Annotated in this window: 109 protein-coding genes and 4 pseudogenes (2 of these 113 cut by a window edge); 44 read left to right on the plus strand and 69 right to left on the minus strand. The window is 67.9% G+C overall.

The genetic code is table 11. From position 1 onward, the window contains the following. The 8 genes and pseudogenes from MVF96_RS18415 to MVF96_RS18450 all read left to right on the plus strand — a co-directional run. Positions 1-1,071: pseudogene (locus MVF96_RS18415) on the plus strand (alpha/beta hydrolase family protein) (it extends 842 nt beyond the left edge of the window). Between the two features lie 8 nt (positions 1,072-1,079). After that, a pseudogene (locus MVF96_RS18420) lies at positions 1,080-1,811 on the plus strand (GntR family transcriptional regulator). Between the two features lie 83 nt (positions 1,812-1,894). Beyond that, entirely contained in the window at positions 1,895-3,538 is a 1,644-nt protein-coding gene (locus tag MVF96_RS18425) for an NCS1 family nucleobase:cation symporter-1 (protein ID WP_247449979.1), read from the plus strand. Between the two features lie 138 nt (positions 3,539-3,676). Beyond that, positions 3,677-4,684 carry an alpha/beta hydrolase gene (locus MVF96_RS18430; protein ID WP_247449981.1) on the plus strand — a complete coding sequence of 336 codons (1,008 nt, stop codon included), beginning with the start codon at positions 3,677-3,679 and terminating at the stop codon, positions 4,682-4,684. Then, entirely contained in the window at positions 4,681-5,541 is an 861-nt protein-coding gene (locus MVF96_RS18435) for an SDR family NAD(P)-dependent oxidoreductase (protein ID WP_068970130.1), read from the plus strand. The genes MVF96_RS18430 and MVF96_RS18435 overlap by 4 nt, the downstream gene beginning before the upstream one ends. A gap of 43 nt (positions 5,542-5,584) precedes the next feature. Next, a complete protein-coding gene (locus MVF96_RS18440; protein ID WP_247449983.1) occupies positions 5,585-6,508 on the plus strand; it encodes a ferritin-like domain-containing protein in 924 nt (307 codons plus the stop codon). A 10-nt stretch (positions 6,509-6,518) separates the two neighbouring features. Continuing rightward, a complete protein-coding gene (locus tag MVF96_RS18445) occupies positions 6,519-8,012 on the plus strand; it encodes a flavin-containing monooxygenase (RefSeq protein WP_058252352.1) in 1,494 nt (497 codons plus the stop codon). Between the two features lie 4 nt (positions 8,013-8,016). Next, positions 8,017-8,832 (plus strand): MerR family transcriptional regulator, encoded by an 816-nt coding sequence (locus MVF96_RS18450; RefSeq protein ID WP_247449985.1) that lies wholly within the window; start codon positions 8,017-8,019, stop codon positions 8,830-8,832. Here the strand turns inward: MVF96_RS18450 and MVF96_RS18455 are convergent. Genes MVF96_RS18455 through mftE form a run of 5 tightly spaced genes read right to left on the minus strand, consistent with a single transcriptional unit; the run spans position 8,791 to position 13,495 of the window. Next, the gene (locus MVF96_RS18455; RefSeq protein WP_247449986.1) at positions 8,791-9,447 is read right to left on the minus strand and encodes a hypothetical protein; all 657 of its coding nucleotides are present in this window, start codon (positions 9,445-9,447) and stop codon (positions 8,791-8,793) included. The two genes, MVF96_RS18450 and MVF96_RS18455, sit on opposite strands and share 42 nt — an antisense overlap. Beyond that, positions 9,434-9,865 (minus strand): PPOX class F420-dependent oxidoreductase, encoded by a 432-nt coding sequence (locus tag MVF96_RS18460; protein ID WP_247449988.1) that lies wholly within the window; start codon positions 9,863-9,865, stop codon positions 9,434-9,436. Before MVF96_RS18460 ends, MVF96_RS18455 begins: the two co-directional genes overlap by 14 nt. 56 nt (positions 9,866-9,921) lie before the next feature. Beyond that, positions 9,922-11,262, minus strand: coding sequence for a mycofactocin system GMC family oxidoreductase MftG (gene mftG / locus MVF96_RS18465; RefSeq protein WP_247449991.1), 1,341 nt, complete (start codon positions 11,260-11,262; stop codon positions 9,922-9,924). After that, positions 11,259-12,788 carry a mycofactocin biosynthesis glycosyltransferase MftF gene (gene mftF / locus MVF96_RS18470; protein ID WP_226513871.1) on the minus strand — a complete coding sequence of 510 codons (1,530 nt, stop codon included), beginning with the start codon at positions 12,786-12,788 and terminating at the stop codon, positions 11,259-11,261. The genes mftG and mftF overlap by 4 nt, the downstream gene beginning before the upstream one ends. Next, a complete protein-coding gene (gene mftE / locus MVF96_RS18475; RefSeq protein ID WP_247449993.1) occupies positions 12,785-13,495 on the minus strand; it encodes a mycofactocin biosynthesis peptidyl-dipeptidase MftE in 711 nt (236 codons plus the stop codon). Before mftE ends, mftF begins: the two co-directional genes overlap by 4 nt. A 180-nt stretch (positions 13,496-13,675) precedes the next feature. On the opposite strand from mftE, the gene MVF96_RS18480 reads away from it, so the two are divergent. Next, entirely contained in the window at positions 13,676-14,788 is a 1,113-nt protein-coding gene (locus tag MVF96_RS18480; protein ID WP_058252357.1) for a CaiB/BaiF CoA transferase family protein, read from the plus strand. Positions 14,789-15,066: 278 nt separating this feature from the next. Here MVF96_RS18480 and MVF96_RS18485 read toward each other — a convergent pair whose 3' ends face one another. From MVF96_RS18485 to mftA, 5 genes are all read right to left on the minus strand, one after another. Next, positions 15,067-15,879 carry a mycofactocin-coupled SDR family oxidoreductase gene (locus tag MVF96_RS18485; protein ID WP_247449994.1) on the minus strand — a complete coding sequence of 271 codons (813 nt, stop codon included), beginning with the start codon at positions 15,877-15,879 and terminating at the stop codon, positions 15,067-15,069. A gap of 75 nt (positions 15,880-15,954) precedes the next feature. Beyond that, positions 15,955-17,154, minus strand: a complete 1,200-nt coding sequence (gene mftD, locus MVF96_RS18490; protein ID WP_247449996.1) for a pre-mycofactocin synthase MftD — start codon at positions 17,152-17,154, stop codon at positions 15,955-15,957. 102 nt (positions 17,155-17,256) lie between these two features. Next, complete coding sequence (gene mftC / locus MVF96_RS18495; protein WP_247449998.1) at positions 17,257-18,552, minus strand: mycofactocin radical SAM maturase; 1,296 nt, start codon at positions 18,550-18,552, stop codon at positions 17,257-17,259. A 73-nt stretch (positions 18,553-18,625) separates the two neighbouring features. Then, the gene (mftB, locus tag MVF96_RS18500; RefSeq protein WP_247450000.1) at positions 18,626-18,976 is read right to left on the minus strand and encodes a mycofactocin biosynthesis chaperone MftB; all 351 of its coding nucleotides are present in this window, start codon (positions 18,974-18,976) and stop codon (positions 18,626-18,628) included. After that, a complete protein-coding gene (gene mftA / locus MVF96_RS18505; protein ID WP_058252362.1) occupies positions 18,976-19,083 on the minus strand; it encodes a mycofactocin precursor MftA in 108 nt (35 codons plus the stop codon). Before mftA ends, mftB begins: the two co-directional genes overlap by 1 nt. Positions 19,084-19,241: 158 nt before the next feature. Between mftA and mftR the strand changes: the two genes are divergently transcribed. From mftR to MVF96_RS18520, 3 genes are all read left to right on the plus strand, one after another. Beyond that, complete coding sequence (mftR, locus tag MVF96_RS18510) at positions 19,242-19,859, plus strand: mycofactocin system transcriptional regulator (RefSeq protein ID WP_065629657.1); 618 nt, start codon at positions 19,242-19,244, stop codon at positions 19,857-19,859. Between the two features lie 131 nt (positions 19,860-19,990). Further along, entirely contained in the window at positions 19,991-21,049 is a 1,059-nt protein-coding gene (locus MVF96_RS18515) for a ferredoxin--NADP reductase (protein WP_211538321.1), read from the plus strand. A 52-nt stretch (positions 21,050-21,101) separates the two neighbouring features. Next, on the plus strand, positions 21,102-21,491 hold the full coding sequence (locus MVF96_RS18520) for a DoxX family protein (RefSeq protein WP_226513875.1): 390 nt from the start codon (positions 21,102-21,104) through the stop codon (positions 21,489-21,491). Between the two features lie 86 nt (positions 21,492-21,577). Here the strand turns inward: MVF96_RS18520 and MVF96_RS18525 are convergent, their stop codons facing one another. From MVF96_RS18525 to MVF96_RS18570, 10 genes and pseudogenes are all read right to left on the minus strand, one after another. Further along, complete coding sequence (locus tag MVF96_RS18525) at positions 21,578-22,309, minus strand: DNA alkylation repair protein (protein WP_247450002.1); 732 nt, start codon at positions 22,307-22,309, stop codon at positions 21,578-21,580. A 7-nt stretch (positions 22,310-22,316) separates the two neighbouring features. After that, complete coding sequence (locus tag MVF96_RS18530; RefSeq protein WP_247450004.1) at positions 22,317-23,510, minus strand: NAD(P)/FAD-dependent oxidoreductase; 1,194 nt, start codon at positions 23,508-23,510, stop codon at positions 22,317-22,319. Positions 23,511-23,597: 87 nt separating this feature from the next. After that, entirely contained in the window at positions 23,598-24,170 is a 573-nt protein-coding gene (locus MVF96_RS18535; RefSeq protein WP_211538317.1) for a hypothetical protein, read from the minus strand. Continuing rightward, positions 24,167-24,805 carry a hypothetical protein gene (locus tag MVF96_RS18540; protein WP_247450006.1) on the minus strand — a complete coding sequence of 213 codons (639 nt, stop codon included), beginning with the start codon at positions 24,803-24,805 and terminating at the stop codon, positions 24,167-24,169. The genes MVF96_RS18535 and MVF96_RS18540 overlap by 4 nt, the downstream gene beginning before the upstream one ends. Positions 24,806-24,833: 28 nt before the next feature. Further along, entirely contained in the window at positions 24,834-25,373 is a 540-nt protein-coding gene (locus MVF96_RS18545; protein ID WP_247450008.1) for a hypothetical protein, read from the minus strand. Further along, complete coding sequence (locus MVF96_RS18550; protein WP_247450010.1) at positions 25,370-25,966, minus strand: hypothetical protein; 597 nt, start codon at positions 25,964-25,966, stop codon at positions 25,370-25,372. The genes MVF96_RS18545 and MVF96_RS18550 overlap by 4 nt, the downstream gene beginning before the upstream one ends. A gap of 11 nt (positions 25,967-25,977) precedes the next feature. Next, positions 25,978-26,907 (minus strand): SDR family oxidoreductase, encoded by a 930-nt coding sequence (locus tag MVF96_RS18555; RefSeq protein WP_247450012.1) that lies wholly within the window; start codon positions 26,905-26,907, stop codon positions 25,978-25,980. Positions 26,908-26,982: 75 nt separating this feature from the next. After that, positions 26,983-27,615, minus strand: coding sequence for a TetR/AcrR family transcriptional regulator (locus tag MVF96_RS18560; protein ID WP_247450014.1), 633 nt, complete (start codon positions 27,613-27,615; stop codon positions 26,983-26,985). Next, on the minus strand, positions 27,612-27,845 hold the full coding sequence (locus MVF96_RS18565) for a hypothetical protein (protein WP_247450016.1): 234 nt from the start codon (positions 27,843-27,845) through the stop codon (positions 27,612-27,614). Before MVF96_RS18565 ends, MVF96_RS18560 begins: the two co-directional genes overlap by 4 nt. 100 nt (positions 27,846-27,945) lie before the next feature. Then, positions 27,946-28,958 (minus strand): annotated as a pseudogene (locus MVF96_RS18570) (o-succinylbenzoate synthase). An 84-nt stretch (positions 28,959-29,042) separates the two neighbouring features. On the opposite strand from MVF96_RS18570, the gene MVF96_RS18580 reads away from it, so the two are divergent. After that, positions 29,043-29,978: an oxygenase MpaB family protein gene (locus tag MVF96_RS18580; RefSeq protein ID WP_247450018.1), complete on the plus strand. Its 936-nt coding sequence runs from the start codon at positions 29,043-29,045 to the stop codon at positions 29,976-29,978. A gap of 325 nt (positions 29,979-30,303) precedes the next feature. Here MVF96_RS18580 and MVF96_RS18585 read toward each other — a convergent pair whose 3' ends face one another. The 3 genes from MVF96_RS18585 to MVF96_RS18595 form a co-directional block, all read right to left on the minus strand. After that, positions 30,304-31,050, minus strand: a complete 747-nt coding sequence (locus tag MVF96_RS18585; protein WP_068970114.1) for an alpha/beta fold hydrolase — start codon at positions 31,048-31,050, stop codon at positions 30,304-30,306. Between the two features lie 85 nt (positions 31,051-31,135). Beyond that, positions 31,136-32,032: an alpha/beta hydrolase gene (locus tag MVF96_RS18590; protein WP_374100833.1), complete on the minus strand. Its 897-nt coding sequence runs from the start codon at positions 32,030-32,032 to the stop codon at positions 31,136-31,138. A 226-nt stretch (positions 32,033-32,258) separates the two neighbouring features. Beyond that, entirely contained in the window at positions 32,259-33,152 is an 894-nt protein-coding gene (locus MVF96_RS18595) for an SHOCT domain-containing protein (RefSeq protein WP_231742459.1), read from the minus strand. Between the two features lie 196 nt (positions 33,153-33,348). On the opposite strand from MVF96_RS18595, the gene MVF96_RS18600 reads away from it, so the two are divergent. Together MVF96_RS18600 and MVF96_RS18605 are read left to right on the plus strand one after the other, a co-directional pair. Continuing rightward, positions 33,349-33,516 (plus strand): hypothetical protein, encoded by a 168-nt coding sequence (locus MVF96_RS18600; protein ID WP_247450019.1) that lies wholly within the window; start codon positions 33,349-33,351, stop codon positions 33,514-33,516. A gap of 60 nt (positions 33,517-33,576) precedes the next feature. Continuing rightward, positions 33,577-34,242 (plus strand): CDP-diacylglycerol diphosphatase, encoded by a 666-nt coding sequence (locus tag MVF96_RS18605; RefSeq protein WP_247450020.1) that lies wholly within the window; start codon positions 33,577-33,579, stop codon positions 34,240-34,242. A gap of 86 nt (positions 34,243-34,328) precedes the next feature. Here the strand turns inward: MVF96_RS18605 and tuf are convergent, their stop codons facing one another. From tuf to MVF96_RS18635, 6 genes are all read right to left on the minus strand, one after another. Then, entirely contained in the window at positions 34,329-35,519 is a 1,191-nt protein-coding gene (tuf, locus tag MVF96_RS18610; protein WP_004020593.1) for an elongation factor Tu, read from the minus strand. 105 nt (positions 35,520-35,624) lie between these two features. Next, the gene (gene fusA / locus MVF96_RS18615; protein WP_065629671.1) at positions 35,625-37,730 is read right to left on the minus strand and encodes an elongation factor G; all 2,106 of its coding nucleotides are present in this window, start codon (positions 37,728-37,730) and stop codon (positions 35,625-35,627) included. 88 nt (positions 37,731-37,818) lie between these two features. After that, positions 37,819-38,289 (minus strand): 30S ribosomal protein S7, encoded by a 471-nt coding sequence (gene rpsG / locus MVF96_RS18620; protein ID WP_004020595.1) that lies wholly within the window; start codon positions 38,287-38,289, stop codon positions 37,819-37,821. Positions 38,290-38,295: 6 nt separating this feature from the next. Beyond that, entirely contained in the window at positions 38,296-38,667 is a 372-nt protein-coding gene (gene rpsL, locus MVF96_RS18625; protein WP_004020596.1) for a 30S ribosomal protein S12, read from the minus strand. A gap of 450 nt (positions 38,668-39,117) precedes the next feature. Next, the gene (locus MVF96_RS18630; protein ID WP_247450022.1) at positions 39,118-39,891 is read right to left on the minus strand and encodes a hypothetical protein; all 774 of its coding nucleotides are present in this window, start codon (positions 39,889-39,891) and stop codon (positions 39,118-39,120) included. Beyond that, positions 39,888-40,763: an exodeoxyribonuclease III gene (locus MVF96_RS18635; RefSeq protein WP_211538432.1), complete on the minus strand. Its 876-nt coding sequence runs from the start codon at positions 40,761-40,763 to the stop codon at positions 39,888-39,890. Before MVF96_RS18635 ends, MVF96_RS18630 begins: the two co-directional genes overlap by 4 nt. A gap of 70 nt (positions 40,764-40,833) precedes the next feature. Between MVF96_RS18635 and MVF96_RS18640 the strand changes: the two genes are divergently transcribed. After that, positions 40,834-42,489 (plus strand): sigma-54-dependent Fis family transcriptional regulator, encoded by a 1,656-nt coding sequence (locus tag MVF96_RS18640; protein WP_418930401.1) that lies wholly within the window; start codon positions 40,834-40,836, stop codon positions 42,487-42,489. An 8-nt stretch (positions 42,490-42,497) separates the two neighbouring features. On the opposite strand, the gene MVF96_RS18645 is transcribed toward MVF96_RS18640, so the two are convergent. After that, positions 42,498-43,616: an HPP family protein gene (locus MVF96_RS18645; RefSeq protein WP_247450024.1), complete on the minus strand. Its 1,119-nt coding sequence runs from the start codon at positions 43,614-43,616 to the stop codon at positions 42,498-42,500. 209 nt (positions 43,617-43,825) lie between these two features. Between MVF96_RS18645 and MVF96_RS18650 the strand changes: the two genes are divergently transcribed. The 3 genes from MVF96_RS18650 to MVF96_RS18660 all read left to right on the plus strand — a co-directional run bounded on the left by MVF96_RS18650 (position 43,826) and on the right by MVF96_RS18660 (position 47,235). Then, entirely contained in the window at positions 43,826-45,328 is a 1,503-nt protein-coding gene (locus MVF96_RS18650) for an aldehyde dehydrogenase family protein (protein WP_065629673.1), read from the plus strand. Between the two features lie 40 nt (positions 45,329-45,368). Beyond that, positions 45,369-46,487 (plus strand): NDMA-dependent alcohol dehydrogenase, encoded by a 1,119-nt coding sequence (locus MVF96_RS18655; RefSeq protein WP_058252381.1) that lies wholly within the window; start codon positions 45,369-45,371, stop codon positions 46,485-46,487. Positions 46,488-46,596: 109 nt separating this feature from the next. Next, positions 46,597-47,235, plus strand: a complete 639-nt coding sequence (locus tag MVF96_RS18660) for a Pr6Pr family membrane protein (RefSeq protein ID WP_137810361.1) — start codon at positions 46,597-46,599, stop codon at positions 47,233-47,235. Here the strand turns inward: MVF96_RS18660 and MVF96_RS18665 are convergent. From MVF96_RS18665 to MVF96_RS18685, 5 genes are all read right to left on the minus strand, one after another. Next, complete coding sequence (locus MVF96_RS18665) at positions 47,232-47,885, minus strand: TetR/AcrR family transcriptional regulator (RefSeq protein WP_247450025.1); 654 nt, start codon at positions 47,883-47,885, stop codon at positions 47,232-47,234. The two genes, MVF96_RS18660 and MVF96_RS18665, sit on opposite strands and share 4 nt — an antisense overlap. Positions 47,886-47,893: 8 nt before the next feature. Continuing rightward, the gene (locus MVF96_RS18670; protein ID WP_010840516.1) at positions 47,894-49,066 is read right to left on the minus strand and encodes an acyl-CoA dehydrogenase family protein; all 1,173 of its coding nucleotides are present in this window, start codon (positions 49,064-49,066) and stop codon (positions 47,894-47,896) included. A 60-nt stretch (positions 49,067-49,126) separates the two neighbouring features. Further along, positions 49,127-50,287 (minus strand): acyl-CoA dehydrogenase family protein, encoded by a 1,161-nt coding sequence (locus MVF96_RS18675; protein WP_205333706.1) that lies wholly within the window; start codon positions 50,285-50,287, stop codon positions 49,127-49,129. 110 nt (positions 50,288-50,397) lie between these two features. Beyond that, the gene (locus MVF96_RS18680) at positions 50,398-51,198 is read right to left on the minus strand and encodes a TIGR03084 family metal-binding protein (RefSeq protein WP_247450026.1); all 801 of its coding nucleotides are present in this window, start codon (positions 51,196-51,198) and stop codon (positions 50,398-50,400) included. Between the two features lie 361 nt (positions 51,199-51,559). Further along, positions 51,560-52,471 carry a PaaI family thioesterase gene (locus MVF96_RS18685; RefSeq protein ID WP_058252387.1) on the minus strand — a complete coding sequence of 304 codons (912 nt, stop codon included), beginning with the start codon at positions 52,469-52,471 and terminating at the stop codon, positions 51,560-51,562. 103 nt (positions 52,472-52,574) lie between these two features. On the opposite strand from MVF96_RS18685, the gene MVF96_RS18690 reads away from it, so the two are divergent. From MVF96_RS18690 to MVF96_RS18700, 3 genes are all read left to right on the plus strand, one after another. After that, complete coding sequence (locus MVF96_RS18690; RefSeq protein WP_058252388.1) at positions 52,575-53,036, plus strand: hypothetical protein; 462 nt, start codon at positions 52,575-52,577, stop codon at positions 53,034-53,036. Between the two features lie 206 nt (positions 53,037-53,242). Beyond that, positions 53,243-54,832, plus strand: a complete 1,590-nt coding sequence (fadD1, locus tag MVF96_RS18695) for a fatty-acid--CoA ligase FadD1 (protein WP_058252389.1) — start codon at positions 53,243-53,245, stop codon at positions 54,830-54,832. Next, positions 54,829-55,962 (plus strand): TIGR03857 family LLM class F420-dependent oxidoreductase, encoded by a 1,134-nt coding sequence (locus MVF96_RS18700; RefSeq protein WP_058252390.1) that lies wholly within the window; start codon positions 54,829-54,831, stop codon positions 55,960-55,962. Before fadD1 ends, MVF96_RS18700 begins: the two co-directional genes overlap by 4 nt. A 3-nt stretch (positions 55,963-55,965) precedes the next feature. On the opposite strand, the gene MVF96_RS18705 is transcribed toward MVF96_RS18700, so the two are convergent. Further along, on the minus strand, positions 55,966-56,829 hold the full coding sequence (locus tag MVF96_RS18705) for a mycofactocin-coupled SDR family oxidoreductase (RefSeq protein ID WP_058252391.1): 864 nt from the start codon (positions 56,827-56,829) through the stop codon (positions 55,966-55,968). Positions 56,830-57,079: 250 nt separating this feature from the next. On the opposite strand from MVF96_RS18705, the gene MVF96_RS18710 reads away from it, so the two are divergent. Beyond that, positions 57,080-58,132, plus strand: coding sequence for a phosphotransferase family protein (locus MVF96_RS18710; protein WP_416259069.1), 1,053 nt, complete (start codon positions 57,080-57,082; stop codon positions 58,130-58,132). 3 nt (positions 58,133-58,135) lie between these two features. Then, positions 58,136-59,134, plus strand: a complete 999-nt coding sequence (locus tag MVF96_RS18715; protein ID WP_058252393.1) for an NAD-dependent epimerase/dehydratase family protein — start codon at positions 58,136-58,138, stop codon at positions 59,132-59,134. A gap of 302 nt (positions 59,135-59,436) precedes the next feature. On the opposite strand, the gene MVF96_RS18720 is transcribed toward MVF96_RS18715, so the two are convergent. The 8 genes from MVF96_RS18720 to MVF96_RS18755 are packed head-to-tail and all read right to left on the minus strand — an operon-like array spanning position 59,437 to position 66,409. Continuing rightward, on the minus strand, positions 59,437-60,345 hold the full coding sequence (locus MVF96_RS18720) for an SDR family NAD(P)-dependent oxidoreductase (protein ID WP_058252394.1): 909 nt from the start codon (positions 60,343-60,345) through the stop codon (positions 59,437-59,439). Beyond that, positions 60,342-61,610: a hypothetical protein gene (locus tag MVF96_RS18725; RefSeq protein ID WP_058252395.1), complete on the minus strand. Its 1,269-nt coding sequence runs from the start codon at positions 61,608-61,610 to the stop codon at positions 60,342-60,344. The genes MVF96_RS18720 and MVF96_RS18725 overlap by 4 nt, the downstream gene beginning before the upstream one ends. Before the next feature lie 6 nt (positions 61,611-61,616). Then, complete coding sequence (locus MVF96_RS18730) at positions 61,617-62,162, minus strand: Cif family virulence factor (RefSeq protein WP_058252396.1); 546 nt, start codon at positions 62,160-62,162, stop codon at positions 61,617-61,619. A 54-nt stretch (positions 62,163-62,216) separates the two neighbouring features. Then, complete coding sequence (locus MVF96_RS18735) at positions 62,217-62,408, minus strand: ferredoxin (protein WP_058252397.1); 192 nt, start codon at positions 62,406-62,408, stop codon at positions 62,217-62,219. Next, complete coding sequence (locus MVF96_RS18740) at positions 62,408-63,775, minus strand: cytochrome P450 (RefSeq protein WP_058252398.1); 1,368 nt, start codon at positions 63,773-63,775, stop codon at positions 62,408-62,410. The genes MVF96_RS18735 and MVF96_RS18740 overlap by 1 nt, the downstream gene beginning before the upstream one ends. Continuing rightward, positions 63,772-64,584, minus strand: coding sequence for an SDR family oxidoreductase (locus MVF96_RS18745; RefSeq protein WP_058252399.1), 813 nt, complete (start codon positions 64,582-64,584; stop codon positions 63,772-63,774). The genes MVF96_RS18740 and MVF96_RS18745 overlap by 4 nt, the downstream gene beginning before the upstream one ends. Continuing rightward, the gene (locus MVF96_RS18750) at positions 64,584-65,828 is read right to left on the minus strand and encodes a cytochrome P450 (RefSeq protein ID WP_058252400.1); all 1,245 of its coding nucleotides are present in this window, start codon (positions 65,826-65,828) and stop codon (positions 64,584-64,586) included. The genes MVF96_RS18745 and MVF96_RS18750 overlap by 1 nt, the downstream gene beginning before the upstream one ends. Then, positions 65,828-66,409: a TetR/AcrR family transcriptional regulator gene (locus tag MVF96_RS18755; protein ID WP_033206302.1), complete on the minus strand. Its 582-nt coding sequence runs from the start codon at positions 66,407-66,409 to the stop codon at positions 65,828-65,830. Before MVF96_RS18755 ends, MVF96_RS18750 begins: the two co-directional genes overlap by 1 nt. A 64-nt stretch (positions 66,410-66,473) precedes the next feature. Between MVF96_RS18755 and MVF96_RS18760 the strand changes: the two genes are divergently transcribed. The 11 genes from MVF96_RS18760 (at position 66,474) to MVF96_RS18810 (ending at position 76,445) form a co-directional block, all read left to right on the plus strand. Continuing rightward, positions 66,474-67,940 (plus strand): aldehyde dehydrogenase, encoded by a 1,467-nt coding sequence (locus MVF96_RS18760; RefSeq protein ID WP_247450028.1) that lies wholly within the window; start codon positions 66,474-66,476, stop codon positions 67,938-67,940. 195 nt (positions 67,941-68,135) lie between these two features. Continuing rightward, positions 68,136-68,876 carry an SDR family oxidoreductase gene (locus tag MVF96_RS18765; protein WP_247450031.1) on the plus strand — a complete coding sequence of 247 codons (741 nt, stop codon included), beginning with the start codon at positions 68,136-68,138 and terminating at the stop codon, positions 68,874-68,876. Next, positions 68,873-69,754: an NAD(P)-dependent oxidoreductase gene (locus MVF96_RS18770; RefSeq protein WP_137810504.1), complete on the plus strand. Its 882-nt coding sequence runs from the start codon at positions 68,873-68,875 to the stop codon at positions 69,752-69,754. Before MVF96_RS18765 ends, MVF96_RS18770 begins: the two co-directional genes overlap by 4 nt. After that, entirely contained in the window at positions 69,751-70,140 is a 390-nt protein-coding gene (locus MVF96_RS18775) for a carboxymuconolactone decarboxylase family protein (protein WP_068972526.1), read from the plus strand. The genes MVF96_RS18770 and MVF96_RS18775 overlap by 4 nt, the downstream gene beginning before the upstream one ends. A gap of 8 nt (positions 70,141-70,148) precedes the next feature. Next, positions 70,149-71,477 (plus strand): alpha/beta hydrolase domain-containing protein, encoded by a 1,329-nt coding sequence (locus MVF96_RS18780; RefSeq protein WP_247450033.1) that lies wholly within the window; start codon positions 70,149-70,151, stop codon positions 71,475-71,477. A 124-nt stretch (positions 71,478-71,601) separates the two neighbouring features. After that, a complete protein-coding gene (locus MVF96_RS18785) occupies positions 71,602-72,477 on the plus strand; it encodes an ABC transporter permease (RefSeq protein WP_247450034.1) in 876 nt (291 codons plus the stop codon). A gap of 5 nt (positions 72,478-72,482) precedes the next feature. After that, positions 72,483-73,256: an ABC transporter ATP-binding protein gene (locus tag MVF96_RS18790; RefSeq protein ID WP_247450035.1), complete on the plus strand. Its 774-nt coding sequence runs from the start codon at positions 72,483-72,485 to the stop codon at positions 73,254-73,256. Further along, positions 73,249-74,871, plus strand: coding sequence for an FAD-dependent oxidoreductase (locus MVF96_RS18795; RefSeq protein ID WP_137810508.1), 1,623 nt, complete (start codon positions 73,249-73,251; stop codon positions 74,869-74,871). The genes MVF96_RS18790 and MVF96_RS18795 overlap by 8 nt, the downstream gene beginning before the upstream one ends. Continuing rightward, complete coding sequence (locus tag MVF96_RS18800; RefSeq protein WP_058252408.1) at positions 74,868-75,218, plus strand: 4Fe-4S dicluster domain-containing protein; 351 nt, start codon at positions 74,868-74,870, stop codon at positions 75,216-75,218. The genes MVF96_RS18795 and MVF96_RS18800 overlap by 4 nt, the downstream gene beginning before the upstream one ends. A gap of 46 nt (positions 75,219-75,264) precedes the next feature. Continuing rightward, the gene (locus MVF96_RS18805) at positions 75,265-76,299 is read left to right on the plus strand and encodes an ABC transporter substrate-binding protein (RefSeq protein ID WP_137810509.1); all 1,035 of its coding nucleotides are present in this window, start codon (positions 75,265-75,267) and stop codon (positions 76,297-76,299) included. Next, positions 76,296-76,445: a hypothetical protein gene (locus MVF96_RS18810; protein ID WP_336276200.1), complete on the plus strand. Its 150-nt coding sequence runs from the start codon at positions 76,296-76,298 to the stop codon at positions 76,443-76,445. The genes MVF96_RS18805 and MVF96_RS18810 overlap by 4 nt, the downstream gene beginning before the upstream one ends. Before the next feature lie 256 nt (positions 76,446-76,701). Here MVF96_RS18810 and MVF96_RS18815 read toward each other — a convergent pair whose 3' ends face one another. Genes MVF96_RS18815 through MVF96_RS18830 form a run of 4 tightly spaced genes read right to left on the minus strand, consistent with a single transcriptional unit; the run spans position 76,702 to position 81,798 of the window. Continuing rightward, positions 76,702-77,874, minus strand: coding sequence for an alpha/beta hydrolase family protein (locus MVF96_RS18815; protein WP_137810510.1), 1,173 nt, complete (start codon positions 77,872-77,874; stop codon positions 76,702-76,704). Beyond that, on the minus strand, positions 77,871-79,328 hold the full coding sequence (locus MVF96_RS18820) for a wax ester/triacylglycerol synthase domain-containing protein (protein ID WP_058252411.1): 1,458 nt from the start codon (positions 79,326-79,328) through the stop codon (positions 77,871-77,873). Before MVF96_RS18820 ends, MVF96_RS18815 begins: the two co-directional genes overlap by 4 nt. A 3-nt stretch (positions 79,329-79,331) precedes the next feature. Next, positions 79,332-80,984 (minus strand): AMP-binding protein, encoded by a 1,653-nt coding sequence (locus MVF96_RS18825; protein ID WP_247450036.1) that lies wholly within the window; start codon positions 80,982-80,984, stop codon positions 79,332-79,334. A 16-nt stretch (positions 80,985-81,000) separates the two neighbouring features. Then, positions 81,001-81,798, minus strand: coding sequence for a lysophospholipid acyltransferase family protein (locus tag MVF96_RS18830; RefSeq protein ID WP_058252413.1), 798 nt, complete (start codon positions 81,796-81,798; stop codon positions 81,001-81,003). Positions 81,799-81,994: 196 nt separating this feature from the next. Here MVF96_RS18830 and MVF96_RS18835 point away from each other — a divergent pair, with 196 nt between their 5' ends. The 3 genes from MVF96_RS18835 to MVF96_RS18845 are packed head-to-tail and all read left to right on the plus strand — an operon-like array spanning position 81,995 to position 84,665. Next, the gene (locus MVF96_RS18835) at positions 81,995-82,636 is read left to right on the plus strand and encodes a PaaI family thioesterase (RefSeq protein WP_211538277.1); all 642 of its coding nucleotides are present in this window, start codon (positions 81,995-81,997) and stop codon (positions 82,634-82,636) included. Next, positions 82,636-83,706: an alcohol dehydrogenase catalytic domain-containing protein gene (locus MVF96_RS18840; protein ID WP_211538276.1), complete on the plus strand. Its 1,071-nt coding sequence runs from the start codon at positions 82,636-82,638 to the stop codon at positions 83,704-83,706. Before MVF96_RS18835 ends, MVF96_RS18840 begins: the two co-directional genes overlap by 1 nt. A 44-nt stretch (positions 83,707-83,750) precedes the next feature. Next, on the plus strand, positions 83,751-84,665 hold the full coding sequence (locus MVF96_RS18845; protein WP_211538275.1) for an amidohydrolase family protein: 915 nt from the start codon (positions 83,751-83,753) through the stop codon (positions 84,663-84,665). A 13-nt stretch (positions 84,666-84,678) separates the two neighbouring features. On the opposite strand, the gene MVF96_RS18850 is transcribed toward MVF96_RS18845, so the two are convergent. The 4 genes from MVF96_RS18850 to MVF96_RS18865 all read right to left on the minus strand — a co-directional run bounded on the left by MVF96_RS18850 (position 84,679) and on the right by MVF96_RS18865 (position 89,217). Then, a complete protein-coding gene (locus MVF96_RS18850) occupies positions 84,679-85,488 on the minus strand; it encodes an amino acid ABC transporter ATP-binding protein (protein WP_068971161.1) in 810 nt (269 codons plus the stop codon). Positions 85,489-85,492: 4 nt separating this feature from the next. Continuing rightward, on the minus strand, positions 85,493-87,322 hold the full coding sequence (locus tag MVF96_RS18855; protein ID WP_211538274.1) for an ABC transporter substrate-binding protein/permease: 1,830 nt from the start codon (positions 87,320-87,322) through the stop codon (positions 85,493-85,495). Between the two features lie 576 nt (positions 87,323-87,898). Next, entirely contained in the window at positions 87,899-88,168 is a 270-nt protein-coding gene (locus MVF96_RS18860) for a DUF2277 domain-containing protein (RefSeq protein WP_211538273.1), read from the minus strand. Between the two features lie 74 nt (positions 88,169-88,242). After that, positions 88,243-89,217, minus strand: a complete 975-nt coding sequence (locus tag MVF96_RS18865; RefSeq protein WP_211538272.1) for an NADPH:quinone oxidoreductase family protein — start codon at positions 89,215-89,217, stop codon at positions 88,243-88,245. 50 nt (positions 89,218-89,267) lie between these two features. On the opposite strand from MVF96_RS18865, the gene MVF96_RS18870 reads away from it, so the two are divergent. Continuing rightward, complete coding sequence (locus MVF96_RS18870) at positions 89,268-89,966, plus strand: class I SAM-dependent methyltransferase (protein ID WP_211538271.1); 699 nt, start codon at positions 89,268-89,270, stop codon at positions 89,964-89,966. 21 nt (positions 89,967-89,987) lie between these two features. Here MVF96_RS18870 and MVF96_RS18875 read toward each other — a convergent pair whose 3' ends face one another. The 3 genes from MVF96_RS18875 to MVF96_RS18885 are packed head-to-tail and all read right to left on the minus strand — an operon-like array spanning position 89,988 to position 93,066. Then, a complete protein-coding gene (locus MVF96_RS18875) occupies positions 89,988-90,743 on the minus strand; it encodes an SDR family NAD(P)-dependent oxidoreductase (protein ID WP_058252421.1) in 756 nt (251 codons plus the stop codon). Continuing rightward, positions 90,740-91,693, minus strand: a complete 954-nt coding sequence (locus tag MVF96_RS18880; RefSeq protein WP_211538270.1) for an alpha/beta hydrolase — start codon at positions 91,691-91,693, stop codon at positions 90,740-90,742. Before MVF96_RS18880 ends, MVF96_RS18875 begins: the two co-directional genes overlap by 4 nt. Beyond that, complete coding sequence (locus tag MVF96_RS18885; RefSeq protein ID WP_058252423.1) at positions 91,690-93,066, minus strand: flavin-containing monooxygenase; 1,377 nt, start codon at positions 93,064-93,066, stop codon at positions 91,690-91,692. The genes MVF96_RS18880 and MVF96_RS18885 overlap by 4 nt, the downstream gene beginning before the upstream one ends. Positions 93,067-93,234: 168 nt before the next feature. On the opposite strand from MVF96_RS18885, the gene MVF96_RS18890 reads away from it, so the two are divergent. Together MVF96_RS18890 and MVF96_RS18895 are read left to right on the plus strand one after the other, a co-directional pair. Then, complete coding sequence (locus MVF96_RS18890; RefSeq protein WP_171011674.1) at positions 93,235-93,837, plus strand: TetR/AcrR family transcriptional regulator; 603 nt, start codon at positions 93,235-93,237, stop codon at positions 93,835-93,837. A 112-nt stretch (positions 93,838-93,949) separates the two neighbouring features. Further along, entirely contained in the window at positions 93,950-94,807 is an 858-nt protein-coding gene (locus MVF96_RS18895; protein WP_058252424.1) for an LLM class F420-dependent oxidoreductase, read from the plus strand. Between the two features lie 386 nt (positions 94,808-95,193). Here the strand turns inward: MVF96_RS18895 and MVF96_RS18900 are convergent, their stop codons facing one another. The 4 genes from MVF96_RS18900 to MVF96_RS18915 are packed head-to-tail and all read right to left on the minus strand — an operon-like array spanning position 95,194 to position 99,946. After that, a complete protein-coding gene (locus MVF96_RS18900; protein WP_058252425.1) occupies positions 95,194-96,249 on the minus strand; it encodes a prenyltransferase/squalene oxidase repeat-containing protein in 1,056 nt (351 codons plus the stop codon). 25 nt (positions 96,250-96,274) lie between these two features. Continuing rightward, positions 96,275-97,006, minus strand: a complete 732-nt coding sequence (locus MVF96_RS18905; protein ID WP_058252426.1) for a class I SAM-dependent methyltransferase — start codon at positions 97,004-97,006, stop codon at positions 96,275-96,277. Then, positions 96,993-98,267 carry a glycosyltransferase family 4 protein gene (locus MVF96_RS18910; protein WP_078114133.1) on the minus strand — a complete coding sequence of 425 codons (1,275 nt, stop codon included), beginning with the start codon at positions 98,265-98,267 and terminating at the stop codon, positions 96,993-96,995. The genes MVF96_RS18905 and MVF96_RS18910 overlap by 14 nt, the downstream gene beginning before the upstream one ends. A gap of 2 nt (positions 98,268-98,269) precedes the next feature. Next, complete coding sequence (locus MVF96_RS18915; RefSeq protein ID WP_247450038.1) at positions 98,270-99,946, minus strand: FAD-dependent oxidoreductase; 1,677 nt, start codon at positions 99,944-99,946, stop codon at positions 98,270-98,272. Between the two features lie 100 nt (positions 99,947-100,046). Between MVF96_RS18915 and MVF96_RS18920 the strand changes: the two genes are divergently transcribed. Next, positions 100,047-100,874, plus strand: a complete 828-nt coding sequence (locus MVF96_RS18920; RefSeq protein ID WP_078114128.1) for an acyl-[acyl-carrier-protein] thioesterase — start codon at positions 100,047-100,049, stop codon at positions 100,872-100,874. A gap of 7 nt (positions 100,875-100,881) precedes the next feature. Here the strand turns inward: MVF96_RS18920 and MVF96_RS18925 are convergent, their stop codons facing one another. The 3 genes from MVF96_RS18925 to MVF96_RS18935 form a co-directional block, all read right to left on the minus strand. After that, complete coding sequence (locus MVF96_RS18925) at positions 100,882-101,433, minus strand: DUF3558 domain-containing protein (protein WP_247450040.1); 552 nt, start codon at positions 101,431-101,433, stop codon at positions 100,882-100,884. Further along, on the minus strand, positions 101,430-102,317 hold the full coding sequence (locus MVF96_RS18930; RefSeq protein WP_058252430.1) for a DUF3558 family protein: 888 nt from the start codon (positions 102,315-102,317) through the stop codon (positions 101,430-101,432). Before MVF96_RS18930 ends, MVF96_RS18925 begins: the two co-directional genes overlap by 4 nt. Before the next feature lie 181 nt (positions 102,318-102,498). Continuing rightward, the gene (locus MVF96_RS18935; RefSeq protein WP_058252431.1) at positions 102,499-102,693 is read right to left on the minus strand and encodes a hypothetical protein; all 195 of its coding nucleotides are present in this window, start codon (positions 102,691-102,693) and stop codon (positions 102,499-102,501) included. Between the two features lie 525 nt (positions 102,694-103,218). On the opposite strand from MVF96_RS18935, the gene MVF96_RS18940 reads away from it, so the two are divergent. Both MVF96_RS18940 and MVF96_RS18945 read left to right on the plus strand, forming a co-directional pair. Further along, a complete protein-coding gene (locus tag MVF96_RS18940; RefSeq protein WP_238994933.1) occupies positions 103,219-103,839 on the plus strand; it encodes a hypothetical protein in 621 nt (206 codons plus the stop codon). 428 nt (positions 103,840-104,267) lie between these two features. Then, positions 104,268-105,512 carry an HNH endonuclease gene (locus MVF96_RS18945; RefSeq protein ID WP_159371378.1) on the plus strand — a complete coding sequence of 415 codons (1,245 nt, stop codon included), beginning with the start codon at positions 104,268-104,270 and terminating at the stop codon, positions 105,510-105,512. 283 nt (positions 105,513-105,795) lie between these two features. Here the strand turns inward: MVF96_RS18945 and MVF96_RS18950 are convergent, their stop codons facing one another. From MVF96_RS18950 to MVF96_RS18980, 7 genes and pseudogenes are all read right to left on the minus strand, one after another. After that, positions 105,796-107,517 carry a hypothetical protein gene (locus MVF96_RS18950; RefSeq protein WP_336276201.1) on the minus strand — a complete coding sequence of 574 codons (1,722 nt, stop codon included), beginning with the start codon at positions 107,515-107,517 and terminating at the stop codon, positions 105,796-105,798. Positions 107,518-107,637: 120 nt separating this feature from the next. Further along, positions 107,638-109,310: pseudogene (gene atzF, locus MVF96_RS18955) on the minus strand (allophanate hydrolase). Then, on the minus strand, positions 109,307-111,376 hold the full coding sequence (locus MVF96_RS18960; protein ID WP_247450042.1) for a 5-oxoprolinase/urea amidolyase family protein: 2,070 nt from the start codon (positions 111,374-111,376) through the stop codon (positions 109,307-109,309). Before MVF96_RS18960 ends, atzF begins: the two are co-directional and overlap by 4 nt. Before the next feature lie 59 nt (positions 111,377-111,435). Beyond that, positions 111,436-112,116 (minus strand): urea amidolyase associated protein UAAP2, encoded by a 681-nt coding sequence (locus tag MVF96_RS18965; protein ID WP_058253818.1) that lies wholly within the window; start codon positions 112,114-112,116, stop codon positions 111,436-111,438. 27 nt (positions 112,117-112,143) lie between these two features. Beyond that, positions 112,144-112,995 carry an urea amidolyase associated protein UAAP1 gene (locus tag MVF96_RS18970; protein WP_247450044.1) on the minus strand — a complete coding sequence of 284 codons (852 nt, stop codon included), beginning with the start codon at positions 112,993-112,995 and terminating at the stop codon, positions 112,144-112,146. After that, on the minus strand, positions 112,992-113,210 hold the full coding sequence (locus MVF96_RS18975) for a hypothetical protein (RefSeq protein WP_247450046.1): 219 nt from the start codon (positions 113,208-113,210) through the stop codon (positions 112,992-112,994). Before MVF96_RS18975 ends, MVF96_RS18970 begins: the two co-directional genes overlap by 4 nt. Positions 113,211-113,328: 118 nt before the next feature. Then, positions 113,329-113,545, minus strand: the 3' portion of a protein-coding gene (locus MVF96_RS18980; RefSeq protein WP_247450047.1) for an amino acid permease. The gene runs 1,373 nt beyond the window's last position; only the last 217 of its 1,590 coding nucleotides appear in the window; its start codon lies beyond the right edge, outside the window; it ends in the stop codon at positions 113,329-113,331.

Consider the following 113,545-nt stretch of genomic DNA (forward strand, 5'->3'; position numbering starts at 1 on the left):
GGTCAGCCACGACCAGTCGACCGTCGCCCTGCTGTGGAATGTGCGGGGCTGCAGCGAGTTGCAGATCCTGACCCTGCCCGATCAGACCCTGCACCCGCCCATCGACCTGCCCGGCGAGGTGGCCTCCGATCTCTCGATCAGTGCCGCCGGGTCGGTGGTGACGGTGACGGTGTCGAGCCCGCAGCACTCCCCCTCGTCCATCTCGTGGATGTCGCCAACCGGCAGGTGTTCCCGGTCCGCGACGACGTCGTCGCCGGCGAGGGGCCCTCGTGTCTGCTCCGGCCCGAACTGATGGAGTTCTCGGCGCGCGACGGTATGCCGTTGTCCGGCTTCCTGTTCCGCGCCAAGCGAGCCGCCGGCACGGCCGTGCCCGGCCCCACCCTGCTCTACTTCCACGGCGGACCGGAGGGACAGTCGCGCCCGGACTACCAGTTCCTGTTCGGTCCCCTCGTCGACGCCGGGATCACGGTCTTCGCCGCGAACGTCCGCGGGTCGTCGGGATACGGCCGGCTGTTCGCGCACGCCGACGACCGATACGGACGGTATGCCGGGATCGACGACGCCGCGGACTGTGCCGAGTTCCTGTGTCGACAGGGCATCGCCGACCCCGACGCGGTCTACTGCTCCGGCCGTTCGTACGGCGGTTATCTGACCCTGGCATGCCTGACCTTCCATCCCGAGCTGTTCGCCGCCGGGATCGCCATCTGCGGCATGAGCGACCTGGAGTCGTTCTTCCGCAACACCGAACCGTGGATCGCGGTGGCGGCCTACACCAAGTACGGACATCCGGAGTTCGACCGTGAACTCCTCGCCGACCTGTCGCCGATCCACCGGATCGACGCGGTGCGCGCGCCGCTGCTCGTCGTCCACGGAGCGCACGACACCAACGTGCCGGTGAGCGAGTCGCAACAGATCGTCGCCGAACTCCAGGCACGCGGCGCCGTGGCCGAGATGCTGATGTTCGACGACGAGGGTCACGAGATCGTCAAGCGGCACAATCAACATCGGCTCACCGAGGCGGTCGCCGACTGGATCGCGCGTCACCCGTCCCGGAACCGGTCGTCGCGATGAACAGGCGGATGACCGACCGCCTGCTCGCCCAGCTCGCCGAGACGCGTTCGCCCAACACACGCGCGAATGTGCTCGAGGAACTACGTCGACTGATCCTGTCCGGTGGCGCGCCCCCGGGGACCCAACTCCCGCCGGGCGAGATCGCCGACGCCTTCGACGTGAGTCCGATCCCGGTCCGCGAAGCCCTGAAGACGCTGGTCGGCGAAGGCCTGGTGGTGCACCGTCCCGGAGTGGGGTACCGGGTGAGTCAGCTGTCCACCGAGGAGCTACGCGAGATCTACTTCGTCCGAGGCACTCTCGAACAAGCAGCACTCGCCCGGTCCGTCGGCCTGATCGACGAGTCCGCGCTGGAGACCGCACACGCACGCCACATCGAGCTGCTCGCGGCGGTGAAGTACAACGACGGCAAGGCCTTTCACGACATCTCCCGCGAGTTCCATCGCGCTCTCACCGAGCCGTGCGCGATGCCGCGGCTGCTCAACATGTTCGAAGCGACCTAGAATCTCACCGAGCCGTTCCAGGTGATGAGATCGGTGACCGCCGAGACCCAGCAGGCACTCAACACCGACCACGCCGACCTGCTCGCGGCCTTCGGCGACCGGGACACCGCGTCGGTCCTCGACGTCGCACACCGTCACCACCAGCGCCTCGAGAGCGCCGTCATCGAGACCGCCGCACTCCTCGACGTCCGCCACGACTGGGCCCCGGCGAAATATATCTGCCCGTTCATCGCGGGGTAACAATCCGTTCTTACATTTCTCCCATCAGCGTGCCCCCGTACGACTTCCGACCCCGGCCGCTGACCAGGACCAGGACAACGCCAATGCCCACACCACCCTCCGGGACGCCCGGACCGCAGGTACCCGCGGCCACGTCTCACACCGGCGCCGCCGGTGAGAGTGTCATCAAGTCCACCTACGACGATCGGCTCACCAACACCGATCTCGCGCCACTCAAGGAACAGAAGTGGACGTGGTACAACATCTTCGCCTTCTGGATGTCCGACGTTCACAGCGTCGGCGGCTACGTGTTCGCGGGCAGCCTCTTCGCGCTGGGCATCGCGGCCTGGCAGGTGCTGGTGGCGCTCGTGGTGGGCATCGTGGCCGTCAACATCCTGTGCAACCTGGTCGCGAAGCCCTCCCAGATGGCGGGCGTCCCCTACCCGGTGACGACCCGGGCCTCCTTCGGCGTCAAGGGCGCCAACATCCCGGCGATCATCCGCGGCGTGATCGCGGTCGTCTGGTACGGCATCCAGACCTACCTCGCCTCAGTCGCTTTCGGCCTCCTGGCGCTGAAGTTCTGGCCCGGACTCGAGCCCTGGGGCGATGTCGAACAGCATGGTTTCCTCGGCTTGTCCGCGCTCGGCTGGGCGGGTTTCATCCTGATGTGGATCCTGCAGGCGTTCGTGTTCTGGAACGGCATGGAAACCATCCGGAAGTTCATCGACTTCTGCGGTCCCGCAGTGTATGTCGTCATGATCGCGCTGGCGGCCTACCTGGTCGTCGAGGCCGGTTGGGACAACGTGAGTCTCGACCTGTCGGTCGGCGACGGGCTCTCCGGTTGGTCGTCGTTCACGATGATGATCAGCGCGATCGCACTCGTGATCTCCTATTTCTCCGGTCCGATGCTCAACTTCGGTGACTTCTCGCGGTACGGGCGCACTTTCGGCGAGGTCAAGAAGGGCAACTTCTGGGGCCTGCCGGTCAACTTCCTCTTCTTCTCACTCCTCGTGGTGTGCACGGTCTCCGCGGCGGTCACGGTCATCGGCACCGACGAGGACGGCAACATCATCACCGATCCGGTGCACATCGTCGATCGCATCGACAACACGACCGCCGCGGTGCTGGGCGTGCTCACCTTCGCCATCGCCACGATCGGGATCAATATCGTCGCGAACTTCGTCTCGCCGGCGTTCGACTTCTCGAATGTCGCGCCCACCAAGATCAGCTGGCGAACCGGCGGCATGATCGCGGCGGTCGGCTCCGTGCTCATCACGCCGTGGAACCTCTTCAACAATCCGACCGCGATCCACTACACAATGGACACCCTCGGCGCGGTCATCGGTCCGCTGTTCGGCATCCTCATCGCCGATTTCTACCTCGTCAAGAAGCAGAAGATCGAGGTGGACGAGCTCTTCACCATGAGGCCCGAGGGCGCCTACTGGTACCGCAACGGCTGGAACCCGGTTGCCGTCGGCGCCACCGCCATCGCGTCGATCCTCCCGATCGGTGTCGTCATCTTCGGCACCGTGTATCAGGCCAGCTTCACATGGTTCATCGGCGCGGGCATGGGCATGCTCCTCTACTGGCTCGGGATGAAGTTCGTGCCGACCCGCCTGATCTACGGACCCGCGGCGCTCGCACGGATGACCGATGACATCGAAGTGATGTCGGCGGAGCCCGAGACCGCGGGAACGCCGACCACAGAAGCCGCATCCACCGTGCCCGGGGGCAGTACCCGGAACTGACGGGCGGTGAACCACCGGGCCGCGCGAGCATCTCGCGCGGCCCGGTCTGCTGTGTGTGCGGCTTCCGAACCCACCGCCCACCCCTGACGCATCCATTGTGCCATTGACAAATGGCACGGTTGCTGATGGTGTGAGTTGATGCACACCAGGACGACTCCGACCCCGCTGCCGACCCGCGCGTCGGCACGGGCCACCGCGACCGCCCATGCGACGAGGTGGGGGCTCGGCACGTTCACCGGCGCGATTCCACTGAATCCGCTGGGCATCCGACTCTCGCGCGGTCTCATCGCCGCGATCATGCGCACGCTCGGACGTACGCCATCCGGAACAACCGTGTATCCGGTCCGCGAGAACGGCATTCGCGGCGAGTGGGTTCTCGGACCGGATGTCCGACGGGGGCGCCGCGCGATCTACTACGTCCACGGCAGCGCGTACAGCATCTGCTCGGCTCGCACACATCGGTCGCTGGCCGCGCGGCTCTCTTTCGCGACCGGGATACCGGTGTTCGTCGTCGACTACCGTCTGGCTCCCGAGCACCGATTCCCCACCGCCGCCGAGGACGTCGCCGACGGCTTCGACTGGCTGCTCCGCCAGGGCTTCCTTCCTGCCGACATCGTGGTCGCCGGCGACTCCGCCGGCGGTCATCTGGCCTGCGATCTGACCCTCCGACGCGCGGACGGCGGCGCTGCCCAACCCGCCGCGGTCGTCCTGTTCTCCCCGCTCATCGACCTCACCTTCAAGCTGGCGCGCACCCAGGAACGCATCCGGCGCGACCCGGCGATCACGGCTGCGGCTGCCGCCCGCCTGGTGGCGCTCTACACCCGCGACGTTGCCGCCGACGACCCGCGTCTCGCGCTGGATTTCGCGGCGGCACGGGATCTTCCACCGTTCCTCATCCAGGCGGGCGGCGCCGAGATGCTCAGCGCCGACGCCCGCCACCTGCACGAGCAACTCAGCGCGCACGGCGGTGACAGCCGGCTGGAGATCTGGCCGGGCCTGATGCACGTCTTCCAGGCCCTCCCCCGGCTCGACCCAGAAGCCGACGCCGCACTGCGCCGGGTGGCCGAGTTCCTGGGCGACCGGGCGGCGGACCGGCCGTCTCCGGCGACGGCCCCGGCCTCACTCACCGAGGCGGACGCGTCATGATCACCGCGGTCGACGGAATACGGCGTCGGTTCCTCCGGAATCCGGTGTCGCAGAACGCTCGCGCGCTCGTCACCGGTGCCGGGAGCGGGATCGGCCGTGCGTTCGCGCTCGAACTCGGCCGGCGCGGCGGCGAGGTGATCTGCGCCGATATCGACGAGACACGCGCCGACGAGACCGCGTCGCTGGTCACCTCCCGGACCGGGCGGGTGGCCCATGCGTTCACCTGCGATGTCGCCGACCGGGCCGCGATGGCCTCGCTCGCGGCGTTCACCCGCGACACCTTCGACGGTCCACCGACTCTCGTCGTCAACAACGCCGGAGTCGGCATCGGGGGCCGCCCGGTCGGCGACATCGGGTTCGACGACTGGGACTGGACGCTCGGGATCAACCTCTGGGGTGTGGTGCACGGGTGCGAACTCTTCGCACCGATGCTGCGCGAAGCGGGCCGCGGCGGGATCATCAACGTCGCGTCGGCCGCGGGTTTCGCCGCGGCGCCGGTGATGGCGCCCTACAACGTGTCGAAGGCCGGCGTGGTCTCGCTGAGCGAGACACTCGCCGCCGAGCTGGCCTCCGCCGGCGTCGGTGTCACGGTTCTGTGCCCCACGTTCGTCAAGACCAACGTGGCTCGCGACGGTCGGATCACCTCGGACGCACAGGATCTCGCCGGGACGCTGATGCGCTGGACCGGGGTGTCCCCGGCCGGCGTGGCCGCATCGACACTCGACGCCCACGATCTGGGACGTCTCTACGTCCTGCCGCAACTGGACGCCCGCGTGATCTGGCATCTCAAACGACACTTCCCGGCGTCCTACGTCCGCGGACTCGGACTCCTCAACCGCCTCCTGCCGTCGTCCTGACCCGGCGACCTCAGCGCACCGACCACAAGAAAGGACCACTCTCATGGCCATCGACCTCGACAACATGCTGCAGAAGATCAAGGACCGTCAATGGGCCCTGATCGACATCGATTGGGACGCACCGGGCGCCGAGCTCATCGACCCCGACCTCCACGCCAAGCTCAAACCCTTCATGAGTGACCTGATGTGGATCGAGAACGTCGGCGCACGGGGCTTCGCGGCCATGGCCAAGAAGGCGCCGACCCCGACGCTGAAGAGCATCTACGAACACTTCCACGCCGAGGAACAGAAGCATGCCAATGCCGAACTGGCACTGATGCGCAGGTGGGGCATGCTCGACGGCGACGAGATCCCGTCACCGAATGTCAACGTGCAGCTGGTGATCAACTGGCTCGACCGACACTCCGACGACATGTCCCTGTCCTTTCTGGGAACCGTGATCCCGATGCTCGAGGTCGCGCTCGACGGCGCGCTGATCAAGTTCATCACCGACGAGGTCAAGGATCCGGTGGCCCTGGAGGTGTTCAGACGGATCAACTCCGATGAATCGCGGCACCTCGCAGTCGACTTCGAGGTGATGGAGATCCTCGGACACGCGGGGTTGCGCAAACGGACGATCGATTTCGTCGGCGGGTGGGTCAAGCCGACCTTCCTGATCGGAGCTCTCAGTTATGTACCGCTCCTGAACAAGATGCGCGACAACATCGTCGCGATGGGGGTCGACGAGGAACGGCTGTACAGCGCGATGAAGCGCTACCGGGCGGTGGGAGATCGAAGTGAGTACGTGCGGCGCCTGCCCATGTTCCAGGTGGTCGCGTACCACGGTGCGGCGGTGATCAATCGAGGCAACGTGCCCTACCACCTGTTCGCCGACTCGATGGTGAAGCTCACCGATCGCATCCCGTTCGGGCTGGTCCACCGAACACCCACGTGGTCGCAGGAACTCACCTACGAGCCGACGGCCTGAGGCGGCGGTGATGCACACCTCGGTGGCCATCATCGGAGCCGGATTCGCCGGTATCGGCGCGGCGATCCGTCTCCGGGAGCACGGAATCGACGACCTCGCGATCTTCGAACGCGACGACCGGGTCGGCGGCACGTGGCGCGACAACACCTATCCGGGTGCCGCGTGCGACATCCCGTCGCGCCTGTACTCCTACAGCTTCGCGCCCAACCCGGACTGGTCGCACACCTACTCGCGCAGTGCCGAGATCCTCGACTACATCCGGTCGATGGTCGACGACTCCGGGATCGGACCGCACATCCGGTTCGGCCACACGGTGACCGGGATGGAGTACAACGCCGACGACGGTCTGTGGACCATCACCTTCGACGAAGGGCACGAACCGGTACGGGCGCGCGCCGTCGTCCTGGCCTCGGGTCCGCTCGCGAACGCCTCCTTCCCCGACATCCCCGGCATCGAGGACTACGAGGGGCACAAGATCCACAGCGCACGTTGGGATCACGACTACGACTTCACCGGCAAGAAGGTCGCTGTCGTGGGCACCGGGGCGAGCGCGGTCCAGATCGTGCCGGAGCTGGTCGAGACCGCCGCGTCGGTGAAGGTCTTCCAGCGCACGCCCGGCTGGGTCCTGCCCCGCGCGAACGTGCGGACCCGTGCGACGACCAAGCGGCTCTATCGGGCGGTGCCCGGCACCCAGCGACTGGCGCGTTCACTCTGGTTCTGGGGTCACGAGACGGTGGCGCTGGGCGTCGTCTGGAACACTCCCCTGACCCGCGTCGTCGAGGCGGTCAGCAAAATGCACCTGCGGTCACAGGTCGACGACCCGTGGCTGCGCCGGCAGCTCACCCCCGACTTCGCCGCGGGATGCAAACGACTGCTCATGACCAGTGACTACTACCCCGCGCTCCAGCGACCGAACTGCACACTGGTGACCTGGCCGATCGCCCGCATCGCCGAACGCGGCATCCGCACCGTCGAAGGTGTTGAGCACCAGTTCGATTGCATCGTGTTCGCGACCGGGTTCGACGTGTCCAAGACCGGGACGCCGATCCCGATCACCGGCCTCGACGGCCGCGACCTCGCGTCCGAGTGGGGCCGGGGCGCGTTCGCGTACCGCAGCGTCGCCGTGTCCGGCTATCCCAATCTGTTCTTCACGTTCGGACCCAACTCCGGCCCGGGCCACAGCTCCGCGCTGGTCTACATGGAGGCCCAGATCGACTACATCACCGAAGCGGTCACCCAGCTGCTCGAGAACGACTGGAAGGCTCTCGACGTGCGCGCCGAGGCGCAGGAGCGATACAACCAGGACATCCAGTGTCGACTGACCTCGACCACCTGGAACTCCGGATGCCAGAGCTGGTACCTGACCGACGACGGGTTCAACGCGACGATGTACCCCGGCTTCGCGACCCAGTACGTCAATCAGCTGCGCCGCGTCGAACTGCGCGACTACCGGATCCTCGTTCACCGGGACGCTCGGACTCCGGCCACCGCAGCGTTACAGTGAGGGGATGACCGAGTACCGGATCGACGACCTGGCGCGCGTGTCCGGAACCACGACCCGGAACATCCGCGGCTATCAGGAACGCGGGCTGCTCCCCCAGCCGCTGCGGCGCGGACGCGTCGCGATCTACACCGAGAAGCACCTGCGTAACCTCCGGGCCATCAACAAACTGCTCGGGAGCGGGTTCACCCTCAAGCACATCGCCACCTTCATGACGAATCCCGGCGCTCGCATCGGGGATGCGTTGGAGCTCAACGAGATCCTCGACGAGCATTGGTCGAGCACGTCACGCCCGGAGATCACCCGCGACGAGCTCGACGAGCGATTCGGTCCGCTGGACGATGCCCAGGTCGCGGCTCTCGTGCGAGCCGGTGTGATCTCGGAGACCCCGCGCGATGGGGTGTACGAGGCCATCGACCCGCGCATCATCGGAAACCTGGCGAGGCTCGTGCGACGGGGCGTGCAGATCACCGCGCTGGCAGATGTCCACGAACGGTTCACCGCAAAGATCAACGAGGCCGCCGAGATCCTGCTCGCTGCCGCGCATGACGAGGTGGACCGACGCAAGGGCCCGGGCTGGCTGCCGGAGAACGACGACGACGTCGCCTGGGCGGTGAACCTCCTGGGGATGATGCGCCGCGTCGGAACCGAGAACGCCCACGCCGCACTCGACCGCGCCCTCGACACGGCGCTGGACCGGGAACTCTCGGCCCACCAGAGCGCCGTCGACGAGCGCGCGGACGCCGACGCGCCGCAGCCCGGCCGGGAATCCGTCGAGCCCTCAGCCGGACCCGTTGTGCCGCTTCGGCAGAACGACCAATGAGGCGAGGAAGAAGCAGATCGCTCCCACGAACGTACCGACCGTCGCGGCCACCGCGTCGGCGGTGACGCCACCCTTGGTCACGAATGCTCCGACGGCCGACACCCCGAATGCGACACACCCGATCCAGTTGATCAGCACCGACCACCAGTCGCGATCGCGGAGATCCCACCGGCGTCCGGTTGCGCGGGTGTAGCCGGCGAAGGCGACCGCGCCACTGATGAGGAAGGCGATGGACCCGCCCGCGTCCGGGGTCCAGACCAGGTGCCGGTCGCCCCAGATCGTATGCGCGACCAGGGCTCCCGTGGTCGACACGTTGAACAGGATCGTACCCACCGATTGCGTGGCTGCTGTGAGCCATTCGGCACGGATGACCGAACCGGGCACCGACGACCGCAGTTCGGCCACGGTACCGCTGCGGATCAGCTGGATGAATCCGGCGGCGGTGAAGAACCAGGCGCCGACGAAGTAGCAGCTGTTGGCGAACCCGGCGCCCATCACATGTGCCAGCCCGGGGGCCGACCCCAGCGCGAACAGCGCCGACCCGATCATGAACCCCCAGCACTGCTTGGGCAGCGTCGGGGTTAGAAACGCATGTGTGCGGTCATGCGGTGACATCAAGGCTCGCGACGACCTTGCTCGGCTCGATCCAGATCCCCAGCTCGCCGGGGACCCCGTTGCGGGCTCCGAACTCCTCGGCCCGCTCGGCACCCATGTATCGCGCCCCGCACATCGTCGCGATGCGACGCACCTCGTCGAGGTCGTCGGTGACCCGCGCGATGCCTTGCACCTGCACGAAACCGAACGGCGGTGCGGGCAGGTCGACCGCCATCACGACACGTGGATCACGCAACAGCGCACGGCCTTTGGCAGTCGTGGCCCCGGTGTTGAACGCGATCCGGTCGCCGTCGAGGACGAACCACACCGGGACGACGAGCGGTCGACCGTCGGCGGCGGTGTATCCGAGGTGTCCGGTCTTCGTGCCGCTGGTGAGGAATTCGCGGATGGCCGGGTCGGACAGCGTGGGCGCAGACATGCCTCTCACCCTAGAGAGACCCGGCCGCAACCGCGAGGTGTTCGGACCCGACCGCCTCACCGTTGCGCGAGGACATCACCGATCCGGCACGCCATCATCATGATCGTCGCGTGTGGGCCACTGCGCCCGCTGGTGGGCAGAATGGACCCGTCGACGATCCGGAGTCCGCGAACCCCGTACACCCCGCCGAGCCAATCGGTCCGGACGCCCATCGGCATCGTCCCCCACGCGTGCTGGGAGAACCCCGCCCGATCGGCGATCCGCACGCTCCCCGGAACGACGACGTCGGCGAACTCGGGCGCGCGCAGCATCTCCACGACCTCCGCGGCCGCCGTCCGCAGCGCGACGGCGGTGGCCGGGTCGGGCTCGTCGAACGCCAGCCGTACAGCGACGCCGTCGGCGACGATCCGAACCGCTGAATGCCTCATCGCGGTCACCTCGACGATCGGACCCCAGGCGCGCAGGCCGCGTATGTACGAGGCAAAATCATCTCGGTAACAGCGAATTTCGATACCGCTGTCGGTGTGCACCACCGTCGGCAACACCATGCCCGGCCCCGCCGGTGTCCGCCTGGCGTACGACACCGCCAGGCCTCGATGCTCCCCGGCACCCAGCGAACGGGCATCCGCACGACCCCCGATGTCGAGTGCGGGCAACTCCGAACGCAACAGGATCCCCGCGGTACCGAGGGTGCCCGCGGCGAGGATCACCTCGCCCGCGCCGACCGTGAGCGAGCCCGCGTGCACGCCCGTCACCGTCGTACCCCCGGCCGACGCCACACGGTCCACTGTGCAACCGGTCACGACCCGGAGGTTGGGTCGCGACAGCGCCGGGACGAGGTACGCGTCGGCCGCCGAGCGGCGCGCGAGCCCGCTCCGATTGATCGGCACCCGGTTGAGCCCGACCACCGGCCACCGCAGCGCGAGCGGACGGACCGGTACCCGCGCCGTCCAGTAGCGCTCGAAAGCGGTTCCGGCGTCGCCGAGTTCGTCGTCGGCGACGGGTTCGACACCCATGGTGCCGCCGGGCGCGTCCAGTTCGTTGTACGCATCGGCGATGGCGTCAAGCCCCCACCCGGCCGGCCACGTTCCGAAGTCGTCGCGATGCCACCTGAGGAAGTACCCGCCGTTCACCGCCGACGAACCGCCGAGAGCCGACCCGCGGGCCGCCGACACCCCGAGGTTCGTGTCGTGGCGGACCGCATGCGGGGCGGCGTCGTCGATCGGTAGCCGAGACAGCTCGAGGTCCGCGGGGGTCGGCAGGCCTCCCGGACCGCGTTCCAGCAGCACGACCGTACGGTCGGGGTTCCGCGAGAGCCGCTCGGCGAGCACGCATCCGGCGCTGCCGGCGCCGACGATGACGACGTCGGCGGTGAGCGACCGGTCGGTCGTCGTCATCGAGAGATGACCGGGCGCAACGCTTCCGGGTCTCGGTGGGTGATGACGCCTTGCCACAGGCCCGCACCGTAGGCCAGGTCGTCGAGCCGGTGCATGAGGATGTAGCGCAGCGGGCCGAGCGTGGGCGGACTGGTCGGATCGGCGAGCAGATCCCGGACCCAGGACACCACCCCCTCGACGATCGCCACCTGCACGGCGAGGGTGCGGAAACGCTTGGACACGAGGGCGAGCAACACCGCCACCGGCCAATAGTGACGGCAGATGGCGTCAGCGGCCTGTAGCAGTCCGAACCCGGCCGCTCGTCCGGTCATCTGCGCCGACACCAGCGGGGCCGACGGCAGGTCGCCCAGTCGCCGCCGCATCCGAACCGCCAGATGGGTGAGGATGATCATCGCCAGGGCGGCACCGAACCGCGTCCGCGACAGCAACGCCACCACCGCGGCGGCCATCGGAACCGACATCTTCATCGGCGCCGCCCGGTCACCGTGCCGGGAGGCCAGGTGTGCGGCGCCGGTGCCGTAGAAACAGCGACGCGAGAGCACCGAGCGCAGGTCAGCGCGGTGCTCATGGGCCACACGAGCCACCGGGTCGTAACGGATCCGCCACCCCTCCGCGTGCATCCGCCAGCACGCGTCGACATCCTCGGCCACCCGCAGCGACTCGTCGAAACCGCAGAAAGCGCTGCGCCGCACCACCATCGCGGCGCTGGGCACATACGGGGTCCGGGTCGAGGGCGCCACCGCGGACTCCTCGGGTCCCATGTCCAGGGAGGACCACCCGTTCTCGTACCGCTCGGCCAGCGATGACGCCACCGCCGCGTCGGACTGCAATCCGACGATGCGCGGCGCGACGAGCCCGACCGTGGGGTCGGAGAAGTGCGTCAGCAGGATGGTGAGCCAATCCGGGTCGGGCACGACGTCGGAGTCGAGGAATGCGACGAAGTCGGTCGTCGCGGCCTCCGCCCCCGCGTTGCGCGCCGCGGACGGACCACGGTTGTCGTCGAAGCGCAGGACCCGCGCCGTGGGCCGGTCCGCCACGATCGGGGTCGCGGAGCCGTCGTCCACGACGATGACCGTCAGCCCGTCGAGGGCGTCGAGCAGGCGATCGATGCCAGCCTGGTTGTCCCGGACCGGGACGACCACGGTCACGTCCTGCGGCTGCGGCCCGAACATGGGCCGGGGATTGGCGATCCCCGCGTCCAGCAGTGCGCGCGCCAGTCGTCGGGTTACGTTGTCGCACACCTCGATCCGACCGTCCTCGGAGGTCATCCCGAGTGCGGTGTCGGACATGCGCAGCAGCCGCGTCGGCGAACCGCCGACCAGATACCGGAAGTCGCCCGCCTTGGCACAGCGCAGGTCGATCTGCACCTGGAAGCCGTCGGGCAGATCGGTGCGCGGCCCCGGAGTCGCGTCGGCGTCCGAGTGCGCTCCGGGTTCGACGGACTCCGAGTCGTCCCGGGCGGAGGCGTCGTCCGCGTCCTGGTTCCCGGCCCAGCGTCGTGGGGCCGAGTCGTCGAGGGCCGTCATCCCAGGCGCCCCAGATCGTCGATCTGCCACGACTCCAGGGCGGCCCACAGGCGGTCGGTCACCCCGTCGACCAGACCCGCCCCCGTCTCGGCGCTCGCGCCCTCCGGGTCGCCGAGGACACCGTTGGGACTCACGGCGGCGACACCGCCCGACCGCATCGCCCCCATCAGCGCCCCCACCGGCTCCCGGTTGCCCGTCACGGCACGGTCGGGATCCACGACGGACGGCGAAACATGCAGCAGCACAGATGTTTCGGTGAATCCCGCGTGGGCGTCGGCGCCGTCGAAAGCGCACGGGAACCAGGCGACGTCCCGGCCCTCGTAGCGGAGTCGGGTCACCGCCTCGATCAGCGTCCGGGTGTTCCCGCCGTGTCCGTTGACGAACACCACGCGCGCCGCCCATCGGCACGCACTGCGGCCGTACTCGACGAGGAGGCCGCGCAACGCCTCGTGCCCGATCGAGATGGTCCCGGCGAAGCCCTCGTGTTCGCCGCTGGCGCCGTAGTTCAGGTCCGGTGCGCACAGGAGTCCGGAGGCCTTCGATCGTCCGCAGACGCGCTCGGCGATCGCCGCCGCGATACGCGTGTCGGTGTCGAGCGGGAGGTGGGGCCCGTGCTGCTCGACCGAACCGAGGGGCACCAGCAGGGTGATCACCTGCCCATCGAGGTCTGGCCAGTTGCACTGCCCCAACGCCGATGGCACCGTCATTCGACCAATGCTAGCGATGGGGCCTGCGAGTGTGTCGGTCTCGCCCGAAAAACGGAGCGAAAAACGCGTCCAGATGTCGCGAACCACCACTCTGACGAGCGTTCGATCGGTTGTGGAATGCTGAGAGCATCCAGTGATACCTGACACAGTGCGCGAACAACGATCGGGAGGACGACACCCATGAGCAGTGCCACACCACACGACAGCGGCAAGCCCGGCCCACTGAGCTCGATCCGGGTCATCGAGTTCGCCGGTATCGGCCCCGGTCCGCATGCCGCCATGCTGCTGGCCGATCTCGGCGCCGACGTCGTGCGCGTTCAGCGTCCGGGGTCGCTGCCCAAGCCCGGCCGCAACGCCGATGCTCTGCTCCGCGGCCGACGCGTCGTCGAGGCCAATCTCAAGGACGACAACGACCGGGAGACCATTCTCGGCCTCGTCGCCAAGGCCGATGTGATCCTCGAGGGTTTCCGTCCCGGCGTGATGGAACGGCTCGGACTCGGACCCGACGACCTCGAGAAGGTCAATCCCGGCCTCGTCTACGGGCGCATGACCGGCTGGGGACAGGACGGACCCCGTGCCAACCTCGCCGGCCACGACATCAACTACATCTCGCTCACGGGCATGCTGCACGCCATCGGACGCAAGGACGATCGTCCCGTGCCCCCGCTCAACCTGGCCGGTGACTTCGGCGGCGGTTCGATGTTCCTCGTCGTCGGTGTGCTCGCGGCACTGCTCGAGCGCGGGGTGTCCGGCCGGGGACAGGTCGTCGACGCGGCCATGGTCGACGGCGCTTCCGTTCTGGGACAGATGATGTGGGCGTTCCGCGGCACCGGACTGTGGAGCGACACCCGGGGTGTGAACATGCTCGACACCGGCGCTCCGTACTACGAGGTCTACGAGACCTCCGACGGCAAGTACATGGCGGTCGGCGCGATCGAGCCGCAGTTCTACGCCGAGCTGCTCAAGGGCCTCGAACTCACCGACGCCGACCTGCCGGACCAGAACGACATCGCCCAGTGGGGGAAGCTGAAGGAGATCTTCACCGAGACCTTCAAGTCGCGTACCCGCGACGAATGGGCCGCGGTCTTCGAGGGCACCGACGCCTGCACCTCGCCGGTCCTCACCTTCGCCGAGGCACCCGCCGACGCCCACATGGCCGCCCGCGCCAACCTCGTCGACATCGACGGCGTGACCCAGGCCCAGGTGGCACCGCGCTTCTCGCGCACCAAGCCGGAGACCCCCACGGGCCCGACCACCGAGGCGACCGATCCGTCGACGCTCTGGGCCGACTGAGGGTCCCGCCACCGCTTCTCCGTGCGGGAGAAGCGGTGGTGACCCGCCCATTGCTCCCCGAGGTTCCAGGAGCGGTCGGACCCGCCCATTGCTCCCCGAGGTGCGAGGAGCGAAAGCCGCCGGGCCGAGCAAGCGACGAAGGAGCGCGTCGAGGTCGACGAGCCACGAAGGGCGACAACTCACGTCGCCCTTCGTGGCTCGCTTCGCTCGCACCTCAGGGAGCAGATGAATCGGCCACTCGCCCTCGAACGCAGGGGTTCTTTCGCGGCCGCGCGGCGTCAGACCTTCGAATGCCCCATGTCGATCTGGAACTCGGCCGCGGTGATCCCCTTGGCACTGTCGGACGCGAGGTAGAGGACGGCGTCGGAGATCTCGTCGAGCGCGGCGACCGGATGGTAGTCGAGGATCGACGTGAAATGCGGTTTGACCCAGGGGATTCCGAAGATCCGGTGGGCCTCGGTGTCAGCCACACCCATCGGGGTGTCGACCGCGTACGGGTGCACGCTGTTCACCCGGATGCGGTGATGCCCGAGCTCTTTGGCGGTCGTCTGCGTCAGTCCGACGAGGCCGTACTTCGACGCCGAGTACGACGCCTGCATCGGCATCGCCTTCAGGCCCGCAACCGAGCTGATCACGGTGATCGAGCCGCCGTTGGCCGCTTCGAGCATCGCCGGGATGGTGGCCTTCAGCGTCTTCCACGCACCGACGAGGTTGATGTCGACGACGTCGGTGAACTGTTCTTCACTGAGCTCCCAGACCTTGCCCCAGGTCAGCACGCCGGCGTTGGCGACCACGTGGTCGAGCCGGCCGAACTGCTCGACGGCGTCGGCCACGAGCTGCTGCTGGAAGGCGAGGTCCCGGGTGTCACCCTGTCGCACAAGGATCTTCCCACCGACGCCCTCGACGAGACGGATCGTCTCGGCTAGGTCGTCGGCGGTGGCCGCGGGGTAGGTCGCATGGTCGATGATCGGACCCGCGATGTCCAGGCCGACGATCGCGGCCCCCTCACGAGCGAACCGGATCGCGTGGTTGCGACCTTGACCCCGGGCGATGCCGGTGATGTAGACGACCTTGCCGTCGAACTGTCCCATGGCAGAACTGTAACACGTTCTAGTTCTGCTTCCCCAGGGTTCGCGGGCACATCCCCAGCGTCATCTGAGGACGGGTCAGATGCTCCCGAACGAGCGGGTGAAACCGTCGGGAACGACGAGGTCGGCGGCCGACAGCTCGTGCACGCTCTTGTGCCCGAGACCCATCAGCACACCGTCGAGCCCCATGCGCAGGAGATCCAGCACGTTCTCCACACCGGCCTGGCCGTTGGCCGCGAGACCCCAGAGGTACGCACGGCCGATCATGACCGCGCGGGCCCCGAGCGCCAACGCCTTGGCCACATCGCTGCCGCGTCGGATACCACCGTCGAGCAGGACCTCGATGTCGTTGCCCACGGCCGTCGCGATGTCGGGGAGAAGGCGGATCGTGGCGGGGGTGCCGTCGAGGTTGTTGCCACCGTGGTTGGACACCGACAGTGCGGTTGCGCCGATGTCCACCGCACGCTTGGCATCGTCGAGGCGGGTGATGCCCTTGACCATGAACGGCCCATCCCACTGCTCGCGCAACCACTTCAGGTCTTCCCAGGTGGGCGGCGGGGTGCTCATCCACGAGCCGTAGGCGCCGAAGAACGTCGGTCCCGGCACCCCCTGCGGTGTGAGGTTGGGTGCGGTCAGGTCGGGGATGTTGATCTTTCCGCCCTTGACCCAGTCGAGTGCGTACCGCGGCTTGACCGCGATCTCCGGCCCCAGGCGCAGCAGCGCCTTGAGGTTGACCTTCTCGGGGATCTCGGGGCTGCCCCAGTCGCGCCCGACGTTGAAGACCCAGTCGGTGGTGACGATGAGACCTTTCGCACCGGCCGCCTTGGCGCGCTCGGCTCGGGCGAGGATCTCGTCGCGGCTGCCCAGCCAGTAGATCTGGAAGTGGACCTTGTCGTTGACGGCGGTGACCTCTTCGACCGCGTGCGAGGCGAAGCTCGACAGTCCCATCGCGGTGCCACGGGCGGCCGCCGCGCGGGCCACGGCCACCTCACCGTCCGGGTCGACGGCCTGCACACCCGTCGGCGAGATCATCACCGGGAACGAGATCTCCTCTCCCATCACCGTTGTCGTCATCTCGCGGTCGGACTGCGCACCGACGACGTGCGGCGCCCAGCCCAGTTCGGAGAACGCGCGGACGTTGTCGTCGACGGTGACACCGGCCTGCGTACCGGCGACCAGCGACGAGTACACCGATTTGGGCAGCCGCTTCTTGGCCCGGCGCTGCGCCTCGGTGACGGTCTCGAACCAGGGATTTCGGGCCCAGGGGTTGGCAGACATGTTCTTCCTACTCATTGATCCATCCATGGAGACCGGTTGGCTCTCATGGAGACGGGGCGCCGGTTCCGACGACGGCGCGCCCCGTGGTGTACCGCGGGCGATCTACCGCGCGGCGGGGGTGAACCCGGCGAGCGGGTTCTCGTCACAGGACTTGGTGGGACGCGAGGCCACCGGGCTCAGGTCGCCGTCGGGCCGCCGGGTCATCAGGGTCAGCGGCGTGCCGCGTGAATGGTCCTTGTTGGCGGTCGGTTTCGTGCGGTCGCCGGCGAGGAGCTCCTCACCGTAACCCTGCACGCACTCCGGGTCCGGGCCGGCGAGCGGGAGGCCGGTGAAGAACTTCGCGGCCATGCACCCGCCGCGGCAGGCGTCGAAATGCGCGCACTTCGTGCAGGCGCCGGCATTCTGCGGTTCGCGCAATTCGGTGAACAGGTCCGACCGCTGCCAGATCTCCTGGAATCCGCCGTCGGACAGGATGTTCCCGGCGAGGAAGTTCTCGTGGATCGCGAACGGGCATGCGTACACGTCGCCGACCGGGTCGATGAGGCAGACCACGCGTCCCGCACCACACAGATTGAGGCCGGGGAGGCCGCCGCCGGAATCGGAACCGAACGCCGACAGATGGAAGAACGAGTCACCCGTCAGCACTCGATCACCGTGTGCGACAAGCCAGTCGTAGAGTTCGCGCTGCTGGTGCGGCAACGGATGCAGGTCATCCCACACGTCGGCACCCCGGCCGGAGGGGCGCAACCGGGTGATGCGCAGCGTGGCGTTGTAGCGGTCGGCGAGCGCCTTGAACTCGTCGAGTTGCGCGACGTTCTGTCGTGTCATGACGACGCTGATCTTGGCGTCGGCGAAACCCGCCTCTGCCAGGTTCTCCAGCGCACGGACGGCCATGTCGAACGAACCCGGACCGCGGACCGCGTCGTTGACCTCCGCGGTGGCACCGTCCAGCGAGATCTGGACGTCGACATAATCCGACGCCGCGAGTCTCGCGGCCACCTTCTTGTCGATGCGCAGGCCGTTGGTGGAGAACTTCACCCCCACCTGATGGCTGGTGGCGTAGTCGACGAGCTCCCAGAAGTCCGGGCGAACGGTAGGTTCGCCGCCGCCGATGTTGACGTAGAAGACCTGCATCCGCTGCAGCTCGTCGATGATCGCCTTGCACTGTTCGGTGGACAGCTCGCGGGGATCGCGTTTGCCCGACGACGACAGACAGTGCACGCACGCGAGGTTGCACGCATAGGTCAGTTCCCAGGTGAGGCAGATGGGCGCGTCGAGACCCTTCTCGAACTGGTCGACGAGCCGGCCGACCTTCGGCACCTCGCCTGCGGTGGGCGCGGGCGCCCGGAGTGCACTCGCGAATTCGGTTGCTGTGGGCGGCATCTCGATGGTCGTCATCGTTGAGGTCCTTGCATTCGGGGCTGGCGGTTCGGAACTGGGACGTCCGGGCCGGGACATCGGGCCTGATCGCTCAGGAGCGGGGCACGATCATGCCGCTGTCGGCGAGCGCGGTGAGCGCCTGCAGGTACAGGGGACGTTGGGCGGGCGAGATCCCGGCGGCGAGGAGGGCGGCCTCCGCCGAGTCGTGGTCGGCGAGCGATAGCACGATGCCGACGACGGTGAGGTTCTTGAGGAACGACAGCTTGCGCGTACCGAAGTGGTACAGCAGCGCGCCGAACGGTTCCGGCCGCAGAGCGACCTTCGGATTGAGCCGCCACGGCTCGAGCGTGTCGAAACCGGGCGCCTCGGCTGGGGTGTCGAACCGGACCCCGGCGACCGCGGAACGGTCGCCGGAGGTCGGATTCGATGTCGGGGCTGACATCAGTAGACCCCGCACATCCCGTCGATCGAGACCTCTTCGACGAGTGACTCGGCGAGGAGTTCGGTGTCGTTCGAGCTGTGACTGGTCGCAGCGGACTGATCTGCCATGATCCATACCTCCTGGTTGGTGGGTTAGTGATGTGGATCACGACAGACTTTAGTGGCACTCGGTGCAGAAATCCAGCGTTTGCGAGCGAACTGCCCGAATGGCCAGGTGGACGGTTCTGCCGATCCGAACGACACCGGTCCCATAGGCTGAGGTCCCGATGACCACGAAGATGCGCGGTGACGAGCCCGCACGTACCCCGCCGGGCCGGCGCCCCATCACGTCGCGTGCGCAGATCAGCGCACTCGCGATCCGCCTCTTCACCACCCAGGGCTTCGAGGACACCAGCGTCGACGACATCGCCGAGGCGGCCGGGATAGCCCGGCGCACACTGTTCCGGTACTACTCGTCGAAGAACGAGATCCCGTGGGGCGAGTTCGACGACCATCTCCGCGAACTACGCACCCTCCTCGCCGGCATCCCGCGCGAGACGCCGATGGCACAGGCCCTCGTCGACGCCCTCGTCTCGTTCAACCGGGTGCCCGCCGAGGAACTCGACAACCATCGCCGACGTATGTCCCTCCTCCTCGGGGTGCCTGCGCTGCAGGCACATTCGATGATCGTCTATGCCGACTGGCGTCAGGTCATCGCCGAGTTCTGCGCGACCCGGCTGGGCGTCGATGTCCGCGATCACCTGCCGCAGACCATCGGCTGGCTGTGTCTCGGTGCCGCCCTCGCCGCGTACGAGAAATGGCTCGACGACCCCGATGCCGACCTGGAGACGCTCATCGAGTCCGGCGCGCGCACCGTGGCCGACGGCGTGGCGGCCCTGGCGTGACTACGCTGGCAACGGCCGCACGGGATCGACCGCAAGCCCCTCGTGGGAACACCGGTCGTTGCGCTAGGCTGAAGTAGAACGTGTTCTAATTTGGGCCGGGGTGCCGGTCCTCGACGGCGGAGACTGCGCACATGTCTGACCTGACCCCTCACGGTTCACGCAGCGTGATCCTCACGGTGTCCGAGGTGATCGACGAGACGGCCGAGGCCAAGTCCATCGCCTTCGAGGTACCCGAGGCCTCGCCGAAGCCGTTCACCGATTACAAACCGGGGCAGTTCCTCACGCTACGGATTCCGAGCGAGCAGACCGGCTCAGTCGCGCGCTGCTACTCCCTCGCGTCGTCGCCGTTCACCGACCCGCGGCCCAAGGTGACCGTGAAGCGCACCGCCGACGGCTACGGATCCAACTGGGTGTGCGACAACCTCTCCCCCGGCACCCAGGTCGAGGTGCTGCCGCCGTCGGGCGTGTTCACCCCGAAGTCCTATGACACCCCATTGCTGCTCATCGCGGCGGGCAGCGGTGTCACGCCGGTGATGTCGATCCTCAAGGCGGCCCTCGAGAAGGGCGGCGCACCGATCGTCTTCTTCTATGCCAACCGGGACGTCGCCGACGTGATCTTCGCCGCCGAACTCCGAGAACTCCTGGCCGCCCACCCGGATCGGCTCACCCTCGTCCACTGGCTCGAATCACTCCAGGGTCTGCCGAGTGCGGCCGCTCTGGCAACGGCTTTCGCGCCCTACGCGACGTCGCACGTCGCCTACATGTGCGGACCGGGCCCGTTCATGGATGCCGTCCACAAGGGTCTGTCGGACGCGAACTTCCCGCACCACAACGTCCACACCGAGGTCTACAACTCGCTGTCCGGCGACCCGTTCGCCGACGTCGAACTCGGCGAGGTGAGTGAGGAGGAGCAGGCGGGTGCCGCCACCGTCGAGGTGGAGCTCGACGGTGAGACCCACACCCTGACCTGGCCTCGCTCACGAACTCTCGTCGACATCATGCTCGCCGCCGGACTCGATGCGCCGTATTCCTGCCAGGAGGGTGAGTGCGGTTCGTGCGCCTGCACTCTCACCGAGGGCAGCGTCGACATGGACAACGCCGGCGCGCTCGACCCCGAGGACATCGAGGACGGGTACATCCTCGGCTGTCAGGCGCATCCGACATCGGACACGCTGAAGATCGAATTCTGAGAGAGTGGTTCGAGTTCGTACAGTCACCGGTCCATCGAAGGAGAACGACGACGTGAGCACCATCCGCGGTTCCCGGCTCGACCCCGTCCAGCTCGCCCGTGGCCTCGCCGCGATGCTCATCAGCATCGGAGTGCTCCACTTCGTGGCACCCAAACCGTTCGACGAGATCATCCCGGAGGAGATCCCCGGCGACCCCCGCACCCTGACCTACGCTTCCGGTGTTGCCGAGATCGGTTTGGGCGCGGCACTTCTCGCTCCGAAGACCCGACGCGCCGCCGGCGCGGCGTCCGTGCTGCTGTTCCTCGCCGTCTATCCCGCCAACATCAACATGGTCCGGCTGTGGTGGGACCGGCCGCTGCCCTACAAGATCGTCACCCTGGCCCGGTTGCCGTTCCAGTTCCCGATGATCTGGGCCGCCGCGAAGGTCGCACGCGAGGGCTGACCCTTCGAGGCTCGTCGCTAACGCTCCTCACACCTCAGGGAGCAGAAAGCGCAGCGGCGCCATCGGATTCGAGAGCACGGAGCCGGTCAACGGAGGGCGCGGTAGTGGGCACGCTCCTCCGGGGTCCGGTGCTCGAGCGCGTATGACAGTGCGGTGCGGCCCATCCGGGCAGCGTTGTCGTCCAGGTAGCCGAGCAGGACGGTCTCGTCGACTCGTTTGCCGACCTCCCGCAGCATCCAGCCGAATGCCTTCTGGATGAGATCCCGTCGGTCGTCGCGGACGAGCGGCGCCACCGCGAGCAGTGCCGCCGGGTCGCCGTGCTTGATGAAGGCGAAGGTCGCGATCACCCCCACCCGGCGCCGCCACAGATCATCGTCCCGTGCGTGTTGCAGGACGAGATCGAGTTCGCCGCTGCGCCGGCAGTATTCGCCGAGGATAGGATCGGCGGACGAGTCGACGAGATCCCAGTTGTTCACCCGGCCGCGGCGCACCGCGTCGAGGTAGAGGTCGACCCAGCCCTTGCCGTCGCCGCCGCGGCGTAGCTCGCGTTCGAACTCCTCACGCAGGAGGAACAATGCGATCAGGCGATGCTCGTGGATCGGTGAGTCGAGCAACTCGACGACCTGATCCGGCGCGATGCCGCGGAACCCCTTCGCGAGCTTCCGTTGTACCGGTACACGGATTCCGAGGAATTCATCGCCCTCCCCGTATCCCCCCGGTCGGGCCTGGAAGAACGCGGCCTGGCCGAGCGCGAGTTCCGGGTCGGCCACCACGGCTGCCGCATCACGCACCCGCGCAGCGGTGGGCGTATCCGTCATTGCGTCACTACAGCAGATCCGCCACGGGCGTGGGGGTCTGCAGCTTCGGCCGGGTCTTCATCACGGCACCCACCTTGCCGGCGCCCACCACGCCGGTGAGCACGCCGTCCCGGCTGTAGTACGCGACGAACTTCTTGCCGTCGTCGTCGACGACGTGGACCTCGTCATCGGCGCGCGGAGAGCCGAGTACCTGGATCTTGACGTCGAACTGGTCGCTCCAGAAATACGCGACCGACGCGGTGACCGCGTCGCCACCGGTGATCTGGTGCGCGACGACCGAGGCCTGCTCGACCGTGTGGTTCCAGTGCTCGACGCGTTTCGGCCTCCCGTCCTCGTCGAGCCAGTTCGCCACGTCGCCGAGTGCGAAGACGTTCTCGGCGCTGGTGTGTCCGGTTGCATCACAGGCGATCCCACCCCCGACCTCGCGCGCGGCGAGTTCGATGCCCGAACCGTCCAGATACCCGGTCACCGGGGTCGAACCGATACCGACGACGACGATGTCGGCGGGCAGGGTGGTGCCGTCGGTGAGTTCGACCGCGCTGACCCGCCCGTCGGACACGTCGATCTTCGCGACCCCGACCCCGGTCCGCAGATCGATGCCGTTGGCCACGTGCAACCGCGACACCAGGGCTCCGATCCGCTCCCCCAGCGCCACGGCGAGCGGCGTCGGAGCCGGTTCGACGAGGCTGACCGCCAGTCCGCGGGCCGAGAGGCCGGCCGCCACCTCGCATCCGATGAAGCCGGCGCCGATGACGACTCCGGTGCTCGCGGAATCGATCTCGCCACGCAGCGCCACCGCGTCGTCGTAGGTGCGGAGCACGTGCGCGCCACGGACGTTCTCTGCGAGACCGGGAAACGGCCGCGGATCGAGCCCGGTCGCCAGTACGAGGGTGTCGTAGGCGACGGTGGCGCCGGAGGCCAGTGTGATCGTCCGGTCCGTCGGTGACACCGCGGTCACCGCTTCACCGAGTCGCAGCGTGATGTCGGAGTCCTCGTAGAACTCCGCGGGTTTGAGATCGACGCGGTCGTCCTTGCCCAGCAGCACCGACTTCGACAGCGGCGGACGGTCGTACGGCGGATACGCTTCGGCTCCGACGAGGGTGATCGGATCGGTGAAGCCGTTGTTCCGCAGGTTCTCCGCGACCCGGATCCCGCCGAGTCCGGCCCCGACTATCACCACACCCGCGCTCGATGCACTCATCTCTGGTCCCCTTTTCGTCATCCCACCCGCGAGCACCCGTCTGCGCCGGCGGTCGCGCGGACCGCCCGGGGGCGGGCATCTCGTGTCTCAACGGGTCACGTCGCCGACCGGTTGCAGGTCGGACAGCAGCCAATTCCCGTCGACCTTACGCATAAGTGCCCACCGGGCGATAGAGGTCGTCTCGGCCGGTGGACGGCTCGCGGCACCCGGTGCCGGTGAACCGGACCCGGCTGTCACCCGCTGGTCGGCGAAGACGAGCACCCGGGCGCGTTCCGAGTCGCCCTCCTGCAGTCCGGCACCGACGACCTCGCCGGTCACCGACAACGCTGATGCACGGACGCCGGGAATCACGACGTCGGTGCCGCGGTTCCGGTACTCCAGGCGTAGCGGGTCGGTCAGCAACGCGTCGGTCGCCTGCCGCCGGTCGGCGGGGTCGTCGGGCGAATAGGTCAGAAGCGCACTCACGGCAGCCGCAGCCGCGCTGAGGATCTCGCTGCGTTGCGCCTCGGTCGGGTCGGGATCGGGGCGCAGGGTCGCGGCGCCCGCGATCGCCGCGACCACCAGGGATACCGCCGATGCGGCGATGAGAAGCCGCATGCGGATGCGTTGGGTTCGGGTCGGCCGTGCCGGTAGCAGGACCCGGTCGTCGGCGGCGGTCATGGACGCCTCGCCTCGGCGATCTTCCAGCCGCCGTCGGTGCGCGTCATGGTGATCAGCGCCGTGATCCGCTCTCCGGTGGTGTCGATCTCCGAACCGTCCCCCGACCCGCCCAGGAGCGCCGGGTTCGTCGCGTCGGCGACGACGAGCACGTCCACGCTTCCACCGATGTCGTCGGACGACGGATCGGTGACGAGCCCGGCCGAGATCACTTGCCCGACACTCGAACCCCGTTGCCCGCCCACCTCTGTCACCAGTGCCTCCCGGGCGGCGTCGATCCGTTTCAGCTGCGGTCCGGTGCTCACCTCCGCCACGCGTACCACGTAGCCTTCGGGGTCGGCCGGGTCGGCGGTCAGCATGACGGTGACGGCGCCGCGGGCGGATGCGAGCACGTCGTCCTGCAACTCGGTCGCCGCCTGCTGGCCGCGGATCTGCCAGGCAAGAAAGCCGGCGACGCCAACGAGGACGACCACCGCGATCGCTGCTCCGACGAGAGTCCGGCGCACCGTCTGTGTCCGGCGTGCCGCACGCGCCCGGAGCGCCGGCGCGGCGACGATCCGGGCGGTGCGCGCCCGTCGGGTCGCCGCGTCGACCCGGGCGCGGGCGAGTTCGATTTGCGTGGTGATGTTCTCGGTCATCGCCGCACCCGCAGATTCCTTTGGACGCTCATCCGATCACATCCGCCGCCGCGAGGAGCCATGTGTCGTCCGACCGCGCGTAGCGGGCCAGGACCGTGCGTTGAACGGTCGTCGCCGGCCCCGCGGCCGGACGTACTGTCACCACGACACGCAGCAGCGCCTCCCCCTCCGCGGCGTCGACCGCGACGATGCTGACGACCTCGGGGCGCCAGGTCACCGACGACGTCCCCTCGGGCGGGGGCCGATCGAGCTGGGCCCCGTAGCTGTCGGTGAACTCGTCGGCGACCCGCTCCCGCGCCAGCGTCCGGTCCTGCTGCCAGCGGTACGCATCGACCGAGAACACGTCCGCGACGATCGTTCCCGCCTGTGCTCGCAACTGGTCTCGGCTCTCCGCGACGTCGGAGCCGGTACGGTGCGAGTTCCACAGGGCGAGCACCACGACGAGCGTCGCGACCAGGACAACCGCCGCGATCGCGAGGCGGATGGCGGCACCTCGCACCCCGATGGGCCGGGTCGTTCCGCGTCCCGGGACCGGCTCGACGCCCGGGGTGTGAGTCGGTGGCGTCATGGAAGGTACTGCACCGCACTCAGTTTCAGCGTGTCGTCGGCCGGTGTGATGAGCACCCGCAACCGGAATCTGCGCGCCCAGTCGCCGGTCTCGGCCGGCGCCGCCCCAGCGGTGAAGACGACGGTGGCCGCGACGAGGACCGTGGCGGTGTCGCCGGTCCGGACGGAGATCCCCGTGCCGTCGACGGAGGACTGCGCGACGGTGCCGTTGGCCCGGATGAATTCGGTGTAGCTGTCGGCGGATTGGGCGAACTCGTCGTAGAAGGTGCCGGTGGCGCCGGCCAGGATGCGCTGGGCGCGCCGATCGTCTCGGCTGTTCGGGGCGATGAGCACCGCAACCCGGTCGGCCGCCGCGGACTGGAGTTCGGCATCGGAGTACCGCTCACGGTCTCGCTGCCACGCGGTCACCGCCACCCCCGCGAGCACGAGCGCGACGACGAGGACCACGACCGCGACGACCCAGCGGAGCCGCGACAGGCGCCGACGGAGTCCGGCCTCGACCTCGAGGGCGTGCAGATCGTCCAGTGCCTCGCGCAGCTCGCGTCTCGCGGCCCGGTCGGCGGACACCTCCTGCGCCCCCGACCGAGCACCCATGCCGTCCCTCTTCACGACGACAGGGGCGTGCTCTCCTGGGGCTGCGTCAGACTGTCGCCCGGCGCCCGGGTGTCGATCTTCTCACCGCGGATCCGGCTGGAATATGCCGCGCGCGCCTGCTGGTCGGGGCTCAGGAAGATCGAGTCCAGCTTGGTCAACCGGCGCGACCACCGCTTCATCGCCTGCGGGAACAACGCGCCCGACTCCGCCCACCGCATCGACCGGGGCGCGTAGACGCGGACCACCGGCCGCGCGATCGTCTGCACGACGATCGACGCCACCTCGCCGGGCTCGACGGTCTGGATGAACTTGTTGGTCTGCAGGCCGGAGATCAGGGCGGTTCGCGTGAACGTGGGGAGTACCGCGCTGACGGCGACGCCCTGCGGCTCCAGCTCGGCGCCCAGCGCCTCGGAGAACTCGATGACGGCTGCCTTGGCGCCGTTGTAGATGGTGAGGCCGGGGGTGGGTATGCGCCCGGCCGTCGATGCGATGTTCACGATGTGGCCGGCCCGCCGGGGCGCCATCCGGCGGGCCGCCTCCTGGCATCCGATGATCACGCCCAGGACGTCGATCTCGTACGTCCGGCGGATGATCGTGTCGTCGTAGGAGAGGAACGGTCCGACCGGCATGATCCCGGCGTTGTTCACGAGCACGTCGATCGGTCCGAGCCGGTTTTCGACCTCGGTCAGGAACGCATCGAAGGACTCGCGTTTGGTCACGTCCACCTCGATGCCCTCGCAACCGAGGTCGGCGGCGGCCTTGCCCACCGCCTCGGAATCCACATCACCGATCGCGACCCTGGCCCCCGCCTCGGACAGCTGGGTCGCGGTCTCGAATCCGATGCCACGCGCGCCGCCGGTGATGACCACGACCTTGTCCCGTAGCGCGGCGCGGATCGCGTCGTGGTCGGGTGTGCGGGACAGCTTGTCACGCAGACTCATTGGATCTCCTTCGGTGGATGCGGACTTCAGACGAGAGGAACGGGGCCGGCGTGGCCCGTCATCTCCGGTGGGGTTTCACCAGATCATCGGTGCGAGGAACTTGGCGGCGAAATCCCGAACGCGCTGGGGTTCGTTGCGAGCAGGGTCCGACGGCGGCGTCTCCAGCAGTGAGATCACCAGTCGCACATGGATCTCGACGGCTTCCAGCAGATCCTCGACGGGCATCTGCGCACCCTCGTCGCGGAGTGTGGCCGCGACCCGGTCGGTGACCATGTCGATGAACAACGATGTCATCGTCGCCGTGACGCTCTTGATCTCGGAGTCGGTGAGGACGATCCGGCTCAGCAGCGGATCGGAGGTGACCCACTCGGCGCCGACGGCGAACGCCTCCACCAGCGCGGCCTTGGGTCCGAGCCCCTTCACCGAGGCCTCGAGTTTCTGCATGCCCGTCTCGTAGGCGTCGTTGGCCACCGCGTAGAGCAGCGCATCCTTGTTCGGAAAGCGCCGGTACAAGGTGCTGCGGCTCACTCCAGCCCGCGCGGCGACCTCGTCGATGTTCGCGCGTCGGACACCGACCTCGGCGAACTCCGCCCCGGCAGCCGCGAGGATCGCGGCTTCCTGGTCGGCCGGGCTGGCGGTGTTGCGGACCTTACGCGTCGAGGTCCGATTCCTGCTGTCGGCCTTGGTTCCGGTGCCTGCCACGGTCATCGCCGCCCACGGGTGGCGGGCAGCGAGTCCTCGGGTGCCGACCAGTGGTTTTCGTGCAGCCGGCGATGTCTGATCTCCGTGATCTCCATCTGGTCAAAATACAGCCCGGCGGTCCGGTGTCCGCGGACACCGCGACCCCGGCCGACGTGCAACGGGGTTCCGTCGCGGTCGGGAGACGGGACGCCGACCGAATCGACTGCTGCCGGCACTGTCGCCAGAACCGAGGCCATGATCGTCTCCCTCCCGCAACGGCCGCCCCGGGTACGGACGGTCGGCATGTGACCCACATCGCATGATAGACCACGTTGAGACAGATCGGAAAATGCGTTCCTATCCTCGCCCGCGACCCGTGGGCGACCCGTCCATCGTCAGCAGGCGGTGACACCGCCGCAGACGCTCGCGCCACCAGTACTGACGCTCTTCTTCGACCGCGGGTTCCCGCACGTCGACCGCGGCGTCGGGGCCGAACCATCGCGTTCCCACCGCGCCGTCGACCATCTGGAACGACGCGGCGACATCCGCGGCGAGCAACGACCCGGTGCCCAGCCCGCACGCAAGCTCCAGGCGCGGTAGCGCGGCCGCGGCAGCCACGCCGGCGGCCATCCCGATCGCGCTGTCGAGGGCACTCGAGACCACGATGTCGAGTCCCAGGTTCTCGGCGAGCTGGAGGGTTGCGCGCATGCCGCCGAGCGGCGCGACCTTGACCACCGCCACGTCAGCGGCGTCGGCCGCGACGACACGGTACGGGTCCTCGGCCTTCCTGATGGATTCGTCGGCCGCGATCGGCACCTCGACCGCCCGACGCACGGCCGCCAGTTCTTCGACTGTGCGACAGGGCTGTTCGGCATACTCGACCTCACCGATGGCGCGCAGGGCGGCGATGGCCTCGTCTACGGTCCAGCCGCCGTTCGCATCGATGCGCACCCTGCCGATGAGCTCCCGCGTCGCCGCGACCCGGGCGACGTCGTCGTCGAGGGTCTGCCCGGGTTCGGCGACCTTGACCTTCGCGGTTCCCGCGCCGGGGTATCGCTGCAGCAATGCGTCGACCTCGTCGGCGGGGATGGCGGGCACGGTCGCGTTGACCGGGACGGTGTCGCGGACCGCGGCGGGAGGGCCGACCCAGGCGGCCTCGATGCCGGCCCGCAGCCACGAGGCCGCCTCCGGGTCGTCGTACTCGACGAACGGACCGAACTCCCCCAGCCCGCCGGCCCCGCGAAGACCATCGTCTCGCGCGTGGTCAGGCCACGGAATCTCGTACGCATCGGCAGCCGAACCGCGACAGCGGAAGCGAGGACGTCCTCGACGTCGGGAAGGACCCAGTCCGGTTGCCTGCCCCGCATCATCCGTCCTCCCTCTCCGCCTACAGATCACCCCGCGTCGTTGGAACAACCTTCCAAGTTTGTTCCAAGTGCGATATTCTCGCCGCCATGTCAGTCAACCAGGGATTCGACGCCGGTATCCGCGAGGCAGAGCCGATGATCGTCGACGACACTCCGGACACCGCGGGCGAGATCGCCTCGCCACGTCTGGGCGCCGACTCGCTCGTGTGGAAGTTCTACGGCGACAACCGCGGACTGCTGGGCTTCCAGCGTCTGGCCGGCACCGAGAACTGCATCGAACAACTCGGCCAGGCCGTGCTCGATCACTCGATCATCTTCAGCGACTTCCTCGGCCGGGCCAAGCGGACCGGCCCCCCGGTCATGCGGACCGTGTACAGCACCGAGCCGGAGAAGTGGGGGCGCACGGTGCGCGACTTCCACCGCGACATCAAGGGCACCATCAGCGACGGATCGCGGTACCACGCACTCAATCCGGAGTTGTTCTACTGGGCGCACGCGACGTTCGTCGACCAGGTTCTCTACATCACCGACACCTTCATCCGACGCCTGAGTTACGCCGAGAAGGTCCAGATCTTCGAGGAGAGCAAGGTCTGGTATCAGCTCTACGGGGTGAGCGATCGCGGGCAGCCGCAGACCTACGAGGAGTTCGTCCAGTACTGGGACGACATGCTCGACCGGTTCGTGCCGCACAAGACGATCGTCTACGCCACCGGCTACATCCGGCAGGGGCTCCCCCGCCCCAAGAAGATCCCCGCGCCCGTGTGGAAGATCCTGTCGCTTCCGTTGAACGCCTTCATCCGCACCGTTGTCGTCGGAACGCTGCCCCAGCAGATGCGTGACGTGTGCGACCTCGAGTGGAACGACAGGCGCGAGAAGAACTTCCAACGGTTCGCCGCCCTCATGCGGGCTGCCAACCCGTTGATCAACCGCCTGCCGCTCAAGTACCTCTACGTCCCCTGGGCCTACGACGCATGGCGCAAGGTCGGGATCGACCCGCGACCGCTGCACAACAAGCCCGCCTGACCCGCTCCGCTCTCTGAGCTGAGGAGCACCATCCCCCGCCCCCGGAGGAGCACCATCCCGCCCCGGACAAGCGCGATCCCCCGCTCCCTGAGGAGCACCATCCCGCCCCGGAGGAGCACCATCCCGCCCCGGACGAGCGCCATCCCCCGCTCCCTGAGGAGCGAGCTTGCGAGCGTCACGAAGGGTCTTGGTGACATTCGTGGCAGACCCTTCGTGACGCGCCCTCCGCAAGCTCCGGGCGCTCCTCAGGGAGCAGTGGTGGGCCAATGGTTTCGCGGTTCTCTCGGATCAGGAACCAGCGAGCCGGAGATGACGCCGGCAGGCGTCAGTGCCCGAGGAACCCGTCGACGTGGGTGACGAACTCCTCGGCGCGGTCGCGGTGAACGCTGTGCCCCGCCTCGATGGTGACGAACCGCGAGTTCGGCAGGGCGTCGCTGAGGGTCCGCAGGTGGCGCGGCGGCAGGAAGCTCTTCTCGCCACCGGAGATGACCATGGCGGTGGCCTGCACATCCGGCAGCTCCGACCACCAGTGCGGCGCGCAGACGTCGAATTCGGCGACGATCTGGTCGCCCATCCGGCCGTCGTAGCGGATGACCGGAAAGGGGTTGCGCGCGAGCGCGATCAGCCCACGAATCTGCTCGCCCAGGGTGGCGCGCATGGCGATGCCCTCGGACAGATCGGCCTCGTCGCGGGGCATCGGCGGCACCTCTTCGAGCACCAGGCGTCGGATCCTCGTCGGCTCACGCATGGCCAATCGCAGCGCGGTGTGGGCACCGAGCGAATGGCCGACCACGTCGGCGACCGCGATCCCGAGGGTGTCGAGGACATAGGCCAGGTCGTCGCGGAAGTCGTCGAGCCGGTAGACCTCACGGGCCCGGCCGCTCCGCCCGTGTCCACGGAGGTCCACGCTGATCACCGCACGCCCGCGGGCGCGGAGTGCCGTCGCGAGCCGGCGCCAGGTCGAATGGTCCGATGCCATCCCGTGCACGAGGACGACCGGTACGCCCCGGTCGGCCTCCCCCGCGATCCGGACCGCGAGGTCGGGGTCGCCGCTTCGACGCAGAACACGCATGACCGTCAGCTTACGAACGTCGGCCGTGCGGGCGCCGTCACACTCCACCCGGCCGTCCGCGCAGACCGCACCTCACCGGTCGTCGTCACCGGTCGCGGAACCAGCCGCTGTTCTTGGCGCGCCACACCATGTCCTCCCAATACCCCCAGGCGTGTGTCCCGACGGACGGAAAGTCCGTCGTGACCGGGATGCCCTGCAACGCGGCCGCGACTTCGAACGACCGGGTCTGCGCGAGCGACACCACCTCCAGCGGTGTGCCCTTGACCGAGGCCACGGCGTCGGCGTTGTGCGGACCCCACGTCGCCGAACCGGACCCGATGCGGATCTTCATCCCCCGCATCCGCGGCAGCTGGACGAGTGCATCGTTGCGCGTCCACCGGTCACTCCAGGGCGGTCCCCACATGGCGTCCGCGCTGAACGGACCGACCCCCGCCCCGACACCGGCGTCGATCAACGCGAGCCGAACGGCCTCTCGCATCGTGGGCGCGGAGAGGTTCAGGTAGCCGGACATCGAGAAGACGTGCGAGATGCGCTTGCGGTGGTACGCCCCGTAGACCATCGCCGCGTTACCGCCCATGGAGATGCCCATGATCGCGTATTTGCCCAGCGGGCCGACGGCGAGTCCGCGCGCGTCGAGTTCGCGCACGATGGTGTCGAGTCGGCACGTCCACCGATAGCGGTATCCGACCTTGTTGGCCGGGCTCGCCGCTTCCCAATCGGTGTAGAAGCTCGCGAGACCTCCGACCGGTTGGATCACGTTGACGCCGGAGTCGGCGATGCGGTGGACACGCGTGTCGCGACGCCAGCCACTGATGTCACCGGTCGCGCGAAGACCGTCGAGAGCGATGACGGTTTTGCTGTTGCCCCACCGGGTCCAGGTGTCGACCGGGGTGCTCGGCATGCCGCAGCCGGACACGTGGAACCTGCCGAACGCGGCCGACGCGGACGCGTTACCCGACCCGATGGTGACCACGCCGACCACCGCGAGGAGCGCGAGGGCGAACGCGAGGGCTCGACGTCGGCGGGCAAGCCGACGCGGCCGTAGTGAAAGCTGCACCGACGAACTGTAATTCGATGACGATCAGCAATGCCACGGCTGTGACCCTAGGGCATCGACATCGATATCGAGTGGTGACCAGAGTGACTACAGTGAATCAAGTGGCGTATGTGGCAGAGGATTTACCTTGTTACAGACCATCCACGCATCCTCAGAGATCGTCGACGATGCGCTGACGCGCCCGCGCGTACTCCTCCTCGGTGACCGCGCCGGTGCGGCGCAGTTCGTCCAGCGACGCGAGCCGTTCGGCCGGCGAACGGCCCGGGTCACCACCCCGGCCCGACCCGCCACCGGCCTTGGTGAACGACGGGGGGTCCATTCGAGACGAGCTCGCCGAATCCGCCCGGACTCCCGCCCAGCCGCGCACGACCTCCATGACCTCCGCTCGGGCCGCGGGATTGGACCGCAGATCGATCACGCCACTGCCCGCCACCCCGTGACGCCCCAGGATCTGCAGGATCTCGCCCAGCGGTTCCGCCTGACCGGTGAGATCGTAGGTCCGGCCGTCCTCTTCGGAGGTGAACCTGGCCGGCACCGAACCGGCGAGCAAAGCGGTTGCCTGCCAGTCGATCTCGAAGTCCTGAGACTCGGGATCGACCATCACGGCCAACCGACGGGCGTGAAGCAGCGGCTGCTGGTAATGCGGCACGACCTTCCTCGTCGACACCTCGAACGGAGCGAGTCCCTCGGCGTGGATCCGGAGCCCGAGCTTCATCAGCGGCTGGTCGTTGATCTCGACATTCGTCTGACCGATCGAGGTGATCTCGGCGATGCCGAACACTCCGGCGGCGCGCAGGCGTTCCAGCTTGGCGCCACCCCGATAGTTGAACCACGCGATGGCAACGCCGAGAACGATATCCAGCACGGTGATGCCGATCCCGGTCCACAGCATCCACTCCGTGTCGGGTGCATCGATCACGAAGTAGGCGACGAGGAAGATCGGACCGACGATCCCGCACAGCATGACAAACGCGAAAGTGCCCACGGCACTCCACACATGGGCAGGAACACGTGGCCCGGTCCCCGACTCTCCGAACATGGTCATGCGCGAACTCTATGCGCGGACCTGCGGCGACGGAAGTTCGAAGGCCGAGGCGTCCCACCTTGGAACGACATGGAAGCGCCACCGTTCGCAGTCGGCGCCGGATACGAGTAGTTCGCCGCACTTTCCCGGGTCAAAGTTGCCTGATCTGCGGTTTCGGCACGACCCGGAGAGTCTCGGTGGCACACTCTGCGCTCAGATGAGCACGCCGAGGCTCACCACCGAGAGGTTCCCCATGGACGACACCCGCTCGCATCGGTTCACCCGGCTCCTCTCGACGATGGCCGTCACCGCCGCCATCGTCGCGAGCTCCGCCCTGAGTGGAGGCGGGGTCGCCTCGGCCGCACCACCGACGCCGACCCAATAACTCTGCGGCCAGAGCACCGACGATCCTGCCACCGATAAGTCCCTGCTTCTCTGGGGAAAGGTGAAGGGCACCAAGCCCGGTCAGATCGGCGACAACATCGACGTCATTCAGCCGGGTCCCCAGTACCAGCCGAACCCGAAGTACGTGAAGTACTACGCAATCCGTCGAGGTGGTGACCACAAAGGTCACAACGATGACTTCCTGCTCCTACCCACCAACCGGATCAGGGGCATCGAATGCCCCTATCTGTACAACGGTTCCGAGTTGAACCTGTGGAGCGCGGCGTGGCTGCAGGCGGGCAAATTGGTCGCCAAGAATCCCACTCGACCGATTGCGATAGGGGTGAACTCCGCCACGGCGCGCTCGCAAAACCAGCTGCACATCCATCTGGCGCAGGTGAATCCCACCACGCTGGCCGACCTGAGGGCGATCCCCAACCCGGAGACGCATCTGGACAACTGGACGAAGACCGACGTCGTCTTGAGGGTCAACAAGACCAAATCGAAGATCCCCCGGCACTTCCGCGTCGTCAAGTACACCGGCGGTCTGCCCGATCTGTTTCGTGTCCTGAAACGTCAGCTGCCCGCCACCGAGGACATGGCGGACCAATCGATCGGCGTGGTCGATGCCGGCCAGCCCAACACCTACTTCGTCCTCACCAGCAATCCGAAACTGGGTGGTGCCGGGACGGGACTGATGGACATGATCTACGGCTGGGGCGTCTGACCCTCGGCAGGATCAACGACAAAGGCGCCCGGCCACTTTCGTGACCGGGCGCCTTCGACTCAGTGAGTCAGTGAGTCAGAACGAGATCACTTGGTGATCTTGGTGACTCGACCCGCACCGACGGTGCGGCCACCCTCGCGGATGGCGAAACGCAGGCCCTCGTCCATGGCGACCGGCTGGATGAGCTTGACGCTCATCTCGGTGTTGTCGCCCGGCATGACCATCTCGGTGCCCTCGGGGAGGGTCACGACGCCGGTCACGTCCGTGGTACGGAAGTAGAACTGCGGACGGTAGTTGTTGAAGAACGGGGTGTGACGGCCGCCCTCGTCCTTGGACAGGATGTACGCCTGGCCCTCGAACTCGGTGTGCGGGGTCGTGGTGCCCGGCTTCACGATGACCTGACCGCGCTCGACGTCCTCACGCTTGAGGCCGCGGAGCAGCAGACCGGCGTTGTCGCCTGCCTGTGCCGAATCGAGGAGCTTGTGGAACATCTCGATACCGGTGACGGTGGTCTTGGTGCTCTTCTCGCGGATGCCGACGATCTCGACTTCCTCGTTCACGTTGACCTCGCCGCGCTCCACACGACCGGTGACCACGGTGCCGCGGCCGGTGATGGTGAAAACGTCCTCGACGGGCATGAGGAACGGCTTCTCGGTCTCGCGGACCGGGTCCGGGATCGACTCGTCGACGGCAGCCATGAGCTCTTCGACCGACTTGGTCCACTCGGGGTCACCCTCGAGGGCCTTGAGAGCCGAGACCTTGACGACCGGGGCTTCCTCGTCGAACTCCTGGGCGGCCAGCAGTTCGCGGACCTCCATCTCGACGAGCTCGATGATCTCGTCGTCGTCGACCATGTCGGCCTTGTTCAGGGCGACCAGGATGTAGGGCACACCGACCTGGCGGGCCAGCAGCACGTGCTCGCGGGTCTGCGGCATCGGGCCGTCGGTGGCGGCGACCACGAGGATCGCGCCGTCCATCTGGGCAGCACCGGTGATCATGTTCTTGATGTAGTCGGCGTGACCGGGGGCGTCGACGTGGGCGTAGTGACGCTTCTCGGTCTCGTACTCGACGTGCGAGATGTTGATCGTGATACCGCGAGCTTTTTCCTCGGGAGCCTTGTCGATCTGATCGAACGCGAAGCTCTTGTTGAGGTCCGGGTACTTGTCGTGCAGCACCTTGGTGATGGCCGCGGTCAGCGTGGTCTTGCCGTGGTCGACGTGACCGATGGTGCCGATGTTCACGTGCGGCTTGGTCCGCTCGAACTTCGCCTTCGCCACTTGATTGTCCTCCTGGACTTGTTGCTCTACTGGGCGGATCCCAGCAGGGGTTTTCTTCTTACGTTGGTGCGCAGAACTGGTCGGCGCATGTCGCTAGGACCGGATTTACTCGCCGGTGGCCTTCGCGATGATTTCCTTCGACACGTTCGCGGGAACCTCCGCGTACGAATCGAACACCATGGAGTAGTTTGCCCGGCCCTGGGTCTTCGACCGGAGGTCTCCGATGTAGCCGAACATCTCCGACAGCGGCACCTGTGCCTTCACGACACGCGCACCACTGCGCTCCTCCATGGCCTGGATCTGGCCACGGCGGGAGTTCAGGTCGCCGATCACGTCACCCATGTAGTCCTCGGGAGTCGTGACCTCGACGGCCATCAGGGGCTCGAGGATGACCGGACCGGCCATCCGCGCAGCTTCCTTCAGGGCCTGCGAGCCGGCGATCTTGAACGCCATCTCCGAGGAGTCGACGTCGTGGTACTGACCGTCGAGCAGGGTGACCTTCAGGTTCACCAGCGGGTATCCGGCGAGGACACCGTACTGCATGGCGTCCTGGGCACCGGCGTCCACCGACGGGATGTACTCGCGCGGGACGCGGCCACCGGTGACGGCGTTGGCGAACTCGTAGGTCGCACCGTCCTCGGCGTCCACCAGGGGCTCGAGCTTGATGATGACCTTCGCGAACTGGCCCGATCCACCGGTCTGCTTCTTGTGGGTGAACTCGTGCTTCTCGACCGTCTTGCGGATGGTCTCGCGGTAGGCCACCTGCGGCTTGCCGACGTTGGCCTCGACCTTGAACTCGCGCTTCATGCGGTCGACGAGGATGTCGAGGTGGAGCTCGCCCATACCGCCGATGACGGTCTGGCCGGTCTCCTCGTCGAGCTGGACCGAGAAGGTCGGATCCTCTTCGGCGAGCTTCTGGATCGCGGTGCCCAGCTTCTCCTGGTCGGACTTGGTCTTCGGCTCGATCGAGACGTTGATGACCGGGTCCGGGAAGCTCATGGACTCGAGCACGATCGGCGACGCCGAATCGCACAGGGTGTCACCGGTGGTGGTGTCCTTGAGACCGATCATCGCGTAGATGTGGCCCGCGGTGGCGTCCTCGACCGGGTTCTCCTTGTTGGCATGCATCTGGAAGAGCTTGCCGACGCGCTCCTTCTTGCCCTTGGTCGCGTTGAGCACCTGGGTGCCGGCGTTGATCTTGCCGGAGTACACGCGCACGAAGGTGAGCTTGCCGAAGAACGGGTGAGCCGCGATCTTGAACGCGAGAGCCGAGAACGGCTCGTCCGCGGACGGCTTGCGCGAGAGGATCTCCTCCTCGTCGCCCACGGCGTGACCCTCGACCGACGGCACGTCCAGCGGGGACGGCAGGTAGTCGATGATCGCGTCGAGCATGGGCTGCACGCCCTTGTTCTTGAACGCCGAGCCACAGATCACCGGGTAGAACTCACGGGCGATCGTGAGCTTGCGGATCGCGCCCTTGATCTCCTCGGTGGTCAGCTCTTCGCCGCCGAAGTACTTCTCGAGCAGTGCCTCGTCGGTCTCGGCGACCGTCTCGAGGAGCTTCTCGCGGTACTCCGCAGCCTGGTCGACCAGATCGGCGGGGATCTCCTCGATGGTCGGCGCAGCGCCGATCTCGACGGTTCCGCGCCAGGTGATCGCCTTCTGCTCGATGAGGTCGACGACGCCGTCGAAGTTGTCCTCGGCGCCGATCGGCAGCTGCAGGACCAGCGGCTTGGCGCCGAGGCGCTCCTCGATGGTGCGCACGGTGAAGAAGAAGTCCGCACCGAGCTTGTCCATCTTGTTGACGAAGCAGATACGCGGGACGTCGTACTTCTCCGCCTGACGCCAGACCTGCTCGGACTGCGGCTCGACGCCTTCCTTGCCGTCGAACACGGCGACCGCGCCGTCGAGCACGCGGAGGCTGCGCTCCACCTCGACGGTGAAGTCGACGTGGCCGGGGGTGTCGATGATGTTGATCTGGTTCTTGTTCCAGAAACACGTCACCGCCGCGGAGGTGATGGTGATCCCCCGCTCCTTCTCCTGCTCCATCCAGTCGGTGGTCGAGGCACCGTCGTGGGTTTCACCGATCTTGTAGTTCACACCGGTGTAGAAGAGGATTCGCTCGGTGGCGGTGGTCTTGCCGGCATCGATGTGGGCCATGATGCCGATGTTGCGAACCTTGTTCAGGTCGCTGAGCACTTCCTGTGCCACTTAATCGCCTCGCATTTTCGCTAGAGGTGTTGGGTCTGAGGTGGAACCGTCCGCGGCGTCGGGTTCCCGACGCCGCGGACGGTTGGTGTCACCAGCGGTAGTGCGCGAACGCCCGGTTGGCCTCGGCCATCTTGTGGGTGTCCTCGCGGCGCTTCACCGAAGCACCGAGACCGTTGGACGCGTCCAGCAACTCGTTGGCGAGACGCTCGACCATGGTCTTCTCACGACGCTGGCGGCTGAAGCTGACGAGCCAGCGGAGCGCGAGGGTGTTGGCGCGGTTCGGCTTGACCTCGATCGGCACCTGGTAGGTGGCACCACCGACGCGGCGGCTCTTCACCTCGAGGGTGGGCTTCACGTTGTCGAGAGCGCGCTTGAGGGTGACGACCGGATCGGTGCCGGTCTTGTCGCGAGCCTGCTCGAGGGCGCCGTAGACGATGCGCTCGGCGGTCGACTTCTTGCCGTCCAGCAGGATCTTGTTGACCAGCTGGGTGACCAGCGGCGAACCGTAGACGGGATCGTTGATGAGGGGGCGCTTGGGAGCGGGTCCTTTACGTGGCATGACTTATCAGTTCCCCTTCTTGGCGCCGTAGCGGCTGCGAGCCTGCTTGCGGTCCTTGACACCCTGGGTGTCGAGCGAGCCGCGGATGATCTTGTAGCGCACACCCGGGAGGTCCTTCACACGACCGCCGCGGACGAGCACCATCGAGTGCTCCTGCAGGTTGTGGCCTTCGCCGGGGATGTAGGCGGTGACCTCGACCGAGCTGGTCAGGCGCACACGGGCGACCTTGCGCAGCGCCGAGTTCGGCTTCTTGGGGGTGGTGGTGTAGACGCGGGTGCACACGCCACGACGCTGCGGGCTTCCCTTGAGGGCCGCGGTCTTGGTCTTGGCAGCCTTGTCGTGACGGCCCTTGCGGACCAGCTGATTGATGGTTGGCACTAGGTGTTCGTTCCTCTTTGTCATCGGTTGTGGTTGGTGCTCCGGGCAAGCACGAAGTGGCTCGCAGGCCTGTTTTCGCGGCTTCCACAACTCGCCCCACCAGCACGTATGTGCTGGTCAGTACATTTTCGCTACCCCGAGGTCGGGCGTGTCATACACTCGACAGCGGATTCGCCTGTCAGCCCCTCTGCCGGCCGTACCCCGAGATGCTCGGCGGCTCGAGAGCCGTAGGGCAGGCATGCGGACTGGCCCAGCATGGGCCGGGCACCGACGATCCACTCTACCGATCGGGTTTACACAGGTCAAAAAACGGATCCTGCACGCAACCGGCAGGTGAACGGGTCGTGCACGATCGGGTCCGGGTCACGCTCGTGCTCGGCGTGCCCCTCTCACTTCTACACCGTGAAACCGCATGCGTCGAGGGCGCGAACCGCGGGTGCGACCATTCCGTCATCCGCGCTGCACGGGTCGCCTGAGCTGCTCGATCACGGGTGCGGACGGGCTCTCGGGGTCGCGCGGTCGCCGCGTCGGCGAGGACTGGCCGCCGAACCACCGATCGACGATCGTCGCCTGCCGTTCCACCTCGCCCCGGCGCGGCATGTGGTGGTTCTCACCGACATCGCGCACGCCGTACACGTCCTCGCCCAGTTCGTACCGGGCCTGGTCGCCCAGCGCATCGGCGAGGAACCCGGCAGGGGAACGGGCAGCGGCGATCTGCCAGGCGTGGACCAGTTCGTGGATGAGCAGCTGACCCGGCACCGGATATGCCCTGGTCCCCGGCCCCAGGGTCGCGTCGAGGTGCGACCCGAGATTGCAGAGGATGCGTCCGTCGACCGCTGGCACCGTGAATGCGCGCCCGCCCCGACCGGCGAGATCGGTGAGGACGACGTCATCGAGCCACGCCGCGTCCCCGAAGACCGCCACGCCCACGCTTCGCTCGGCCGGGGTCAACCCGCGATGACGCACGCGGCGGCGGATGACGTTCGACGTGACGAGGCCCGCGACCAGCACGACGACGAACCCGAGCGGGCCGAGCCAGATCGTCACCGGCACCAGGTGCACCGCGAGGAGCACACCTGCCGTGGCCGCCGGGGCGTCGCCGAGTCGTCCCGCCCCGAGTCGGCGGGCGACGGAGAGCACCGTGCCGAGCAGGCGCCCGTAGGCCCGGGCGGCCGCGATGACCGAACGGCGCAGGCGCGTCGTGGACGCCGGGCGGGGCATCATTCCGGCGTCTGCGGCAGTTTCACCTTCGTCGCACCGGGTTTCGCCGGATTCGACGGCGGCGGGACCACCGGTCCGATGTCGCCATCGGGAGCCTCGTCGAGGTCGACGATGACCGGCGCGTGGTCACTCGGCTTGCTGCCCTTGCGTGCTTTCCGGTCGATCCAGGCGGCCGCGAGGCGATCGGCAGCGGACGCTCCGGCGAGGATCAGGTCGATGCGCATCCCGAGGTCTTTGTGGAACATGCCGGCGCGGTAGTCCCAGTAGCTGAACACACGCTCGTTCGGCCACCGGTCCCGGACGACGTCGCGCAGGCCCATCGATTCGAAGGTGGCCAGCGCGGCCCGTTCCGCCGGGGTGACGTGGGTGTGTCCCACATACGCGGCGGGGTCGAACAGGTCGGCGTCGGCCGGTGCGATGTTCATGTCGCCGCACAGGAGTGTCGTGGTCGGGTCCTCCACGGCGCGGGCCAGCGCCGCGAGCCACTCGAGTTTGTAGGTGTAGTGGTCCGAGTCCGGGGTTCGGCCGTTCGGCACGTACAGCGAGTGGATCCGGAGTCCGCCGCACACCGCCGACACCGCCCGCGCCTCGAGAGTCGACGGGTCGGGGTATCCGGGCATGCCGTCGAATCCGATCCGGACGTCGTCGAGTCCGACCCGCGACAACAGCGCCACCCCGTTCCACTGCCCCTGTCCGGCGTGCGCGACCTCGTATCCGCGCTCGGCGAGATCAGTGCCGAGTGACTCGTCGAACGCGGCGTCGGAGAGTTTGGTCTCCTGCAGGCACACCACGTCGGGTCGGCGCTCGTCGAGCCAGGGCAACAGGCGCGGGATGCGCTGCTTCACGGAGTTCACGTTCCAGGTCGCCACGCGCATGCGACCACGGTAGTACCCCGCCATCGGGGCCCGGCCACCGCCGATCGCGGACCCGGCCTTTCGTTCCACGGTGACGTGTGTCACGTTGGTGGGTATCGACACGTTGCACCGCACCTCCGATTCGTCGCCCCGACGGCCCGTCATCGAGTCGTCGTGGCGTCGGTCGGAGCTGTCCGGGGTCCGCCCCGAGGACCGGACGCCGACGCAGGTCCAGGACATCGCTGCCGCCGACCCGCTGCTCGACGCCGCCCGCCCGGTCCTCGATGACGCCGCCGCCCGACTCGCCGACACCGATGTCTCGCTGCTGCTCGTCGACCACGAGTGCCGGATGGTGACGCGGGTGGCGTTCGGCACGACCGTGGAGCGCCGTCTCGACGCGATCGGCGCCTCGCCGGGCGTGCCGTTCGGCGAGGACGTCGTCGGGACGACAGCCCTCGGTACCCCGGCGGAGACCCGGGGCGGGATCGTCGTGAACAGCTCCGAGCACTACCTGGACCAGTTCAAGTCGATCAGTTGCTTCGGACAGCCGATCATCCATCCCGCGACCCGCAGGCTGGCCGGGATCATCTGCATGTCCGAGATCGCCGATCGCATCAACCCCTTGGCGATCCCGGTCGTCAACGGGATCGTCGTCGACATCGCCGACCGCCTGCTGGACCGGTCGCGAGCGCACCAGCGATGCGTCCTCGACGCGTTCCAGCGCGCCGCACCGCGTCGCGACCTCGCCGTCGCGGCCATCGGCGACGACCTCCAGCTCACGAATGCCCTTGCCGCCGAACTGCTCTCCCCCACCGACATCGGCGCGATGCGGATCGTCGCGACCGATCCCGCACTGCGCGCGACGGTGCTGCCGCTGACCCTGGTGTCGGGCGCCGAGGTCGAGGTCGCCGTCGAACCCGTGCCGGGCGCCTGCGGCGCGGCGCTGTTCCGCTTCCGGCCGGTCAGCGAGCCGCCGCCGAGGCGGTCCGCGCCACCGACCGCCCCGTCCCGCACCAGCGTCGCGATCACCGGCGAACCGGGGACCGGACGCAGCACCCACGCCGCTGCGCTCGCCGCCGAAGCCGATTCGCCACCGGTGATCGTCGATGTCGCCGACGAGATCATCAGCGGTCGTCGCCCCGACATCCCCGCGTTCGTCGGACGCGCCCGGTCGATGAGCACGACCCTGGTGATCGACGGCGTCGATCTCCTCGACGCGCAGTCGGTCGCCCTACTCGGGCGCGTGGCGGTGTCGAGCTCGCCGGAGTCGCCGCTGATCGTCGTCGGCGGGCCGCGCGACCAGGCGAGTCCGGGAGTCGCCGCACTCCTCGCCCGGTGCGCCACACGGGTCGATCTCGCTCCACTACGTCATCGGACCTCGGAGCTGGCGTCGATCGCGAGCAGCGCACTGACCGACATCGACCCGGAGCTCACGCTGTCCGGACTGGCGACGGACGCCCTGCTGTGCGACGACTGGCCCGGGAACCTCACCGAGCTCAACTCGGTGCTCCGGCAGGCCGCCCTGGCGTGCCGAGCGCGCGCCGCGCGGGTCGTCGAACCCGCCGACCTGCCACCCGCCTATCGGACGACCAGCCGGGCCGCGCACCTGTCCGGCCGGGAACAGGCCGAGCGCACCGCGATCGTCGAGGCGCTGGACCGCGCCCGCGGCAACAAGGTGCATGCCGCAAGGGATCTCGGCATCAGCCGGACGACGCTGTACTCGCGGATGCGCGCACTGGACATCTGAGCGCGCGGTTACTCCGGCACCGCGGTGCGGGGCACCGGGTCCCGCAGCGTCTGCCGTGCGAGCGCCGCGATGAGGTCGGTCCGGGTCACGATGCCGACCAGGGTGTGCCCCTCCAACACCGGGACCGCGTCGCATCCGCTCTCGGCGAGCAGCGGCAACAGCGCCCCGACCGGCGTGCCCGGGGTCGCGACGGCCGGTTCCGCCGACATCACGTCCGCGGCGCACAACTCGACGTCGTTCGAACGCATCAACCGCCGCACGAGATGGATCTGGAACACCACACCGACGAACATGCCGTCGTTTGCGGTCACCGGCAGCGAGGTGAAGCCGTACTCGTCGAAGAGGACGGCGACGTCTCGCAGCGGCGTCTCGGGGTTCACGGTCACCAGGTCTCGGGACATCACGTCCGTCGCGGCGAGCGGGCCCGCGCGATGACCGGCAGCCTGCAGTTCGGCGGCCCCGATCAGTCGCGCGAGGTCGGCGACACCGAGGTTGAGCGACTGCTCGTACCGGTCGAGGATGCCGGTCAGTTCGTCCTCGTCCAGACCCAGCCGCGCCGCCGGCGGGGGCGCCGCGTCGAACCGGCGATACGGATAACGCCGTCCGGTCAACCGGGCGTACCCGGCGGCGAGGACCACCAGCAGGAGTGTGCCCGCGAGGACGGGTGCGAGGACGAACCGGAACCCCAGCGACTGGATCGTCTCCGGACTGAGCGCGGCTGTCATCGCCACCGCGCCGGCAGGCGGATGGACCGCGTGGCACCCGATCATCAGGGCCACGGACAGACCGACCGCGAGCGCCACCCGGAGCGCGGGCTGGCCGATGGTGAGGGTGGTCGCCACCCCCACGACCGCCGACACCGCGTTGCCGACGGTCGCGGGCCACGGCTGCGCCAACGGACTGTTCGGCGCGGCGAAGACGAGCACGGCGGTCGCCCCGAACGGCGCGATCAGGAAGAGTCCGAGCCGCAGGTCGACCCCCGACGCGGCGAGCACCAGACCGACGAGTCCGAGCGCCACCCCGGCCCCTGCTCCCGCCCGGAGGGCCTCACGGATCGAGATACCCCCGGTCACCGGGCCGAGGCCACGCAGGGCGGCGCCGACCCTGCCCGCTGGGCGCACGTTCACTCTGCTCCTCCGAAGGTCCCTGACTTGTCCGGCGTCTCACGGTAGCCACGCGGTGACGGCCGGTCGCCGCGACCCCTGTACAGCCCAGGTGTTCAGTTTCTGGACACGGCGACACGTCGGAACGGTGAGAGAAATAAGTCAGGTCGAATATGACCGAGATCACTCCACCGACCACATCACCGCCGGCACCACGCCGACCAGGAGGCCCCATGACCGCCGTCGTTCCCGACACCGCCCTGCATGAGCGCGTTCGCGATTTCATCTCCGCCGACCGTCCGATGCTGATCGGCGGCGAGTGGGTGTGGTCGGCCTCGGGCCGCACCTTCGAGACCATCGATCCCGCGACGGCGCGTCCGCTCACCTCGGTCGCCCACGGCGACGCGGCCGACATCGATCGCGCGGTCCGCGCCGCGCGCCAGGCCTTCGACGACGGCCCGTGGACCCGGATGAAGCCGAATGAACGCGAACGCCTGCTCTGGCGGGTCGGCGACATCCTCACCGAACGCGCCGAGGAGTTCGGCCAGCTGGAGGCGCTCGACAACGGCAAGGCGGCCACCATCGCCGCCGCGGTCGACACCAACTGGTCGGCCGACATCTTCCGCTACAACGCGGGCCTCGCCACCAAGATCACCGGGTCGACGGTCGACGTCTCGATGCCGTTCGTGCCCGGCGGCGAGTTCCACGCGTACACCCTGCGCGAGCCGGTCGGAGTCTGCGGCCTGATCGTGCCGTGGAACTTCCCGCTCCTGATGGCCGCGTTCAAGCTGGCCCCCGCATTGGCGGCCGGCAACACCGTCATCCTCAAGCCGGCCGAACAGACCCCGCTGACGGCCCTGCTCCTCGGCGAGGTGTTCCAAGAGGCCGGCTTCCCACCGGGCGTGGTCAACATCGTCACCGGTTACGGCGAGGCCGGCGCGGCGCTCGCCGCGCACGACGACGTCGACAAGATCGCGTTCACCGGCTCGACGGAGGTCGGCAAGAAGATCGTCGACGCCGCGAAGGGCAACCTCAAGAAGGTGTCGCTGGAACTCGGCGGCAAGAGCCCCAACATCGTCTTCGCCGACGCCGACTTCGAGAAGGCGGTCGCCGGGTCGGTCGCGGCCTGGATGTTCAACCACGGACAGTGCTGTGTCGCCGGAACACGTCTCTTCGTCGAGCGGCCGATCTTCGACGACTTCACCGCGGCCGTCGCGGAGGCGGCCTCGCAGGCCAAGATCGGACCCGGCCTCGACCCGTCGACCGAACTCGGACCGCTGGTCAGCCAAGAGCAGTTCGATCGCGTCTCGGGATACCTGGCAGCGGGCCTCGCCGACGGCGCACGGGCGCTGACGGGCGGAAAGCGTTGGGGCGACGAGGGATTCTTCATCGAACCGACCGTCTTCGTCGACGTCGACCCGAGTTTCTCTATCGTGCAGGAGGAGATCTTCGGTCCCGTCGTCGCCGCCATGCCCTTCGATGCCGACACCGGGGTCGCGGCCGCGGCCAACGACTCCATCTACGGTCTCGCAGCAGGCATCTGGACCACGGATCTGTCCAAGGCGCACCGGACAGCTCGACAGATCAAGGCCGGCTCGGTCTGGGTGAACCAGTACAACGGCTTCGACACCGCCATGCCGTTCGGCGGTTACAAGCAGTCGGGATGGGGGCGCGAACTCGGCTCGTCGGCCATCGAGCTCTACACCCAGACCAAGGCCGTCAACATCTCGCTCTGACCCCCATCCGCCCTCGAGTACACCCAAGGAGCACGATTTCATGTCTCTCACCACCAAGGCAGCTGTCCTCACCGGACCCGGAAAGCCGTTCGAGATCGTCGAACTCGACCTCGACGAGCCCCGCGAAGGCGAAGTGCTGATCAAGTACACCGCGGCCGGCCTGTGCCACTCCGACCTTCACCTGACCGACGGCGACCTCCCGCCCCGCTATCCCATCGTGGGCGGCCACGAGGGTTCGGGGATCATCGAGGCGGTCGGCCCGGGCGTCACCAAGGTCAAGCCCGGCGACCACGTGGTCTGCAGCTTCATCCCGAACTGCGGCACCTGCCGCTACTGCTCCACCGGCCGGCAGAACCTCTGCGACATGGGCGCCACCATCCTCGAGGGATCGATGCCCGATGGCACATTCCGATTCCACGGTGGCGGTGACGATTTCGGAGCCATGTGCATGCTCGGCACGTTCGCCGAACGCGCGACGATCTCGCAGCACTCGGTCGTCAAGGTCGACGAGTGGTTGCCGCTCGACAAGGCAGTGCTCGTCGGTTGCGGCGTGCCCTCGGGCTGGGGCACCTCGGTGTACGCGGGCGGCGTACGTGCCGGCGACACCGTGGTGATCTACGGCATCGGCGGCCTGGGCATCAACGCGGTGCAGGGCGCGGTGTCGGCCGGGGCCAAATACGTCGTGGTGGTCGACCCGGTCGCGCTCAAGCGCGACACGGCGCTCAAATTCGGTGCAACACATGCCTTCGCCGACGCCGCCGAGGCCGCGGAGAAGGTCAACGAACTGACCTGGGGGCAGGGTGCCGACCAGGCCCTCATCCTCGTCGGCACGGTCGACGCGGAGGTCGTGGCCAACGCGACCGCCGTCGTGGGCAAGGGCGGGACGGTCGTCATCACCGGTCTTGCCGATCCGACGAAGCTGACCGTGCAGGTCTCCGGAACCGATCTGACCCTGAACCAGAAAACCATCAAGGGCAGTCTGTTCGGCTCGGCCAATCCGCAGTACGACATCGTCAAACTGCTGCGCCTGTACGACGCGGGGCAGCTCAAGCTCGACGAACTGGTCACGCAGACCTACACCCTCGACCAGGTCAACGAGGGCTACCAGGATCTGCGGGACGGCAAGAACATCCGCGGGGTCATCATCCACGCGGAGTGAATACCCGGTCGGTTCGCCCGAGGTGCCGTCTCCCTCGGGCGAACCGGCCACCCACGTCGCCGGGCGGACTTCCCGGTCCGCGCCCGCACGAGGTGCTTGAATCACACATGTGACCGTGACCTGGTGGATACGTCTGCTCCGCATCGCCTTTGCCGCCCTGGGCGTCACCGCGCTCGTGTATCAGGCGGTGCTGCGCTACGGCGACGCCGGCTTCACGCTCGCGAACTTCTTCAGCTACTTCACGGTGCTGAGCAATATCTTCGCCGCGCTCATCCTGCTCGTCGGCGGACTGCTGGCCCCGGCAAGCCCGGCCTGGGAGTGGTGCCGCGGGGCGGCGACCACCTGCATGGTCATCACCGGGATCGTCTATGCGCTTCTGCTGCAGGGCATCGACGTCGATGTCACCTACGCCTGGGTGAACGACGTGCTGCATCGCGTCATCCCGCTGGTGATGCTCCTGGACTGGATCGTGGTGCGCGCCCGGCGACTCCCCGAGCGGGCGTGGCTGTCCTGGCTGACGATCCCGCTCGTGTACGGCGTCTACACCTTGATCCGCGGGCCGTTCGCGGACTGGTATCCCTACCCGTTCATCGATCCGCGCGGGCAGGGTTATCTGTCGATGACGATCTCGCTCATGGTCGTGTTCGTCGGCATGGCCTTCATGTCGTTCGGCGTCTACTGGGTCGGCACCCGCGGTCGGCGACCCGATGCGCCGGAACCCGGACACCCCGCCGCCGAACGCGGTTAGTCCGCGTCCGGCGGGTCCGCGGGCGCGCTCCCGAACGCCGCGACGAGCTGCGCCGACCAGGTGTCGACGACCAGCGCACGCCGGGCGGAGTCATCGGACAGCGTGTCCGCCAGGCCGAGTCCGCGCGCCATGTCCAGAGTCGCCTGCACCAGCCGGTAACCGGTCTCGTCGTCCGGGGCCACCCCCATCGCGGCCATCGTCCGCTGATGGGCCGCGCGGGCGAACTTCGCTTCGAGTGGCAGGATGAGCCGCCGCAGCGCCGGGTCGGACGCGGCGGCGGCCCAGACCTGGAGTGCTGCCTTGAATTCGGTGCCGGTGTAGACGTCGACGGCCCGCTGGACGGCGCGGATGACCCGGTCCGGGGTCACTTCGTCGGCCGCCTCCGGCGATGCGTGCGCATCCCCGACGGCAGCGCGGGTCATGTCCTCGAAGACCTGCTCGAGTGCCGCGGTGATGAGGGCTTCGCGCGTCGGGAAGTGATGTTGCGCCGCACCGCGGGACACGCCGGCACGTTCGGCGACCGCGGCCACGGTCGCGGCGGCCCAGCCGTCCGCGGCCAGCGCGTCGACCGTGGACCGCAACAGGCGCTCGCGGGTCAACCGCGAGCGTTCCTGTTGCGGAGAGCGGGTGTTCGCCGACGACGTGGTCACCGCGAGCCTCAGTAGGACTTCGGCAGCCCGAGGCTGGTCTGCGCGACGAAGTTGAGGATCATCTCCCGGCTCACCGGGGCGATGCGGGCGATCCGGGCGAGGCTCAGCATCGGCGCCAGTCCGTACTCGGTGGTCAGACCGTTGCCGCCCAGGGAGTGCACGGCCTGGTCGACGACCTTCACACAGGCCTCCGCGGCCGCGTACTTCGCCATGTTGGCCGGCTCGGCGGCGCCCCAGTCGTCGCCGGCGTCGTAGAGGGTCGCGGCCTTCTGCATCATCAGCTTGGCCATCTCGAGCTCGACCTTGCCCTGGGCGAGCGGGTGCGCGATCGCCTGGTGCGCACCGATCGGCGTCTTCCACACCGTGCGCTCCTTCACGTACGACACCGCCTTGTCGAGCGCGAACCGGCCCATCCCGACGGCCGACGCCGCGGCCATGATGCGTTCCGGATTGAGCCCGGCGAACAGTTGACTCAGGGCAGCGTCCTCGGAGCCGACGAGCGCGTCGGCGGGCAATCGCACATCGTCGAGGAAGAGCTGGAACTGCTTCTCGGGGTTCTGCAGTTCCATGTCGATCATCGTGTACGAGAAGTTCTCGGAGTCGGTGGGGACGATGAAGAGCGCGGGCTTGAGGTTGCCGGTCTTCGCGTCTTCGGTGCGGGCGACGATCAACACGGCCTGCGCCTGGTCGACGCCGGAGATGTAGACCTTCTGGCCGGTGAGCAACCAGTCCGAGCCGTCCCGACGGGCCGTGGTGGTGATCTGGTGGGAATTGGAGCCGGCATCGGGTTCGGTGATACCGAATGCCATCGTGATCGACCCGTCGGCGAGACCCGGCAGCCACCGCTGCTTCTGCTCGTCGGTGCCGAAACGCGCGATGACGTTGCCGCAGATGGCCGGTGAGACGACGAGCATCAGCAGTCCGGTGCCCGACGCGGCGATCTCCTCCATCACGATGGCGAGCTCGTACATACCGGCACCGCCGCCGCCGTACTCCTCGGGGAGATTGACCCCGATGAAGCCGAGCTTGCCCGCCTCGGCCCACAACTCGTCGGTCTTGCGGCCGGTGCGCGCGCACTCACGGAAGTACTCCTGTCCGTACTTCGCGGCGAGTCCGGCGACCGCCGCGCGCAGCTCGGCGCGTTCGGTGGTCTCCACGAACGGATTGGTGTCCACGGTCATGTCGATGCTCCCTGTCTCGGTCTTCGATGTGGTTCGGCGGCGGACGGTTTCGGCGGCCGGTCAGGCCTGGTAACCGAGCCGTTTGGCGGCCAGTCCGTTGAGGATCTCGGTGGTGCCGCCACCGATCCCGATGATGCGCATGTCGCGGTATTGCCGTTCGACCTCGGTGCCGGTCATGTAACCGAGGCCGCCGTGCAGCTGAACGGCTTTGTTGGCCACCCACTCCCCCGCCTCGACCGCGGTGTTCTTGGCGAAGCACACCTCGGCGATGAGGTCGTCGGTGGAGCTGACCTTCCGTTCGACGAGGGCCCGCGTGTAGGTGCGGGCGATGTCGATGCGGCGCGCCATCTCGATCAGCGTGTCCTGCACCGACTGCCGGGCGATGATCGGTTTGCCGAAGGTCTCACGGTCGCGCGCCCACTGCAGGGTGAGATCGAGGCAGCGTTGCGCACTGGCGTACGCCTGCACCGCCAGACCGGACCGTTCGGTGACGAAAGCAGTTGCTATCTGCGCGAATCCGGAGTTCTCGGGCCCGACCAGGTTGGTGACCGGCACCCGCGCATCGACGAAGGACAGTTCCGCGGTGTCGGAACTGCGCCACCCCATCTTGTCCAGCTTCCGCGTGACCTCGAAGCCGGGTGTGCCCTTTTCGACGACGAGCAGTGAGACGCCCGCGGCTCCCGGTCCTCCGGTGCGGACGGCGACGACGACGAAGTCGGCGCGGACCGCGGAGGTGATGTAGGTCTTGGAACCGTTGACGACGTAGTGGTCCCCGTCGCGCTCGGCCTTCGTCGTCAGGTGGCCGACGTCGCTTCCGCCGCCGGGTTCGGTGATCGCCAGGCTCCCGATCTTCTCGCCCGCGAGCGTGGGCCGCACCCACCGGTCGATCTGGTCGGGGTCGCCGGCGGCGATCAGGTGCGGCAGGGCGATGCCGTGGGTGAACAGCGACGCGAAGACGCCACCGGCCGCGCCGGCGTAGTGGAGTTCCTCGCCGAGGATCGTGCTGTCGATCAGATCACCGCCGGAGCCACCCACCTCCTCGGGGACCCCGAGCCCGAACAGACCCAGTTTGGCCGCCTCGATGTGCAGTTCACGGGGGATGGCACCCTCGCGCTCCCAGTCGTCCTGGAACGGGAGGATGTGTTTGTCGACGAATCGGCGCACGGTGGAACGCAGTTCGAGGCGTTCGGGTGTCTCCCAGATCGGACTGGCGATGGGCATCGTGTTCTCCTGTCGGACTGCGTGCGACTGCGTGCTGCTGCGATCGGACGATTCGGCGGCGTCTGGGGGGCGGTGGACGTCAGCGGCGGACGGTGAGGACGACGGGCGTCTCAGCTCGCCCGCGGTTCGCGACCCGGCCCGGGTGGGCCTGCGAAACACTGTGCGATACCCGACCATTCGACCGCGTCGGGTCCGATGAGCTCGAGTGCGAGGTCGGCGAGTGCGCGTCGCTGGGTCACCAGGAAGCAGAAGTCGAGGGCCGGCCCGCGCACGCTGTTCGACGCGTCGTCCGGGCCCCAGGTCCAGATCTCGCCCGACGGCGCGGTGAGCGCGTAGTGGAACGGCTCGGCCGGCGGGGTGCGGCCGTTGACGATGTAGGCGAAGTCGCGTGTGCGGACGCCGATGTGGGCGACGCTGCGGATCCGATCGGTCGGCACGACGGGAACACCGAGGGCGTCGGCGACATCGAGGCCGTGTGCCCATGTCTCCATCAGGCGCGCGGTCGCCATCGACGCCGCGGACATCGGTGGCCCGAACCACGGGATCTTGACGCCGGCCGGCACCTCGCGCAGCGCGTCGGCGAGACGGTCGCGGGCCGCCCGCCACCCGGCCAGGATCTCGTCGGCCGGCGCGGCGGAACCCGCTTCGGCGGCGTCGTCGACGTAGGTCGCCACGCTGCTCGCCGCCTCGGAGAGCAGTGCGCCGAACCGGTCCGGGTCGGTGGCCGCGATCGCCGCCACCTCGTCGGTCCACGCCAGATGCGCGATCTGGTGCGCGATCGTCCAGCCCGGCGCCGGCGTCGGGGTGGCCCAGCCCGCATCGTCGAGACCCGCGACGAGCGCGTCGAGCTGCGCGGCTTCGGCTTCGAGGTCGGCGACGACGCCGATCACGGCTGCTTGTCCCTCAGGCATGCGATCACCCTCACACACGGCCTCAGAAGAATCAAGCGCGCTTGATTGTTTTTCCCGCAGGGACGACCCGGCGCCTTCACCGCCGGTGGTTGAGCCGGCACCGAGCGGAGCGAGGCGCCGAGTCGAAGCCACTCGGCGACCTGCCCCCACCGCTGGTTGAGCCGGCACCGAGCGGAGCGAGGCGCCGAGTCGAAGCCACTCGGCGACCCGAGCCCCACCGCTGGTTGAGCCGGCACCGAGCGGAGCGAGGCGCCGAGTCGAAGCCACTCGGCGACCCGGGCACAAGAGGTGACCTCGACCGACGCGGCAACCTCGCCACGCCCGATAGACGCTGCTCGGCCGGCTGACGACCCAACTGCGGTCAGCGGTAGTGGATGTCGACCGTGGCTCGGCTCAGCAGGATGTCGTCGTAGGAGGTCATCGTCGCCTCGAAGGACGAGATGCGGCGGCCGAGTTTGATCGGCGTCACCTCGACCACCACTTCACTGCCGTCGACAGCAGGTGAACGGTAGAAACCGATCGCCATGTCCCCGATCGAGTACTCCTGCCCGGCCCCGGCATGCAGATGCCCGGCGAACGATGCCGCCTGGCCGGCGATGGTGGCGATGACGCCGCCGTGCATGGTGCCGAACATGTTGCCCATCCACGGTTCGGTGGCGCTGCGAAAGCGGATGCCGGACTCGCGGTCGGTGGTGCCGTCGATCACCTCGACGCGGCCGTTGAGCATGTCGGTGAGCGGGCCGGGTTCCCGCATCTTCGACGCGATCTCCTCGACCACGGCCCGCCCGGACAGCGCGGCGGGTATGGGCTCGGGCAGGACGGACCCGTCATCGTCGCTGCATCGCGGTGTCGCGAGACCGATCTCGGCGGACGGGGTGGCGCCGGTCGGGGCACGGCCGACCCGGACGTTGCGCGCGGTCCCGACGCAGCACAGGTCCCCGGTACCGGTGCGGATCTCGACCGACGTCGAGCCCCAGGCGTCGTCGTGCATGACCACCTCGGCCCGTGCGGCGACCAGGTCGCCCACTTCTGCGCGGCCGTGCGTGGACATCGTCAGGCGTGCCTGGAGGGTCGCCGCGGCGGGGTCGTCGTGGATGCGATGGAACGGGATACCACCGCAGTGATCGAACAGCACGGCGAGCGCCGGCAGCTCGATCACGCCCCGATGGTCGGCGAACCGCGGGCACAGCCGCTGCGAGGCCCGCACCCCCGACTCCGACACCGAGATGCCGCCGAGGTGGAACGCGGACAGGGGATCGTGCGGCTGGCTCATGAAATCTCTTGTATCAGCGATGTACCGCCGATCTCACAGTGGAGAGTCCAATCTCACTCCCGTAGTGTGGGTGCGTACGTGTCCAGAGTGACGGGAGAGACAGATGCGACGCACAACTGTGGCGACGATCGGGGCGATTGCGGCAGTGGGAGCGTTCGGCGTAGGAGCAGGCACCGCCTCCGCCGCACCCGCGGAACGACCCCTCAGCGTGGAGCAGGTCCCCAACGCCGGCGTCACCGTCGGCGCCAGCGGCATCACGGGCGGTTTCGTGGCGGGCATCCTCGCCTCGGCCACCGAACCCGGGGTCACGCTGATCACGCTCAACACGACGCCCACCGAGTCCTGCGCCACCAACCTGAAGGATGCGCGCGTCGGGATCACCTGGAAGAACACCTCCACCGGGGCGTCCGGCGACGAGGTCTTCGCCGCATGTGCGGACGGACGTCCGTCCGACGGGGTCGCCGTTGCGACCGGAGCGGGATCGGTCGAGTTCACCACGACGATCCTCGGCCAGGGCGACCAGACCTTCACGGTCGTCCCGGGCAGCGGATCGTTCACGCGCTGACGCCGAGCCGACCACAACCCACTCTTCGCTGAGGCGCGGGAGGTCCACGACGGACCGGCAGACCTCAACTCGACCGGCAGACCTCGATCGAAGTCTGCCGGTCGTGTTGAGGTCTGCCGGTTGCCCAGCCCACGCCCTCAGGCACGCCAGTAGACAATCTCGCAAATCTGTATACACGTGCGGTGAACACGTTCTAGATTTGCCGCATGGCCGAGACAGTCACCCAGCTCCTGCAGGCACGCGCCGACGACGACAACCTCGCGATCACCTACGAGGGTCGGCAATGGACGTGGCGCGAGTACATTCGCGACGCCGAACGCGCCGCGTCGGCGATTCTCGGCATCGCCGACACCGAGCGCCCGCTGCATGTGGGTGTGCTGCTCGGGAACACGCCGGACATGCTGATCGCCCTGGCCGCCGGCGCGCTGGGCGGTTACGTGACGGCGGGGATCAACAACACTCGCCGCGGTGAGGGTCTGGCGGCCGACATCGTGCGCGCGGACTGTCAGATCCTGCTCACCGACGCCGAGCACCGCCCTCTCCTCGATGGCTTGGAGCTACCGGGCGTGACGGTGCTGGACACCTCTACTCCGCAGTGGGCCGAGATGCTCTCCGGCGCCGCGGAGTTGACCCCGCATTCGGTACCCGGGGCGATGGACACGTTCATGCTGATCTTCACCTCGGGGACCAGTGGAAACCCCAAGCCGGTCCAGTTCGCGCACATGATGATGCCGTTCGCGGGTCCGGTGCTCGCCGACAAATACGACATCGGCCCCGGCGACGTCTGCTACCTGTCGATGCCCCTGTTCCACAGTGCCGCGCTCATGGGGGGTTACTGCGTCGCACTGTGCGGCGGTGCCGCGATCGCGCCCGCCAAGTTCTCCGCCTCGACCTTCCTGGCCGACATCCGCCGCTACAACGCGACGTACATGAACTACGTGGGCAAACCGCTCGCCTACATCCTGGCCACCGAGGAGAGGCCCGACGACGCCGACAATCCGCTCCGGGTGGCGTTCGGCAACGAGGCCACCGACCGCGACATCGACGATTTCTCGCGCCGGTTCGGTTGCACCGTCTGGGACGGCTTCGGTTCCACCGAGCTGGCGATCATCATCACCCGTGAGCCCGGCACGCCGCACGGTTCGATCGGCAAGGGTTTCCCGAACGTCGCCGTGTACAACTCGTCGACGCTGACCGAATGCCCGCGTGCCGAATTCGACTCCAGCGGAGCGCTTATCAATGCCGACGACGCGATCGGCGAGCTGGTGAACATCGAGGGCGGCGGGATGTTCATGGGCTACTACAACGATTCCGACGCCACCAGCGAGCGTCTCCGCCACGGGATGTACTGGTCGGGCGACCTCGCGTACAAGGACGCCGACGACTGGATCTACCTCGCCGGCCGGACCGGCGACTGGATGCGCGTCGACGGCGAGAACCTCGCCGCCGGACCGATCGAACGGGTGCTGTTGCGCGTTCCCGAGATCAATCGCGTTGCCGTGTATGCCGTTCCGGACGACCACGTCGGCGATGCGGTGATGGCCGCCGTTGTCCTGCAGGACGGCGTCGAGCTGACCCCGGAGTCCTTCGCCGAACAGCTTGCCGCACAGGCCGACCTGTCGCCGAAAGCGTGGCCGACGTATGTCCGGATCGAGGACGACCTGCCCACGACCGCAACGAACAAGATCCTCAAGCGCACCCTGAAATCCGAGGGAGCCGTCCCCGGCACGGGCACACTCTGGGTGCGCGAGCCGCGGTCCCGCGTGTATCGACAAGCCGTCGCCGCACAGGCATGACCTCGACCGCGGCCACCATACCGACACCGGAATCCGTCCCTCAGCAAACGCTTCCGGAGATCGGCTACTACGCACTCTCGCGCCATCCGGTCGATCCCGCCGAACTCGCCGACGAAGCGGGGCTCGCCGACCGCGCGGGCTTCGGTGCCGCCTTCGTCTCCGAGCGGTTCAACGTGAAGGACGCGGCCGTACTCGCGGGCGGTCTCGCGGCGGCGAGTCGCCGGATGGGCGTCGCCACGGCCGCGACCAACCACAACACCCGTCACCCCATCATCACCGCGTCCATGGCCGCCACGTTGTCGACCATGACGGATGGTCGCTTCGCGCTCGGCCTCGGTCGTGGATTCGCCGCACAGTGGCAGGTTCTCGGGGTTCCCGATGTCACGAGCGCCCAGCTCACCGACGCCGCCTCGGTGTTGCGCACCCTTTGGCGCGGCGAGATGATCCTGGGCCACGACGGCCCGCTCGGCACCTACGACTACCTCAACCTCGGTGTCGCGGTTCCACCGGTCCCCATCCTGCTCGTGACGATGTCGCCCAACACCTTACGTCTTGCCGGGCGCATCGCCGACGGTGTCGTCCTGCACACGTTCTTCTCCGACGAGGCCACCATCGCCGCGGTCGAGACCGTCCGGGCGGCGGCCGCCGAGGCCGGTCGGGACCCCGCTTCGGTGCGCATCTGGTCGGTACTGGCCACCGTGCCCGACCATCTCGATGATGACGACCGGTTGCGACGTCTGTACGGCCGGCTCGCGACCTATCTCCAGGGGTATCCGGACGTCCTGATGCGTGCCAACGGATGGCGTGGGGATGATCTCGAACGAATCAGAGACAGTCCGGCTTTCGCCGGCGCCCGCGGACCCATCGACGCCACCGCCACGGCCGACGAACTGGCCCGGCTCGCCGAGGTCATCCCGGCGTCGTGGGTCGCCGACAGCGCGGTCGGCAGTGCCGAACAGTGCGCGGCCGCCGTGGCGCGCCAGTTCGACCTGGGAGTCGACTCGGTCATCATGCACGGCGCCGCGCCGTCGGAACTGTTGTCGGTGCTGACGGCGTACCGGTCGATACGACCCGCCTTGCCGGCTCTGCCAGTGAACCCGGGTTCGGTTGCGGGACCACCGGTTCAGTGACCGTCAGTCGGGCACGCCGGGTGGCACCGAGTTCAGCAACGCGCCCGCCTCGACCCGGAGCTGTTGACCGGTCACGTACCGGGCAGCATCGGACACCAGGTAGAGGACCGCCTCGGTGACATCCTCCGGCGCGAGCAGGTCCACCGGCATCGCGTGCAACGACGCGAAGACGTCCTTGACGTCGTCGTAGACCGGCTTCTCGAGATCGGGTCGGAACAGCCGGTAGAGTTCGTCGTGATGCACCATCGCGGTGTCGACGTTGCCGGGATGAATCGCGTTGACGCGAATACCTTTCGGCGCCAGGTGCCGGGCGAGGTCGTTGACGAGTCGCGCCACCGCTCGTTTCGAGTGGCCGTAACCGCCTGCACCCGGCCCGGCCTGCGCGGACTCGAACGACGGCATGAACGCGGCCATCGAACCGATGCAGACGATCGATGCACCCGCTTCGAGGTGCGGCAGAGACAACTCGAGGGTGTTGATCACCCCACCGAGATTCACCGACACCGTGTTCAGCCAGGTGACCGAGGGACTCTCGGGCCCGAGCGGGCTGATACCGGCGTTGGCCACGACGATGTCGAGTCTGCCGAACTGCGCCACCGCGTCGTCGATCGCGGCCTGCAGGGCGTCCCGGCTGCGGACGTCGGCGATCTTCGCGATCACCCGACTGTCCGTCGCGTCGACCATCTTCGCGGTCTGCTGCAGGTCGTCCGGGGTACTCATCGCGTAATTGACCGTCGTGATCTGATCGCAGATGTCGACGGCGATGATGTCGGCACCCTGCTCGGCCATCCGCACGGCGTGGCTGCGTCCCTGGCCCCGTGCCGCGCCCGTCACGAGTGCGACCTTCCCGTCGAGTCTGGTACTCACTCGCGCTCTCCTCGTCCCGGCGACCGCGAATCGGGTCGCCGTATGTCCGCGCAGCCTAGCCGACGGCCATCCTTCGTGTGGCGGAATGGATTTGCTGATCGCGAGGTCGCCCTGCGCGGCCGGACCCGCACCGCTGCACACCGCCGCGCCGGTTCCCTGGACACCAGTCCAATTCCTCGGTAGTGTCCGATCAGCAGCCTGGGTGAGCCCGGTCACATCGGCCCGGCCCGCGCAGCTCGATCGAAAGGGCGTGCCCGTGCCGGACACCGTCGGAATCCCGACTTGCATAGACGAACTCACCCCGACGTGGTTGACCTCATTCCTCCGCTCTCACGGTCACGACGTCAGCGTAGAGTCGGTCGGTGCCGAACCGGTGGGAACCGGGCAGATGGCGGGTTCCTATCGCCTCCACCTCGCGCACGACAGCCCAGCGACGTTGCCCGACACCATGATCGCGAAGCTCGCGACCGGCTCACCGGACCAGCGCGAGTTCGGATCGGGGGTGTTCCGCAACGAGGTGCGCTTCTACCGCGACCTCGCCGGGTCGTTCACGGTGCCGATGCCAGACTGCTTCGCCGCGACCATCTCCGACCGCGGCACCGAGTTCGTACTCCTGCTGGAGGACATGGGCGCGGCCGTGCAGGGCGATCAGATCGCCGGCTGCACACCCGCGCAGGCCGAGGCGGTAGCCGTGGCGACTGCCGGTCTGCACGCTCCCCGGTGGAACGATCCGACCCTGCTGGCCGAGATGCCGTTGCCCACCGACGCCGACCGGGAAGTGATGGAGTCGATCCTCGCGCCGATGGCCGAGGTCTATCGCGAGCGCTTCTCCCCTATCGGTCCGTCATCGGCAGCGGTCGATTGGCTCGTCCGTGAGGCCGGCCACTGGCTGGTCGCCCCGCTGGACAATGCCACCCTGATCCACGGCGATCTCCGGGTCGACAACGTCCTGTTCGGCCCGTCCGGTGAGGTCACGGTGATCGACTGGCAGACGATCACCACCGGTAACCCGCTGCGCGACATCGCCTTCCTGCTGAGTACCAGTCTGACCACCGCCGACCGGCGCCGGCACGAGCGCGGCATCGTCGCCTCGTATCATCGGGCGCTGGTCACCGCGGGCGTCGGCGACTACACGCTCGACGACTGCTGGGACGACTACGTCGGCAACCTGATCCAGGCGCCGCTGATCATCGTGTTCGGCTCCGCTGCTGCACAACCCACCGAGCGCGGCAATGCGATGTTCGATGCGATGCTGTCCCGCAGCGCAGCCGCGATCGACGATCTCGCACCCGGAGGGTTGTGAACCGTGCCGTCACTGGTTATCGGGGGCAACGGGTTTCTCGGTTCTCATCTCGTTCGGCAGCTCGTGGACGCGGGCGTGGAGGTGCGGGTGTTCACCCGGCCCACGAGTGACCTCCGGACCCTGGCCGGTCTCGGCGTCGATCACGTGACGGGCGAACTCTTCGACGCCGACGCCGTCGCGCGGGCGATGACCGGTTGCGACGTGGTGTTCCACTGCGCGGTCGACACGCGCGCGTGGTTGCGCGATCCGGCACCGCTGTACCGGACGAACGTCGAGGCCCTGCGTTCGGTGCTGGACGTCGCAGCCCGGATGCCACTGCGGAAGTTCGTGTTCACCAGCACCGCGGCGACCATCGGGCGGGTGAACAGCCGTCGGGCGACGGAGGACGATGTGTTCAACTGGGCCGCGCGGGCTCCCGCCTATGTGCGCAGTCGCGTGGCCGCCGAGGACCTGGTGCTGCGTCGAGCGCAGGACGACGCGGTACCCGCCGTCGCGATGTGCGTCGCCAACACCTACGGACCCGGCGACTGGCAACCAACTCCCCACGGCGCATTCGTTGCCGGTGCGGCGCTGGGCAAGTTACCGTTCACCGTCCGCGGCTGTCGCGCCGAGTCGGTCGGCATCGACGACGCCGCGCAGGCGCTGCTCCTCGCGGCGGACCGCGGCGAGGTCGGCGAACGCTACATCGTCTCCGAGCGGTCCATCGACACCGGTGAGATCGTGGCCATCGCCGCCGCGACCGCGGATCGTCAGCCCCCGCGCGTCGTTCTCAACCGCGCTGCGCTGTACACCTTCGGGGCGGTGGGTTCCGCCCGTGGGGCGCTGACGCGCAAGCCGGTGCAGTTGACGATCCCCTCGGTCCGGTTGATGCACTTCATGTCCGAGATGGACCACGGCAAGGCCGAACGCGACCTCGGATGGCATCCACGTCCGGTGACCGAGGCCATCGCCGACGGTGCCCGCTTCTGGCTCGAACGACGCGCCGCCCGCCGCGCTGGTTGAGCCGACACCACCACCTCGCTGGTTGAGCCGGCACCGAGCGAAGCGAGGCGCCGAGTCGAAGCCACTTGGTGACCTCGACGAGCTCGGTCAGCGGGCGAGTCAACCCGCCCTGCTCCCCAATCCCCAAGAACCGCAAAAGCACTGGTCTCTGAGGTGCGAGGAGCGATAGCGACGAGCCACGAAGGGCCTGGTGGGGCACCTTGCGAGCCCTTCGTGGCTCGCTTCGCTCGCACCTCAGGGAGCAGAGGGGTGGCCCTCCGCAAGCTCCGCACGCTTCTCAGGGAGGACGAACGCGATCGATCTCAGGGACCGGAAGGCCCGGCCAGGATGCCGGCGAGTTCGTCGAGGCTGTAGGGCGAGGTGCCCTTGTGATCGCGGTAAGCGACGAAACTCGCCTGCTGCGACTCGAACCGGCCGATGAATCCACCGGCAGCGCTGAAGATCTCGCCGGTGATGTGCTCGGCCGCGTCACTGGCCAGGAACACGTACAGCGGGGCGACGTACTCGGGCGGGGCGGGATCGAGCGCCGCGTCGCGCGTGGGGTCGTCGAGGATTCCGCGACGATGGAGTCCTTCGATGTGGGCGACGTAGTCGTCGCCGGAGGACAACCTCGACTTCGCTCCCGGCATCACCACGTTGACGCGTACGTGATGATCCCGGAGGTCCGCGGCCGCGGCGAGGGCGAGTGCGTTGACGCCGCCCTTCGCCGCGGGATAGCCGCTGCCACCGAACATTCCGAGCGAGGCCGCCGAACCCGTGAGCACGACCGACCCCGATCCTTGTTCGACGAACACCCTCCCCGCGGCCTGTAGGAGATGGAAGGCGCTCATCAGGTGGGCGTCGATCTGCTCGCGGAACTCGTCGGAAGCGATCGTCAGCACCGTCGAACCGGGAGGTTCGGCGATGCCGGCGCAGTTGATGGCGATGTCGAGGGCACCGAACTCCGCCAGCGCCGCCTCGACCATCGCCTGCGCCACTCCGTCGTCACCCGCGGACCCGCGAACGCCCACGGCATATCCGCCGCCGCCGCGGATCTCGGCGACGGTGTCGTCGACGGCCTGTCCGTCGCGACCGTTGACGACGACCGAGACTCCCTGTCCGGCCAGCGCATACGAGACGGCCAGTCCGATACCGCGGGTCGCGCCTGCGACAACGGCGACCCGGCCCCCCAGTCCCGCGCCGCCAGGTGACCAACCGCCGCCCGACGTCACGCCGAGCTGCCCACCGGCGTGATCGGGATCGACCGCCCGCGGTCGACGAATTCGAAACTCGCGCCCCCGCTGAAGCGTGCGACGGCCACCTCACCGTACTCCTTCTGCGGCGTGTCCGCCTTGGTGATCCGGACGACGAGATCGCCGTCGGCCTCGGTCGCGTCCGCGACGACGAGATACGGATCGACGGCGGTCGCCGCCGCCTGCAACGGTTCGACGTGGTCGACATCGAGTATCGACGTCCAACCGCCGTCGGTCATCGCATAGGACTCCCGGGGGATTCGGACGGTGACCGTGTCCCCGTCGGCCTCTGCGGTGAGTCCCGTGTACTGGGTCGGACCGAAACACGGATGCAGTGCCAGTACCTGGGCGAGACCTGCGGCGTCGGCGGACAGATCGAGCGCGACGCGAATCCGGTCGGCAGCGAGTCCGGCGATGCCGATCAGCTGCTTGCGGAAGATCTCGGTGGTCTGCGCCTCGCTCTCGGCATACCTGCGCAGGCTGACGAGGAAGCCCAGCGACAGCAACTGGTGTTGCAGCGCAACCTCTTCGGCGACCCGCACCAGAGCCGACGTCGACCACTCCGCGAACTGCAGATCCTCGACGAGCGGGCCGCGGTAGTCGACCCAGCCGTCGGTCTCCGTGGTGTCGATGGCCGACAGGACGAGTTGACCGGCCCTCGTCTCGAACATGTCGACCGAATCCGGTGGGAGCGGCAGCTCGTCTCGATCCGGTTCGATCGTGACCGTCCACTCACAGTGCGGCGTGCGATCGACCGGTCGACGCGGGGGGCGATGAACCGGACGGATTCGTGCGCGCCGGTTGGTCGCGATCGCCGTCGCATCGAAGGTGGGGTCCTCGATGTCGTGGCACATGGTTGTCACGTAGTCGTCGCCGAGGGGTTCGACGTCGAGCAGCGCGCCGCAGTGATCGAGCACGAACGACCCGTGGTACTCGTCGTCGATGCGGTATCGGAAGTCCATGAACTGGGGTGGCGCACCGATGTCGAGTTGCAGACACTTGAACATGTCCTCGACACCGTCGCCGTCGATACCCAGGGCCGTACGCATGCGATGCGTGTAGACCGGACTCGCGGCCATCCACTCCTCGATGGCGACCTTGCCCATCACGTCCCTGCCGAAGGCGCTGATGAGATGCGCCATGCCGCTGCGGTCGATCATCTGACCCGACAGCAGCAGTTCCGGTACGAGCACGGCGAGCTGATCCTGACTCAGACCTTGGTAGGTCGGGGCTGTGGAAGTCATGTCAGTTCACCAGAACGCGACCGGGGCCTTGCCGAAGTCGTACCAACCCGGCAGATCACCCGGCGCCGACTTCTCCACACGCTTGAGCATCGGCTCACTCATCGCGTTGTTCTTCATCATTTCGATGAAGAGAGCCGAGACGTTGCCGTAGTCGAAGAAGTCACGCTGCCAACGGAACTGGAAGTTTCCTCCGTACTTGAACCAGCTACCCTGGATGCCCTCGAGGGCGTAGTGGCTGCCGTCGTCGCGTGTGCCCTCGTAGATCTGCTTCCACAGTCCGATCATGTCGCCGGTCTGGTCATCGATGACCCACGCCTGGTACGGGTACTCCCACCCCTGCAGACCCTCCATCTCCTGTCCGAGGGCGAGCTCGCGGATCTCCTCGCGGCCGACGGCCATGAAATCCTTGTTGGGGCCGTAGTTCCACCCGTAGGTGGCATCCTCGGTGTAGAAGTCGGCCAGGGGCTTCCAGTCCCCCGCCTTTTCGGCCTCGATGTTGGCGGCGAGCCACCGCTCCTTCATCTCGTCGAGTTCGGCACGGTCAAAAGACATGTGTTTCACCTTTATTCGATCGTTCGGGTATTGCGTGGGCGACGTGGTCGGAGCTCAGTCCTCGATGATCCGAAGGGCCTGAGTCGGGCAGTAGTGCACGCCGGCCTCGACCTCGGCGCGCTGGGATTCGTCGGGGGTCGCGTCGAGGATCTCCACATGATCGGTGTGCGCGGCGAAGACCTCGGGCGCCTCGAGCTCACACATCCCATGTCCCTGGCAGAGGTCCAGGTCCACCTCGACGCGCATCACGCGTCCTGACGCTTGCGGTAAGCGACGCGGCAGGGTTGCTGCAGCTGGACCACCATCTTCGAGTGGTCGTTGCGGTAGCTCTCCGGCGGCTGCAACATCTCGAACTCGTAGTTCTGGAAGAGCACCGAGAAGATGGCCTTCAGTTGCATGATCGCGAATTGCGCACCGACGCAACGGTGACGACCGGCGCCGAAGGGGATCCAGGTCCAGCGATTGACCAGATCCTCCTGCCGCGGTTTGTCGTAACGGTCGGGGTCGAAGGTGTCCGCCTCGGGGAAGTCCTCGGGCAGCCGGTTGGAGATCGCCGGCGAGACGGCGATCGACTGCCCGGCCTTCACCTCGAAGTCCTCGACGTGAAAGTCGTTCTGCACCACGCGCATGAGGATGATGAGCGGCGGGTGCAGCCGCAGCGCTTCTTTGAGCGCGTTCTCGAGCTGTGGCATCTGACGGGTGTGCGCAAAGGTGTATTCCGGGCGCTCGCCGGGCGGGGTCTCGCCGTAGATCTCGTCGAGCTCCTCGTACACGCGTTGCATGTAGTCGGGGTTGCGCAGCAGTTCGATGAGGGTCCACGCGGCGGTGCCCGACGTCGTGTGGTGGCCCGCGAACATCATCGAGATGAACATGCCGGTGATGGTGTTGGCGTCGAAGCCGACCTGGACGAGGACGTCCATCAGGTCGCGATCTTCCTTGTCCTCGGTCGGATTCGCGATCCGTTCGTCCATCACGCCCTGGATGAACTCGACCAGTTCGGCCCGGGCCTCGTCGCGCTTGCGGAAGCTCTCGATGTCGGCGTTGTAGTCAACGTAGGCGATCGGGTCCGTGCCCTTCTCGAGATCGTGGAACAGGTGGGCGATGTGCCCGTTGAGCCGCTCCCGGAACTTCCGCCCGATGAGGCACGACGACGACGTGTAGAGGGTCAGCTCGGCGAAGAAGTCCAGCAGATCGATCTCGCCCTCGTCGCCCCACTCGGCGATGATCCGTTCGACCTCGTTGGGAATGGTCACCGCGTGCTGCTTCATGTGTGCGCCCTTGAGCGCCGAGTTGTGGATCGCCTTGGATCGTTCCTCGGGACTGGTGTCGAACACGACGCCCTCGCCGAAGACCGGTGTCATGAAAGGGTAGGCGGCGGCCTGGTCGAGGTCCTCCTCGGGGGCGCGGAAGAACTCCTCGCTCGCCGCCGATCCCGAGACGAGCACCACCTCGCGGTCGGCGAGCTGGAACATGCCGACGTCACCGCATTCCTCACGGACGCGCCAGAACAGCGAGATCGGGTCGGTGGCGAGTTCGTCGAGATGTCCGTGTTCGCCCTCGCCACCCGAGACGCGATTCGGTTGTTTCAGGCCTGATTCGGTGATGGCGGTCATCCATCCGTCCCCTTCTCCTGTACTGCCTGTCGTTTCTTGTCGCTGACCGCGCCTTCGGCCTCCACCTCGACCGACCGCATGTGCGCTCCGCGCGGCATGGTCACCATGGCCGCGACGGCCTGTGCGATGTGTTCGGGCGAGAGGAAATTGCCGTGGCGGGCCAGACCGTGTGTGATCCAGTCGTTGAGCATGTTCTCGGTCGTCTTCGGGTCGAGGTTCATCCCCATGCCCGTGAGGGTCTGTCCGGGACGGACGACCCCGGCCCGCACACCGGTCCCCTCGAGTTCGAGCTGGATGGTCGCGACCAGTCCGTCGATACCGGACTTCGCGGCTACGTAGGCCGACGACCACGGCCGGGGGTGGATGGCGACATCGGACCCGATGAACACGAAATCGCCTCGCGCACGGTCGATCATGCCGCCGATCACGGCGCGGTAGATACGGTACGCGCCGGTGAGGTGGATGTTGATCTGATCGGCGAAATGATCGGTGCCGGTCTCGTAGGAGAGACCGACTGCGAGATCACCGGCGCCGGCGACGACGATCTCCAGCGGCCCCAGCGCCGCCTCGGCCTTCGCCACGCAATCCAACACCGATTGCTCGTCGGTGACGTCCAACGGTACCGCGACGGCTTCGCCGCCGGCGGCCGTGATCTTGTCGGCGAGTTCCTGTAGCTTCTCCAACCGGCGGGCGGCCAGGGCGACGGGATGGCCCGCGGCGGAGAGGAATTCGGCCGTGGCGGCGCCGATTCCCGACGACGCGCCCGCGACGAGGACCGGTCGGCGCTCGGGATGGGGACGGAAAGCCATCAGCGCACCGTCACCTTCACCGGGAGCTCGGCGAAGCCGCGCACGTTCACCGAGTGGACCCGTACCGCCTTGTCGGCATCGATCTCCACTGCCCGGATCGACTTGATCACTTCGGTCAGGCCGATGTTGGCCTCGAGGCGCGCGAGGTGCGCCCCGAGGCAGAAGTGGGCGCCCAGGCCGAAACTCATCAGGGACTGGGCGCAGTCGCGGCCGATCTCGTACCGGTCGGCGTCGGCGCCGAACACCTCGACGTCGCGGTTCGCCGAACCGACGAGCAGGAGTACACGGTCGCCCGCCGGGATCACGAAGTCGCCATAAGGGGCATCCTCGATCACCCGCCGCACGACGATCTGCGTCGAGTTGTCGTAGCGCAGCGTCTCCTCGGTCCAGTCCGGGACGACGACTTCCGGGTCGGCGAAGACCTTGGCGAGCTCGTCCGGATTGCGCCAGCCCCAATACAGGGCGTTGGCAAGCAGTTTGGTGGTGGTCTCGTTGCCCGCCACCACCATCAGAACCATGAACCCGACGATCTCGTCCTCGGTGAGCTTCGTCTTCTCACCGGTCTCGTCGTCGTCGATCTCGGCCGCGATGAGGGCCGAGACCAGATCCTCGCCGGGGTTCTTGCGACGGTCGGCGATGAGCTCCGAATAGTACTTGTGCAGTTCGATGTACGCGTACACCGCCGCCTCGGGAAGGTCGAGGTCGCCGTCCTCGCGATGCAACAGCAGGTCGGACTGGTGGCGCAGCCGGGTGCGATCGGCTTCGGGCACTCCCAGCAGTTCGGACACGACGTCCATCGGGAGCAGGGCGGCGAAGTCGTGCACGAAGTCGAACTCGCCCTTGTCGAGACATCTGCTCCAATGCTGATGGGTGAGGGCGGTGATCCGGCCGGTGAGTTCGTTGACGCGGCGAGGCGTGAAGCCCTTGGAGACGAGTTTGCGGATACGCATGTGCTTGGGGTCGTCCATGGCGAGGAACGACATCGACTTGTGCGCGTCGGGACCGTACGCCGAGGGGTCCATCGACACGCCCCAGCTGTTCGAGAGTCGTTGTGTGTCACGGAATGCGGCACGGACGTCGGCGTGTCCGGCGAGGGCCCAGAAGTTCATCCCGCCGTGGTAGTAGACCGGCGCCTCCGCGCGGAGACGGGAATAGGTCGGGTAGGGATCCTCGTGGAAACCATAGGCATACGGGTCGAAGGGGAGCTCGTGCTCCATCCCCGACACCGCCGTCGTTTCGGTCATCACTTCTCCATCAGTAGATGTGCGGCTGCGACAAGACGTTCGGAGGTCTGCTCGTAGGTCATGTGCCCCATACCGGCGTAGACCAGGCCGCCGGAGTAGATCATCTCCAGGGCGTCGAGCAGCGGGCCCGGGTTCTCCGGGTCCTCTTCGAGGGCGGCGGCGAGACGACGCCGGATGAATGCGCCGATTCGCACGCGCAGGTGTTCGACGTCAGGGTCACTGCCCAGCAGGGCCACCGTGACCGCACCACCCAGCTGCCCCTCGCCGGCCACGACCAGCGCGACCTCCCGAAGCACCTGCGCGACGCGCTCACTCCGCGGTGCACCGGGATCCGGTTCGAGCACCCCGGCCGAGAGGCGACGCCAGAACACCTCGGCGACGAGGTGACTCTTCGACGAGAAGTAGGTGTAGGCGGTAGCCGGCGCGACCCCGGCGATCTTGGCCACCGACCGCACGGTCAGACCGTCGAAACCCTCGGCGTTCAGCACGTCGACCGCGGCATCGGTGAGGCGTGTGACCGTCTCCGCCTGCTGCTGGGTCAGCCTGCGGCGGGTGGATTCCTGAGACACGGGACTGGACATGTGAGCCACGCTACACTAGGTTTGAACGCGAGTCCAGACACCTGTCCAGATGGAGTTCCAGCTCATGCCTCTTCGCCCCGAATCCGCGTCGGATCTGTTGATCGACGGCAAGCTCACCCCCGGGAGCGGTGGCGTCTTCGACGTCGTCAATCCCGCGACCGAGGAGGTCATCGGGCAGGCGGCCGACGCCACCGCGGCCGACATGGATGCCGCCATCACGGCGGCGCGCACCGCCTTCGACACCACCGACTGGTCGCGCGATCACGCCTTCCGCGCTCGCTGCCTGCGTCAGCTGCGCGACGCACTGCTCGCCCACGGCGACGAGCTCCGCGAGCTCACCATCGCCGAGGTGGGATGCCCGTCGTTCCTCACCCACGGCCCGCAGTTCGAGGGACCCGTCACCGATCTGGGCTACTTCGCCGACCTCGCCGAGAGCTATGAGTGGACTCGCGACCTCGGCACCGCGAAACCCATGGGACTGAAGAACCACCGTGAGCTGCGCTCGGAGGCGGTCGGCGTCGTCGGCGCGATCACCCCGTGGAACTTCCCGCACCAGATCAACTTCGCCAAGATCGGACCCGCCCTCGCCGCCGGGTGCACGGTGGTGCTCAAGCCCGCGCCCGACACCCCGTGGTGTGCGGCGCTCGTCGGCAAGGTGGTCGCCGAGGAGACGGACTTCCCGCCGGGCGTCCTCAACATCGTCACCTCGACCGACCATCAGCTCGGCGCCCAGCTCAGCACCGACCCTCGCGTCGACCTGGTCTCGTTCACCGGCTCCACCGCGACGGGCAAGAAGGTGATGGCGGCCGCCTCCGAGTCGCTGAAGAAGGTGTTCCTGGAGCTGGGCGGCAAGTCGGCCTTCATCGTCCTCGACGACGCCGACATCGGATCCGCCTGCGCCATGGCCGCGTTCAACGTCGTCACCCATGCCGGCCAGGGGTGCGCGATCACGACGCGTCTCGTGGTTCCGCGCGGAAGCCTCGATGAGGCGATCACCGCCACCCGCGACGCGATGGCCGGCCTGCCCGCCGGGGACCCGACCGACGGCGGCACCATCTGCGGACCGGTCATCTCGGCCCGGCAGCGCCAGCGCATCGAGTCCTACATCGAACTCGCCACCAGCGAGGGCGGCACCATCGAGATCGGCGGCGGCCGTCCCGCCGACAGGACCGCCGGATTCTTCGTCGAACCGACCCTGATCTCGGGTCTGGACAACTCGGCGCGAGTGGCGCAGGAGGAGATCTTCGGCCCGGTGCTCGTGATCATCCCCCACGACGGCGACGACGACGCGATCCGCATCGCCAACGACTCGCCGTACGGGTTGTCGGGCATGGTCTACGGGACCGATGAGGACCGGATCAACAAGGTCGTCAACGGAGTTCGCACCGGGACGATGGGTGTCAACGGCGGCATCTGGTATTCCGCCGACGTCCCGTTCGGCGGTTTCAAACAGTCGGGCATCGGCCGCGAGATGGGTGTCGCCGGTTTCGAGGAGTACCTGGAGACCAAGGCCGTCGCCCGCCCGGCGTGACCCTTCGAGGCTCGTCGCTATCGCTCCTCGCACCTCAGGGAGCAAAAGCCTCGCGCTATCGCTCCTCGCACCTCAGGGAGCAGATTTGACCGCTCCCTGAGGTGCGAGCAAACCGAGCCGTAACCCCCGCTCCCTGAGGTGCGAGCGAAGCGAGCCACGAAGGGCCAGCACATCATCCACACAGAAAGCAGGACAATGAGTTCCAAGCGTTTCGAGAACAAGACCATCATCGTCACCGGCGCCGCCGGCGGGATCGGCGAGGCCTATGCGCGTGCCCTCGCCGCGGAGGGCGCGAACGTCGTGGTCGCCGACCTCGCCGACGAGAAGGGCAAGCAGGTCGCGGCCGACATCGGCGGACTGTACGTCAGCACCGATGTCGCCGACGAGGATTCGGCGAAGGCCCTGGCCGCCGCCACCGTCGACGCCCACGGTTCGATCGACGGCCTGGTGAACAACGCCGCGATCTACGGCGGGATGAAACTCGACTTCCTCATCACCGTGCCCTGGGACTACTACAAGAAGTTCATGAGCGTGAACCTCGACGGTGCACTGAACGTGACCCGGGCGGTCTACCCGCACATGACCAACGGGGGCGGCGCCATCGTCAACCAGTCCTCGACCGCCGCATGGCTGTACAGCGGGTTCTACGGTCTGGCCAAGGTCGGCGTGAACGGCCTGACCCAGCAGCTCGCCACCGAGCTCGGCGGGCAGAACATCCGCGTCAACGCGATCGCCCCGGGCCCCATCGACACCGAGGCGACCCGGAGCACGACGCCCAAGGAGATGGTCGCCGACATCGTGAACCGGCTGCCGCTGAAGCGTTTCGGCACTCCCGAGGATCTCGTCGGAATGTGCCTGTTCCTGCTGTCCGACGAAGCCGGGTGGATCACCGGGCAGATCTTCAACGTCGACGGCGGCCAGGTCATCCGCTCATGAGCGAGTCGTCCCCCATCCGTCTGGGGTATGTCGGACTCGGCAACATCGGTGGGCCGATGGCCGGGAGCCTGGCCGCCTGGGCCGGTGGGCTGACGGTGTTCGACCTGTCGTCCGACGCCGTCGCGAAGGTCGTCGAGAAAGGCGCCACCGCTGCGGAATCGCTCGCCGATCTCGCCGCGTCGGCCGACATCATCGGCATCTGCGTGCTCGACGACGCGCAGGTCCGAACCGTGGTCGCGGGTCCGGACGGCCTGCTGTCGGCAGCTCGCCCGGGCACCGTCATCACCGTCCACTCGACCATTGCGCCGGAGACCGCCGTCGAACTGGCGGATCTGTGCGCGGCGCGCGAGGTGACACTGCTCGACGCACCGATCTCCGGCGGTGCGATGGGTGCGGCGTCGGGTCGCCTCGCCATCATGGTCGGCGGACCGCGGGACGCGTACGAGAAGCTGAAGGAACCGTTCGCGCTCACCGCCGACATGCTGGTCCACGCGGGGCCCGAGGTCGGCGCGGGTACCCGGATGAAGTTGGCGCGCAACCTCCTCCACTTCATCTCGTTCACCGCGACCACCGAGGCCGCGCGACTGGCCGAGGCGGCCGGCATCGACATCACCAAGCTCGGCAAGGTGGTCCGGCACTCCGACGCGGTGACCGGCGGGGCCGGGGCGATCATGTTGCGCGACACCACCGCTCCCGTCGAGCGCGACGATCCCTGGTACGGAATCCTCACCGGCGTCCGTACGCTGGGCGAGAAGGACCTGACGCTCGCACTCGCACTCGGTGAGGAACTCGGCGTCGACCTGCCCCTCGGGCAGCTCGCGCTGCAGAACCTGGCCACCGGGCTCGGCGTCCCCCACCTCGAAGGAGAACCAGCATGACCCGTTCCCACATCTCCGACGACGCACCCGACGAGGCGCGCAGGCGCGGCCTCGCCAAGATGTCGGAGGTCTACGGCTGGGAGGTGAGCGACGGTCCGGGCGACTACTTCGCGCACACCGCCGACCAGGTGTTCGGCAACGTCTGGGCCCGGGAGGGTCTGTCCAACCGTGACCGCCGGCTGCTCCTGCTCGGCGCGCTCGCCGCGAGCAACAACATCGACGTCGCCGAGATCCAGGCCGGTGCCGCACTCGGGAACGGAGAGCTCACCCCAGAGCAGCTCGAGGAGATCAGCCTCTTCCTCTGCTACTACGTAGGCTGGCCGCAGGGCACCAAGATGCACTTCATGTTCGGTGAGGTGATCAAGCAGCACCGGAAGAAGAAGTGAGTCGACTTATGCGGTTTCGAGTCCTACAGGGCGGCGACGGGTGTTCGTTGCTCAGCGCCTCTCCCCTCCCCGACCTCGCCGCGGCCGGATACACCGACATCGAGTACGCGGCGTCGGGGGTGGCCGAGAAGATCGTCGGGGACCCGCCCGCACCCGCCGCCGAGTTCACGACCCGGGTCGTCGTCCGACGCCCAGCGGAGCCCGCGACGTTCAGCGGCTGCGTTGTCGTCGAGTGGCTGAACGTCAGCAGTGGCGCCGACGCCGCCCCCGAATACTCCTATGTGGCTGCTGAACTGGTCCGTTCCGGGCACGCCTGGATCGGGGTCTCGGCCCAGTTCGTCGGAGTGGAGGGCGGCACCGGCTCGGTCGACGTCGCGACCGGTGCGCCGCAGAGTCTCGCCGCCAAGGACCCGGAACGGTATGCCGGACTCCACCATCCGGGCGACGCCTACTGCTACGACATCTTCAGCTCGATCGGACGCGCCGCCCGGGACACCGCTGGGGCCGACCATCCCCTCGCGGGCCTGACGGTCGCCACCGTGCTCGCGATCGGCGAATCACAGTCGGCGATGGCCCTGACGACCTACGTGAACGCCATCGGCCCGGATGCGGCGCCGTTCGACGGATACCTCATCCACAGCCGCGCGGCCGCCGGGTTGCCCGCAGGCGAGGTCGGTTCGGCCATCGACGTGGCGACCGTCTTCGGGCGCGAGCCCACCACGATCCGCACCGACCTCGACGCACCGGTGTTCGTGGTGCAGACCGAGACCGACGTCCTGACCAACTTCCGTTATCACACTGCGCGGCAACCGGATTCCGACCGGTTACGCGTGTGGGAAATGGCGGGCACGTCCCACGCCGACCTGCACCAGGTCGGCGACTTCGAGGAGTTCCTCGGCTGCCCCGACCCCGTCAACCGGGGTCAGCAGCGTTTCGTCCTGCGGGCTGCGTTGCGGCACCTGCGATCCTGGGCCGACGGTGGCGATCCGCCGCCGGCAGCCGACCCGCTGGCCCTCCGGGACATCGACGGCGCCGACCCCGTGTTCGAGCTGGACGACATCGGCAACGTCCGGGGCGGGGTCCGGACGCCGTGCGTCGACGCACCGACCCAGGTCCTCAGCGGAATCGTCGCCGACCCCGTCTCCCGCATCTGCCTGCTGTTCGGCACGACATTCCCGGTCCCCGCCGACGCGTTGGCGGCCCGGTACGGAACGCGCGACGAATACGAGAAGCACTACCGGAACGCTGCTGACGCCGCCATCGCCGGCGGATTCGTCCTCGCCGAGGACCGTGACGAGCTGCTCGCCGACGCCAATCCGGACCTGATCCCGAACTGACCGTCCGCCGATTCGTCTCGGCGCGCGGCGGTTTGAAAATCACCATGACTCCAACGGTGCCGGTGAAGTCGAGTTCTCAGTAGCGTCCCAGAAGTCCTGCCAGCCCTCTCCCAGGCGGATTTCGATGACTCTAGAACTCACGACACCCGTCGGTGTCGCCCCCGCCCCGTCCGCGGCCGGGCCCGTCGACGTGCCGTCCGGCGGCCCGGCGGCCCGAGTACGTCGGCGACGGCTCTCCCGTCACGCCGCCACACGCACGCTCCGTCAGTCCATCGGCCTGATCCTGGTCGTCGTCATCTGGCAGCTCGGCGCGCGGGGATGGCTCGGCGCGACCACCCCCGCGCCCACCGAGGTGGTCGAGGCGGGCTGGGAACTGATCAGCACCGGTGAACTCTGGACCCATCTGGCCGCGTCGGGGCGGCGCGTCGCGATCGGACTGGCGATCGGGATCGCCATCGGCGCGGTGCTCGGCGCGGCCGCCGGCCTCTTCAAGGTCGCCGAAGACCTGGTCAACGCACCGGTCCAGGTGCTGCGGATGATGCCCGCCGTGGCCCTCGTCCCGGTCTTCATCATCTGGTTCGGGATCGGCGACTCGTTCAAGATCGCCCTGATCATCGTCGCCCCGATCTTCCCCATCTATCTCAACTTCCTCGCCGGCATCCGGGGCGTGGACCAGAAGCTCATCGAAGCCGCCGAATCGCTGGAGCTGACGCGTTTCGAACTCGTGCGATACGTGGTCCTGCCGGGCGCACTACCGCAGATCTTCGTCGGGCTACGACAGGCGCTCGGCATCGGTTGGCTTGTCCTGGTCGTCGCGGAGATGCAGACCACCCCGGTCGGTCTGGGCTTCCTGATGAACGACGCCAAGGAGTACCTACGCACCGATCAGATCTTCCTGGTCCTGGTGATCTACGCGGTACTCGGACTGCTCACCGACATCGGCGTGCGAATACTCGAGCGTCGGTTCCTGTCGTGGCGCAACGGATTCGAAGGTAGGTGAGTGGAATGTCCGCAGATCGAATCGACGGTGTCCGCGTCCTCGGGGCCGGGCGCGAGTTCGACGGCCGGCGGGTTCTCGACCGCGTGGATCTGACCATCGCCCGGGGCGAGTTCGTCGCGCTGCTCGGAGCAAGTGGTTCCGGGAAGAGCACCCTTCTCCGGGGGATCGGCGGGCTCGACCGCGGTTTCACCGGCACGATCGAGGCACCCTCGGCCAAGGCGATCGTGTTCCAGGAGCACCGACTCATGCCCTGGATGTCGGTGTGGCGCAACGTCGCGCTCGGGCTGCGCGGCGGTGACACCGAGGCCCGCGCGCTCCGCGCACTCGACGAGGTGGGGCTGGCGGCCAAGTCCGGCGCCTGGCCGTCCACGCTCTCGGGTGGCGAGGCCCAGCGCACCGCGCTGGCACGCGCACTCGTCCGGGAGCCCGACCTGCTGTTGCTCGACGAACCGTTCGGCGCGCTCGACGCCCTGACCCGGATCAATGCCCAACGCCTGGTGGCCCGGTTGTGGGAAGCGCACCGTCCGGCAACACTGCTGGTGACGCACGACGTCGAGGAAGCCCTTCTCCTCGCGGATCGCGCGCTGATCCTGCGGGCCGGCCGGATCGCACAGGAGATCGTCGTCGATCTACCTCGCCCACGCCAGGTCACCGATCCCGAATTCGTCGCCCTCCGTTCACAACTGCTCGGCGGGCTCGGCGTCGGCGGAACCGACGCCGAATCCACCGGCCCCACAACGACACCGACAACGACACCCCGGGAGTTCACCCATGTCTGACGTACTGACCCTGTCCACGGACGTGCTGGTGATCGGCGGTGGTCCCGCCGCGACCTGGGCCGCCATCCACGCTCGCGACGCCGGAGCCGAGGTGATCATCGTGGACAAGGGTTACTGCGGCTCGTCGGGTACGACGGCCCCGGCCGGGACCGGGGTCTGGTACGTCGTCCCGGACCCGGACAAGCGCTCGGCGGCGAAGGCGAGTCGCGAAGCGCTCGGTGGGTATCTCGCGGACCACGCCTGGATGGACCGGGTTCTCGACAGGACCTACGCGAACATGCACCGGCTGGGCACCGAGGGTCGCTACCCGTTCCCGATCGACGAGCACACCGGGGAGCCCATCCGCACCGGTGTCCAGGGCCCGGAGTACATGCGTCGCATGCGCGCGTGGGTCCGGCGCCGCGGTGTACAGATCCTCGATCACTCCCCTGTCCTGCAACTCCTCACCGACAGCCAGGGCGCTGTGCGGGGCGCCGCCGGATACCAGCGGCAGACCGGCCGGGACTTCCGGATCTCGGCCGGCGCCGTCGTCGTGGCGACGGGCGGATGTGCGTTCCTGTCCAAGGCACTGGGCAGCAACGTCGACACCGGCGACGGCGCACTGATGGCGGCGGAGGTGGGTGCCTCGTTCTCGGGGATGGAGTTCGCCAACGCGTACGCGATCGTGCCGAAGGGCTCCACGGTGACCAAGACCGCGTACTACGGCTACGCCACCTTCTTCCACGCCGACGGACGCATCGTCGAGGGTGCGGGATCGACGAAGGGGCGGTCGGTGATCGCACGGACTCTGCTGCAGGAGAAGGTCTATGCACAGCTGGACCGGGCCGATGAGCGGGTGGCGGCACAGATGCGCCAGGGTCAACCCAACTTCTTCCTCCAGTTCGACCGCCGGGGCATCAACCCGTTCACCGACCGGTTCGAGGTCGATCTCCTCGCCGAGGGCACCGTTCGCGGAACCGGTGGCATCGACATCGTCGACACGGACTGCTGGACCGGCGTCCCGGGTCTCTACGCGGCCGGCGACGCCGCCACCCGCGAGCGGATCTGCGGTGGCTTCACCGGCGGCGGCAGCCACAACTCCGCCTGGGCGATGTCGTCGGGCAGTTTCGCAGGCGCTGCCGCGGCACGAGCGGCCCGCGACGCGGGCGGGGCATCCCCACTCGATCGGCTCTCGGGCGCCGGCACCGTCGGATTGGACTCCGCCCGGAGCGGGATCACACCCGACGAGGTGGTGACCGCCGCACAGGGCGAACTGATCCCCTTCGAGAAGAACTACCTGCGTCACGGCGACCGTATGGGTCCGGCGCTGAACGCCCTGGACTCGCTGTGGGATGAGGTCTCCGGCCCGGCCTACGGCGCCCGCACACCGGCGGGGCGCGTCCGCGCGCGGGAGGCGGCTGCGATCACCGCGGTCGGACGGTGGATCTACCGATCCGCACTCGCCCGCACCGAATCCCGCGGGATGAGCAAGCGCGCCGACCACCCCGAGCTCGACCCGGCACTGGGCGATCACGTCCGCACCGGCGGACTCGGCGATGTCTGGGTCGCCGCACCCGGATCGGCTGTCCGCCGGCCAGACCCGGCCCCTCGGCTCGCCGTCAGGATTCCCGCGTGATCGAGCTCGTCGTCGCGTCGGCGTGTATCGCCTGCGACAAATGCGTGAATGCCTGTCCCACCAACGTCTTCGACACCGGACCCGACGGCGTACCGGTCATCGCACGGCAGTCCGACTGCCAGACCTGCTTCATGTGCGAGGCGTACTGCCCCACCGACGCTCTCTACGTCAGCCCGGAGTCGTCCCCACTCGGCACCCGAGAATCGTTGCCGCTCGAGCTGATCGGCAGCTACCGGGAGCGGCTCGGCTGGGGCAAGGGGCGCGCACCAGGAAGCCTCACCGCGGTCGGGCCCCCGATCCCGCATGGAGACCCGCCACCCCGGCTCGTCGAGCAACACGCCGACTGACCGGCTCACCCCGTTCATCCCTTCAGATCGCCAGAACAGAGAAACCATGCCCACCACATCATCTTTCGGATCACCGCTGCGCCGGATCAGACGCGCCCTCGCCCTCTTGACGGCGGGCGTGGCAATCGCAGCGGTGGCCGCGTGCGGTTCCGACGACGCGTCGTCGGCGCAGCGCGAGGTCATCGACACACTCCGGATCGGCGTCATCGGCTCGAGCAACGTGATCGCCGGTCCGGTCGGCTTCGCCCACAGTCGCGGGGAACTCCTCGAGGCCTTCGCCCCGCTCGGTGTCAACAACGTCGAGGTCTTCAACTTCCCGAACGGACCCGATCTCAACCAGGCTCTCATCGGCGGACGCCTCGACGTCGCGAGCTACGGTGACACCCCCGCCCTCGTCGCCCGCGGCTCGGGACTACAAACCCGCCTGCTGTCGATCAACCAGTTCGACAACGATGCCGGCGTGGTGGCCAAAGACCCGTCGATCCGCTCGCTGGCCGACCTGGCGGGCAAGAACATCGGTGTGCCGAAGGGGTCCTACATCGACCGCTATCTGCAAGGCGCACTGGCCGAACAGGGCATCACCGCCAACCTGATCCACCTGTATCCGGCCGATCAGGAGGCACCGTTGAACTCCGGTGAGATCGACGGAGCGGCGCTGCCCGGCGTCATCCCGTCGGTGGCGCTGCAGACCTTCGAAGGCAAGGGATTTCACCTGGTCGACTCGGTCTACCGGGACCATCCCGATCTGGCCGGCACCAGCGTGACGGTCAGCAGTGACCAGTTCCTGGAGAAGAACCCGGACTTCGCCGCGACGTGGCAGCAATTGCACGCGTCGTCGGTCCGCTACGCGAAGGCGAACTGGGAGGAGTACCTCCAGTTCGAGCTCGGCAACTCAAAGGCACCCGAAGCCGCCGTCCGTGCCGCCGCCAACCCCGAGGGCTACTCTGAGGAGCCGTTCCCGGCCCGCGCCGTCGAATTGCTCACCGGCACCAAGGCATTCCTGGTCGAGCAGGGCAGCATCGAAGAAGACTTCGAACTCGACTCCTGGTTGCAGCGTCCAGCGACGGGAGCGAACTCGTGACCGGGCCCCGGTTCGGGGTGTGGGCCAATGTCTACGGCACGTGGGCCTCGGCACACCATCCCGACGACCCGGTCGACGCATCCTGGGAACGCAATCTCGCACTGGTTCGACGCGCGGAGGAACTGGGGTATCACAGCACCCAGTGAGGTGCGAGCGAAACGAACCCACCCCGGCCCTGAGGTGCGAGCCCTAACTACTGCTCCCTGAGGAGGCCGGAGCTTGCGGAGGCCGTCACGAAGGGTCCTGGTGAGATGCGGGTCGCACTCACGCAACCTGATTCGTGACCGACAGACTTCAACTCGACTCCCAGACTTCGATCGAAGTCTGGGAGTCGAGATGAGGTCTGTCGGTCGGGCGGGCCAATGGGTCTGTCCTCTTTCTGCTCCGGGAACAGCGCTGCCCTCACATCAGCGAACGGAGGCCCGGTTCGCTGTCTGACCGCGGGGGCGGGGCGGCGCGGAGGAATTCGTCGGTGGCCTGTCGGATGCTGCCCGAGATGGCATGTCCGACATGGCTACCGGAGTACCAGTGGACTTTCCCACCCCAGTGATTGTGTAGCTGCTGGGCGGCGGTCACGGAGGTCACCCGGTCGTTGAGCGCCGCGACCACCATGCGGCGTTCTGGTGTCGGAACCGGCTCCACGGACAGTGGGTTGATGACCGACGAGACCGCGCGAACCGGTTCGCTGCGCATCAACGACGCTAGATGGCGTCCCTTGGACCCGCCGCGCTCCATGTGATGAGCCAGGGTGGCATGCATCTCCAGCATCGGCACGACGGCTAGCACCGAGCTGATACGGGGGTCCATCGAGGCGACCATCGCGGCGATCGGTCCGCCGAGCGACGTCCCCGCGATAGCGATGTCGGCGGGTTCCTGACTCTCGATCCACGTGATGAGCGAGCGGATCTCGGCAATCGCCCGGATGGTGATGACAGTGTTGACCAATGGGTCGAACCCCGGATAGGCCACCTTCTCGACTCGCCGGGAACCGTGGGCGGGCAGGACGGGGAAGACCACGTCGTAACCGAGCTTGTTGTACAGGTTGGCCGCGCGGAACGCGTAGAGATCGTCGGCCCGACCCTGAGCCGCCCCATGGACCCAGATCAACCAGCGGCGACCGGCGCGTCGTCGTGACAGCACCCGCACCGAGGCGATCCCGTCGGCGTAGGGGTCGGCCGCGGCGATCGATTCCAGGAGCGGCACCGCCACCGAGTAGTCGATGTGATCGAACGAGGTGGTCCCGAAGGTCTTCCGGTTGCGGGAGACGATGCCGGGTGGGCCGGGGTCGAGGTGGACTCGCGACGGACCGAGGGCAGCCAGTTCATCTGCGACACCGACACATCGGTCGACGCAGTCTTCCACGAAGTCGATCGGCGGGATGTCCCGGATCACCGAGTTGACCGCGATGAACAGCTCGTCGACGGCGGTCTCCCCGACCATCCGCGGACCGCAGTCCGCCGGCGGGACGCCCGTCGCGGGATCCCCGCGGCCGGCCGCACGCGAACTGCCGATCGCACGGGGCAGCACTTTCGCGAACAACCCCAGTCGTGCTGCTCCCGACTCCCAGTCGATCAACTCGCCTCCTGCGCCATCGCGGTACTGTTCTCGTCCTCGTCGGCGGTCGTCCGTCCGAGCGCATCGGCGGCCTCGGCGACCGCGTCGGCCACCCGCCGCAAGAAGCCGGCCGGGTCGGGCATCGACTCCGGTGTCGCGATGAGGCCCATGCTGAGCCTGCCGGCATAGCTGTAGGTGGTGAGGTTGACGTCGGCGGGTGCGATGGCCAGCGCGAACGAGATCCAGTCGACGACCTCGATGTCCCCGACCCACCGCGTGGTGCGCGGACCCGGCATGTTGGCGGTGGTGATGTTGTTCATCACCAGCGGCGCGCGATTCGCGGCCAGACCGCGGAAGGTCGGGCCGAGCCGTCCGGTGTAGGTGGCCAGCGCGTCGGTGAGATCGAAGCCGACCTCGCGCCGGCATCGAACAGTCGCCGCGCAGCTCTCACCGGTGGCCGCGATCCGCTCGATCGGGTCGGCCAGATCCGACCTGAGATAGGCCATCGCGGTGGCGATCTCGTTGCCGTGCACACGGGTGGAGGCCAGGTCCTTGCATACCCCGAAGATCGAGACCGACACTCCCGGCTCCTCGCCGCGAGCGATGAGTTCCGCCCGGATCGCACCGGCGATGACACCGTGCAGAGCCCCGTTCACGGTGTTTCCGGTGGCCAGCGCGAGTCGCTGGACGGCGGCGAGCGGGATGTCGCCGGACGCACACACGCGTTCGGCGCCGCTGCGGGCGTTGAAACTCGTCCGACGGACCGTCAGGGGTTTCGGGATGAGTTCGGCATCGCCGGCCCGGCGTTTCGCGACAACCGCACGCGCCAGTGCCGACGCTGCCGACGGCAGGCGACGAACCATACGCCAGGATTCCGAACGCGCTGCGCGCGTGAGCTCGTCGTCGTCGTGCTCGATGCGGGTCGCGGAGATCGGCGCCTGCTCGACCCGCTCATCCGGACCGGCGGTCGCGGCCATGAACGTGTTGAGTGCGGCGAGACCGTCGGCGACGGCGTGATGGACGCGGACGACGACCGCCTGCCGCCCACCGGCGAGACCGTGCACGAGGGTCAGTCCCCAGAGCGGCCGACTCCGATCGAGTTGCCGGACGGCGAGCTCGGACAGGATCGCGTCCAGCTCGGCACGTCCCCCCGGTGCGGCGGCGGAACGCTCGTCCAGGTGCCGGCGCACGTCGAAGTCGTTGTCGTGCACCCAGAAGGGACGGGCGCCGTGTCCGCGAGCCCACGCGAGCCGCTGGGTCGCGCGCGGGAACATGCCGAGGTAGTCGGGCAGGACGTCGGCGATCTCGGTGAGATCGAGGGGCCGGCCACGACGGGAGGTGTCGAGCACCGCGACCTTCAGTGTGTGCATCGGGGTCGACGCCGATTCCATGTTCAGCATCAGCGCGTCGGGACCGGACATCCGTTCGGCGTCCAGAACACCGGTGGAGCGGTCGATCTGCTTGACAGCGTGCATGATTCAGCTCACCTTTCGTTCGGTCGACGGGGCGGACGGGAGTTCGCGTTTGAGGATCTTGCCGGTGGCATTGCGCGGCAGTTCGTCGAGGAAGTGGACGTCGCGGGGGACCTTGAACCCGGCGAGCTGTTCTCGCACGTGCCGCTGGATGTCCTCGGCGCCGATCTCGGCCTCCGGTGCTCGCACCACATGGGCGACGAGACGCTGGCCGAACCTGTCGTCGTCGACCCCGGTCACCGCGACCTCGACCACCTCGTCGAGAGCCCCGATGACCAACTCGACCTCGAGGGGATACACGTTCTCCCCACCGGAGACGATCATCTCGTCGTCGCGGCCGACGACGAACAGCAGCCCGTTCTCGTCGAAGCGGCCGACATCGCCCGACACCATGTGTCCGTCGCTGAATGCCTTGGTGTCCGAGCTGGTGTAACCGTCGAACCCGGAGTTGTTCGCGACCACGATGCGCCCGACCTCGCCGACGGGGACCTCGCGGTCGTCGTCGTCCAGGATGCGAACACTCGTACCCGCGAGCGGCCGCCCGGCGGTCTCCGGCGCGGTGCGCAGATCGGTTGGGGTGGCGGTGGTGATGAGACCCGCCTCGGTGGCGTTGTAGCTGTTGTAGACCACGTCGCCGTACCGGTCCAGGAATGCGACGAGAGCGTCGGAGCGCATCCGCGATCCGCTCGCGGTGGCGAAGCGCAGTGTCGGCATCGGGTGGTCGTCGAGGACGTCGTCGGGGAGGTCCGTGATGCGTTCGAGCATCACCGGAACCACGGCGAGGCCGGTGGCCCCGTGGTCGCGGACCATGTCGAGCGTCGCCACGGGATCGAAGCGACGGCGCATGATCATAGTGCACGTCATCGTCGCCGCGATGGCCACCTGCCCGAAACCCCATGCGTGGAAGACCGGGGCCGCGATGACGATGGACTCGCCTGCGCGCCAGGGAATCCGGTCGAGCATCGCGGCGAGGGACGCCACGTCGGTGCTTCCGCCTCGGCGCGCACCCTTGGGCGTTCCGGTGGTTCCCGAGGTCAGCAACACGATCCGGCCGGCACGATCGGGCCGCGCGGGTCGCGCGCCGCGATTCGCGCCGATCAGTCCGTTGACGGTGACACCTTGCGACGACTCGTACTCCGTCCATGCACGGATGCGCCGCAGTTCCGGAAGTCGTTGCGCCGCGCCCTCGACGACGGTGTCGAACTCGTCGTCGGCGATGAGCACGTCTGCCTGTTCACGTTCGAGGACGTCGGCGAGCTGGGGTCCGGCGAACCCGGTGTTGAGGAGTACCGCGTCGGCACCGAGCCGGGACGTCGCGGCGAGCGCCTCGATGAGACCGCGGTGGTTGCGGCAGAGGATGGCGACGGTGCCGACGGTCGTGCCGGGTAGATCGCGCAGACCGACGGCGAGCGCGTCACAGCGGGCATCGAGCTCGCGCCAGGTGAGTTGTCCCGCCTCGTCGATGAGGGCGAGTCCGTGGGGGTCGCGCGCCGCGGCGAGGCCGATCCCGCTCACCGGCGAGGCGCCGCCGTGCCGACGGAGGTTGAGCCCCATGCGGACATAGCGATCGACCCGGAGCGAACCGAGAAAGCCGCTGCGGACGAGGGTGCGAACGAGCCACATCTGTGTGGTGACGCGATCGCGGAGTTGCGAGATCACCGTCGTCTCCTGGTGATCAGCCGATGACCGGGAATCGGCGCTTGCGGGCGAGGTCGTCCAGTGCGTGCTGCATGCGTTTGCGGACCATCTGGTCCACCTCGTCGTGTTCGGGGTTGTTGCCGAACTCGGCGGTGATGTCGATCGGGTCGAGGACCTCGGTGACCAGCTTCGACGGCAACGGGATGTTCGGCGGGAGGTGCGCGGTCAGACCGAACGGGAAGCCGAGCGCGAACGGAGCGGTGTCGGTGCGGATCAGCTTGTCGAGCCGCAGTATCCGGGCCAGCGTGTCACCGCGGTTGAGGAACAGCTGCGTCTCCTGGCCCCCGATGGTGACGATCGGGACGATCGGGACGCCCGCCTCGAGTGCGGTGCGGATGTACCCGGTCCGACCGTGGAAGTCGATCGTCGCGCTCTGGCTGCTCGGCCGCAGCGCCTCCCACTCCCCGCCGGGGAACACGATGGTGGCCGCGCCGGACCGCAGGGCGGCGACCGCGTTCTTCGGGTGAGCCGGCAGGAACCCGACCTTTCCGAAGATCTGTTTGCCCGATCCGGTGAAGATGAGGTCGTGGGCCAGGGTGTACAACGGCCGGTCCGCCCCGAACTCGTCGGCAAAGGCCACGCTGATCACCGGGACGTCGAAGGCCATCAGACCGCCCGAGTGGTTGGACACGAGGAGGGCACCGCCGTCGGGCACCTTGTCCATGCCCCGGACCTCGGAGCGGAAGTAGGTCTTGGCCACGAGCTTGAGCACGGGCAGCACCCGCTTCACCCAGGTCTCGTCGCGTGCGGTGAGGTCGAAGGTCTCGGCACTCATCGGTCCATCTCCTGTGGGATCGATTTCGCGGTTCGCGCGGATCACCGCTGGATCGGTCGGAGCCAGATGTCCGACCGGGGTCGATGTCCTCGGAACCGCAAAATGAGAACACGTTCTAGTGGTTAAATTAGAACACGTTCTACTTTGCGTCGCCACACTTCGTTACCCATGCCACAACTGACTGATCGGTAGCCTTATGGACTTCATCCTGGAGGACATCTCCGAAGCGGAGGTCGCGCGTCGCCGCGCGGTCTACACCCCTCTCACCGACACCGTCCGGGACCTCGTCGACGCGGTGATCCGCACCGAGGTCGCCGAGGAGGACCTCGACGAAGCGCGCCGACGGATCGCCGACGTGGTGGCCGATTTGCGGAGAAGCCAGATGGACGGGGCCTTCGGGGTGCGACACACCCGCGAGAACACCGGGATGGCCTGGGGAAATGCGGTCATCGGCGTGCGCAATGCGCTCGCGCCACCGCTCGACGTGGTGCATGTCGCCGACGGGGTCCGCAGTAAGTTCACGCTGGGAGCGGCCTACGAGGGGCCGCCCGGTCAGGTGCACGGCGGGGTGTGCGCGATGGTCCTCGATCACGTCCTCGGCAATGCGGCCAGTGTCGAGGGGCCGTGCTACACCGGCACCCTCACCGTCCGGTACGGGCGACCGACGCCCCTGGGCGCACTGGTCGCGCAGGCGTCGGTGACCGAGCAGAACGGACGCAAACGCATCGTCCGCGGCACGATCTCCGACGCCGACGGGGTGACCTGCGAGGCCGAAGGGGTGTTCATCGTGCCCCGCTCCGCGGTCGACGTCCCGTCGGTGCGCTGGTCGGCGGGCTGATGCGAGCCGCGGTTACCGCCCCCGCAGAGTCCGGCCCAGGAGAGTCCGGCCCAGGAGAGTTCGGCCCAGGACAGTTCGGCCCAGGCGGATTCGTCGTCGAGCACCGTCCGGATCCGACGCCTGGACCCGGCGAACTCGTTCTGCGGGTCGCGGCGAACGGGATCTGCGGTTCCGACCTGTCGACCGCGCCGCTGCTCCCGGCCGGCACGATCATGGGCCACGAGTTCGCCGGCGAGGTCGTCGGCATCGGGCCCGCGGACCCGGACGTCCCCCACGCCTTCCGGGTCGGCGACGCCGTGGCCGCCATGCCGGTCATCGGGTGCCATCGGTGCCGCGCCTGTCTCACCGGTGACGTCGCCCGCTGCCCGTCTGCGCGCACCCTCGGACTCGGCGTCCTACCCGGCGGACTCGCCGAGTTCGCGGTGGTCGGTGCCGCCGAGAGTGTCCTACTCGACGACATCGACCCGGTCGACGGCGCGCTGGTCGAGCCGCTGGCGGTGGGTCTGCACGCCGTCACCCGCGCGTCCGTCCGGCCCGGCGACCGGGTGCTGGTCCTCGGCGCCGGTCCCGTCGGCCTCGCGGCGTTGCACTGGCTCTCCCGCGGCGTGGCCACCGAACTCGTGTGTTCGGACCCGTCGCCGGGCAGGCGCGCGGCCGCACTCGATCTCGGCGCGTCCGCGGTGTGCGCTCCGGACGAACTCCCCGCCCAGGTCGAATCGGGCTTCGACGTGGTCGTCGAGTGCGTGGGCAAGCCGGGGATGATCGCGTCCGCCCTCGACGCGGTCGCGACCCACGGCACAGTGGTCATCGCGGGCGTCTGCTTGAGCCCGGACACGTTCATGCCGGTGGCCGGAGTCGTCAAGGAGATCACCATGCACTTCGTCTCCTACTACACCAAGCGCGAGTTCGACACCGCCGCAGCGGAGTTGAACAAGGGCGCGATCGGGTCGTCGACGCTGGTCAGCGGGATCGTGGGGCTCGACGAGACCGATCGCGTCGTCCGCGAGCTCTCGGCGCCCAACGACCACCGCAAGGTGCTGATCGCGCCCGGGGTGTCCACGGTCGGCTGATCGGCACTCGCGGCCGCCCGCGCAACCGGCGTACGGTCACTCGGGTGAACAGTGCCGTCCCCGAAGCCCCCGAGCCGTTCAGCACCGACGAGGCGCGGCAGGTGCGCGCGATCTCTGCCGAGCTGGGCCTGCCGGGCATCGTCGACGTCCACACCCACTTCATGCCGCGACCGGTGATGGACAAGGTGTGGGCCTATTTCGATGCCGTCGGGCCGTTGGTCGGACGGGAGTGGCCGATCACCTACCGCGCCGACGAGGACGTCCGCGTCGCCACCCTGCGCGACTTCGGGGTGCGGGCCTACTCGTCCCTGGTCTATCCACACAAACCGAACATGGCCGAGTGGCTGAACGGCTGGGCGCACGACTTCGCCGCCAACCACGACGACTGCCTGCACACGGCGACGTTCTATCCCGAGGAGTCCGCCCACACCTACGTCTCCCGCGCCATCCAAGCCGGCACGCAGGTCTTCAAATGCCACATCCAGGTCGGCGACTTCGCCCCGACGGATTCGCTGCTCGACGGGGTGTGGTCGCAGATCGCCGACTCCCAGGTTCCGGTCATCATCCACTGCGGTTCCGGGCCCGCCCCGGGGACGTACACCGGACCCGACCCCATCCGCGAACTGCTGCACCGGTTTCCGTCGTTGCCACTGATCGTCGCGCACATGGGGATGCCCGAGTACACCGCGTTCCTCGACCTCGCGTTGGAGTACCCCAACGTGCGCCTGGACACCACGATGGCGTTCACCGACTTCGCCGAAGAGGACGCCCCGTTCCCGTCGGACTACCTGCCGCGACTGGCCGACGCCGGCGACAAGATCTTGTTCGGCAGCGACTTCCCGAACATCCCCTACGGCTACACCCACGCCCTCGAGGCGATCATCCGCCTCGACCTCGGGGCCGAGTGGCTCCGAGACGTGTTCTACCGCAACGGCTCCAGGCTCTTCGGGATCGGCTGACCGGGGCGAGCGCCTACAGCACCTGGGACAGGAACGCCCGCAGCCGATCCGACGTCGCGTCGTCGAAGACCTGTTCCGGACGCCCGGTCTCCACGACGGCACCGTGATCCATGAACAGCACGTTGTCGGAGACGTTGCGCGCGAAGCCCATCTCGTGGGTGACGACCACCATGGTCATCCCCTCGCTGGCAAGGTCGGCCATGAGCGCGAGGATCCCCTTGACCAGTTCCGGGTCGAGGGCGGAGGTCGCCTCGTCGAAGAACATGACCTCGGGGGTCATGGCGAGCGCACGGGCGATGGCCACCCGCTGCTGCTGGCCGCCGGAGAGGCGTGCCGGGCGCACATCGGCCTTGTTGGTCAGCCCGACGATCTCGAGCTGACGGAGCGCGACCTCGCGGGCCTCGTCCTTGCTCAGCCCCTTCAGCTTGCGCGGTCCGAGCGCGACATTGTCGACGACGCTCTTGTGCGGGAACAGGTTGAAGTGCTGGAACACCATGCCGATCCGGCGTCGGAGTTCGTCCGGGTTGTCCTTCAGGACCGACCGGCCGTCGAGCAGGATGTCGCCCTGGTCGGGTTCGTGCAGCCGGTTCAGCACGCGCAGGAGAGTGGACTTGCCCGAGCCCGACGGTCCGATGACCGTCGTCGTGGTGCCGGCGTCGACCTGGATGTCGACGCCCCGCAACACGTGGTGCTTGCCGAAGGACAGGTGCAGGTCGGTGCCGGTGAGCGAGACGGCCGTCCGGGTGGCGGTCGCACTCGGCGTCCGGGAGCCCGGCGTCTGGGAGCCCTCGGTGTCGGTCTCGGACTTGTTGAGATCAGGCATGGACCTATCCCTTCTCGACGACGGTCGGGGGCAGCGGGTCGTCCTGGACGTCGGTGGGACGTCCGGTGCGCAGGCGCCGGTCGATGTAGTTGACCAGGTGCGTCAGCGGGATCGTGAGGATCAGGTACATGATTCCCGCGGCGACGAGGGGCGAGAGGTTGCCCGTCTGCGCGTTCAGGTCGCGGCCGACCGCGAACAGCTCCCGCTGGCTGGCCAGCAACCCGAGGAAGTACACCAGCGAGCTGTCCTTGATCAGGCTGATGAACTGGTTCATCAGCGCCGGGAGCACCCGCCGCACGCCCTGCGGCACCACCACCAGACGCATCGACTGCCGATAGCTGAACCCGATGGCCCGCGAGGCCTCGAGTTGCCCGTCGTCGACGCTCTGGATTCCGGACCGGAAGATCTCGCCGATGTAGGCCGCGGCGAGCAGGGCCAGGGCGACCGCCCCGAGCCAGTACGGGTTGTTGCCGGTGATGCCCTTGACCACCGGGCCCACACCGAGTCCGACGATCAGGATGACGACGACGGCGGGCAGTCCGCGGAAGATATCGGTGTAGACGCGCGCCGGCCAGCGCAGCCACCGCGACCGGGAGATGCCGCAGAGCGCCAGGATCATGCCCAGGATGGTGCCGAGCACCCCGGACACCACGGACAGGATCAAGGTGTTCACGAGCCCGGTCTTGATCAGCTCCGGGAACGACTCCTTGTAGAGATCCCAGTTGAAGAAGGTGTCGCCGAGCTGTTCCAGGGTGCTCTTGGGCGCGGTCTCCTCGGCCGGGCCCGCCTTCTCCGCGTTCTCGGCGGCGATGGCGGCGATGTCGGGGAGTTCGGGCGCGGGCGCGGCCTTGCTGCCCGGCTTCCACCCCTCGGGTAGCTCGCGCGGCACCCAGTCGACGTAGAGGTCGGCATACGTGCCGTCGGCGATGATGGCGTCGAGTCCGGAGTTCAGGGCCTCGGTGAGCCGCGGCTTGTTCTTGCCGACGGCCCACGCGACGAAGTTGTTGACGCTGAAGGTGTTCTCGACGATCGCGGTGCCGTCGCCCTCTCGGACCGCACCCTCCGCCTGCTGCGACGGTGCGACCCAGGCGTCGACCTGACCGCTCCGGAGGTTGGCGTAGGCGGTGGCGTAGTCCGGAAACTTCACCGGGTCGAGGCCCAGGGTGTTGACGACGTAGTCGTCCTGGACGGTGCCCTGGACCACGGCGATGCGCGTCGAGTCGGAGAGGTCGCCAAAGCCCTTGATCGCCCCGTCGGTCGGCGCCACGAGTGAGAAGTAGCCGAAGTCGTAGCCGTTGGTGAAGTCGACGGTCTTGCGCCGGTCGTCGGTGGTGGTGATCGACGACGACCCGACGTCGAAGCGGTTGTTGGCGACCTGGGACAGCAGGCCGGCGAACTCGGTGCCGTTGAACTCGATCTGCAGACCCAGCTTCACGGCGACGGCCTTGAGGAGTTCGTTGTCGAAGCCGGTGAAGTCGCCCGCGCCGTTGACGCAGATGCTCGGTCCGGCGTCCGACAGCGTGCCGACGGAGATCTTGCCGGGCGACAGCAACTCGAGACGACTCACGTCGATCTGGTCGAGCGGCGTGGTGGACTTGGTGGTGTAGCGGTCCTCACCGCCCTGATCGGCTGCGGCGAGGTTGACCGGCGCGGCCGAGGCCGACGCGAGTCCAGCGGGCGCACAGCTGTCGGCGGGAGCCGCCTGGGCTCGTGGCGCAGGTCCGCCGAGGATGGTCAGCAGGCCGACGATGGCGACCGTCAGTGCCAGCGCGACGACGCGCACGGCGCGCGGCGCGGCCCGTCGGGCGCGATGGGATCGGTGGTTGGACACCATGTCGACACTATCCCCACGCGCAGGAGGTGTCCCAAATTTTTGCTCGCCGGTGGGTTTAACCCGGTTGAGCTGGGGATCGTCGTCGTCACGGGGCGCCTGCGAGGCGCGCTGCGGAGGCCACCGTCGGCCTGGCCATCTCACGCCGATCATCGGGGACACTTGCGTGGGGTCGACGCCGATACTTCTCTATCGGAATTTGCCAATTGCTTGTCGGAAAACGATTCGCGTGCTACCAATGATACAGGGATTCGGGATTTGTAACATCATTTCTTCACCGCGCCAGAAATCAACCCCCTCTTGATCATCTGGCACCCATCCCGCTATCCCACGGGCCGCCGACGTGCGCCTTTGTTGCGGCCTGCGTCCACTGTCGAATTCGAAGTGAAAGCGGGAAATATCATGCTGTCTGCAATCTTCTACGCAATCGAGGCTTTCGACAATCTGTTGTGGGACTTCGCGGAAATGATCGTCACCGGCAGTGACGAAGCCGCCGGCTCGTAGGCTCCACCACCTCAGGACGAGTTCAGCAGTAGGTATCGCCTCGCGATACCTACTGCTGAACCTGTGTGGGACTCCTCAGCCCCGAGCGGCAATCCGCGCCTGCACCTCGGGGCGCCGGAGCGGGGGCACCGTCTTCGGCGGCTGACGACGCTCGGGCAAGACGTCGAGCAGCGTGCGGGTAGCCGCGGTCACGGCGACCACCGCGGCCTCGAAGGCCTCCGCATTCGCCGGCGATGGGTTGCGAACTCCACTCACCTTGCGCACGTACTGCCGCGCGGCCGCCTCGATCTCGTCCTCGGTGGCCGGCGGTTCGAGTCCGCGGAGTTCGGTGATGTTGCGGCACATGGCAGATCCCTTCGATGACGGACGCGCTGGGCGGAAGGCGATGCGACCTCGCAACCGGCCGACCCGCCGAGGGCCTACTCGCCGATCTTGACCACCGCTTTCCCCAGAATCCGCCCTTCGGCCAGATCGGTCAACGCTTCCGGCAGTTGATCCAGCGTGTAGGTCACGTTGACCTGGGGTTCCATCCCGTCGGCGATCATCTTCGACAGCTCTTCGTGCAGCTTCGCGGGCAGATTCAGTTCCGGATGGGTGCGCACGTACTCGCCCCACGCGGCCCCGACGACGGCGATGTTGCGGAACAGGACTCGATTGAGTTTGACGGTCGGGATGCCACCGGCCGCGAAGCCCACCACGACGTAGCGGCCATCGGGGGCGACCTGACGGAGTGCCTCGTCGAACACCTCGCCGCCCGACGGGTCGATCATCACGTCGACGCCCTTGGGGACGATCTCCTTGAGCTTGGTACCCCAGCCCTCCTCGAGCTGGACGATCTCGTCGGCCCCGGCGCTGCGCAGCAGGTCCTCGGCACCCTTCCGGTGGACGATGGCGATGACCTTCGCGCCCATCGCCTTGGCGACCATGATCGACGCGGTCCCGACGCCGCCGGCGGCGCCGAGCACGCCGACCACCTCACCGGGCTGGGTGTGCGCACGGGTCTTCAGCGCGAACAAGGCGGTCTGGTAGTTGATGCCCATGGCCGAGCCCTGCTCGAAGGACAGCCCGTCGGGAAGCGGCAGGAGCTGTTCGGGCGCGGCCGCGACCTGTTCGGCGAATCCGCCGACGATCGACGCCACGAGCACCTTGTCCCCGACCTTCACCGAGGCACCCTCGGGAGCCGAGCGCACCACGCCGGCGACCTCGGTACCCGGCGTGAACGGCGTCGGCACGCGCAGCTGGTACTTGCCCTGACTCATCAGCACGTCGGGGAAGCACACGCCGCACGACTTCACGTCGACGACGACCTGGCCGTCGGCCGGGGTGGGATCGGGAACGTCCTGCAACTCGAGTCCGGACGGGCCTGTCTCTGCGGTGAGTACCTGAGCTTTCATACGGCTCACCCTACGCGGCGACCGTCACACACCCGATAGGATCTGATGCCATGTCACAACCTGCGGCACAGTCGCCGAACGCACCCTCCCCCGACCGCCTCCGCGTCGCGGACGAGGCACCCGGATTCATGCCGCTCGACGAGGCCCAGACGCTCTTCGAGATCGCCGGAGAATATCTGTCCCAACCTGATTCGACGAAGGTCGGCGTGGAGATCGGTACCTACTGCGGGAAATCCACCGTCTTCCTGGGATCGGCCGGCGAAGCGAACGACGCCGTCATCGTGACCGTCGACCATCACCGCGGTTCCGAGGAACACCAGCCCGGTTGGGAGTACCACGACGAATCCCTCGTCGACGCACACACCGGGACGCTCGACACCTCGGCACGCTTCCGCCGCACCATGTTCGACGCCAGGCTCGACAACACCGTCGTCGGGTTGCTCGCCCCGTCGGCCGTCGCCGCTAAGGTCTGGGGCCGACCGGCGGATTTCGTCTTCATCGACGGCGGCCACAGCATGGAGGCGGCGCAGACCGACCTCGACGGCTGGGCGCCGTGGGTGCGCATCGGCGGGGCCCTGCTCATCCACGACGTCTTCCCCGACCCCGCCGACGGCGGCCGCCCGCCGTACGAGATCTATTGCCAGGCACTGGAAACCGGACAGTTCACCGAGGTGCGGGCGGAGGGATCGCTGCGCGTCCTCCGCCGCGACTCGGGCGAGGTGGGCGCACCGCTACCGCGGAAAGCCTGACCACGTCGGAGGCCGTCAGCGTCAGGCCTCGCCGGCCAGCGCCCGCACCTTGCCGAGCACGTCGGGATAGCGCTTCAGGTGCGCACCGCCGTTGACGTCGAAGGCGGCACCGGTGATCCAACGCGCCTTGTCGGAGGCGAGAAAGGCTACGGTGTCGGCGATCTCGGCGGGTTCTCCGCTCCGGCCCAGTGGGGTGTTGTCGAGGTAGTCCTCGGTGAGGCCCGGTACGAAGCCGATGCCCTCGGTCAGCGGGGTCATCACAAGCCCCGGCGACACCGCGTTGACCCGCACCCGACGGTCGGCGAGTTCGAGTGCGGCCACCTCGACGAGCATCAGCACACCGGCTTTCGACGCGCAGTACGCCCCCATCCCGGCGCCCGGTTGGCGGCCGTTGAGTGAGGCGATGCAGGTGATCGATCCGCCCTCGGCGATCCGGGCGCCGGCGTGTTTGATCACGAGGAACGTTCCGGTCAGACAGATGTCGACGGTGTTGCGCCAGGCATCGAGTTCGAGTTCGGTCAGCGCACCCGGATTCGACAGTCCGGCACAGTTCACCACCGTGTCGAAGTCGCCGATGCCGGCGAAAGTCGCTGCGACCGAGTCCTCGTCGGTCACGTCCATGTGCACCGCCCGCGCCCCGTCGCGCGTCGCCGCCACCTGCTCGGCACGTTCGACGTCGCGGTCGGCCACCACCACCTGCATCCCCTCGCCGACGAACGCGTCGACGGTGGCCAGTCCGATCCCCGAGGCACCCCCGATCACGACCGCCCGGTTCATCGCGTAGCCGCTTCCACAACGTCGGCGTTCGATGCCAGATGACGGCGCAGGAAACCGATCTCGTGCGTGACGCAGAGCTCGAAGAAGTCGTTGCCCGCGAAGATGTCGAAATGGTCGCACGGGTAGTGGCGCACTTCGGCGTGAGCTTTGAACGCGGTCTTCGACGCCGCGTACGGCGGTGCGGCGGAATCGAAGTCGGCGATCTGGAACAGCACCGGGGCATCGACGCGCGCGGCGTGCTTGTCGACTCGGAACGAGCCGATCTCGAGACCGACCGAGGCGTCGACCTCGTTGCGCCACGACGGCCCCGCGATCGCGCGGTAGCTCTCCAGAAACCCTGGTGCGGTCAGCGCGGCGCCCACGTCGCCGGGTTCGCCGACGACCCGCAACATCTTCGGACCCCGGCCCAGCCGTCGACCCACCGAACTGGCCACTGCCGTGGCGGTCGAGCGGGCGATCGCCGCCCCGCCGACCTGGGCGTAGGCGACGCGACCGGCGGCGAGCCCATTGACCAGTGGCACCACCGCGATCACCGCGGCCACGTCGGTCCGGTCGGCCGCCACGGTCAGCGCATGCCCGCCGGATTGCGACACTCCCCAGAGGATGATCCGTTCCGGGTCCACTCCCGGCTGTTTCTTGGCGGCGCCGATCGCGGCGCGGTAGTCGTCGGCCTGCCGTTCCAGCGAAATCGACTGTCGCGGTTCGCCACCGGACAGCCCGAAGCCGCGGTAGTCGAACGCGAACACGGCCAACCCCGCGTCGGCGAACCGTTGCGCATAGGGCGCCAGACCCGAGTCCTTGGTCCCCGCGAAACCGTGCGCCATCACGACGACGGGGCGCTTGCCGTCGATCTCGAACGGCGAAGACTCCGCGCCCGGAAAGAACCAGGCGTCGCAGTCGGCGTCGGACGATCGGAAGCGTACGGTGGTCGCACCATTTGAAATGGTCATGCGGATGCTCCCTTCGAGACCAGATCGTCGGCCACCCCGGCCCACGTCGGCGGCCCCTGCTGGTGGGCCCGCCGGATCCCCGCCGGAATCTCCTTGGTCCGCATGTTGTGTTCGTAGAGATAGTGATCGAGTTGCTGCGTGTGCCGCGGGCGGTCGAGCATGTGTCCGGTGTAGTACTGCATGTCCGCCTCGATCGTCTGCCGCATCTCCGGTACCGACGGGAGCCGGTAGTGACCCGTGGCGTAGGCCCCGATCAGCCGCGCCTGGCATTCCACGAAGGGAAACAGCGTCGGAACCGCCTGCGCGAAACCGGCGAAGACGAGGTCGTCGATTCCCGGGTAGAACATGCGCTTGTAGAGGTCGATCCGATTGTCGGGCGCACTGATGAAGTTCGGGTCGAAGAACGGGAACGTGATGTTGTAACCCGTTGCGTAGATGATGATGTCGAAGTCGTCGGCGGTCCCGTCGTCGAAGTGGACCGTGGACCCGTCGAACCGGCTGATGTTGGGCTTGGGGGTCACGTCGCCCGAGCCCAGTCGCAGTGGCAGTTCCACCGACTGCGTCGGATGTGCCTCAAAGAACTTGTGATTCGGTGTCGGCAGACCGTAATCCTCCGGCCGGCCGGCGGTCACGGGTTGCATGACCTGGACGAACTTGCGCTGCCACGACGTCGGCAGATACGGCGTCGACCGGTAGTACTTGTCGGCGGGCTTGCCCCCGAAGTATTTCGGCACGATCCACGCTCCCGACCGCGTGGAGAGGGTCAGCTTGTTGTCCAGCGCCTTCGACGACAGTTCGACGGCGATGTCGGCGGCACTGTTACCCAGGCCGACGACGAGGATGCGCTTACCCGTGAAATCGTGCGGGGTACGCGGATCGATGTAGTGGTGGGCGTGCATCTCGATTCCGTCGAACTCGCCCGGGAAATCGGGCCAGCGCGGATCCCAGTGATGGCCGTTCGCCACCACCAGCAGGTCGAACCGCCTGCGCTCACCGCCCTGGGTCTCCAGTTCCCAGCCGCCCCCGTCCAGTCGGGTCGCATGCTCGATTCCGTTGGTGAACTCGATCGAGGAGTAGAGGTCGAAGGCCTCGGCGTAGGAGTCCAGGTAGGCCTTGACCTGGGTGTGGTGCGGGAAGTCGGGATACTCGTCGGGCATCGGGAAGTCGCGGAACGACAACTGGTGTTTCGAGGTGTCGATGTGCAGCGACCGGTAGGCACTGCTGTGACCGTTCGGGTTGCCGAAGGCCCAGTTGCCCCCGACCCGGTCCGAACTCTCGAAGCAGGTGTACGGCACGCCGTAGTCGGTGAGCATCTTGCCGGCGGTCAGCCCGCTGATACCGGCGCCGATGATCGCGGTGGTTGGTAAAGGCACACTGCCCCCTCGGTGGACCCGTTGGATGTAGACACAATCTGATTTGTGTCTACACGATGAGACGTATCGTGTACACAGAATCCGCGAACTGTCTACGCAGCGCCCTCCTGAGCAGACATGTGGATGTGGGGACGCGGCGCGCACCGACCACGACCACAGGAGGAGTCAGTGACCGAGGCCTCGACCACGACGGTCCACGAACGACTGCTCGACGCCACGCAGAAGCTGCTCGCCGACAAGGGAATCCGGGCGACCACCATGCAGCAGGTCGCGGAGTCGGCAGGCGTGTCCCGCGCGTGGCTGTATCGGCACTATCCGGACAAACCGTCCATGATCGGCGCGACCATCGTCCGTCTCACCGAGTCGTTCTGGCGCGACGCCCGGGCCGAACTCGACGCCATCCCCGACCTGGTCGGGCAACTCACCGCCGGCGTCCGGATCGGCCGGGGTGCCTACGACGACCCGGGCACGCTGCTGCTCCGACTCCGCACGGAGGAACCCACGGAGTTCGCCGAATGCGCCGGTGTCGGTGTCGTCAAGCTGGTTCCCGACCTGGCAGCGTTCTGGTTTCCGTTCGTCGAACAGGCCGCCGCCCGCGGGGAGATACACCCCGCGCACGATCCGTACGAGGTGTCCGAATGGGTTGCGCGCGTCCTGATCAGCCTCGGCACCTCCCCGGGTGAGGCCCTCGACATCGACGACGCGCGGCAGGTCCGACGCCATCTCGAGCGGTTCGTCATGCCGGGTCTGGCCACCGACCCGCAGGGATGAGTCGGTGAGGCCCCCGATGCCCTCTGGCCTGGGTGACGCCGATCACCTAGACTAGTGTCCAGTCAACCGTCCGGAAAACGCGGACGACCGAACGACGCCGTCGGAGGGCCCCATGGATTTCGGGATCGTGCAGTTCACCAGCGACCGCGGGCTCAAGCCCCACGTCCTGGCCCCGCTCATCGAGGACGCAGGTTTCGCGTCGTACTACGTTCCCGAGCACGGCCACATCCCGACTCGACGCGACGCCGCGCATCCCCGCACCGGTGACGAGACCCTGCCCGACGAGCGCTACATGCGCACCCTCGATCCCTGGACGTCACTCGCCGCCGCCGCGGCCGTCACCGAACGCATCCGGCTCGCCACCGCGGTCGCACTGCCGGTGCAGTCCGACCCCATCACGCTCGCCAAGACCATTGCGACGCTCGACCACATCTCGAACGGAAGGGTCACCCTCGGCGTCGGATTCGGTTGGAATCTGGACGAACTCGCCGACCACAACGTCCCGCCGAAGCGCAGGCGGACGATGCTGCGCGAGTACCTCGAGGCGATGACCGCGCTCTGGACTAAGGAAGAGGCCGAGTTCGCGGGCGAGTTCGTGAATTTCGGCCCCAGCTGGGCGTGGCCCAAATCGACGCAGTCGCACATCCCGGTCCAGGTGGGCGCGGCAGGCAACGAGAAGAACTTCAAGTGGATCGCGCGCAGCGCCGACGGCTGGATCACCACACCCGGCGAGGAGGACATCGAGGGGTCGGTGTCGTTGCTCAAGCAGATCTGGTCCGACGCCGGTCGTGCGGGCGACCCCGAGATCGTCGTCCTCGACTTCCGGCCGGTACCCGAGAAGCTCGAGAAGTGGCGCGAGATCGGGGTCACGACAGTGCTGTACGGCCTCCCCGACGACTCGGTCGAGCGCGCGAGCGGCTACCTCGCCAAGCTGGCCGGCAAGCTCGGCATCACCCCGGCGGTCGTGTAGGCCGTTGTGGGAGGTGCGAGCGAAGCGACCCACCCCCGCTCCCTGAGTCGAAAGAACCACCTGGCTCTTGTTCCCTGAGGAGGCCGGAGCTTGCGGAGGGCGCGTCAACCCCTGCTCCCTGAGGAGCCGGAGCTTGCGGAGGGCGCGTCAACCCCTGCTCCCTGAGGAGCCGGAGCTTGCGGAGGGCGCGTCAACCCCTGCTCCCTGAGGAGCGCCCGGAGCTTGCGGAGGGCGCGTCAACCCCTGCTCCCTGAGGAGCGCCCGGAGCTTGCGGAGGGCGCGTCACGAAGGGTCCTGGTGAGATGACGTCGCCACCCCTTCGTGGCTCTCGTCGACCTCGACGCGCTCCTCAGGGAGCGCGGATGGCCGCGCCCTCCGCAGCCGGCTCAGGGAGTCGGTGCGACGAGCCGCTGGCGGACGTCCCGGAAGATCCCGTTGGCCACGCTGGTGCGGCTCACCGCATCGGCCGCCAGGATCACAGCCGCCGAGGTCCAGCAGCTCTTCTCCACGGGCCAGCGTTTGCCATCGGCGAAAACCAGTCCGGTCCAATACGATCCGTCCGGATCGCGCAGATGCTGAATCGACGCGATGAGCTCGATGGCATCGGCGGTGTCACCGAGGGCATCGAGTGCCAGTGCCAGCTCACAGGTCTCGGCGCCGGTGACCCAGGGACGATGGTCGACGCAGCGAACACCCTTGCCGGGCACCACGAACTGTTCCCACCGCCGCGCGATGAGTTCCTGCCCGTCGCGTCCGCGGACGGCGCCGCCGAGGATCGGGTAGTACCAGTCCATGGAGTGTTCGGACGGCGGGGTGAAGGTCTGCCACTCGTCACGCGTGACGTCGGCACGGATCGCGTCGCCGAGCACACTGTGCGCCGCGATCCAGTCGGCGTCGGGCTGATCCATCTCACCGGCGATCCGGATCGCGCAGTCCAGCGCTTGGAAGATGCTGGCGTTCCCGGTGATCAGCGCTTCACCGAACATCGCTCCGGTCCGGTGGTCGCCGCCCCAGCGGAACGCACCGTCCTCACGCTGGAAGCGCAGCACGCAGTCGATCGCCGACCAGACCACCGGCCACATCTTCTGCAAGAAGGCGTCGTCACCGGTGATCAGATAGTGATGCCAGACCCCGACCGCGATGTAGGCGCAGAAGTTGCTGTCGGTGCCGGCGTCCTCCACCTTTCCTACGACGGTGCGGATCGGCCACGACCCGTCGTCGCGCTGTTTACGCCGCGACCACTCGTAAGCCGCCTCTGCCTCGGAGTGAAACCCGGTCACGGACAACGCCATCGCCGATTCGATGTGGTCCCATGGGTCGGTCTGCCCGCCCGGGAACCACGGCAACGCACCGTCGGCCTCCTGCATGCCGACGATCGCGGCACCGGTGGCCCGCATCTGCTCGGCCGTGACCACACTGGGGATCGCCGGGACGGCCGTCATGGGGCTCCCGTCCTGGAGGCCCCCGTCATGAAGACGCGGTGGCGGTCTCGGGCTTGCGCAGGTAGAGGGCCACCGACTTGCCGATGAGCGGGTTGAGCACCTGCTCGCCGACCCGGGTCAGCCACGGCTTGCTCATCATGTCCCAGACCAACAGCTGGTGGTAGCCCTTCACCAGGACATTGTCGTTGTTCTCGACTCCCACAGCGCATTTCAGCCACCAGTAGGGGGCGTGCAGGGCATGGGCGTGGTCGGTGCCGGTGACCTCGAGTCCGGCTCGCTGCAACTTGCCCGCGAGCTCGGAGGCCTTGTAGATGCGGACGTGTCCGCCCTCGACCTCGTGGTACTCGTCCGACAGGGCCCAGCACACCTTCTCCGGCCAGTACCGGGGCACGGTGACCGCGGCGACGCCACCCGGCTTCAGCACGCGCACCATCTCACTGATCGCGCCCTCGTCGGTCGGGATGTGCTCGAGGATCTCGCTCATCAGGACGACGTCGAAGCTGTTGTCCGCGTACGGGAGTCGAAGCGCATCCCCGACCTCGGCGCGCGCCTTGGCCGACGCGGGCACGTGACCCTCCGCCATCATGGCGTCGAACATCTCACCGACGTCGGACATGTCGCTCTCGGACATGTCGAAGGCGATGACCTCCGCGCCACGACGGAACATCTCGAACGAGTGCCTACCCTGCCCCGCCCCGATGTCGATCGCCTTGGTGCCCGGTCCAACGCCAAGCCGGTCGAAATCAACTGTGAGCACTCGATGTCCCTTCTGTTGCCCGCCGATGTCCGGCGAGCACGGTTTCGTAGTGAGCCGCAGTCTTCGCGGCCACTGCTGCCCAGCTGTAGTGCTCCTCGGCGCGTCGACGACCACCGTCGCCGAGACGCGTCCGCAGATCGGCATCGTCCAGCAGCCGGCCGATCGCCTGCGCCAGGCATCCGGAATCCCGCGGCGGCACCAGCAACGCCGCCTCCTCAGCGGTGCCGACGACCTCGGGGATCGCACCGGCCCGGGTTGCCACCAGCGGCGTTCCGCAACTCATGGCCTCGACCGCCGGCAGCGAGAACCCCTCGTACAACGAGGGCACACACGCCACCTCGGCGGAGGCGAGCAGGCCGGCGATCTCGGAGTCCTCGAGGCCGGACACCACCGAGACGCGATCGCCGATCGCCAGATCCTCGATCATCTTGGCGGACGGACCGTTCGGGTCCAACTTAGACACCAGTACCAATTCGACATCCCGCTCGGAGGACAGCTTCGCGACCGCCTCGAGCAGGTACGAGACACCCTTCAGCGGCGCGTCGGCACTGGCGACACACACGATACGTCCGGGAACGCGCGTGGCGGCCGGCGTGAAGATCTCGGTGTCCACCCCCAGCGGGATGGTGGTGATCCGACCCGACGGGATGTCGAAGGCCTTGCGGATGTCGACCTCGCTGCTGCGGGAAACGGTGAGCAGCTCGGGGATACGGCGTGAGACGCGCCCCTGCATGCGCAGGAACGAATGCCACCGCCAGGCACTGATCTTGCGCCACCCCTTGGCCGCCTTCACCGCCAGTGTGCGGTCGCGGGTGATGGGGTGGTGGATCGTCGCGATCAGCGGGAACCCGGCCTTCTGGATGTCGAGCAGTCCGTAACCGAGGCACTGGTTGTCGTGCACGATGTCGAAGTCGTCGCGGCGCTCTTTGAGAAGGCGCGCCACCCGGAGGCTGAACGTGAGCGGTTCGCCGAAGCTCGCCGTCCACATCGAGCCGACCTCGAGCACGTCGATCCAATCGCGGTACTCGCCCGGACGAGGCGTCCGGAACGGGTCCGGCTCGTCGTAGAGACCGAGGCTCGGCACTTTGGTGACGGTGACCCCGGCGTCGATGGCCACCTGGTCCAGTTCGGGGTAGGGCTGCCCCGAGAAGATCTCGACGCTGTGCCCCAGCAGTGCCAGTTCGCGGGAGAGGTGGCGGACGTAGACGCCCTGGCCACCGCAGTGCGGCTTGCTTCGGTACGAGAGCAGTGCGATGCGCACGGTCACTGCGCCCCGGCGGTGGCAGCCGCCTCGAACTCGGAGATTCTGACGAACTTCGTGCGGACCCGGCCGGTGGCCCTGCCCGCGGACTTCTCGGCGGCGTCGATCGCCTTCCAGCCCGTGAGGTCGATGCGGTTGGCGCCGCGGTCGGCCACGAGTGCGGCGACGTCGTCCCGCGAGGTCGAGGGGTCGTCGAACGCGGCGGCGACGAAGTCCGCGATGACCGCCTGCGCGGTCTCCTGACCGCAGATGCGGTTCATGCCGATACCCCCTGTCGCTCCTCGCTTGATCCAACCCGTGACGTACAGGCCGGGCATCACATCGCCGTCGGCCGCGGTCTGGACCCGCCCCTCGGTGTTGGGGACGACGCCGTGCCCCTCGTCGAACGGTAGGTCGGTGACCGGCACGCCCCGGTAACCGATGGCCCGCAGGACCAGTCCGGTCTCGAGGTCGAACCGATCCTCGGTGGGTGTCACCGCGACTGTCCCGGTCGCGTCGGCGTAGGCGTTGCGCACGCACGTAAGCGTAGCCACTTCCCCGTCACCGGCAATTTCGACGGGAGACGTGAGGAACCGGAACACGATGCGCTTGTTGCCCGGCGTCTGCGGACGCTCGGCGAATTCTCGGGCGAGACGCACCTTGGTGGCGATCGTCGAGTCGAGCGTGTCGTCGGACTGCGCCGCCTCCGAGGCCGGGTCGAGGACCAGCTCGTCGGGGTCGATGACGACGTCGACACCGTCGACGTCACCGAGTGCCAGGAACTCGCTGTTGGTGTATGCCGCCTGCGCCACGCCGCGGCGGCCCAGGAGCACCACCTCGGAGATGTTGGATTCACGCAGCTTCGCGAGGGCGTGGTCGGCGATGTCGGTCTTGGCGAGCTCGTCCGGGTCGGTGACGAGGATGCGCGCGACGTCGAGTGCCACGTTGCCGTTGCCGACCACGACGGCCCGCTCGCCCGACAGATCGACGTCGAGGTCGGCGAAGTCCGGGTGACCGTTGTACCAGGCGACGAACTGGGTCGCGGCGACCGAATTGCGCAGATCCTCGCCTTCGATTCCCAGCCGCTTGTCGGTCGCGGCGCCGACCGCGTAGATCACCGCGTGGTAGCGGGCGACCAGCTCGTCGTGGCTGATGTGCTTGCCGACCTCGACATTGAGGTAGTAGCTGAAGTTCTTCTTCGCCGCGACCGAGGCGAAGGTCTTCTCCACGCCCTTGGTGGCGCTGTGGTCCGGTGCGACCCCGGCGCGCACGAGTCCGTAGGGCGTCGGCAGCCGGTCAAACATGTCGACCTTGATGGCCGGTTTGCGGACGAGCTCCTCCGCGGCATAGAAGGCCGCCGGCCCGGCACCCACGATGGCCACGTGCAGTTCCTTCTCGGGCAGCTTGGGTGCCTTGCGCGGTGGCACGAGGCCGCCCTCGACGTCGTGGTCCTTGTAGTAGTCCGCGTTGATCTGGAGGTACGGCTCGTCACGCTCGTCCAGCTGATCGTCGGGGATGATCGCCTCCACCGGGCACTCGTCGATGCAGGCGCCGCAATCGATGCAGGTCTCCGGATCGATGTAGAGGGCCTCCGCCCTGAGGAACTCCGGCTCGTCGGGCGTGGGGTGGATGCAGTTCACCGGACACACGCTGACGCAACTGGCATCGTTGCAACATGGGCGGGTAATCACATGCGCCATCTGCTGTTTCCTCGTGATCCGACACGTAGAACGTGTTCTATTTTTCCGATTGAATGTATCTTAGCCGCAAAGATACCGGCGACCTATCGGAGGGACTCGAGTGAGCCAGGTTACGCCAGCAGTGTCGGTTGCATCACTCCCGGATCGCAAGCCTGGTGCCCAGTTCTACGAGGTGGGCTATCGCGTCCGCACCGGCGACGTCGATCAGGACATGCGTGTGCGCCTCGATGCGGTGGCCCGCTACCTGCAGGACGTCGCCAACGACAACCTCGAGGCAACCGAGTTCAGCGCGACCGACCCGTTCTGGATCGTTCGGCGGACCATCATCGATGTCATCGAGCCCATCACCTGGCCGGGTACGGTGACCGCGCAGCGCTGGTGCGGTGCCCTGTCGACGCGCTGGACCAACATGCGCGTGCGCCTCACCGCCGAGCACGAGACAAACCGGTTCAACCCCCGACCGCGTCCCGCGGGCCTGATCGAGACCGAGGCGTTCTGGATCAACGTCAACGAGCAGGGCGTGCCGTCACGCCTGTCCGACGACGCCTTCGCGATGCTGTCGGCGATGACCGACGAGCACCGCCTTCGCTGGCGGTCGATGAACCCCGAGAAGGCCCCCGACGCCGCCGACATCGACTTCCCCGACCGTGAACACGTTCTCCGGATCACCGACTTCGACCCGTTCAAGCACCTCAACAATGCCGCCTACCTCGAGGCGATCGAGGACGAACTGGTCGAGCATCCCGACCTGGTCGACGCTCCGCACCGGGTGGTCATCGAGTATCTCCGGCCCATCGTGCCGGGCACGCGGCTGGTCCTGCGCCGGGTGCGCGAGGGCGACCGGCTCACCGTGTGGTTGCTGATGCCGGGCACCGGCGACGAACTCGTGGTCGCGGCCAGCGTCGTCGTCGGGCCGCTCCCGGGGTGAGCAACTTCTACTGACCGCCCTGGAGCAGCAACTCCATCAGCTTGATCGGCGCCGCGCACGGATCGCCCTGGGGCGCGCTGCGAGGTTCGACGAACCAGGTGAAGATGCCGCGGCTCGGCGCGCGGGCGGTCACACCGCAGACGCCCGGCCGGTCGGGACTGCGCTGGGTGAACGCCGACTGGCTGGCGACCTTGATGTTCTCGGTCTGGAACCCGAGCTTCTTGGCCGTCTCCTTCTCCACGTTGACGTTGCCCCACTCGAACCAGTTGAACGTCACACTCACCACGTCGGTGGTGCCGGAGACCAACCATCGGCAGATGGCCCCGCTGAACGACCGTTCGGCGAACCCGCCGCCGGCGACGACATCGGCGATCATCGCGTCGGGTAGCACATCGCATTCCAGCAAGAGCCGGTCGAACTGGTCGGTGTCGATGTCGCTGCTGCCGGACTGGTCCGCGGCCCCCAACGGCACCGCCTCACCGTCGACGGTGCGCGCACACCCAGCCAGGGCGGTCAGTCCCAGCAGCAGCGCGGTGATCACGATGAGGGCGCGCTTCACGACGCACGCTCTATCGACAGCGTCGCCAGCTCGCGTGCGGCGTCACAGATCTCTTCGATCGGCCGTGGTGTCGCCGCGTCGCCGCGGATCGACCATTCGAAGAAGTCCGCGCCGAAACCGATGCCGACCTCACAGATCTGACCTGATTGCGTGTAACCGATGAATCCCTCGTGGCCGTCGATCACGAGTCTGTTGGTGACGTCGCGCGACAACTTCACGTTCGCCTCCTCACGACCGATCGGCGATCCGCGATACCAGTTGAACGAGGCGACGGCACCCGTCCGCGAACCGGTCGTGTCCCATTCGCACACCGAAGTGTTGTTCACGGTCTCGGTGAGTCCACCGAACCCGGTGATGCGGACCACCTCGTCGAGGGACACGCCGCCGCATTCGCCGAAGAACGGTCCGGAACCGGCCTGGGCGGGCGCCTCGGGCGTGTTCGGAGTGTTTGGATCTGACGTCGGCTCGTCGTCCGAGCAGGCGCCGACGAGGAGCGTGATCGCCGCCAGTACCGCGATGAGGAATGTGCCGTCACGCAGCCGATCCAGTTGACGCCGTTCACGTTTCGTCGGCCGACCGGCACCGCGGTCGCGACGCGGCTGACTCGCGAGGATCTCCTTCGGCGGCGGCGGCGGAGACCGGTCGATGAAGCACTCGGCGGCCATCGGCGCCGACACCCGCTTACTGATCGTCCTGGTGACCTCGACGATGCGCTCCCGTCCGGCGAGCCGTACGCGGACCTCGTCACCCGGCACCACCGGCTGGGCCGGTTTGGCGGTCACCCCGTTCACGCGGACGTGCCCGCCCCGACACGCGGCGCCCGCCGCCGATCGGGTCTTGGTCAGACGGATGGCCCAGATGTAGGCATCGACGCGGGTGGACATGGTCAGCCGCCCAGCCGACTCGTCCGCAACCCGGGAGTCCGTCCGGCGCAGGCGCCCCGACCCGGTTCAGTGCCCACGACGCCGACTCCCTTCACCGCGCTTTCAACCCTGCCGGGTGCTCGTTGGGCACCACTGTAGCGGGGTCGCCCAGCTCGCCGCGGGTGCTGAACAGGCGACACCGTCAGCGCTTGCGCGTCAGCAGGTATGCGCCCCCGCCGACGGCCAGGACGAGGAACAAGATCGCCAAGAAGGTCTGGTCGAGCAGCAGCAACGTCACGAACACCGCGATGCCCGGTGACACCGCGACCAGGCTCATCGCCGGGTGCTGACGCACGACCTCCGACACCGCTCTGCTCTTGTCCCGATCGATGGCCATGATGCCCTCCCTGGTCGGTTGCACCCGGATCGGCCCGTGAACGGCCCGGGGTCGTGTGCCCAGGGTAGCCGCGTGTCGCGACAGGCCCGGAAAATCGCCCCCGTTCCGGTCAGGGACTCTGCGGTCTGACCCCTGCTCTCAGCTCATCGAACTGCCCGCGAAGCGAATAGCCATATCGTCAGCCACACGGTCCGATGTCGGCAGATGTATCTGCCCGAGGAGTCGGCCGGGACGTCCAACGCGAACATGTGCGGGTCGGCGAGGATGTCGGTGACCGCGGCGGAGCCGGCACCGATGTCGGGTCCACCCGATCATGTCTACTCCGACTGACATGTCTATGCCGTTCAGCGGCTTCCATTCTGGTGGAATGTGGAGGGCCGCGGTTTCTACTTCTTGCTTCGCTCCGAAGTCTGGTCTGACCTGGTTCACCTGGTAAGTAATCGACTGCATATTGCATCAGATGAGACGCCCCGGCGTTCTCACAAAGGATGGCCGCGGCAACCCCGTCCGGCGCATAGTCGTGGCATGCTGCGTTTCTGTGCTGACGTCTCAGCCGCGGACTGGATCACACGAAGTCGTGACGCGACCGACAACGTCGCGTCGGGCCAGGCTTGGAAAGCTCTAGCGCTGTTCGGCCCTCCTGAGTTCGAGGCCTACGCACGGGTCCGTTTCATACCGGATCCAGACCGTCCTCACCAGAGCGTTCCGAACAAGGACTTCACAGAGCCCGCCTATGAGGGCTACGAGCACGCCATCGTCGCCAGGACGTGTAGAGCCCTGGCTGCGGCGACGCGCAGCTCGGACGAGTGCTACTTCGCGATCTGGGCCGGCTATTCAGGTGTCGTGTCTCCTGTACCGGGTGGCCCTCGGATGTACATCCCCAACCGCGGCTACCACCTCTACGTCGGCACACTGTCCGACCTCAAGGCGTGGGAGGAGCCCTTGACGCACGAAACGCCTGCGATGTTTCACGACCCGCCGGCCTTTGTATGGCCCGCTGACCATGCCTGGTGCCTGGCAAGCGACACCGATCCTCACTGGGCCGGGATCGGGGCGAACACAGCCACCATCCGCGACCTCACATTGCGAAACGACATCGATGTCGTGACCGCAGACCGCTACGGTCGCCAGCCGTTCTACGACTGACCCACGGAACCGAGGACGGATGAAACGTCGCGGATTCCGATTACTGACCGTAGGTGTATGGCAGGTTGGCGTTGATCAGGTTGCCGATCCGATTGCACAGATGACGGAGCCGGCGGTCTTCCGGGTCGCGACCCGCTTTCGTCTGCCGATGCGGTGCGACTCGGCTGGGCTCAGGGAAAATGCGCGGGCAGTCGGCTGTTTCGTTGCACATCCTCGGCGTCGCACCCGCTCCTGTTGTCGGCTGCGTAGTGGCGATGACAACCCTGTTCGATCAACAGCCTGTGACTGCTGGGGTTTCTGTTCACCACGGTTCACTGCGGTTCACCACTGATGTTCGTGTGACATAGATTGCCGCACAGCTTGATTCGACGGCAGATAGGTTGTGGACAAACCTCGTCGTCGAACGTCTTGGCGAGTACATTGGTCTCATGTCCTCGATCACCGAGCTCCGCGACACCCTCATTGGTCTGCAACCCCCGCCCGACGACGGGAGTGGTCGCCTGGTAGTCGAGCGACTCGACGGACTACGCGTGCTGCGCAACGTCCTCGATCACCAGATCGCCGTCCACATCGCCCTGTTGGAGGATTCGGGGGCACCGGCGCGAGCTGGGTCGACGACCCGATCCTGGCTGATCGAGATGGGCCTACCCCCGACGGCCGCGCACCGCGGTGCACGGATCGCCGCCGGACTGGGATCGTTGCCGAAAGTCGCCGACTGCGCCGCCGACGGGTATCTCGCGGCCGAGTGTGTCGATGCCGTGGTCCGCGGCATCGCGTCCATCGACAAACAGGCAGCGCCCGCGCTGACCGACGACGACCTGTCGGCGTTCGAAAGCGAACTACTGGCGCAGGCCTTCTCCGGTGCCACCCCCGCCGAGATCAACACTCACGCCCGGAGCATCGCCATGCGGGTCGCCGATGACGATCCGCACGCGGTCGCGCCGGCCGATGATGCGTCGCTGAACACCTTGCACACCAGGGTGACCGACGAAGGCCGGGTCGCGATCAGCGCAGACGTCACCGCAGTGATCGGGGAAAAATTCTTGACGATGATCGACGAACGCTCCTGCCCACGCCCCGAACCCGACGGCGCCGACGACCGCCGCGATGCCGGCCAACGCCGCGCCGACGGTCTGGAACTCCTGCTCGATCAGGCCGCGATCGGCGCGGCCATGACCACCGCAGGAGCACCACGCACCCAACTACTGGTCACCATCCCTGCTGACGCTGCCGATCCGGCGCGTCTGCCGTGGGTGGGCGTGGTGTCGGCGTCGACGGCGCGCCGGTTGTCGTGTGACGGCGCGGTCGCCGAGATCGTCCTCGACGCCGAAGGCGTGCCGCTACGGATGGGAACGACGAAACGACTGTTTCCGCATCACTTACGTCAGGCGATCGTCGTGCGGGATGCGTGTTGTGTGAAATGCGGTGCCCCAGCAGCACATACCCAAGTGCATCATCTGGTCCACTGGGCCGACGGCGGACCGACGGATCTGGACAACGGCTGCCTACTCTGCCAGCGCTGCCACACCCAGGTCCATCACCACGGCTGGGAGGTGGTGATGGGCCCGGACCGGCATCCCTGGTTGATCCCACCCGCCGACATCGACCCGAAACGCCTCCCCCGACCCGCCTACAATCGGCGCACCATGCGACTCGACGACGCACTCGTCTAACCGTCCCCGCCGCACCAGACCCTCGGGCATCGACCCCGATGCCACACGATCTTTGACAACTCCACAGTGTGAAACCGAACCCCACCCACCGGGATGCTGCAGCGAAAGGCAATCACTTGCAATCACTTTCGGTACACATCCCGGTTGGGTCGGGGGCGACCTTGCAATGAAATCCACCGATCTCGCCCTCGACAGCAACCGTTGGCCACGCGGGTAGGTCAGCCATGGTCGGCCAACACCCACCCCTCAGCTCAGGAAGCACGGAACTTGCGGCTCTGCCGGATCAGGCCGCGGCATCTCCGGAGTCAGTGCCGGAATCTGAATCGACGCTAGAGTCCGACCCGCTCCCGGGGTCGGTGTCGTCGGAATCCGAGGTGTCGGCATCGGCTCCGTCGGAATCCGAGCTGTCGGGAGCCGAGACGTCGGGATCGACGCTGTCCGAATCCGGGTTCCCGGAATCCTCGCTGTCGGAGTCCGAGCCGCCCGACTCGGCTGCATCGGCGTCGCCGGCATCCGAGCCCTCGACGCCGCTGTAGTCGGTGGGCTCTGGCGTCCGGTGCTTGCCGACGTAGGAGTTCTCCGCCGAGCGGTGCTTGCCGACGTAGCTATCGGCCTCGTCGGTCTCATCGTCGGTGGCGGCCGAATCCGCCGATGTGTCGACGACCGACATGCTCGCGCGCGCCAAAGTGTTCGACGCGCCGGTGTCTATTGGATCGGTGGCGGGCAGGCCGAACGGGAACTCGTAACTCGGGATGCGGATCACGGGGACGAGTTCGCCGGTGTCGAGTTGCCCGAATTCGATGACCGGCAGGCCCAGTCGATTCGGCCGGAGCTCGCCGTTGACCTCGACCAGCGGTCGGAAGGTGACGGTCGAACCCAGCCAGTCGACGGTGATCGGAGCCGTGAATCCGTAATCGCTCGTCAGCCGGAGGAAGTTCCCGCTGAACAGGTCGTAGTCGCCCCCGATGCTCAGGCGGGCGAAGTCCTTGGAAAGCGACATCCAGTCGCCGTCGAAGTCGATTCCGGAACCACTCAGGGCGCCGGCGAGCAGACCCTCGAGAACGTCGGCGCCGAGTCCGCCGAGAACCCCTCCCGGATCGGCGATCAGCGCTGTCGGGTCAGTGAGCGCGAACTGGAGTTCGCCGTTCGGTTGCTGCCACCGGAAGTCGAAGGTGCCCAGCACGTTCGCGCAGGCTCCGACGCCGTCGGCATAGGCACCGGTGAGGCCGCCATAGCAACCCACGCCCTGGACGCCGGGGATCGTCGTGATCGTCTCGCCGAGGACCGTGACGTCGAGCGGTCCGGTGTTCCACGCGTGTGCCATCCCGATCAGTGCGAACGACCTCGCCGTCCGTCCGTCACTCGCCCCCGCGGTCGCGATGCTCAGCGGCAGATACGATGTCGCAGTCGCGTCGCCGCCGCGGTATGCGAGCGCGAACTGGAAACCGTTCCCGCCGACCGTCGCCGAGCCCTCGGTGGCGGGGCCGTCGGTCATCGTCGGCGGCAGGTCGATGCCGAGAAAGCGGAGGATGTCGCCGAGGACCGAACCGGACACGGTGTCGAACACCTGCTTGACCGGATCGTAGATCGCGACCGGCACCACCTCGATGCGGTCGGGCAGGACGACGGCGAGTCCGATGCCGCCGAGCTCGGTGCTCGACTGAGAGCAGTCGGCCCCGTCCCGGACGCCGCCGGACAGGCAGCTCTGGATGCGCCACTGCTCCGCGATGTCGGCGAGCGCGCCGTTCCCGATCTCGGAGATCAGACTGCCGAGCGGGTTTCCGCTGTTGAAACCGTTCAGCCAGTCGTCGAGTTCGCCGATCGCCGGTGGTATCACCGCGGCCTCGGCCACCGTCGGCTCCGCGACCTGCCCCGCTCCGATCGCGGCTACGGTCGCCAACGCGGCCGCCCCCGCGATCGCACGATGCTGCCGCCGCTGCTTCCGGTTCTCGCGTCGAGCGACCTTCTCCGATCGCTGAATTCCGCTGCGCCCCAACCTGGTCATCCGTCCCACCCTCTTCTCCCCGACCGCCCGAGCTGAGTAAGTGAATCATCACGCTCGGTGAACAGATGGTCGATCGGAGGAAATGGCACGAATCGGCGGTTCTGGTCAGACGTCCCACTCCTACCAGCGGTCGCGGTCGAGACCCTGACCGGAGGCACCGGCGTCGGCGGCGCACCCGAATCCCACGACCCAGCGGGCGGGACCGCTCTCTCCCGCGGCGATCTCGACCTTGCCCAGCATCATCGGCTCGGGCAGGGCGGCCAGGAACTCCCCCAGCGCCGACGGGGCGAGCGTCCACACCTCGCCGCGAATCGCACGGCCGGCCTCGGGATCGCGGATCAGTCCCGGTTTGGGCGGGGTCGTGTCAAGTGCGACCAGACGGTACGACGGGGTCGTGGTGACCTCGCCGGCCCACCGGGCACCCCGTTCGCTCAGCTCGTGCGTCAGAGGCCCACCCCGCATGTGCGCCCCGAAGACCGCGAGTTCGATCGCATCGTCGGGCTCCGCCCAGGAGGGCGCCACCGAGTCGTCACCGACGAAGCGACGTGCCACGTCGACGAGCACGGCGTCGGCATGCGCGACGCCCAGGAACGTGACGCCGAACTGTGCTGTGCTGCCGTCGTCTTCGACGACCGTCCCGGCCGGCACCGCGAGTCCGCAGAGGTCGAAGAGGTTGCAGAAGTTGGTGTATGTGCCCATCCGCGAGTTCACGCCCACCGGATCGGCGGCCACCTCGGCGAGCGTCGGGTGCGCCGGCGCGGTCGGGACCATCAGGACCGTCGCATCGCCCCACTGGTCCATCGCCGCCACCCGGAGGTCCGCGAGACGACGACGGGCGCGCAACAGGTCGACCGCCGAGAAACGGTCCGCCGCACCGATGATGGCCGACACCGTCGGATCGAGGCCGGCGGCGCCGGGATCGGCAACGGAATCGAGGTACTCCCCCACCGCCTCGTATCGCCGGCGACGAGCGCGTCGTCGTAGAGGAGCCGGGCGGCCTCGAGGAACGGCGACAGGTCGATGGTCTTGATCATGAGCCCCGCCGCCTCGGCACGATGCACCGCGTCGTCGAACGCGGCGCGCCATCTGTCGTCCAGACCGGGCAGCTCGGTGGGCACGGCGACGACCGGGCGTTCGGGCGCGGCGTAGGGCATAGACTTCGGGAAGGGGCGTGTCCCAGCGGCTTTCGCCATCACCGCAACCGATCGGTCGGCCAGCGCGAGGTCGGCGGCGAAGATGGTGAGGACATCGTAGCTCCGACAGGCGGGTACGACTCCGTCGGTGGAGACGACACCGAGGGTCGGCTTGACACCGACGATGCCCTGCAGGCCCGCCGGCACCCGACCCGACCCGGCGGTGTCGGTCCCGATGGCGATGTCGGCGAATCCGAGGGCCACCGCCACCGCCGACCCCGAGCTCGATCCACCCGAGATGCGGTCGGGGCGTCGGGAATCCCGCACCGCACCATAGGGACTGCGCGTACCCACCAGTCCGGTCGCGAACTGGTCGAGATTGGTCTTGCCCAGCACCACCGCGCCGGCCGCACGCAGGGCGGCGACCGCAGGCGCATCGGCCTTGGGGGTGAAAGCGAAACCGGGACACCCGGCGGTGGTCGGCAGACCGCCGACGTCGACGTTGTCCTTGACCGCGAGAAGAATGCCCGCCAGCGGGCCGCCGGTCGCGACGGACCGCTCGTATTCGGCACGCACCTCGGCCTCGGGCCGGAGCGTGATGAACACCTCCGGACGATCCGCCTCGGCGATCCGCGCGTACACCTCGTCGATCCTGCTCATGCCACCCGCTCCTCGTCGTCCGCGCTCTCCGACGCTCCGCCGTCGGCCACGCTCACACCGGCCGCCCGCGCAGCGAATTCACCTTGTAACGACCATCTCTCGCGCTCCTCCGCACGGGCGATCTCCATCGTCTCCCGGCGAGTCGCGATGTCACCGGCGTGCTCGTCGAGGAAGCGCTGATGCGCGGCCAGCGAGAACTCACCGTCGACGATCTTCGTGCTGTCGCCGCGCCCGGCGGCGACGTCGGCCCGCATGTCCAAGAGCTCTTCGGCGCTGACCGGATACCAGTGGATTCGATCAAAGAACCGCAGGAGCCACGGATGTTCGGGATCGAAACCCGGGGCCGGCAACGGATGCCGGTGATTCCACACCTGGGTTGTCCGTCCGACGAACTGATAACCGCCCGGGCCCTCCATGCCGTAGATGCACAGATAGGCGCCGCCGATACCCACCGCGTTCTCCGGGGTCCAGGTGCGGGCGGGGTTGTACTTGGTCGTGACCAGGCGGTGGCGTGGATCCAGCGGAACGGCCACCGGCGCACCGAGATAGACGTCGCCGAGGCCGAGCACGAGGTAGCTCGCGTCGAAGACCGTGCGGTACACGTCGTCGACCGAGTCCAGGCCGTTCATCCGGCGGATGAACTCGATGTTCCACGGACACCACGGGGCGTCGGACCGCACGCCGAGCATGTACCGCTCGATCGCCTCGCGAGTGGCCGGGTCTTCCCATGAGAGCGGCAGGTGCACCGTGCGGCTCGGCACCACGAGGTCTTCGGCGGCCGGCAGTTGGCTCTCGCATTCGGTCAGCCACTCCAGCATCTGCGCCTGCGACCACACATCCGGGTCCGCCTTCACCTGCAGGGAGCGGATTCCCGGCGTGAGATCGACCAGCCCGCGCGGCTTCTCGGCGGCGATCCGCTCGGCCAGCGCATGCACGCGGGCCCGCAGGGCCAGGTCGAGGTGCATCTCGCCGTACTCGACGAGCACGTTGTCGTCGCCGGACCGGCGGTAGGTGACGGTGGTCGATCCGTCGGCGGTCGTCGTGGTGCCCAGGATTCCGTTGTCGGCGTCGCCGCCCGACGACAGGACGTCGACGAAGCACGCCCGCCGGCCCAACCCGACCTCGGCGGGCGAGGCCGCACGGTCACCGCGCACCGCGACGAACCGGATCGTGTCACCCGGCTTCAGCTGGCCGAGCTTCCAGCGCTGCGCGGTCGTGACCGTCACCGGGCACACGAATCCACCGAGACTCGGGCCGTCCGGGCCGAGCAGAATCGGTGTGTCCCCGGTGAAGTCGAGGGCACCGACCGAGTAGGCGGTGTCGTGGATGTTCGACGGGTGCAGACCGGCCTCGCCACCGTCGTCGCGCGCCCACCGGGGTTTGGGTCCGATCAGCCGGATACCGGTCCGGTCGGAGTTGAAGTGCACCTCGTAGTCGGTCGCGAACAGATCGGCGATGTCGTCCTCGGTGAAGAACTCCGGGGCGCCGTGGGGTCCGACGGTCACCGCCAATTGCCAGCTGTTGGTGAACGCCGGCTGCTCGTCGGACAGGATGCGCCGAGGCGCGCCGACCGGCGCACCCAGCAACGCGAGATCGTCGCCGGCCACCAGTGCCCGCCCGTCGAGCCCGCCGAACTTGCCCATGGTGAAGGTGGACCGGCTCCCGAGGTGATCGGCGGCGTCGAACCCGCCCCCCACCGCCAGATACGCCCGCATGCCGAGCGCACCGATCGATCCGATGTCGAGCACGTCACCTGGTTCGATAGTCAGCGGAACCCATTGCGGTGCAACTGTTCCGTTGATCGTCACCGGGACCGGCGCCCCGGTGACGGCCACGACCGCGGACCGGTCGAACCGCAGGGCCGGCCCCATCACTGTGATCTCGAGACCGGCTGCCGTCCCCGGATTGCCGACAGCGATGTTGGCGAGCCGGAAGGACAGGTCGTCCATCGGACCGGAGGGGGGTACGCCGACCTTCCAGTACCCGACCCGGCCGGGCCAGTCCTGGATGGTGGTGAGCGGACCGGACCGCAGTACGGTCACCGCGCCCGTGGTGGTGGCAGACATGATAGTGGGTTCCTCGTCGGAGTCAGGCGACGCCCGGGGGGCGTGGAGGTGAACGGAGGTCAGGACGGCCGGGTGACGATGACGCGCACCGCCGTCGGATCGAATCCGTTGCAGGGGTTGTTGATCTGCGGGCAGTTCGAGATGAGCACGAGGGTGTCGACCTCGGCGCGCAGCGCCAGTCGCTTGCCGGGGGCGGACAACCCATCGACGATCCCCAGCGAGCCGTCGGGATCGACGGGGACGTTCATGAAGAAGTTGACGTTGCCGACGAGGTCGGCCTTGCCGAGGCCGTGCCGGCTGCCCTCGATGAGGAAGTTCTCGACGCATGCGTGCTGGTGCTTGGTGTGGTGGCCGTAGCGCAGCGTGTTGGATTCCTGCGAGCAGGCGCCGCCGAGGGTGTCGTGGTTGCCGACCTCGTCGGCGACGATCGTCATCAGCGGAGTGGAGTCGTGGTCACGGATCACGCTGCCGGTGGTGAGGAAGATGTTGCCCTGCGCGGCGATCGTCGCCTGGGCCGAATACCGCTGGGCAGTGTCGGCGGCGGCGTAGAACAGCGTGTCGACGGCCTGGTTGCCGTGCAGGTCGACGATGGTCAGCACGTCGCCGGCGGCGACGACGCCCGACCACGGAGCCCGGTCGCCCACATGCGCGTCGTCGACGACGGCGCCGGGGACGAGAGCGAGTTCGGCGGCGGGCGCCGAGGCGAAATCGGTGATGAGTGCGGTGTTTGTCTCGGTCACGATGGGTGGTCCTCTCTGTGGGTCGGCTCAGTGATGAGCCGCGGCCCAGACGTCTTCGGAGTTGGCGACCGCGCGCTGGTACTCGGGGTCGGTGCCGGCGACCTCGGCCAGCAGCGTGTCGAGGTCGCTCTTCGCCTGCCACGCCAGCACTTCCAGCGAGGTGGTGTCGAAATGCGGCGACGGGTCGAGCGGATGCGCGGTGTTGGCGATCGCGACTGTGCACGACAGATGCAGGATCAGATCGACCGAACGCCCGGGGCCCGCGCTGCCGGTCGAGCGCAGTGTCCCGTCGGCGTCGACGGTGACGCCGTGGAAGAACGACAGCGACGGCGCCACATCCGTGGGTGTCAGACCGTGCTTCGCGGCCGCGAGCGTGAACAGCTCACGTCCGGCCGGACTACCCGAATGCACCTCCCCGGCTCCGTATCTCGCGGTATTGCCCGCGAGGGTCGAGGTACCGCACAGGGCGTCGTGGTGACCGGAGTCGTCGGCGACCACGGTCGCGAGCACGCGGCCCTGATCGCTGAGGAGCGGATGACCCGCACCCAGGTACGCCTGCCACGGGACCTTCACGGTGTCGGCGACGTTGAGACGCTCCCACGGCGTGTCGGCGCGCCAGAGCAGCAGATGGGCGCAGGCCGCGCCGGCCACATCGGTGAGCCGCAACCGAGTCCCCCGTGCCAGGACCTTGCTGGTGTAGCGGCCACCGGGCACCGTCTCCGCCCAGGTCAGCGAGGTGAGCGGGACGTCTGCGGGCGGGTTGGGCCAGGCCGATGGCGGCACCACCGGCATGCTGTCGGTGATGGCACCGGCCTGCGCACGGGCGTGTTCGCGGGCGCCGATGGTGGTGCCGGTACCCGCCGCGGTGATCGTGCTCATTCGGAACTCCTTGTTGTAGATGGTGTTCGGGTGCCACCCTGCTCCCTGAGGAGCGAGCTTGCGAGGGTCTCCCCCTGCTCCCTGAGGAGCGAGCTTGCGAGCGTCTCCCCCTGCTCCCTGAGGAGCGAGCTTGCGAGCGTCTCCCCCTGCTCCCTGAGGAGCGAGCTTGCGAGCGTCTCCCCCTGCTCCCTGAGGAGCGAGCTTGCGAGCGTCACGAAGGGTCTTCGCAACTCGTCTCGCCAGGCCCCTTCGTGACGCGCCCTCCGCAAGCTCCGGGCGCTCCTCAGGGAGCAGTGGTTGTGCGGTTCTTTCGGATTAGGGAGCAAGGGGGCATCAGGCGGACGGGGAGGTCGTCACCGGTCGCGGGTGTTCTTTTCCGCGGGGGTAGCAGGCGATGCCGACGAGGACGGTCGCCACGATGCAGATGGGGCCGGCCCAGCGGAGGATCGGCATCTCACCGGACGGGTCGAAGACCTCGGCCCGCGGCCACGCCAGATTGATCACCATCAGGACGCCGTAGAGCACCGCGAGGGCGTTCACCACGATCCCG

The sequence above is a fragment of the Gordonia hongkongensis genome (assembly GCF_023078355.1).
Taxonomy (GTDB): Bacteria; Actinomycetota; Actinomycetes; order Mycobacteriales; family Mycobacteriaceae; genus Gordonia; species Gordonia hongkongensis.

Excerpts from the sequence above, each read along its gene's own strand:
- MVF96_RS18780 (WP_247450033.1), top strand. The coding sequence starts at position 70,149 with ATGCGGTTTCGAGTCCTACAGGGCGGCGACGGGTGTTCGTTGCTCAGC.
- MVF96_RS18750 (WP_058252400.1), bottom strand. The coding sequence starts at position 65,828 with ATGACCGAAACGACGGCGGTGTCGGGGATGGAGCACGAGCTCCCCTTC.
- MVF96_RS18795 (WP_137810508.1), top strand. The coding sequence starts at position 73,249 with ATGTCTGACGTACTGACCCTGTCCACGGACGTGCTGGTGATCGGCGGT.
- MVF96_RS18565 (WP_247450016.1), bottom strand. The coding sequence starts at position 27,845 with ATGGCCTCGGTTCTGGCGACAGTGCCGGCAGCAGTCGATTCGGTCGGC.
- MVF96_RS18870 (WP_211538271.1), top strand. The coding sequence starts at position 89,268 with ATGTCACAACCTGCGGCACAGTCGCCGAACGCACCCTCCCCCGACCGC.
- MVF96_RS18765 (WP_247450031.1), top strand. The coding sequence starts at position 68,136 with ATGAGTTCCAAGCGTTTCGAGAACAAGACCATCATCGTCACCGGCGCC.
- MVF96_RS18835 (WP_211538277.1), top strand. The coding sequence starts at position 81,995 with ATGGACTTCATCCTGGAGGACATCTCCGAAGCGGAGGTCGCGCGTCGC.
- MVF96_RS18785 (WP_247450034.1), top strand. The coding sequence starts at position 71,602 with ATGACTCTAGAACTCACGACACCCGTCGGTGTCGCCCCCGCCCCGTCC.
- MVF96_RS18950 (WP_336276201.1), bottom strand. The coding sequence starts at position 107,517 with ATGACCAGGTTGGGGCGCAGCGGAATTCAGCGATCGGAGAAGGTCGCT.
- MVF96_RS18775 (WP_068972526.1), top strand. The coding sequence starts at position 69,751 with ATGACCCGTTCCCACATCTCCGACGACGCACCCGACGAGGCGCGCAGG.
- MVF96_RS18530 (WP_247450004.1), bottom strand. The coding sequence starts at position 23,510 with ATGAGTGCATCGAGCGCGGGTGTGGTGATAGTCGGGGCCGGACTCGGC.
- MVF96_RS18430 (WP_247449981.1), top strand. The coding sequence starts at position 3,677 with ATGCACACCAGGACGACTCCGACCCCGCTGCCGACCCGCGCGTCGGCA.
- MVF96_RS18745 (WP_058252399.1), bottom strand. The coding sequence starts at position 64,584 with ATGGCTTTCCGTCCCCATCCCGAGCGCCGACCGGTCCTCGTCGCGGGC.
- MVF96_RS18600 (WP_247450019.1), top strand. The coding sequence starts at position 33,349 with ATGAGCACGCCGAGGCTCACCACCGAGAGGTTCCCCATGGACGACACC.
- MVF96_RS18940 (WP_238994933.1), top strand. The coding sequence starts at position 103,219 with ATGCTGCGTTTCTGTGCTGACGTCTCAGCCGCGGACTGGATCACACGA.
- MVF96_RS18855 (WP_211538274.1), bottom strand. The coding sequence starts at position 87,322 with ATGGTGTCCAACCACCGATCCCATCGCGCCCGACGGGCCGCGCCGCGC.
- MVF96_RS18440 (WP_247449983.1), top strand. The coding sequence starts at position 5,585 with ATGGCCATCGACCTCGACAACATGCTGCAGAAGATCAAGGACCGTCAA.
- MVF96_RS18460 (WP_247449988.1), bottom strand. The coding sequence starts at position 9,865 with ATGTCTGCGCCCACGCTGTCCGACCCGGCCATCCGCGAATTCCTCACC.
- mftF (WP_226513871.1), bottom strand. The coding sequence starts at position 12,788 with ATGACGGCCCTCGACGACTCGGCCCCACGACGCTGGGCCGGGAACCAG.
- MVF96_RS18790 (WP_247450035.1), top strand. The coding sequence starts at position 72,483 with ATGTCCGCAGATCGAATCGACGGTGTCCGCGTCCTCGGGGCCGGGCGC.
- mftE (WP_247449993.1), bottom strand. The coding sequence starts at position 13,495 with ATGACGGTGCCATCGGCGTTGGGGCAGTGCAACTGGCCAGACCTCGAT.
- MVF96_RS18865 (WP_211538272.1), bottom strand. The coding sequence starts at position 89,217 with ATGAAAGCTCAGGTACTCACCGCAGAGACAGGCCCGTCCGGACTCGAG.
- MVF96_RS18960 (WP_247450042.1), bottom strand. The coding sequence starts at position 111,376 with ATGTCTGCCACCACCACGGGCGCGGTGACCGTACTGCGGTCCGGTCCG.
- MVF96_RS18525 (WP_247450002.1), bottom strand. The coding sequence starts at position 22,309 with ATGACGGATACGCCCACCGCTGCGCGGGTGCGTGATGCGGCAGCCGTG.
- mftC (WP_247449998.1), bottom strand. The coding sequence starts at position 18,552 with ATGACGACCATCGAGATGCCGCCCACAGCAACCGAATTCGCGAGTGCA.
- MVF96_RS18540 (WP_247450006.1), bottom strand. The coding sequence starts at position 24,805 with ATGACCGAGAACATCACCACGCAAATCGAACTCGCCCGCGCCCGGGTC.
- MVF96_RS18480 (WP_058252357.1), top strand. The coding sequence starts at position 13,676 with ATGAGCAGTGCCACACCACACGACAGCGGCAAGCCCGGCCCACTGAGC.
- MVF96_RS18850 (WP_068971161.1), bottom strand. The coding sequence starts at position 85,488 with ATGCCTGATCTCAACAAGTCCGAGACCGACACCGAGGGCTCCCAGACG.
- MVF96_RS18935 (WP_058252431.1), bottom strand. The coding sequence starts at position 102,693 with ATGGCCATCGATCGGGACAAGAGCAGAGCGGTGTCGGAGGTCGTGCGT.
- MVF96_RS18840 (WP_211538276.1), top strand. The coding sequence starts at position 82,636 with ATGCGAGCCGCGGTTACCGCCCCCGCAGAGTCCGGCCCAGGAGAGTCC.
- MVF96_RS18445 (WP_058252352.1), top strand. The coding sequence starts at position 6,519 with ATGCACACCTCGGTGGCCATCATCGGAGCCGGATTCGCCGGTATCGGC.
- MVF96_RS18725 (WP_058252395.1), bottom strand. The coding sequence starts at position 61,610 with ATGACTTCCACAGCCCCGACCTACCAAGGTCTGAGTCAGGATCAGCTC.
- MVF96_RS18650 (WP_065629673.1), top strand. The coding sequence starts at position 43,826 with ATGACCGCCGTCGTTCCCGACACCGCCCTGCATGAGCGCGTTCGCGAT.
- MVF96_RS18805 (WP_137810509.1), top strand. The coding sequence starts at position 75,265 with ATGCCCACCACATCATCTTTCGGATCACCGCTGCGCCGGATCAGACGC.
- MVF96_RS18730 (WP_058252396.1), bottom strand. The coding sequence starts at position 62,162 with ATGTCTTTTGACCGTGCCGAACTCGACGAGATGAAGGAGCGGTGGCTC.
- MVF96_RS18930 (WP_058252430.1), bottom strand. The coding sequence starts at position 102,317 with ATGTCCACCCGCGTCGATGCCTACATCTGGGCCATCCGTCTGACCAAG.
- MVF96_RS18820 (WP_058252411.1), bottom strand. The coding sequence starts at position 79,328 with ATGCACGCTGTCAAGCAGATCGACCGCTCCACCGGTGTTCTGGACGCC.
- MVF96_RS18435 (WP_068970130.1), top strand. The coding sequence starts at position 4,681 with ATGATCACCGCGGTCGACGGAATACGGCGTCGGTTCCTCCGGAATCCG.
- MVF96_RS18735 (WP_058252397.1), bottom strand. The coding sequence starts at position 62,408 with ATGCGCGTCGAGGTGGACCTGGACCTCTGCCAGGGACATGGGATGTGT.
- rpsG (WP_004020595.1), bottom strand. The coding sequence starts at position 38,289 with ATGCCACGTAAAGGACCCGCTCCCAAGCGCCCCCTCATCAACGATCCC.
- MVF96_RS18755 (WP_033206302.1), bottom strand. The coding sequence starts at position 66,409 with ATGTCCAGTCCCGTGTCTCAGGAATCCACCCGCCGCAGGCTGACCCAG.
- fadD1 (WP_058252389.1), top strand. The coding sequence starts at position 53,243 with ATGGCCGAGACAGTCACCCAGCTCCTGCAGGCACGCGCCGACGACGAC.
- MVF96_RS18830 (WP_058252413.1), bottom strand. The coding sequence starts at position 81,798 with ATGAGTGCCGAGACCTTCGACCTCACCGCACGCGACGAGACCTGGGTG.
- MVF96_RS18945 (WP_159371378.1), top strand. The coding sequence starts at position 104,268 with ATGTCCTCGATCACCGAGCTCCGCGACACCCTCATTGGTCTGCAACCC.
- MVF96_RS18915 (WP_247450038.1), bottom strand. The coding sequence starts at position 99,946 with ATGGCGCATGTGATTACCCGCCCATGTTGCAACGATGCCAGTTGCGTC.
- MVF96_RS18585 (WP_068970114.1), bottom strand. The coding sequence starts at position 31,050 with ATGCGTGTTCTGCGTCGAAGCGGCGACCCCGACCTCGCGGTCCGGATC.
- MVF96_RS18770 (WP_137810504.1), top strand. The coding sequence starts at position 68,873 with ATGAGCGAGTCGTCCCCCATCCGTCTGGGGTATGTCGGACTCGGCAAC.
- MVF96_RS18425 (WP_247449979.1), top strand. The coding sequence starts at position 1,895 with ATGCCCACACCACCCTCCGGGACGCCCGGACCGCAGGTACCCGCGGCC.
- MVF96_RS18580 (WP_247450018.1), top strand. The coding sequence starts at position 29,043 with ATGTCAGTCAACCAGGGATTCGACGCCGGTATCCGCGAGGCAGAGCCG.
- MVF96_RS18535 (WP_211538317.1), bottom strand. The coding sequence starts at position 24,170 with ATGACCGCCGCCGACGACCGGGTCCTGCTACCGGCACGGCCGACCCGA.
- MVF96_RS18860 (WP_211538273.1), bottom strand. The coding sequence starts at position 88,168 with ATGTGCCGCAACATCACCGAACTCCGCGGACTCGAACCGCCGGCCACC.
- mftA (WP_058252362.1), bottom strand. The coding sequence starts at position 19,083 with ATGGCAGATCAGTCCGCTGCGACCAGTCACAGCTCGAACGACACCGAA.
- MVF96_RS18880 (WP_211538270.1), bottom strand. The coding sequence starts at position 91,693 with ATGACCATTTCAAATGGTGCGACCACCGTACGCTTCCGATCGTCCGAC.
- mftG (WP_247449991.1), bottom strand. The coding sequence starts at position 11,262 with ATGACGACGACCGACCGGTCGCTCACCGCCGACGTCGTCATCGTCGGC.
- MVF96_RS18655 (WP_058252381.1), top strand. The coding sequence starts at position 45,369 with ATGTCTCTCACCACCAAGGCAGCTGTCCTCACCGGACCCGGAAAGCCG.
- MVF96_RS18595 (WP_231742459.1), bottom strand. The coding sequence starts at position 33,152 with ATGACCATGTTCGGAGAGTCGGGGACCGGGCCACGTGTTCCTGCCCAT.
- MVF96_RS18685 (WP_058252387.1), bottom strand. The coding sequence starts at position 52,471 with ATGAGCCAGCCGCACGATCCCCTGTCCGCGTTCCACCTCGGCGGCATC.
- MVF96_RS18700 (WP_058252390.1), top strand. The coding sequence starts at position 54,829 with ATGACCTCGACCGCGGCCACCATACCGACACCGGAATCCGTCCCTCAG.
- MVF96_RS18670 (WP_010840516.1), bottom strand. The coding sequence starts at position 49,066 with ATGACCGTGGACACCAATCCGTTCGTGGAGACCACCGAACGCGCCGAG.
- MVF96_RS18515 (WP_211538321.1), top strand. The coding sequence starts at position 19,991 with ATGTCTGACCTGACCCCTCACGGTTCACGCAGCGTGATCCTCACGGTG.
- MVF96_RS18895 (WP_058252424.1), top strand. The coding sequence starts at position 93,950 with ATGGATTTCGGGATCGTGCAGTTCACCAGCGACCGCGGGCTCAAGCCC.
- MVF96_RS18680 (WP_247450026.1), bottom strand. The coding sequence starts at position 51,198 with ATGCCTGAGGGACAAGCAGCCGTGATCGGCGTCGTCGCCGACCTCGAA.
- mftD (WP_247449996.1), bottom strand. The coding sequence starts at position 17,154 with ATGTCTGCCAACCCCTGGGCCCGAAATCCCTGGTTCGAGACCGTCACC.
- MVF96_RS18970 (WP_247450044.1), bottom strand. The coding sequence starts at position 112,995 with ATGAGCACGATCACCGCGGCGGGTACCGGCACCACCATCGGCGCCCGC.
- mftB (WP_247450000.1), bottom strand. The coding sequence starts at position 18,976 with ATGTCAGCCCCGACATCGAATCCGACCTCCGGCGACCGTTCCGCGGTC.
- MVF96_RS18450 (WP_247449985.1), top strand. The coding sequence starts at position 8,017 with ATGACCGAGTACCGGATCGACGACCTGGCGCGCGTGTCCGGAACCACG.
- MVF96_RS18675 (WP_205333706.1), bottom strand. The coding sequence starts at position 50,287 with ATGCCCATCGCCAGTCCGATCTGGGAGACACCCGAACGCCTCGAACTG.
- MVF96_RS18545 (WP_247450008.1), bottom strand. The coding sequence starts at position 25,373 with ATGACGCCACCGACTCACACCCCGGGCGTCGAGCCGGTCCCGGGACGC.
- MVF96_RS18635 (WP_211538432.1), bottom strand. The coding sequence starts at position 40,763 with ATGCGCGTGGCGACCTGGAACGTGAACTCCGTGAAGCAGCGCATCCCG.
- MVF96_RS18485 (WP_247449994.1), bottom strand. The coding sequence starts at position 15,879 with ATGGGACAGTTCGACGGCAAGGTCGTCTACATCACCGGCATCGCCCGG.
- MVF96_RS18555 (WP_247450012.1), bottom strand. The coding sequence starts at position 26,907 with ATGAGTCTGCGTGACAAGCTGTCCCGCACACCCGACCACGACGCGATC.
- MVF96_RS18560 (WP_247450014.1), bottom strand. The coding sequence starts at position 27,615 with ATGACCGTGGCAGGCACCGGAACCAAGGCCGACAGCAGGAATCGGACC.
- MVF96_RS18630 (WP_247450022.1), bottom strand. The coding sequence starts at position 39,891 with ATGATGCCCCGCCCGGCGTCCACGACGCGCCTGCGCCGTTCGGTCATC.
- MVF96_RS18740 (WP_058252398.1), bottom strand. The coding sequence starts at position 63,775 with ATGACCGCCATCACCGAATCAGGCCTGAAACAACCGAATCGCGTCTCG.
- mftR (WP_065629657.1), top strand. The coding sequence starts at position 19,242 with ATGACCACGAAGATGCGCGGTGACGAGCCCGCACGTACCCCGCCGGGC.
- MVF96_RS18550 (WP_247450010.1), bottom strand. The coding sequence starts at position 25,966 with ATGGGTGCTCGGTCGGGGGCGCAGGAGGTGTCCGCCGACCGGGCCGCG.
- MVF96_RS18690 (WP_058252388.1), top strand. The coding sequence starts at position 52,575 with ATGCGACGCACAACTGTGGCGACGATCGGGGCGATTGCGGCAGTGGGA.
- MVF96_RS18875 (WP_058252421.1), bottom strand. The coding sequence starts at position 90,743 with ATGAACCGGGCGGTCGTGATCGGGGGTGCCTCGGGGATCGGACTGGCC.
- MVF96_RS18455 (WP_247449986.1), bottom strand. The coding sequence starts at position 9,447 with ATGTCACCGCATGACCGCACACATGCGTTTCTAACCCCGACGCTGCCC.
- MVF96_RS18760 (WP_247450028.1), top strand. The coding sequence starts at position 66,474 with ATGCCTCTTCGCCCCGAATCCGCGTCGGATCTGTTGATCGACGGCAAG.
- MVF96_RS18900 (WP_058252425.1), bottom strand. The coding sequence starts at position 96,249 with ATGACGGCCGTCCCGGCGATCCCCAGTGTGGTCACGGCCGAGCAGATG.